This is a genomic window from Chryseobacterium sp. CS2K3, assembly GCF_059515185.1.
This window is the reverse complement of sequence record NZ_JCAKRW010000003.1, coordinates 173015-288357: the sequence shown is the minus strand read 5'-3', so window position 1 is coordinate 288357 and position 115343 is coordinate 173015. Positions and strand designations below refer to the sequence as shown.

At 35.6% G+C, this 115343-nt stretch carries 103 protein-coding genes and 1 tRNA gene (1 of these 104 cut by a window edge); 57 read left to right on the top strand and 47 right to left on the bottom strand.

Annotation, left to right across the window (positions count from 1 at the left end; all coding sequences use genetic code 11):
- A protein-coding gene (locus tag AC5YGG_RS06625; protein ID WP_496143710.1) for a helix-turn-helix domain-containing protein crosses the window boundary here: on the bottom strand, positions 1-73 show its 5' portion. Its footprint begins 878 nt before the window's first position; the window shows 73 of its 951 coding nt (coding positions 1-73); its start codon is at positions 71-73; its stop codon lies beyond the left edge, outside the window.
- Positions 74-229: 156 nt separating this feature from the next.
- A complete protein-coding gene (locus tag AC5YGG_RS06620; RefSeq protein WP_496143709.1) occupies positions 230-568 on the bottom strand; it encodes a nuclear transport factor 2 family protein in 339 nt (112 codons plus the stop codon).
- Between the two features lie 168 nt (positions 569-736).
- On the opposite strand from AC5YGG_RS06620, the gene AC5YGG_RS06615 reads away from it, so the two are divergent.
- The 6 genes from AC5YGG_RS06615 (at position 737) to AC5YGG_RS06590 (ending at position 5265) form a co-directional block, all read left to right on the top strand.
- Positions 737-1240, top strand: a complete 504-nt coding sequence (locus tag AC5YGG_RS06615; protein ID WP_496143707.1) for a DinB family protein — start codon at positions 737-739, stop codon at positions 1238-1240.
- Between the two features lie 82 nt (positions 1241-1322).
- A complete protein-coding gene (locus AC5YGG_RS06610) occupies positions 1323-3107 on the top strand; it encodes a S41 family peptidase (RefSeq protein ID WP_496143706.1) in 1785 nt (594 codons plus the stop codon).
- Between the two features lie 307 nt (positions 3108-3414).
- Positions 3415-3828, top strand: coding sequence for a type VI secretion system tube protein TssD (tssD, locus tag AC5YGG_RS06605; protein WP_496143705.1), 414 nt, complete (start codon positions 3415-3417; stop codon positions 3826-3828).
- A gap of 152 nt (positions 3829-3980) precedes the next feature.
- A complete protein-coding gene (locus AC5YGG_RS06600; RefSeq protein ID WP_496143704.1) occupies positions 3981-4331 on the top strand; it encodes an immunity 51 family protein in 351 nt (116 codons plus the stop codon).
- Between the two features lie 64 nt (positions 4332-4395).
- On the top strand, positions 4396-4890 hold the full coding sequence (locus AC5YGG_RS06595; protein ID WP_496143703.1) for a hypothetical protein: 495 nt from the start codon (positions 4396-4398) through the stop codon (positions 4888-4890).
- A gap of 290 nt (positions 4891-5180) precedes the next feature.
- Positions 5181-5265 (top strand) — tRNA-Ser (locus AC5YGG_RS06590).
- Between the two features lie 698 nt (positions 5266-5963).
- Here the strand turns inward: AC5YGG_RS06590 and AC5YGG_RS06585 are convergent.
- Complete coding sequence (locus AC5YGG_RS06585) at positions 5964-8282, bottom strand: T9SS type A sorting domain-containing protein (protein WP_496143702.1); 2319 nt, start codon at positions 8280-8282, stop codon at positions 5964-5966.
- 11 nt (positions 8283-8293) lie between these two features.
- On the bottom strand, positions 8294-11011 hold the full coding sequence (locus tag AC5YGG_RS06580) for a M36 family metallopeptidase (RefSeq protein ID WP_496143701.1): 2718 nt from the start codon (positions 11009-11011) through the stop codon (positions 8294-8296).
- Positions 11012-11718: 707 nt separating this feature from the next.
- Between AC5YGG_RS06580 and gnd the strand changes: the two genes are divergently transcribed.
- Genes gnd through pgl form a run of 3 tightly spaced genes read left to right on the top strand, consistent with a single transcriptional unit; the run spans position 11719 to position 15370 of the window.
- Positions 11719-13116 carry an NADP-dependent phosphogluconate dehydrogenase gene (gene gnd / locus AC5YGG_RS06575; RefSeq protein ID WP_496143700.1) on the top strand — a complete coding sequence of 466 codons (1398 nt, stop codon included), beginning with the start codon at positions 11719-11721 and terminating at the stop codon, positions 13114-13116.
- Positions 13117-13128: 12 nt separating this feature from the next.
- Entirely contained in the window at positions 13129-14649 is a 1521-nt protein-coding gene (gene zwf / locus AC5YGG_RS06570) for a glucose-6-phosphate dehydrogenase (protein ID WP_496143699.1), read from the top strand.
- Positions 14642-15370, top strand: a complete 729-nt coding sequence (gene pgl, locus AC5YGG_RS06565; protein ID WP_496143698.1) for a 6-phosphogluconolactonase — start codon at positions 14642-14644, stop codon at positions 15368-15370. Before zwf ends, pgl begins: the two co-directional genes overlap by 8 nt.
- A gap of 197 nt (positions 15371-15567) precedes the next feature.
- Here the strand turns inward: pgl and AC5YGG_RS06560 are convergent, their stop codons facing one another.
- The 6 genes from AC5YGG_RS06560 to AC5YGG_RS06535 form a co-directional block, all read right to left on the bottom strand.
- Positions 15568-16119 (bottom strand): hypothetical protein, encoded by a 552-nt coding sequence (locus AC5YGG_RS06560; protein WP_496143697.1) that lies wholly within the window; start codon positions 16117-16119, stop codon positions 15568-15570.
- 2 nt (positions 16120-16121) lie between these two features.
- The gene (locus AC5YGG_RS06555) at positions 16122-16793 is read right to left on the bottom strand and encodes a DUF6973 domain-containing protein (protein ID WP_496143696.1); all 672 of its coding nucleotides are present in this window, start codon (positions 16791-16793) and stop codon (positions 16122-16124) included.
- A 25-nt stretch (positions 16794-16818) separates the two neighbouring features.
- The gene (locus tag AC5YGG_RS06550; protein WP_496143694.1) at positions 16819-17133 is read right to left on the bottom strand and encodes a hypothetical protein; all 315 of its coding nucleotides are present in this window, start codon (positions 17131-17133) and stop codon (positions 16819-16821) included.
- Between the two features lie 274 nt (positions 17134-17407).
- Positions 17408-18727, bottom strand: coding sequence for an aspartate kinase (locus AC5YGG_RS06545; RefSeq protein WP_496143692.1), 1320 nt, complete (start codon positions 18725-18727; stop codon positions 17408-17410).
- A 342-nt stretch (positions 18728-19069) separates the two neighbouring features.
- The gene (locus AC5YGG_RS06540) at positions 19070-19216 is read right to left on the bottom strand and encodes a bacteriocin-like protein (protein ID WP_496143691.1); all 147 of its coding nucleotides are present in this window, start codon (positions 19214-19216) and stop codon (positions 19070-19072) included.
- A 28-nt stretch (positions 19217-19244) separates the two neighbouring features.
- Positions 19245-19388: a bacteriocin-like protein gene (locus AC5YGG_RS06535; protein WP_449391506.1), complete on the bottom strand. Its 144-nt coding sequence runs from the start codon at positions 19386-19388 to the stop codon at positions 19245-19247.
- 269 nt (positions 19389-19657) lie between these two features.
- On the opposite strand from AC5YGG_RS06535, the gene AC5YGG_RS06530 reads away from it, so the two are divergent.
- From AC5YGG_RS06530 to AC5YGG_RS06500, 7 genes are all read left to right on the top strand, one after another.
- A complete protein-coding gene (locus AC5YGG_RS06530) occupies positions 19658-20242 on the top strand; it encodes a hypothetical protein (RefSeq protein ID WP_496143690.1) in 585 nt (194 codons plus the stop codon).
- Between the two features lie 237 nt (positions 20243-20479).
- The gene (locus AC5YGG_RS06525) at positions 20480-21778 is read left to right on the top strand and encodes a hypothetical protein (RefSeq protein ID WP_496143689.1); all 1299 of its coding nucleotides are present in this window, start codon (positions 20480-20482) and stop codon (positions 21776-21778) included.
- Between the two features lie 35 nt (positions 21779-21813).
- Positions 21814-22134, top strand: coding sequence for a hypothetical protein (locus AC5YGG_RS06520; protein WP_496143688.1), 321 nt, complete (start codon positions 21814-21816; stop codon positions 22132-22134).
- A gap of 129 nt (positions 22135-22263) precedes the next feature.
- Positions 22264-23583, top strand: coding sequence for an erythromycin esterase family protein (locus tag AC5YGG_RS06515; RefSeq protein WP_496143686.1), 1320 nt, complete (start codon positions 22264-22266; stop codon positions 23581-23583).
- Between the two features lie 20 nt (positions 23584-23603).
- Positions 23604-25559 carry an AAA family ATPase gene (locus AC5YGG_RS06510; protein ID WP_496143685.1) on the top strand — a complete coding sequence of 652 codons (1956 nt, stop codon included), beginning with the start codon at positions 23604-23606 and terminating at the stop codon, positions 25557-25559.
- Positions 25560-25716: 157 nt separating this feature from the next.
- Complete coding sequence (locus AC5YGG_RS06505) at positions 25717-26253, top strand: hypothetical protein (RefSeq protein ID WP_496143684.1); 537 nt, start codon at positions 25717-25719, stop codon at positions 26251-26253.
- 37 nt (positions 26254-26290) lie between these two features.
- On the top strand, positions 26291-26542 hold the full coding sequence (locus AC5YGG_RS06500; protein WP_496143682.1) for an FUSC family protein: 252 nt from the start codon (positions 26291-26293) through the stop codon (positions 26540-26542).
- 82 nt (positions 26543-26624) lie between these two features.
- On the opposite strand, the gene AC5YGG_RS06495 is transcribed toward AC5YGG_RS06500, so the two are convergent.
- The 3 genes from AC5YGG_RS06495 to AC5YGG_RS06485 all read right to left on the bottom strand — a co-directional run bounded on the left by AC5YGG_RS06495 (position 26625) and on the right by AC5YGG_RS06485 (position 35444).
- On the bottom strand, positions 26625-29711 hold the full coding sequence (locus AC5YGG_RS06495) for an FIDD domain-containing protein (RefSeq protein WP_496143681.1): 3087 nt from the start codon (positions 29709-29711) through the stop codon (positions 26625-26627).
- Between the two features lie 89 nt (positions 29712-29800).
- Positions 29801-32929, bottom strand: coding sequence for an FIDD domain-containing protein (locus AC5YGG_RS06490; RefSeq protein WP_496143680.1), 3129 nt, complete (start codon positions 32927-32929; stop codon positions 29801-29803).
- Positions 32930-33173: 244 nt separating this feature from the next.
- Positions 33174-35444: a fibronectin type III domain-containing protein gene (locus AC5YGG_RS06485; protein WP_496143679.1), complete on the bottom strand. Its 2271-nt coding sequence runs from the start codon at positions 35442-35444 to the stop codon at positions 33174-33176.
- A gap of 343 nt (positions 35445-35787) precedes the next feature.
- On the opposite strand from AC5YGG_RS06485, the gene AC5YGG_RS06480 reads away from it, so the two are divergent.
- Together AC5YGG_RS06480 and AC5YGG_RS06475 are read left to right on the top strand one after the other, a co-directional pair.
- Positions 35788-37434, top strand: a complete 1647-nt coding sequence (locus AC5YGG_RS06480; protein WP_496143678.1) for a helix-turn-helix domain-containing protein — start codon at positions 35788-35790, stop codon at positions 37432-37434.
- On the top strand, positions 37431-38558 hold the full coding sequence (locus tag AC5YGG_RS06475) for a hypothetical protein (RefSeq protein ID WP_496143676.1): 1128 nt from the start codon (positions 37431-37433) through the stop codon (positions 38556-38558). Before AC5YGG_RS06480 ends, AC5YGG_RS06475 begins: the two co-directional genes overlap by 4 nt.
- 90 nt (positions 38559-38648) lie before the next feature.
- Here the strand turns inward: AC5YGG_RS06475 and AC5YGG_RS06470 are convergent, their stop codons facing one another.
- Together AC5YGG_RS06470 and AC5YGG_RS06465 are read right to left on the bottom strand one after the other, a co-directional pair.
- Positions 38649-39890, bottom strand: a complete 1242-nt coding sequence (locus AC5YGG_RS06470) for an MFS transporter (protein ID WP_496143675.1) — start codon at positions 39888-39890, stop codon at positions 38649-38651.
- A gap of 83 nt (positions 39891-39973) precedes the next feature.
- On the bottom strand, positions 39974-40813 hold the full coding sequence (locus tag AC5YGG_RS06465; RefSeq protein ID WP_496143674.1) for a helix-turn-helix domain-containing protein: 840 nt from the start codon (positions 40811-40813) through the stop codon (positions 39974-39976).
- Between the two features lie 714 nt (positions 40814-41527).
- Here AC5YGG_RS06465 and AC5YGG_RS06460 point away from each other — a divergent pair.
- The 5 genes from AC5YGG_RS06460 to AC5YGG_RS06440 all read left to right on the top strand — a co-directional run bounded on the left by AC5YGG_RS06460 (position 41528) and on the right by AC5YGG_RS06440 (position 49042).
- Entirely contained in the window at positions 41528-42049 is a 522-nt protein-coding gene (locus AC5YGG_RS06460; RefSeq protein ID WP_496143672.1) for an RNA polymerase sigma factor, read from the top strand.
- A gap of 152 nt (positions 42050-42201) precedes the next feature.
- Positions 42202-43467 (top strand): histidine phosphatase family protein, encoded by a 1266-nt coding sequence (locus AC5YGG_RS06455; protein ID WP_496143671.1) that lies wholly within the window; start codon positions 42202-42204, stop codon positions 43465-43467.
- 51 nt (positions 43468-43518) lie between these two features.
- On the top strand, positions 43519-44349 hold the full coding sequence (locus AC5YGG_RS06450) for a FecR family protein (RefSeq protein ID WP_496143670.1): 831 nt from the start codon (positions 43519-43521) through the stop codon (positions 44347-44349).
- An 84-nt stretch (positions 44350-44433) separates the two neighbouring features.
- Entirely contained in the window at positions 44434-47421 is a 2988-nt protein-coding gene (locus tag AC5YGG_RS06445; RefSeq protein WP_496143669.1) for a SusC/RagA family TonB-linked outer membrane protein, read from the top strand.
- 7 nt (positions 47422-47428) lie between these two features.
- Complete coding sequence (locus AC5YGG_RS06440) at positions 47429-49042, top strand: RagB/SusD family nutrient uptake outer membrane protein (RefSeq protein ID WP_496143668.1); 1614 nt, start codon at positions 47429-47431, stop codon at positions 49040-49042.
- Positions 49043-49477: 435 nt separating this feature from the next.
- On the opposite strand, the gene AC5YGG_RS06435 is transcribed toward AC5YGG_RS06440, so the two are convergent.
- On the bottom strand, positions 49478-50404 hold the full coding sequence (locus AC5YGG_RS06435) for a Dyp-type peroxidase (protein WP_496143667.1): 927 nt from the start codon (positions 50402-50404) through the stop codon (positions 49478-49480).
- A gap of 168 nt (positions 50405-50572) precedes the next feature.
- Between AC5YGG_RS06435 and AC5YGG_RS06430 the strand changes: the two genes are divergently transcribed.
- The 10 genes from AC5YGG_RS06430 (at position 50573) to AC5YGG_RS06385 (ending at position 58265) form a co-directional block, all read left to right on the top strand.
- Complete coding sequence (locus AC5YGG_RS06430; RefSeq protein ID WP_496143666.1) at positions 50573-51364, top strand: sulfite exporter TauE/SafE family protein; 792 nt, start codon at positions 50573-50575, stop codon at positions 51362-51364.
- A gap of 19 nt (positions 51365-51383) precedes the next feature.
- The gene (locus tag AC5YGG_RS06425; RefSeq protein ID WP_496143665.1) at positions 51384-51626 is read left to right on the top strand and encodes a MoaD/ThiS family protein; all 243 of its coding nucleotides are present in this window, start codon (positions 51384-51386) and stop codon (positions 51624-51626) included.
- 106 nt (positions 51627-51732) lie between these two features.
- Positions 51733-52149 (top strand): molybdenum cofactor biosynthesis protein MoaE, encoded by a 417-nt coding sequence (locus AC5YGG_RS06420; RefSeq protein WP_496143664.1) that lies wholly within the window; start codon positions 51733-51735, stop codon positions 52147-52149.
- Positions 52150-52196: 47 nt separating this feature from the next.
- Positions 52197-53066 carry a formate dehydrogenase accessory sulfurtransferase FdhD gene (gene fdhD / locus AC5YGG_RS06415; RefSeq protein WP_496143663.1) on the top strand — a complete coding sequence of 290 codons (870 nt, stop codon included), beginning with the start codon at positions 52197-52199 and terminating at the stop codon, positions 53064-53066.
- A gap of 109 nt (positions 53067-53175) precedes the next feature.
- Positions 53176-53526: a DUF7009 family protein gene (locus AC5YGG_RS06410; RefSeq protein WP_496143662.1), complete on the top strand. Its 351-nt coding sequence runs from the start codon at positions 53176-53178 to the stop codon at positions 53524-53526.
- A gap of 22 nt (positions 53527-53548) precedes the next feature.
- Positions 53549-55942 carry an FdhF/YdeP family oxidoreductase gene (locus tag AC5YGG_RS06405; RefSeq protein ID WP_496143660.1) on the top strand — a complete coding sequence of 798 codons (2394 nt, stop codon included), beginning with the start codon at positions 53549-53551 and terminating at the stop codon, positions 55940-55942.
- Positions 55943-55960: 18 nt separating this feature from the next.
- Positions 55961-56446, top strand: a complete 486-nt coding sequence (locus tag AC5YGG_RS06400) for a molybdopterin-dependent oxidoreductase (RefSeq protein WP_496143659.1) — start codon at positions 55961-55963, stop codon at positions 56444-56446.
- A 27-nt stretch (positions 56447-56473) separates the two neighbouring features.
- Complete coding sequence (locus tag AC5YGG_RS06395) at positions 56474-57391, top strand: bestrophin family protein (protein WP_496143657.1); 918 nt, start codon at positions 56474-56476, stop codon at positions 57389-57391.
- A gap of 18 nt (positions 57392-57409) precedes the next feature.
- Positions 57410-57946: a DUF488 domain-containing protein gene (locus AC5YGG_RS06390; protein ID WP_496143656.1), complete on the top strand. Its 537-nt coding sequence runs from the start codon at positions 57410-57412 to the stop codon at positions 57944-57946.
- Between the two features lie 109 nt (positions 57947-58055).
- On the top strand, positions 58056-58265 hold the full coding sequence (locus AC5YGG_RS06385) for a hypervirulence associated TUDOR domain-containing protein (RefSeq protein WP_496143655.1): 210 nt from the start codon (positions 58056-58058) through the stop codon (positions 58263-58265).
- Positions 58266-58284: 19 nt separating this feature from the next.
- On the opposite strand, the gene AC5YGG_RS06380 is transcribed toward AC5YGG_RS06385, so the two are convergent.
- From AC5YGG_RS06380 to moaA, 5 genes are all read right to left on the bottom strand, one after another.
- Positions 58285-59325: a ThiF family adenylyltransferase gene (locus AC5YGG_RS06380; RefSeq protein WP_496143653.1), complete on the bottom strand. Its 1041-nt coding sequence runs from the start codon at positions 59323-59325 to the stop codon at positions 58285-58287.
- A gap of 209 nt (positions 59326-59534) precedes the next feature.
- Positions 59535-60140, bottom strand: a complete 606-nt coding sequence (locus AC5YGG_RS06375; protein WP_496143652.1) for an NTP transferase domain-containing protein — start codon at positions 60138-60140, stop codon at positions 59535-59537.
- Positions 60121-60597, bottom strand: a complete 477-nt coding sequence (gene moaC / locus AC5YGG_RS06370; RefSeq protein ID WP_496143651.1) for a cyclic pyranopterin monophosphate synthase MoaC — start codon at positions 60595-60597, stop codon at positions 60121-60123. The genes AC5YGG_RS06375 and moaC overlap by 20 nt, the downstream gene beginning before the upstream one ends.
- A gap of 321 nt (positions 60598-60918) precedes the next feature.
- Entirely contained in the window at positions 60919-62121 is a 1203-nt protein-coding gene (locus AC5YGG_RS06365) for a molybdopterin molybdotransferase MoeA (RefSeq protein WP_496143650.1), read from the bottom strand.
- 2 nt (positions 62122-62123) lie between these two features.
- Positions 62124-63113, bottom strand: coding sequence for a GTP 3',8-cyclase MoaA (gene moaA / locus AC5YGG_RS06360; protein ID WP_496143649.1), 990 nt, complete (start codon positions 63111-63113; stop codon positions 62124-62126).
- 321 nt (positions 63114-63434) lie between these two features.
- Between moaA and AC5YGG_RS06355 the strand changes: the two genes are divergently transcribed.
- The gene (locus AC5YGG_RS06355) at positions 63435-64301 is read left to right on the top strand and encodes a helix-turn-helix domain-containing protein (RefSeq protein WP_496143648.1); all 867 of its coding nucleotides are present in this window, start codon (positions 63435-63437) and stop codon (positions 64299-64301) included.
- A 15-nt stretch (positions 64302-64316) separates the two neighbouring features.
- Here AC5YGG_RS06355 and AC5YGG_RS06350 read toward each other — a convergent pair whose 3' ends face one another.
- From AC5YGG_RS06350 to AC5YGG_RS06335, 4 genes are all read right to left on the bottom strand, one after another.
- Positions 64317-65222, bottom strand: coding sequence for a PhzF family isomerase (locus AC5YGG_RS06350; protein WP_496143647.1), 906 nt, complete (start codon positions 65220-65222; stop codon positions 64317-64319).
- Between the two features lie 275 nt (positions 65223-65497).
- Positions 65498-65899 carry a DoxX family protein gene (locus AC5YGG_RS06345; RefSeq protein ID WP_496143646.1) on the bottom strand — a complete coding sequence of 134 codons (402 nt, stop codon included), beginning with the start codon at positions 65897-65899 and terminating at the stop codon, positions 65498-65500.
- Positions 65900-65911: 12 nt separating this feature from the next.
- Entirely contained in the window at positions 65912-66532 is a 621-nt protein-coding gene (locus tag AC5YGG_RS06340; RefSeq protein WP_496143645.1) for a hypothetical protein, read from the bottom strand.
- A 65-nt stretch (positions 66533-66597) separates the two neighbouring features.
- Complete coding sequence (locus AC5YGG_RS06335) at positions 66598-67197, bottom strand: Crp/Fnr family transcriptional regulator (protein WP_496143644.1); 600 nt, start codon at positions 67195-67197, stop codon at positions 66598-66600.
- Between the two features lie 323 nt (positions 67198-67520).
- On the opposite strand from AC5YGG_RS06335, the gene AC5YGG_RS06330 reads away from it, so the two are divergent.
- Entirely contained in the window at positions 67521-67934 is a 414-nt protein-coding gene (locus AC5YGG_RS06330) for a hypothetical protein (RefSeq protein WP_496143643.1), read from the top strand.
- Positions 67935-68014: 80 nt separating this feature from the next.
- Here the strand turns inward: AC5YGG_RS06330 and AC5YGG_RS06325 are convergent, their stop codons facing one another.
- The 4 genes from AC5YGG_RS06325 to AC5YGG_RS06310 all read right to left on the bottom strand — a co-directional run bounded on the left by AC5YGG_RS06325 (position 68015) and on the right by AC5YGG_RS06310 (position 73583).
- The gene (locus tag AC5YGG_RS06325) at positions 68015-68428 is read right to left on the bottom strand and encodes a hypothetical protein (RefSeq protein WP_496143641.1); all 414 of its coding nucleotides are present in this window, start codon (positions 68426-68428) and stop codon (positions 68015-68017) included.
- A 187-nt stretch (positions 68429-68615) separates the two neighbouring features.
- On the bottom strand, positions 68616-69818 hold the full coding sequence (locus AC5YGG_RS06320) for an MFS transporter (RefSeq protein ID WP_496143640.1): 1203 nt from the start codon (positions 69816-69818) through the stop codon (positions 68616-68618).
- 156 nt (positions 69819-69974) lie between these two features.
- Positions 69975-70586, bottom strand: a complete 612-nt coding sequence (locus AC5YGG_RS06315) for a response regulator (protein ID WP_496143639.1) — start codon at positions 70584-70586, stop codon at positions 69975-69977.
- A 6-nt stretch (positions 70587-70592) separates the two neighbouring features.
- The gene (locus tag AC5YGG_RS06310) at positions 70593-73583 is read right to left on the bottom strand and encodes a sensor histidine kinase (RefSeq protein WP_496143637.1); all 2991 of its coding nucleotides are present in this window, start codon (positions 73581-73583) and stop codon (positions 70593-70595) included.
- Positions 73584-74292: 709 nt separating this feature from the next.
- On the opposite strand from AC5YGG_RS06310, the gene AC5YGG_RS06305 reads away from it, so the two are divergent.
- From AC5YGG_RS06305 to AC5YGG_RS06270, 8 genes are all read left to right on the top strand, one after another.
- Positions 74293-74646 (top strand): helix-turn-helix domain-containing protein, encoded by a 354-nt coding sequence (locus tag AC5YGG_RS06305; protein ID WP_496143636.1) that lies wholly within the window; start codon positions 74293-74295, stop codon positions 74644-74646.
- A 428-nt stretch (positions 74647-75074) separates the two neighbouring features.
- Positions 75075-76331: an aminotransferase class I/II-fold pyridoxal phosphate-dependent enzyme gene (locus AC5YGG_RS06300; protein WP_496143635.1), complete on the top strand. Its 1257-nt coding sequence runs from the start codon at positions 75075-75077 to the stop codon at positions 76329-76331.
- Between the two features lie 6 nt (positions 76332-76337).
- Positions 76338-76970 (top strand): TetR/AcrR family transcriptional regulator, encoded by a 633-nt coding sequence (locus AC5YGG_RS06295; protein WP_496143633.1) that lies wholly within the window; start codon positions 76338-76340, stop codon positions 76968-76970.
- A 98-nt stretch (positions 76971-77068) separates the two neighbouring features.
- Positions 77069-78154, top strand: coding sequence for a DNA polymerase III subunit gamma/tau (gene dnaX, locus AC5YGG_RS06290; protein WP_065394727.1), 1086 nt, complete (start codon positions 77069-77071; stop codon positions 78152-78154).
- A gap of 32 nt (positions 78155-78186) precedes the next feature.
- Entirely contained in the window at positions 78187-78771 is a 585-nt protein-coding gene (locus tag AC5YGG_RS06285) for a DUF8439 domain-containing protein (RefSeq protein ID WP_496143632.1), read from the top strand.
- 396 nt (positions 78772-79167) lie between these two features.
- Entirely contained in the window at positions 79168-80250 is a 1083-nt protein-coding gene (locus tag AC5YGG_RS06280; protein ID WP_496143631.1) for a chorismate mutase, read from the top strand.
- A gap of 184 nt (positions 80251-80434) precedes the next feature.
- Positions 80435-81361, top strand: coding sequence for a ribosome small subunit-dependent GTPase A (rsgA, locus tag AC5YGG_RS06275; RefSeq protein WP_496143630.1), 927 nt, complete (start codon positions 80435-80437; stop codon positions 81359-81361).
- A 533-nt stretch (positions 81362-81894) separates the two neighbouring features.
- A complete protein-coding gene (locus tag AC5YGG_RS06270) occupies positions 81895-82311 on the top strand; it encodes a nucleoside-diphosphate kinase (protein WP_034687444.1) in 417 nt (138 codons plus the stop codon).
- A 69-nt stretch (positions 82312-82380) separates the two neighbouring features.
- On the opposite strand, the gene AC5YGG_RS06265 is transcribed toward AC5YGG_RS06270, so the two are convergent.
- Entirely contained in the window at positions 82381-84225 is a 1845-nt protein-coding gene (locus AC5YGG_RS06265) for an alpha-L-fucosidase (protein ID WP_496143628.1), read from the bottom strand.
- 215 nt (positions 84226-84440) lie between these two features.
- Between AC5YGG_RS06265 and chrA the strand changes: the two genes are divergently transcribed.
- Genes chrA through chrI form a run of 3 tightly spaced genes read left to right on the top strand, consistent with a single transcriptional unit; the run spans position 84441 to position 86276 of the window.
- A complete protein-coding gene (gene chrA / locus AC5YGG_RS06260; protein ID WP_496143627.1) occupies positions 84441-84656 on the top strand; it encodes an MNIO class RiPP chryseobasin precursor ChrA in 216 nt (71 codons plus the stop codon).
- A gap of 3 nt (positions 84657-84659) precedes the next feature.
- Positions 84660-85757, top strand: a complete 1098-nt coding sequence (gene chrH, locus AC5YGG_RS06255) for an MNIO family chryseobactin maturase (RefSeq protein WP_496143626.1) — start codon at positions 84660-84662, stop codon at positions 85755-85757.
- Between the two features lie 27 nt (positions 85758-85784).
- Positions 85785-86276 (top strand): chryseobasin maturation helper ChrI, encoded by a 492-nt coding sequence (chrI, locus tag AC5YGG_RS06250; protein WP_496143625.1) that lies wholly within the window; start codon positions 85785-85787, stop codon positions 86274-86276.
- A 201-nt stretch (positions 86277-86477) separates the two neighbouring features.
- Here chrI and rpe read toward each other — a convergent pair whose 3' ends face one another.
- A complete protein-coding gene (gene rpe / locus AC5YGG_RS06245; protein WP_065394719.1) occupies positions 86478-87128 on the bottom strand; it encodes a ribulose-phosphate 3-epimerase in 651 nt (216 codons plus the stop codon).
- A gap of 120 nt (positions 87129-87248) precedes the next feature.
- Positions 87249-88322: a chryseobasin maturation metalloprotease ChrP gene (gene chrP, locus AC5YGG_RS06240; protein WP_496143624.1), complete on the bottom strand. Its 1074-nt coding sequence runs from the start codon at positions 88320-88322 to the stop codon at positions 87249-87251.
- Positions 88323-88373: 51 nt separating this feature from the next.
- Between chrP and AC5YGG_RS06235 the strand changes: the two genes are divergently transcribed.
- A complete protein-coding gene (locus AC5YGG_RS06235; RefSeq protein WP_496143623.1) occupies positions 88374-89078 on the top strand; it encodes a DUF4294 domain-containing protein in 705 nt (234 codons plus the stop codon).
- Between the two features lie 30 nt (positions 89079-89108).
- Here AC5YGG_RS06235 and AC5YGG_RS06230 read toward each other — a convergent pair whose 3' ends face one another.
- Positions 89109-89525 (bottom strand): NUDIX domain-containing protein, encoded by a 417-nt coding sequence (locus tag AC5YGG_RS06230; protein ID WP_496143622.1) that lies wholly within the window; start codon positions 89523-89525, stop codon positions 89109-89111.
- Between the two features lie 125 nt (positions 89526-89650).
- Positions 89651-90325: a tRNA (5-methylaminomethyl-2-thiouridine)(34)-methyltransferase MnmC2 gene (gene mnmC2 / locus AC5YGG_RS06225; RefSeq protein ID WP_496143620.1), complete on the bottom strand. Its 675-nt coding sequence runs from the start codon at positions 90323-90325 to the stop codon at positions 89651-89653.
- 85 nt (positions 90326-90410) lie between these two features.
- Here mnmC2 and AC5YGG_RS06220 point away from each other — a divergent pair, with 85 nt between their 5' ends.
- The 4 genes from AC5YGG_RS06220 to AC5YGG_RS06205 all read left to right on the top strand — a co-directional run bounded on the left by AC5YGG_RS06220 (position 90411) and on the right by AC5YGG_RS06205 (position 93737).
- Positions 90411-91481: a branched-chain amino acid aminotransferase gene (locus AC5YGG_RS06220; RefSeq protein ID WP_496143619.1), complete on the top strand. Its 1071-nt coding sequence runs from the start codon at positions 90411-90413 to the stop codon at positions 91479-91481.
- A 271-nt stretch (positions 91482-91752) separates the two neighbouring features.
- Positions 91753-92265, top strand: coding sequence for an FKBP-type peptidyl-prolyl cis-trans isomerase (locus AC5YGG_RS06215; RefSeq protein WP_496143618.1), 513 nt, complete (start codon positions 91753-91755; stop codon positions 92263-92265).
- An 81-nt stretch (positions 92266-92346) separates the two neighbouring features.
- Positions 92347-93384 (top strand): peptidylprolyl isomerase, encoded by a 1038-nt coding sequence (locus AC5YGG_RS06210; RefSeq protein WP_228393992.1) that lies wholly within the window; start codon positions 92347-92349, stop codon positions 93382-93384.
- Between the two features lie 113 nt (positions 93385-93497).
- Positions 93498-93737, top strand: a complete 240-nt coding sequence (locus AC5YGG_RS06205; protein ID WP_496143617.1) for a hypothetical protein — start codon at positions 93498-93500, stop codon at positions 93735-93737.
- 66 nt (positions 93738-93803) lie between these two features.
- Here the strand turns inward: AC5YGG_RS06205 and AC5YGG_RS06200 are convergent, their stop codons facing one another.
- From AC5YGG_RS06200 to AC5YGG_RS06165, 8 genes are all read right to left on the bottom strand, one after another.
- On the bottom strand, positions 93804-94049 hold the full coding sequence (locus tag AC5YGG_RS06200; protein ID WP_496143615.1) for a hypothetical protein: 246 nt from the start codon (positions 94047-94049) through the stop codon (positions 93804-93806).
- An 845-nt stretch (positions 94050-94894) separates the two neighbouring features.
- Positions 94895-96253, bottom strand: coding sequence for a M20/M25/M40 family metallo-hydrolase (locus tag AC5YGG_RS06195; protein ID WP_496143614.1), 1359 nt, complete (start codon positions 96251-96253; stop codon positions 94895-94897).
- 4 nt (positions 96254-96257) lie between these two features.
- The gene (locus AC5YGG_RS06190) at positions 96258-97619 is read right to left on the bottom strand and encodes a M28 family peptidase (protein WP_496143612.1); all 1362 of its coding nucleotides are present in this window, start codon (positions 97617-97619) and stop codon (positions 96258-96260) included.
- A 1-nt stretch (position 97620) separates the two neighbouring features.
- Complete coding sequence (locus AC5YGG_RS06185) at positions 97621-99027, bottom strand: M28 family peptidase (protein WP_496143610.1); 1407 nt, start codon at positions 99025-99027, stop codon at positions 97621-97623.
- Between the two features lie 55 nt (positions 99028-99082).
- The gene (locus tag AC5YGG_RS06180) at positions 99083-100327 is read right to left on the bottom strand and encodes a DUF1015 domain-containing protein (RefSeq protein WP_496143609.1); all 1245 of its coding nucleotides are present in this window, start codon (positions 100325-100327) and stop codon (positions 99083-99085) included.
- Positions 100328-100329: 2 nt separating this feature from the next.
- Positions 100330-101295, bottom strand: coding sequence for a D-2-hydroxyacid dehydrogenase (locus AC5YGG_RS06175; protein WP_496143607.1), 966 nt, complete (start codon positions 101293-101295; stop codon positions 100330-100332).
- Between the two features lie 124 nt (positions 101296-101419).
- On the bottom strand, positions 101420-102484 hold the full coding sequence (gene serC / locus AC5YGG_RS06170; protein ID WP_496143606.1) for a 3-phosphoserine/phosphohydroxythreonine transaminase: 1065 nt from the start codon (positions 102482-102484) through the stop codon (positions 101420-101422).
- Between the two features lie 109 nt (positions 102485-102593).
- A complete protein-coding gene (locus tag AC5YGG_RS06165; protein WP_496143605.1) occupies positions 102594-102944 on the bottom strand; it encodes a 4Fe-4S binding protein in 351 nt (116 codons plus the stop codon).
- Between the two features lie 59 nt (positions 102945-103003).
- On the opposite strand from AC5YGG_RS06165, the gene AC5YGG_RS06160 reads away from it, so the two are divergent.
- From AC5YGG_RS06160 to AC5YGG_RS06150, 3 genes are read left to right on the top strand one after another with little or no spacing between them, the layout of a single operon-like run.
- On the top strand, positions 103004-104038 hold the full coding sequence (locus AC5YGG_RS06160) for an acyl-CoA reductase (RefSeq protein WP_496143604.1): 1035 nt from the start codon (positions 103004-103006) through the stop codon (positions 104036-104038).
- 48 nt (positions 104039-104086) lie between these two features.
- Positions 104087-104533: a peptidylprolyl isomerase gene (locus tag AC5YGG_RS06155; protein ID WP_496143603.1), complete on the top strand. Its 447-nt coding sequence runs from the start codon at positions 104087-104089 to the stop codon at positions 104531-104533.
- 35 nt (positions 104534-104568) lie between these two features.
- Positions 104569-105258, top strand: a complete 690-nt coding sequence (locus AC5YGG_RS06150; protein WP_496143602.1) for a Bax inhibitor-1/YccA family protein — start codon at positions 104569-104571, stop codon at positions 105256-105258.
- A 469-nt stretch (positions 105259-105727) separates the two neighbouring features.
- Here the strand turns inward: AC5YGG_RS06150 and AC5YGG_RS06145 are convergent, their stop codons facing one another.
- The 5 genes from AC5YGG_RS06145 to AC5YGG_RS06125 all read right to left on the bottom strand — a co-directional run bounded on the left by AC5YGG_RS06145 (position 105728) and on the right by AC5YGG_RS06125 (position 111356).
- Positions 105728-105976 carry a DUF6952 family protein gene (locus AC5YGG_RS06145; RefSeq protein WP_496143601.1) on the bottom strand — a complete coding sequence of 83 codons (249 nt, stop codon included), beginning with the start codon at positions 105974-105976 and terminating at the stop codon, positions 105728-105730.
- A complete protein-coding gene (locus tag AC5YGG_RS06140; protein WP_496143600.1) occupies positions 105976-106284 on the bottom strand; it encodes a thioredoxin family protein in 309 nt (102 codons plus the stop codon). The genes AC5YGG_RS06145 and AC5YGG_RS06140 overlap by 1 nt, the downstream gene beginning before the upstream one ends.
- A 122-nt stretch (positions 106285-106406) precedes the next feature.
- On the bottom strand, positions 106407-107039 hold the full coding sequence (locus AC5YGG_RS06135; protein WP_496143599.1) for a peroxiredoxin: 633 nt from the start codon (positions 107037-107039) through the stop codon (positions 106407-106409).
- A 146-nt stretch (positions 107040-107185) separates the two neighbouring features.
- Positions 107186-110125, bottom strand: a complete 2940-nt coding sequence (locus AC5YGG_RS06130; RefSeq protein ID WP_496143598.1) for a M16 family metallopeptidase — start codon at positions 110123-110125, stop codon at positions 107186-107188.
- A 37-nt stretch (positions 110126-110162) separates the two neighbouring features.
- Positions 110163-111356: a pyridoxal phosphate-dependent aminotransferase gene (locus tag AC5YGG_RS06125; RefSeq protein ID WP_496143597.1), complete on the bottom strand. Its 1194-nt coding sequence runs from the start codon at positions 111354-111356 to the stop codon at positions 110163-110165.
- 244 nt (positions 111357-111600) lie between these two features.
- Between AC5YGG_RS06125 and AC5YGG_RS06120 the strand changes: the two genes are divergently transcribed.
- Genes AC5YGG_RS06120 through AC5YGG_RS06110 form a run of 3 tightly spaced genes read left to right on the top strand, consistent with a single transcriptional unit; the run spans position 111601 to position 114639 of the window.
- A complete protein-coding gene (locus AC5YGG_RS06120; RefSeq protein WP_496143596.1) occupies positions 111601-113502 on the top strand; it encodes a type VI secretion system Vgr family protein in 1902 nt (633 codons plus the stop codon).
- A gap of 2 nt (positions 113503-113504) precedes the next feature.
- Positions 113505-113678, top strand: coding sequence for a hypothetical protein (locus tag AC5YGG_RS06115; protein WP_496143595.1), 174 nt, complete (start codon positions 113505-113507; stop codon positions 113676-113678).
- Positions 113662-114639 carry a hypothetical protein gene (locus AC5YGG_RS06110; protein WP_496143593.1) on the top strand — a complete coding sequence of 326 codons (978 nt, stop codon included), beginning with the start codon at positions 113662-113664 and terminating at the stop codon, positions 114637-114639. The genes AC5YGG_RS06115 and AC5YGG_RS06110 overlap by 17 nt, the downstream gene beginning before the upstream one ends.
- Positions 114640-115343: the final 704 nt, after the last annotated feature.

Below are 115343 nucleotides of genomic sequence, written 5' to 3'. Positions count from 1 at the left end.
CCGGGGCATCATTCATGTAGAAGTCCTTAAAATCTTGTTCATTTCGTAGTTCTTTAATCTCAGTTGGCTTCATATTTAAATCTTGTCGCTGAAAAAGGATTTTGCTTTAAAGATACATATAGATCATGATTTTATAAGGGAAAAATACCTATGAAGTCTATAGAAAATTTATATAAAAACAGCCACTCCAAAGAAATGGCTGTTAAATTTTAATCTATATTTTGCACAATTACTGATCATTAAGTAAAGGTCTCGGATCAAATAATACCTTTAGAGAAACTATCTTGCTGTCCATAATATGGTACCATCCGGATGATAAAATGGTTTTCTTTCCCATATCAATATTATACCAGAAACATACATCTTCTTCGGAAGTAAAGGTTTTAATGATCTGATATTTAAATTTCATCTGCTTCATGTCTTGTATGTACACTGAAGCACCTTCTCTGGTACCAATTACGCCTATAAATTTGAAATCAGGATGAAGGCAGCTTTCCGCCTTATCAAAATCTTCCTCATTTAAGTATTGAATAAACTGCGCTGCGATGTTTTGATTTGTATTGCTCATAATCTTATATTTATAAGAACAAAATTAACAGATCATTGAAGATTATACTTGTGACTATAATCACAAAATAGGCTGAGATTTTATTTGTTTTTCTCTTTTTCGTTATTGATTTTTATATTTCCTCATATATAAATTTAATATATTTATCAAATTAAAAACCAGATCAATATGGAAATCACCTCTGTGAAATCATTCATAGATTATTATGAAAAAATCAGGTCAAGAACTAATAAACTTATTGCTGTTGTACCTCCCGAACATATCGACTTTACCTATAAACCGGGGAAATTTACCATAGGAGATCAGATACGGCATATTGCCACCATTGAACGGTATATGTATGGTGAAACCATTTCAGGAAGACCGAGTGCCTATCCGGGATGTGGAAAAGAATTTGCAGAGAGTTACGAAGATGTTGTAGCTTTTTTCAATGAAATGCACAGACAGTCTATAGAAATAATCCGTAATCTCTCAGATGAAGATTTAAAACGCAAATGCCTGACTCCTGCCAATAACGAAATTTCAATATGGAAATGGCTGAGAGCAATGGTTGAACATGAAATTCATCACAGAGCAGAGCTATACATTTATCTTAATCTTCTTGATGTGAAAACACCGCAGATATTTGGGTTTTCAGCAGAAGAAGTTCAGGATTTAAGTGTTAAATTGTAAAAAAAATCAATTAATAAACGGATTTTTTTAGCATAAATTAAATATGGTTAATTTGTATATTTAGCCCTTCAAAAAAATAACAATGACCAAACCCTTTATCATCCCTTTATTATTGCTGATAAACACCGTATATGCTCAGTCGAATCTGGATGTAAAACCCGGAGATACTCTTAAATACTCACCGCAGTCTAAAAAACCGACATGGATTTCCATACAATCAAGAAATGCCAATCTTGCCGTATCTATATTTCAGGATGGAAAAAAAATAAAAGAACAGGATGATTCAAGGGGAATAAACAGTGTTGAACGTCTTTATTTTACACCGGAAAAAGGTAAAAAATATGAATTCAGAATCTGGGCAAAATCTTATCTTCAGAAAAGTAAATCAGCAGCAGTTTCAATTACGGAAGGAAAAAGTATTCCGATTCTGGATGGTCAATTGCCTGCGGAAAAATTTGTAGAAGACTTACATACTTTTCGCTCCATTAGAGAATCTGCGAATTCAGGATTGTATGTTTACAGAAGTAAGCAGCAGATAGACAGTATGTATCAAAAAGCTGAAGAAGAAGCCAAAAACTGTAAAAATATCTTTGATTTCTACAAAGTGATAGCAAAAATTACAGGATTTGAAGGAAGCTGCCATAATTATACAGATCTTCCCAATCACGCATCCTATTATTTAAGCCAGAAATCAGAATATCTGCCCATCACTTTAAAAAATATTAACGGACGGTTATTACAGGATTCAAAAGATGTTAAGATTCCGCTTGCTGCAGAAATTTTATCCATTAATGGAATTCCTGCAAAAGAAATGATTGATCGTTTTGCAACATATTATTTCTCCGATGGCTATTCCATGCCTTATAAAGAGATAACAGGCTTCGAAAGAGGAATGCTTGATAAATTTTATATAGAATTTGGAACTCACAAAAATTATGAGATCAGTTATAAATGGAACAATCAGGTATATCACGTAACCTTACCGGGAATACAGCTGGAAGATTTTAAAAAGCTTCAGGAATCCCGACATTCTCTTATTGCCGATAAAAAACTTCTGGCAGAAAAATACAGCTTTACTAAAGAAGGTGAAAATATTTACCGTTTATCAGTGAGAGGCTTTGATTTTGCAACGGGTAAAGAAGATCCAGCCTATAAAAAGTTTAGTGTCTTTCTTGATCAGATGATGGATACTCTTGAAAAAGGTAAAATTGATAATCTGATTATTGATTTAAGAGGAAATACAGGAGGAACGGGCGCCCTTTATGAAAAAGTTTTCACTTATCTTACCCAAAGACCTTTCCGGGACAGTCATTATGCATACACCCAATTTAATGAAGTGCCTATGGATGAAAAACTGATTATTACCAATCTTTTTCTTTCCAATGGAGTGACGGATAAAACAGGATTGAATGCTTACCTTAAACAATTATATCCAAAACAGGTTCAGGGAAAATATTATTGGAGTGACGACAAAAACCCTTCAATTTTGCCTAATGAAAGAACATTTAAAGGACAACTTTATTTACTGGTAGATCATCGTGTAGCTTCTGCTGCATCTCATTTGGCATCATTAATTAAATCCTATACTAACGCTATTGTCATTGGGACAGAAACCGTAGGCGGATATTATGAACATAACGGACATTTACCTTTAGTGTATGAATTGCCAAATACCGGTATTCAGACAGGATTCTCCATTGTTCATGTGATTCAGGATGCACAAAATCTTCCGGATCAGAAAAGAGGGCAGGGGATTACACCACATATTAAGATACAGCAGACTGATCAGGGATTCTTAGCCGGAGAAGATGTTTATCTGAAAAAAGTATTTGAAATACAGAAACAGTATAACAAAACACTGCAGTAGTACAATATGAAAGTCACAAATTAATCATTTGTGGCTTTTTTTTAACTCCATTTGTATAATATTTCTCTTGTCAGTGCAAAAAATATATCTTTTAGTTATTACTGTGTTTTGTATTTATTTAATTGTTTTACAGTGTGTTATTGTTTGTTTTTAAAACAATGGATAGTTGACTTATTCTTAAAAGTCGTAGAATTACTACAAATTTTCAGATTGAGGGGTAAAAATTTTTTGAATATAAATAACCGCTTTATATTTGTTATACAATCACACCATTACAAAATATTATTAACGATTAAAATTTACGGTTATGGCAGAAAGAAACTCAAGAGGAATCTTAAAATTCAACGGAGGAGAAGGACAAAAATTATTAAAGCTTAATTACAGCGTATCAAGATCTACAGACGTTTCCGGGCGTGTGGCTTCAGATCCTTCCAATGCATTAATCAAAATTACAGTAGAAGCTACTGAAAAATCCGACATTCTGGAAAGCTTACTGAACGGAAAGTACAAACCTACAAAAGGAGAAGTTACCTTCAACAAATCTCACGAAGAAGGAACTCTGATCACATTGAACTGGGAAAATGGCTATGTGATTCATCATGAAGTTGAATTTGATGCTATTGATAGCAACAGTATGTTGATCAGTTTTGTCATCAGTGCAGAAAGAATAGATTATGGTAATTCAGGCTATTATGGATTGTGGCCAAACGCAGCAAGCTAATCTCTATGGTTATTTAGCAACGAATTTGCACTTTTAAAAACCTGACTATTATTTTTCACCTGACTTCTGAAGTTTTCCTTCAGGACTATGCCCTGTGCGCAACATTGAATATCAGGACATGACGGAAATGTACTTTAAAGAACTTGAATAAAATGAATATCAATCAATTAAAAGAAATAATTAACCCTTTTTTCTGGGTAGAACATAACAATAGCTTTTCAGTATGTTTAAACGTAGGGAGCTATAAGCAGGAAGTCTTTGATGTAAGAGTAGATGAAGGTTTTGAGGGGAATGGCTACGACTGGAGTTCTCTTGCTCATGTTTTTCTGGAAGAAAAAAGACCGGATTTAAAGAGCAGTATTCGTTTTGACCCGGAAGGAAGTATGTTTTGTGCTTATTCTTCTGAGGACGAAAAGTTGAAAGACTTCATTTTGGATTTTAAAAGAATCTGTGAAGATGAAGCATTGGTCAATGACCTGTTCTCAAGGGCAGAACTTGATTGATTGTAATTCAGTATAAAATTAAAGATTTTCAGTATTAAAATTTAAACCAACTTATCAAATTACTATGAAAAAAATATTTTCTGAGCTTAAAGGCTTTGTGATATACAGCCCTGAGCTTCTTGCAAAATACCTTCAGGAACATAATCTGCCCGGCAATAATATTTTGAAATACTTTGTTGAAAACGAACATGGTGATGAGATCACAAAATCGGGAATCGCTATTCCTCTTATTGGAGTGGAAGAGGATTATTATTCCTTTTGTATCTCTACAAACGGAGATCATGTTTTAGGAAATGGGGAAGTGGCTGTTCAGTCTGAAGGATGGATATATCAGACAACAAACAACGAATTAAAGGTTGTGGGGATCGGTTACTTAAAAGATATTTCTACCATTACGGATGAAAACAGTGTTAAACTTACATTAGAGAATGGATGGTCTTCATTAAAAATTCTGGCAGGAATCAAGAACGGAGAAAGAGTTTTTGAACTTCATACTCAGAAAGAAGAAACCAGACCCAGCTTTAGTGGTGATGTTACTACAACTTATTATTATAACTAATAATTATGCATAGCATACGTTAGCTGCTTTATAGTTTATACTTTTATCAAAAATAAATGGTTGCAAAAACAGATATTTTTACAATTATGAATAATTATCGTTTAGAGGCAATAAAAAGGTTGATTTCCAATTTGTTTTGTCGGCTGTAATGACTTTGTAAAATCTTCGTTATATATCACTGATTCCCGTTATCTACTGAGGAAATTAAGTTTTTTGAAAAAACATTTTGTTGGTGTAAAAAAAGTTTCTATATTTGCACCACTGAAAACGACGATACAATCGGAGTTTAGGGAGAGTTGGCAGAGTGGTCGATTGCGGCAGTCTTGAAAACTGTTGACTGTAACAGGTCCGGGGGTTCGAATCCCTCACTCTCCGCAAACAAAAGCCTTAGAATTTTCATTCTAAGGCTTTTTTATTTTCTTACTCAATATATTTTATCACAGAAAATAGGATCAAGCACAAAGTTGTGGACTAAGCAAAAAGTTTGGTTAATCTGAAGAGAAAAAAGTTTCTGTCTTTGACTCCTCTGAGTTGCATTCTGAAGTTTTTGATTTTAGCATTAAAAGATTTGATCCAAATATTTCAGGAAGCTAAGAGGTGCGACTTTGTTGGTGAAAAAGCTTTGTGAATAGACATCCGCTTAGAAAGAATCAATGAAATTGATTCCATCCTTTGCTTTCTTAAGAATATGAGATAAGATTATAAAACTTTGCGTCAAATTAAATTCCGTAAATCACTAGCAATGTGATCCTTCAGTTTTGGAGAATGATTCAAAGTGTTCTACTAAAAAATCAGGAAGTAGAGAAGATTCAAATGTTTATTTCAGGAAGTTAAAAAGAAAGATTTTATCGCTGAAAAAGCTTTGTGGATAGGCATCCGCTTATAAAGAATCAATGAAATTAATTCCATCCTTTGCTTTCTTAAGAATATGAAATAAGGTTATAAAAATTTTGTGTCAAATTAAATTCCATAAATCCTAACAATATGATCCTCCAGCTTTTGAGACTGGTCCCTTTTATAAATAAAAAAGGAGCGATTGTAAACAACCGCTCCTTACCATTTTAATATTAATCTTAATTCTTAACTATTTTATTTGAGCTTACAATTCCTTTGCTATCTGTTGTGCTAATAATATAAACACCCTTTGGAAGCTGTTCAACATTCAGGTCCAGTTTTTTCTGGTTGGTATTAATATGTAATACTTTTGCTCCGGAAACACTGTATATTTCCACCTTAGTTAGCGTGGATGGAGAATCTACAGTAAGTTTAGTACTGAAAGGCACAGGATATATCTTTGTATTTTGTTTTTCTACACCTTGATTTTGTGTTGCCAAAGTAGATGTACAATCGGTAATAAGTAAATTGTAAACAATATCACGATAATTATTCTGTAATAAATCATTTGGATCCGATACAATATTTGGATCAACCGTATATGCAAATAAATAAGAATCCTCGCCTACTGTTTTCTCAGGCGCATCGCCTGCCGTATTGATAAGAGGGTAATCGCCGAGTATTTCCAGCCAGTATTTTGTAGATGTTGCTCCGTCAAGCACTAATGGCTGATCAAAAATAGCTGTTACTTTATATTTTCTAACTAAACTCTCTCCATCAGTTACTTCTCCAATTTTTTCTTTGGTATTGGTTACAGGTATATTCGTTAGCAAAGGAGTGGCTGTAATGTTAGGTTTATTAGTCGCCGGATCATTACTTCGCAGATTAAATTTTAGTTGTTTATTATCACTTAAATCGGTAGTGGCGCTTAAAATAAATGCTTCAATATCGATCCCCTTGATGATTAATTGTTTACCTGGATCTACTATAATATCCATTAATTGAGAGAATATATTAACTAATGGTACTCCCTGACTAAAAAGTTCGTTAGGATTTTCAGGATTTACCGGATTTGCAGTTACTGCCTGCGTACACATCTGTTGGGTACATACTGCAGAAAGCTGATAAACTATCTCATATCCTTTATTGTGAAGGTTCCATGAAGTGGTATTGTTTTTTACTGCCATTGCGTTTCCTATTGCAAAATAGGGATCTGCTTCCAAAGCTGCGGCATCGGTTTTTATATTCAGCCATTTTCTGGATTCCGTGAGAGTACCATAAGTAAGGATAGGGGTGTTAAATTTAACAATATACTTATAAAAGCTTTTGCCATCAACAGTATAAGCCAAGGTCTTTTCCTGAATTGTGCCGGTAATATTTGAAATCAGTGATCCTGGAAGGTTATTGGCGTCATTCAGTTCTTCAAAATTAATGTAGGTAGCATTTCCTTCTAAAACAAGCGTTATCCCATTGATGGTTGAAGATTTTCCGTTGTACATAGGTAAGTCAATGGCAAGTTCCTGTTGGTTTGTTCCTCCAAGGGATTCGGAAACATGACCATTTGTGCCGGGGGTACCTACGTTACAAGGTTCTTTTATAGGGTTTTTACCTGCATCAATCTTAAGCTGCTGGGAGAAGACTTCGCTTCCACTAAGGCATGATTCATTGCTATGAGTATACCATCTTAAGATTCCGGTTATAGGAGAAGTCCAGGAGAATTCTTGCTCAGTAATCGTCATGAGGGTTGCCCCGTCTTGACTTTTAAAAGTTGTAAAAATATTTGGAACTCCCAACTTGAAAGAATAGGTAATTCCTTCACTCACCAATATTTCGGTATAGGCACCTGTTTTTGCAGTATTGGTAATGGTTTGATAAGAATTAATATTTACTAGATGAGACGGAATAAAAAGAGAGGTAAGGTTGGCTCCGTTTGCTGATGTATCACACCCTTGTGGTGCCATAATATTTACGGTGTAATCTTCTACCTGACCATAAGTATTTCCTAAATCACAACCATTAGTGGCGTATTTAATAGGTACTGAAGTGGTTTGCCTTTTCATCACTCGCATTCTGGTGCTGCCAAGTTTGGCATTTCCCGGCACTGTAATATTAGCTGTCAAAACTTTGTCATCTAACCCAGTAGAATTTTGGATATATCCCAACTCGAAACGTTCTTTTTTACCTTCTGTATCGGTAATGTTAACAGGTCCAAAAATACCGTCACCATTAAAATCAATGTATACCGTAAAACTTTCCAGATAGTTTCCTTCCGTATTTCCTTTAAGCCGTATTTCATAAGTACGGAAAATTCCCAAGTCGGTAGATATCGCTGTAAAATCTTCGTATCCTACAGTTGTTTGTGGGGAAGTAGCATTGTTAATAGTTCCAATAGACACTAGTGTAATCGCTTCGGGGTCAGTTGGGGTAATCGTGCAATAATCCAATAGTGTAGCTTTCTTTTCAAAAGCTTTAGTTTTCTTTTTGTAAGAAGGTGCATTGTTTCCGTACATTAAAATAAAAGAAAACAAGCTTAGTAATACGATATAATATTTTTTCATTTTATCAGCCATTAGTTTTTAATGATTTTTTTAGTAACCACACTTTCTGTAGTATAGAGTTTTAAGATATATACCCCTTTTGATAATGAAGAAGTACTGATGCCCTTTCTTTGCTCTGCTGCGTTCACTGTCTGTGTAGATACCAGACGACCTGTGCTGTCAAAGATTTCTGCTTTTACAACATTTTCTTTCGCCATTACATACACCACATCTTTTGCAGGGTTAGGGAAAATACTAATCTCCGTTGTTTTTACATTTACATTTTCAGTTCCTAGTGCCGCTTCACAACCTGCAGGTAAATCAAATGCCTGTGTACCATCCATTCTTGAAGTTGAAAGTCCTTGCTGGGCACTATATCCTAATCCTCTTTTTGCGAACGCTTCCCAGATCATACATTTGTTTTGTCCGTTAAAAAGAAGTTCATCCGCTTGTAGAATACCATCACGTCCTTCTACAAACCCCGGGTTAGGAACCTGCATTTTTTGCCCTTGCAATACGAGATCTAATGCCATGTTATTTCCTCCTGAGTTGGATTTATGATCCGGGTTGAAGCCATATTTGTCCACAAATTTCCAATGCATTTCCCAAAGCATCAATGCCCATAAATAGCCTGTAGGATGTTGCTTATTATCTCCCGCGCCAATTTCTTTCAGGTAATCATAGGTGTGAGGATTGATGCTCATATCTGTAGTATATGGTTTTGGGCGCATCCCGCCACCGCCAAAGGAATAGTTTCCCATATTGACCTCGTCTGCTCCGGTCTGGCTGGCTTGTTGGGTAAGGTTTAAAGCTGCATAATCACTCCAGCCTTCATTCATACCCTCTTCTCCAAGCATACTGTTATTGGTAAGGCGACCAGAGACTGCATGGGTATATTCATGCAAAATAACCTGACTGTCGAAACCACTGTCTCTATGGGTCATTGCATAATTATCGGAAGGTAAGGTTACCGCAGGTGCTGTATTATTCGCTATTGCATCTTTTAGCTGGTTGCCAATCGTTTGCTCTATTCCTATAATAGGGTATTTCAGATCGTCATTATTAGCATTGGCATCAACTACACTAATTCCACCAGCAAAGGGTTCAGGAGAGTTGTTGATGATAATAATCCCTTTTGGGTTGTGATTTCTGATGTTGTTAATTTTGGTGACGAAATCGCAGTTCCCTCGATCTACCATGACAATTTTATTGGTAAAAGTATTTGCATTAACAATAGGATTCTCACAACCATCGTGAGGATTAATGCCTGCACCATCGTCAAGTAGCACAATATTTCCTGTCACTTTAGGGTCATTTGCATAATCAAAGACTGTATTATTCCCTGAAACGCCTTTGTATATATTGGCGAGCGCTCCATCTTTAATCTGCATTACTCCCGCACCTTCGGCTAAAGTTTCAAATTGGAAAAATACAGTTGTGGGATCAATACCAAGAGATTGATTATACACCATAAAAGCATTATTTGTCTGTTTGTGTTCACCCAAACCTCCTAAGGTAATTCCTGTTACATGCTTGCCTTCTCCGGTATTGGCTTGAAAACTCCCTGCTTTCGGATTGAAACCATGATAATATAAAATATCGTGAATAGAATTGATAGAATAGAACATCTGAGTGGTAGAAGCATCGTGATAGGCTAATGGATCATAATTAGTAGAGTTTCCGGGGGTTGGAAAATCAAATGCCAAATTTGTTCCGCCATAAGCTTCATTTTTTAGAGACTGAGAAACTTGTGATATCATTAAAGTTTGAGTAAGGATCAGATCTGAAGCTTCACCTGTTAAATCTGCACTTACATGGGCATTATTACCAATGGTATGATAAGGGGTTAAAGCCGGAGCATCAGGATCTCTGAGGACCGGGATTACTTTATGCCAGCCTTCTTGGGAAGCAACAGGGTCGGCAACATTTGATAACAAGGTAAAGTCATGTTTAAGTGGACTTTCAAAATTGGCAGGGATTACACGGTAACTTCCAGAGGTAAAGGGAGGTTTTTGGGCAATATTTGCATATTCTTTATAAATCCACTCATAATCTTTGCTGTCGTTATGATATACATTACTTTTTGTTGCCTTAGGATCAAAGCTGCACTCGTTAACTACCGAAGTTTTACTCAATAATTCGCCTGTATTGGCGTCTATAATAACTTCATACAGAGGAATATGATTGTTGTTTTTATCCTCATCGATAGAAGCAAGGAAAATCCAGCCTAATTTAAGCCCGTCTTTAGTTTGAATATAATTAAGTAAAGTTTTTTCCGATGAAAACTTTACAACATCAGTTTGGCTTATCTTTCCTTTTTTTAAAGCGTTTTCATATTCTCCAATAGAATTCAGCTTTAATGATTTTTTACCTAATGATGAAGCCATTTTTTCCGCAGCTTGTTCCACTGTTAGAGACGGTATAGCTGAAGGGGCAATTTCAAATGTGAAATTATTGTTGAAATGCAATACCTGCTTATTGCGGATCTGAAACGTTCCGTAACTACCATACACGGGTATATTATTTACTTTTTGCTGGATTTTTACATAATCTCCAACATTATTACCCACGGTATTTTCATTAATTACATCATAATAAATTTGAGATTTTAGAATGTTCTGATTTTTTACCTTCAAAGTTTTATTTGAAACAGCAGTCTTTAAATAATTGTCTACAATCTGCAATGTGGATTGCGCAAAAAAACCACTCGATGCAAAACACATTGATAGTAAAATGTATTTGTTTTTCATTTGTGCAAAATTTTTTTATTAATAATTTGCCAAATTAAGATTTAAATAACCTGATTTTCATCATATACATTTGAGTGACAGCCCATGTATATAGATTGTATCTGTTTAATTGTGTATATGTATTTGATTAATAGTCGGTTAATTTGTATTTTGAGAATTGTAAAATGACCTTACGTAAATGATTTGTATACAAATTGAATGTTTTTTTGATGCTGAATACTCATTTTTTATCTAAAAAATACCACTCTTGTCAATTGAAAATTAATAAAATAATAATGTTTTATTAATGATATTATAATTTTTGAATCGGTTGAGCCCTTAAAAACAAATTATTACGAAATAAAACAGATAATTGAGAAGAGTTGATAATAATATAAGATATTAAGATTGGTCTGAGAGTTGATGAGAAAAATTAGAGAAGTTATAAAACACAAGTATCATAACTTGTTTCAACCTTTTTTAAGAGTTGTATAACGAATTGGTATTAATTGCTTGAATAAAAGTGAGTTTCGTTATCCAGCTTGCCTCCTTCTGTTGCAACCCTTCTATTGATTATATAAATAACTCTTTTTTTATTTCAGCCATTTCGAAAATAAGAATTAATTTTAATAAAGTATTTTAAATGCGGGATTGCTGGGTACAGTTATTTAAAAAGAATTGACCAGTAACACATAATATAAATTGAAATTCATAAAAATATTTTAAAAATGATAACATACAACTTTGGTATAGTAGGTTTAGGCGTTATGGGGCGGAACTTATTGCTTAATATGGCTGACAACGGATATGCTGTTGCGGGTTTGGATCTGGATCAGGAAAAGGCAGATTCATTACAGACAGAAGCACAAAAAGATCATCAGGTTTTTGCTACTGTTCAGCCGGAAGCATTTGTGAAATCCCTTGAGCAGCCGAGAGCTATTATGCTTTTAGTTCCTGCAGGAGCTCCTGTAGACGGAGCAATAAACAGCCTGCTTCCTTTTCTGGATGAAGGAGACATTATTATTGATGGCGGAAACACTTACTTTACAGATACAGACAGAAGATATAAAGAACTTTCTTCAAAAGGAATCCATTTTTTCGGGATGGGAATATCAGGAGGAGAAAGTGGTGCGAGAAAAGGACCCAGCATGATGCCCGGAGGTGATAAAATAGCCTATGAACGCTTGCGTCCGATCTTTGAAGCCATTGCTGCTAAAGTAGATGGTGAACCTTGTGTAGAGTTTTTAGGCAACGGATCTGCGGGTAATTATGTGAAAATGGTGCATAATGGTATAGAATATGGCATTATGCAGCTTATTGCAGAGACTTATGATATCATGAAAAATGTTTATCATTTAGACCATGAAACAATACAACAATCATTTGAGCAGTGGAATAAAGAAGAATTGAACTCTTTCCTTATTGAAATTACAGCTGATATTTTAAAACAAAAAGAAGGCGACAGCTATTTGGTAGATCTGATCTCCGATTGGGCAAAATCCAAAGGAACAGGAAAATGGACCTCTCAAAATGCAATGGATCTACAAGTTCCTGTACCGGTAATTGATGCAGCTGTAAATATGAGAGATATGTCTAAGTACAAACCGGAAAGAATTCAGGCTTCAAAAGTACTGACGTGGGATAATGATCAAAAGATTACTGATGTCAATGTAGAGGAACTGAAAAAAGGACTTTACTTTGCTATTATTACAACATATGCTCAAGGGCTTTCTCAGCTTAAAGTAGCATCAGAAGCTTACGGCTATGAACTGCATTTGGAAACTGTATGTAAAATCTGGAGAGGAGGCTGTATTATTCGGGCAACTTTATTGGAAGATTTTAGAAAAGCATTTGCATTACAGCCGGATTTACCAAATATATTGCTTGATAAGCAAATTGCCGAAAAGCTAATCAGTACACAAAGCAGTATTCGTTCAGTTCTGAAAGAAGCAATCCAAAACGGCACACCTGTTTCTGCCTGGATGAATGCATTGTCTTATTTTGATGCTTACCGTACAGAAAATTTACCTACTAATCTTATTCAGGCTCAACGTGATTTCTTCGGTGCACACACTTACGAAAGAATCGATAAAGAAGGAATTTTTCACACCCGTTGGGAATCATAAAAAACAAATCAAATGAAAAATAATGATAAAAAGCCGACCTCCATCGTAGTTTTTGGGGCTACGGGAGATCTGGCAAAAAGAAAATTATTTCCTGCATTTTTCAATCTGTTTCTGGAAGGATGGATGCCTGATGAATTCGAACTTCTCTCATTAGGAAGAACTGAGCACACACAAGAAGACTTCAGAGCCTACATCTTGGAAAACATCAAAGCTTTCTCAAGAATCAAAAATTTTTCTGAAGAGAAATGGAATGCTTTTAGTCAGAAAATCCAATTCGTAAGGTTTGATATTACACAAGAAGAATCGTTTGTTCAATTGAAAAATCAGCTTGATGCTATTGATAGTCATATAGGGGTAAGAGCAAATCGTCTTTTTTACCTGTCTGTAGCGCCCAGCTTTATTGAAATGGTATCAAATAATCTTAAAAAAATAGGGTTAGCTGAAAATGTAGATAAAGATCGAATGATTATCGAAAAGCCTTTTGGATATGATAAGGAATCTGCTTTAGCCCTGAATAAACTTCTGGCGCAAAACTTCCAGGAAGAACAGATTTACCGTATTGACCATTATCTGGGAAAAGAAAATGTACAGAATATTCTGGCTTTCCGCTTTGGGAACACTATTTTTGAACCTTTATGGAATAATAAATACATTGATTCCGTGCAGATTACTGTTGCGGAAACAGTAGGTGTTGAAGACCGCGGTGGGTATTATGATGGTTCAGGAGCACTTCGTGATATGATTCAGAACCACTTAATGCAGATTCTTTGTATGGTTGCTATGGAAGCTCCTATGATTTTTGATTCTACAGAGATCAGAAACAGGAAGGTCGATGTTTTAAAAAGTGTCAGAAGAATTGATCCGAAAGATATTAACCATTATACGGTAAGAGCACAATATACGGCTGGTGAGATTGACGGACAGCCGAAACAGGGATACTTACAGGAACCCGGAGTAAACCCGCATTCAAATACAGAAACCTATGTGGCAATGAAGTTTTATGTTGATAATGAACGATGGAATGGAGTGCCGTTTTATATGCGAACAGGTAAACGTATGTCTGAAAAAACATCTTCCGTAGTCATTAGCTTTAAAGAAGTTCCATGTACAACTTTTAATAATGGGATAAATCAATTGCAGCCTAATAAGTTAACAATTGATATTCAGCCTGAAATGGACATCAAATTATCATTTATGACCAAAAAGCCAGGGCTTGATATGAAATTAAAACCTGCTGAAATGGTGTTTGATTATTTTGAATGCTCCCCAGATACACCGGAAGCCTACGAAACTTTATTATTGGATGCGCTGGATGGAGATTCCACTCTGTTTATGCGTTCTGATCAGGTAGAAGAGGCATGGGATGTGATCGCCAATATCCAGACTGCCTGGGAAAAAGGAAATGTTTCAAAAATGTATACGTATCCTGCCGGAAGTTCAGGACCGGAAGAAGCAGATGAATTACTGAAAAGACAGGGACATCATTGGCTTTCTAATTCACCCATAACTTTGAAAACTGAAATAAATGCTTAATATATTACCTACAAAAGAAGAAATTATAAAAACTGCTGCGGAACTTTTTATTACCGCAGCCAATGAAGCAATACATCAAAAAGGTTATTTTACAGTTGCATTAACGGGAGGTTCTTCTCCGGAAGGATTGTACAGGCTGCTATCAGAAGATCATTATAAAGAACAAATTGACTGGAGTAAAGTGCTGGTTTTTTGGGGTGATGAAAGATGGGTGCCTTTGGATAATGAATTGAGTAATGCTAAAATGTCGTACGATACGCTTTTAAACAATGTACCCGTTTTGTCTGACAATATTTTTCCAATGTATAAGGATGGTATAAAACCCGAAGACTTCGCTTCAGAATATGATACGCTCTTGAAAGAGAAGCTGGGAGACGAAGGAGTAATGGATCTTATTCTTCTTGGAATGGGAGGGGACGGACATACCGCTTCACTGTTTCCGGGAACTGCCGTATTGGAAGAACAGGAGAAGTGGGTTTCTGCTTACTACCTTGATGCACAGCAAATGTACAGAATTACCCTTACAGCTCCTTTTTTAAATAAAGCCAGCAAAATAGTTGTAATAACATTTGGGGAAGCTAAGGCAGAGGCTTTGAAGGAAGTGCTTGAAGGTGAGTATAATCCATCACTATATCCATCACAATTGTTGAAGCCTTCAGAAGGTGAGCTCTTATTTCTGGTGGATGAAAATGCTGCAAAGCTGTTAACCAGTAAGAAGTAGACTTATATAGAGTTGAAAATATGATAATTCATCATTTAAATAAAGGTTATAGAAGATAATTCTGAAAAGGGATTGTCACCAAATAAGTATAACTATTATAGTTGATGAACTTTGAAATCCCCCAATTCTCTAGAGAATTGGGGGATTTTTATAATCTTAATCAATAAGCTTGTAGGAAGGTATGGAGTATTTTTACTTTATTCTTTTACTTTTACTCCCATACCGTATTGTAAAGCCCATTCCGTTTCTTTATTTTTATCATGATAGATTACTGGATAAGTCTCAAAAATGGCTTTTTCTTTAGGTATTTTAGCATACACATTATTACCATAATTATTTAATAAATAGATAAAGCTGGATACTTTAACGGATTTAGCCTGATCAAGGATTTTTCGTTCTACTGTTCGCTTTTGGGAAATAAAGTGTACTACCTTATTATTTTTTACAAAAAGTAATATTGCCGTATTTTCGTCTCCCATACTAAAATTATATTCGAACGGCATGGTTATCCCTAAGTCCTTTTCCATGTTTTTTTTACTGTTTATTGCTGATAGAACAATTAAAGTGTCCCATTCAAAACAGGTGATCTCATCCTTAATATTGATAATTTCTCCTATTTTATTTTTTTCGTTCACTTTAGGCGATAATTTTTCTTCCAATTGTCCTAAACAATCAGGTGTTTTTTGTCCCTGGCAGGAAAAAATAATGAAAAAAGGCAGTAATAGTATATACTTAATGAGCTGGTGCATGTCTAAGGTTTGGTTTTTATCGAACCGTTAATAACTGCGGTATTAAAATCAAGCTCAAATTTGGGCATATTATCTTCTGGGTTTCCGTTTTGTAAGAACCAATTGTATCCCCATTCATTATTATGCAGATCCATCGCGTTCTCAGCAGGAGTTCCCGGATGTTCTGTTTCATGTAATGTATGAAACTGCCTTGCCAAATTAACACCAATATCTGCAGCATCCAATGCAGACCAAAGCGCATGTCTTAAAGCATCTGCTTCATTATTAATACCATTTCCTTTTTCCACAGCCAGGTTGTAATTGCCGATCATCTTTAATACCCCTAAGGCAGGAACGTGATGCGCCAGAAATGATCTTTCAGCAAGCGTTAATGAAAATATACCTCCAAAAGCATCAGCCGGTACATCATTACTTCCATTGCCGCCACCTGTGCCTCCATTTGGTGGACCATCATCACCCCAGTTAGGCAAATCATCGTCATCCCACGTAGGCATATCAGTATCAGGAGGATTACTTCCGCCATCATCGTCACCATGGTCCGGAGCGGGAATAATTATTTCAGGGATTTCCGTTTCGCTCTGTCCTCCGGCAAGTCCTCCTTTGAAAGAATACAGCTCATTTTCATTCAACAGCTCTAATGTACTGTTGAGCTCAACTACTTTCGAGTTTCTCATGTATTTAAAATTTAAAAAATTGATATTAGTTTTGTGTGAACATTTCTGTTGTACAGGCATGCATAATGCAGGTTTTGAATAAAAAGAATCGTAAGATGGTTGGGAACTTTAAAATGGTAACAATTATTGAGGTTATCGCCAATTGTAATTTTACTGAGAAATAAGTGGAATTGCTTCCGGCTACCACTTTCAATGATCTAAGATAGACTGGTAAATATGATGGAATAAAAACCGGAATTGGCTCAAAAAAATAATTAGGGAAAAAATGTTTTGCTATTTTTATTTCCGTTCTGCTTCTTTCACCAGCTGTTAAAATTTTTATGCATTTCTTCGCTTTCATCGATCATTACGTTTGCTTTTCGAGGTCAAAACTAGAACATAAAAATTGCAGTGGCGTGAATAGATTATGAACATTTTATTAATTGTTGAATCGTATTTTTTTCCTTTCTGTGGCTTATATTGATTACATTTTCTATCCTTATAAAAAACATTTAGAAATTTGAATAATGCTGGTTGATTTGCATACAATAGGTTACCCTTTATCTAAACCAAAAGTGTTGGCTGATTAAAAAAAAAGAGACTATTCACAGGGAATAATCTCTTTTGAAAATATCTTAAAACAATCTGTTGTGTAATGATCGTAAAGCTTCTATTTTATAGGTAGACGGAACCAATAATGAAATATTATTCTCACTACCTCCGTAGGAAATCATTCTGATCGGAATGTGTTTTACAGCTTCCGAAACAATTGTAGCATGTCCGTGATTATTCTTTCTGAAATCACCTACGATACAAACGATAGTCTGTTCATGATCAATATCTACTGCTGAGAAAACTTCAAGCTCTTTTAAAATTTCAGGAAGATATTCTGTCTGATCAATCGTCAGTGAAACAGCAACTTCCGAAGTCGTAATCATGTCGATAGGAGTTTTGAAACGCTCAAAAACTTCGAAAACCTTTCTCAGAAAACCATACGCCATCAGCATACGGGAAGACTGAATACGGATTGCTGTGATACTGTCCTTCGCTGCAATAGCCACAATTTGATTTTGATTGATGCTTTCTCCTGAAATCAAAGTCCCTGGTTTATGAGGATTCATCGTGTCCAGTAATCTTACAGGCACATTGTATTTTCTGGCAGGGAAAACACTCTGAGGGTGAAGGATTTTTGCCCCAAAATAAGAAAGCTCAGCCGCTTCATCGAAGCTTAATTTAGCGATAGGTCTGGTATTTTGAACAAATCTTGGGTCATTATTATGGAAACCGTCAATGTCCGTCCAGATTTGAACTTCTTCGACACCTAAAGCTGCTCCAAGCAAAGAAGCCGTATAATCTGAACCTCCTCTTCGCAAATTATCTATTTCTCCCTGAGCATTTCGGCAGATATAACCCTGTGTGATAAATAAGCTTTCAGTAGGATATTTTGCAATCTCTACACCTGCTTTTTCTCTGATGTATTCAATGTCTGGTTCATTTTCTTCATCAATAAGCATGAAATCAAGCGCCGATAATAATATGGAAGGAACTCCCGTTTCTTTTAAATGTAAATGGAACAGGGTTGTAGAAATAATTTCTCCCTGTGCCAGGATAATACGCTCTTCAGTAGCTGTGAAATTAGAGTTTTCAAAGCTGTAAAGAAGTTCGAATATAGTATTGATAAATGCCAGGGCTTCAGATGTAACCGCCTCAGTTTTGAATAGTTCAGCTACAAATTTTTTGTATTTCTCATAAAGCGCATCAAGATGTTTTTTTGCATTTTCTGTTTCCTTTCCTGCATACAATTCTGATAATATAACCAGATCATTTGTAGTTCCTGAAACTGCTGATAATACCACCAAATGCTGATTTGCAGCCTGAGATTGGATAATAGGCAATAAATTTTCAATCCTTTCCGGGCTTCCTACTGAAGTCCCTCCAAATTTCAATACTTTCATAATATAGATATAAATTTTATTTAATTTTTAAAGCAAAAAAAAGGAGCTTGTCGTGATGACAAGCTCCTGATGTATCTGGTTTCTAACCAAAGGAAAATGACTCACGACGTTCGACGTAAGTACTGTTTCTTTCCCTTTTTTAAGTTAGATAAAATCATTTCTTATTTTTTGCACGGCAAATATACATATTTTCATGAAACTCCAGAAAAAAAAATACAATTCTCTGAAATTTTTTAATAATAGAAGAAGTAAAGGTTTCAAAAAACGTTAGATCATCATTAAAATAAAAGCCTCAGAATCAGAGATTCCAAGGCTTTTTTATCGTTTTGGGGTGAGCGATGCTTAACTTAATATATCACATGGTGCTACGCAAATCACCCAAGGACATCTTTTAATTCCCGGAGGTGGGCAGCATGCCTGAGAGCAACTTAAAGCTCCTCCGTTAATACTTTTCAATTGATCTCTTGAAATTTTCTTAGAATTTTTCATAATCGAAGTATTGAATTAAACTTAGAATTTAGGGTTGGTTTCCGCCGCCACATCCGTCAAAAGGCATACATTGCCATTTACCTCCGATTAAGCATATCTGTCCGCCAGGGCAGTTGATTCCGCCGTTAATTGTTTTCATTTCCTGTCTTTCGATTTTCTTTAAATTTTTCATAATGTTTAGATTTAGTGAATTCGAAATTAATTAATTTTTTAACAACAAAAGTAAAATTATTTCAAAAATATTTTAATATGCTTATATATTTAACTTTTGTTGTGAATTGGTAAGAATTATTAACGATCATGACAATATTGTAAATGATGGCTGGAATTGAAAAAAAATACTAGCTGAAATCAGGGATTTTTATCTAAAATGACATGATGGGAGAAGTCTTGGTTTATTTTTTGTAAAGAGTGTTGTATTAAATACTATTATTAGAAATTATGAAATTTACGTATTGGGGAAAAGGACTTTTAGCTGGCGCAATGGTATTGGCAGTGAGTACAAATTCAGTTTTTGCTAATGTGCGTCCTACTGTTTTGATCGAGAAGACACAAACTGATCCGGATTCGTTAAAGATTGAAAATCTGGCAAAGGAATTAAAGAAATTAAAGCCTATTGCTAAGGCGGATTTTAAGGCTAAATTCAAAAAAGAAGTGGCAGGTTTTATACTAACAGACGTGGATGCTTTTGAAGATAAGGAGACTGGTTCTTATGCTACGGCAAACTACAAAAAAGGAGAAAAGAGCGTTTATCTGATGGTAACGGATGGTGCTGGTGCAGGAGCTGAGGCAGTGAAAACAAACCTGATTAATTTTCTGGAAATAAAAGCTTTAGAAGAACCTGGAGATAAAACTAATATTAAACCTTATAAAGGCTGGCAGGTTTTATTTGATTCAAGTATGTACAAAAGCGATGACATGTCAAGTATTCATTATCTGGAAGGAAATAGATTTTCCATAATTGCATCCGGTAATAAGATTTCGATTACAGATTTAAAAGCTCTTTTGGACAATATTAGTTTATAATCTAAATGTTTCAACTATACAGCTCTGGTTTTAATAAGCCGGGGCTTTTTTGTTGCTGTTTTTTTAAAAAGAAAATGTATTAAATCGTTCATTCTAATAAGGTCAAGAATGACAATAACCATGTGTACCGTTTCATAAACTATAAAGAATAATTTTTTAATATTGAAATTGTTATATTAGCAATATATACTATTTAAAATAAATATTTTAAGTATAATTTCAATTAAAAACTATTTCATGAAGTATATTCTGGTAATCACTTTTTTTTTCTTATTAGAGCAAAATCTAAGCGGTCAGAAACCCGTTTCCCAAGACAGTATTTCCGTTTTTTTTGATGAGCTTAAAACAGCTGCACATGCTAACACAGAGCTTTGGAATAAAGATCTGTATGGACCAACTATTTTGATTGATCCGGAAAGCAGAACGTTTTTTGCCAACGAACAGAATCAGGAAGGTTCTTTACAGCCTAACGGAAGTATTTATTCGGGAATTTTGCCGGGTAAGATCAATATTGCTAATACGGCAATAGACTGGAATGGAAAAAAGTGGGCAATGATCATGCTTCCGCTTACTCATAATAAGCACAACAGAATCAATTTACTGGCTCATGAATCATTTCACAGAATTCAGCCGTCGTTGGGGTTTACATTTAAAAATACGGATAATAATCACCTTGATCAAAAGGAGGGAAGAATATATCTTCGTTTGGAACTGGAAGCTTTAAAGAAAGCTATTCAGCCTGGTTCGGAAAAGGAAAAACAACAACATCTTACGAATGCTTTTATCTTCAGAAAATACAGACATCAGCTATATGAAAACTCCGGAGTTTCAGAAAATCAGTTAGAATTGAATGAAGGACTTGCAGAATTTACGGGAGTTATTATCAGTAACAGAAATAAGGCAGAAACTTCAGCGTTCTTTCAGAGTGAAATCAATGATTTTTTTAAAAATCCCACGTTTGTACGGTCATTTGCTTATTATACCATTCCTGTTTACGGATATTTGCTGTATGATAAAGACAAAAACTGGAATAAAACAATCTCAGTAAATAGCGATTTGACGGATTATTTCATCAAAGCTTTAAAGATTAGTATTCCTAAAGATTTAAAAAAAGCAGTTCAGGCTGTTTCTGCTAATTATAATGGGAAAAATATATTGAAAGAGGAAACCGAAAGAGAAGAAAGAACTAAAAAACTGATTGCAGAATATAAGCTAAAACTGATTACTCAACCACATTTTGAAATTAAGTTTGAAAAAATGAATATCTCTTTTGATCCCAGAAATATTATTCCGGTAGAAGATAAAGGAACTGTATATCCAAACCTAAGAGTTACAGATCGATGGGGGATTTTAACGGTGGATAAAGGAGCTGCATTGATGAGCCCTAATTGGGATAAGATTTCGGTTTCAAACCCTGTAAAAACAGATGACAAAAATATTTCCGGCGATGGCTGGATTCTTGAGCTTACTGACGGCTATACAATCGGAAAAGATGAGACAACAGGAAATTACAATCTGATCAAAAAACCTAATTAATAATAGTAATATTCGGAATCTAAAAGTAAATGATTATGACGGCGATAGATTTTATTACCAGTGAAATTGATAAATTAAATGATCTGATAAGAAATGATATTGATAAAGCATCTAATCTTCGGCTTAAAAAAGAACTTTCTGAAGCCATTTATCTTTTAAATATCTTGAAACAACATCAGATCAGTAAAAAAACGGTTGAAGCCATTATCGAATTGCCATCTTCAAACACTGGATATTCCGATTACAGAATTATCAACGATTGTGAATCTGATGATCCTGATCACTGGTTGGAAGTACGCATCAATGATGAAAAAATAAGACTTGCAGAAGGGGATATTGTGATTCGTAGAAAATAAATCTGTTGTTATTTATCATTAATTTTATTTGATTCTTGCTTTCTCTTAAGGCGAACAGCAAAGCGTATTTCGTTTGTCTTTTATGGATCTTTGGTGTATTTTGCAAAAAATTTAATACCAGGAATTATTATGAGAAAGCTTATGGTGATGGCTCTTTTGCTTTCGGTAGGTCATTTTTCAAATGCACAGTCGAAAACAGACTTTTCAAAACTATATATTGAAGACCTTTACAAAAGTGGCAGCAAAATACGATCTGTTTCCCCGAATGATACTAATTTTAATGATCTTGAAGCGGTAGGTAAATCAATTAGTGAGGCAAAGTTTGTATTGCTGGGAGAACCCAGTCACGGAGATGGTGGTGCCATTCAGATGAAGACGAGATTAGTAAAATATCTTCACGAGAAAAAAGGTTTTGATGTTTTGATGTTTGAAGCCGATCTGTATGCCATTATGTTTGGACTTTCGGATAGTAAAGATTGGAATACCATAGATGTTTCGGCAAAAGAAAATATTTATACATGCTGGACTGAAAGTAACGTAAGTCAGGATTTATGGACTTACTATAAAAATGAATTGAAAGGAAATAATCCAATTCTTCTTGGAGGGATGGATTCCCGTCATGCAGGTGCTTTTTCCAAAACAAAACTGATCGGAAATCTTACCCATATTGCAAAAATATCCCATTATAATACCGATTCTGAAGCTTACAAGAAGTTTGTAAAAGACCTTGAATATATCCTGCAAAACGAGTTTTCTTCAAAAAAGAATGTAGTAGATCGTGATAATTTCAATGCTGAGCTCAATAAGATTGAGGAAGCTGTGAAATTCAGCTCGTCGGATTCCAAACTGAGAAATTTATGGCTGATTGAAATTAATAATATCAGAAACCTCTTTGATTTGATCATTCTGGAAAAAAGTCGGGATATTATGATGGCGGAGAACTTTATTTTCCTTTCAAAATATATTTTCCCAGAGAAAAAAATCATGGTTTGGTCGCATAATAATCACAATGTACTGGATGTAAATACTTATATGTCTTTCAATCCTGAGTTTGCCAGACAATGGTATGAAACCAATACTTATAAGGGTTTTACTTATTTTGGAACTGAAATTTACAGAGCGTTTAAGGATCAGGTGTATTCATTGGCGATTACTTCGGGAAGTGGGAATTTTTCACCGGCATTCTTTGGGAAAGATTTTTTTCATGCTGATTTTTCTAAAAAAGCAAAGGTTCCTGAATCTAAAGAAGGTTCGTTAGAGTGGTATCTGAAGACAAAAAAAGCAGATCTTTTATTTATACCTCTACCGAATGCACAAGGTAAGCCAAGCGGTTACCCATGGTTTTCTTCAAGGCTTTTTGATTTGGGTTTTGAAGCAAAAATGGATTATACTTCTTCGTTCAACGGAGTTATTTATATTGATAAAACCGTAGATTTGAATGGACAATAATTAAATCGCTTATTGAAAGATTGGAATCACTGACAGAGCTAATAGAATATACCAACAGAAATGTATTTTTAACCGGAAAAGCAGGAACCGGAAAAACTACTTTTCTCAATGAATTTGTAAAAAACACCCGTAAAAAACATATTATTGTAGCACCCACGGGAATTGCTGCAATGAATGCCGGCGGCGTAACGATTCATTCTCTGTTTTCAATTCCTTCAAGAACGTTTGTTCCCACAACAGAATATGTGGACCCTAATCTTGCGATGAATATCAATGAGCTGTTTCCGCATTTTAAATACCGGAAAGATAAATTAAACCTGTTCCGGGAAATAGAACTGATCATTATTGATGAGGTTTCAATGCTGAGAGCAGACCTGCTTGATATGATGGATCATTCTTTGAGGAGAGTAAGGCGAAATCAACTTCCTTTTGGCGGAGCACAATTGCTCTTGATAGGAGATTTGTATCAGTTGCCACCCGTAGTAAGAGAAGATTCGGAGAAGATATTGTCAGCATTTTATGAAACACCTTTTTTCTTTTCAGCTAAAGCTTTGCAGAATACTCCATTAATAACAGTAGAGTTGATGAAAGTCTATCGGCAGCAGGATGAAGAATTTCTGGAAATCCTGAACTCAGTGAGACATGCTGATCTTTCCGCATTGGATCTTGATGCTCTGAATTCCCGTTACAATCCGGATTTTGAACCGGAAAATGAACATTATATTCATCTTTGTTCCCACAATCGTATCGCAGATCATATCAATCAGAAGAAATTGTCTGAAATTGAAGAAGATTCAAGGTTTTATCAAGCTTCGGTCATAGGACAGTTTTATGAAACTCAATATCCGGTTGAGGAAGTAATGGAATTGAAACTAGGAACCCGAATTATGTTTATCAGAAATGATTCTTCAGCGGAGAAAAATTTTTATAATGGTAAGCTGGCAGAAGTTTCTTATCTGGATGACAACACCGTGAAAGCTATTCTGGATTCAAGTGGAAGAGAGATTACGCTGACAAAAGAAGTCTGGGAAAATAAAAGGTACTTTCTTGATGCTGAAAAAAATATTGCTACAGAAGTATTGGGAAGCTTTGAACAATATCCCATCCGTCTTGCATGGGCGATTACCATTCATAAAAGTCAGGGATTAACATTTGATCGGGTGATCGTAGATGCGGGCAGGTCTTTTGCCAGCGGACAGGTATATGTTGCGTTAAGCCGTTGCCGAACTTTGGAAGGAATTGTTTTGAAATCCAGAATTCCGGCAAGCGCAATTTTCAAAGATGACAGAATTGAGGATTTTCAACAGGAAACCAATATTGATGACCGCTTGGAAGAGATATTGATACGGGAAAAGTATGATTATGCTCTTCATAAAGTTCAGATGGCTATAGATGCAACTTGGTTAAAAGAAGCTGTGAAAATATGGATGACAGTATTATTTACCGCAGAATTATCCAATCTCGAAAAAGCGGAACGATTATCTCAGTCTATTGAAAAAGAAAGTGAAAATCTTTTTAAAATCTCTGAAAAATTTAAAAGAATAAGCCGGCAAAGCGTTAGAAACTTTACGGAAGGAAATCTGCAATGGGCAGAAATTGAAGATAAATGTAAAGGAGCCGTGAATTTTTTCTATAAAAATATAGCAGAACAGATTTTACTGCCGTTAAAGGATTTCTATGCTGAAACTATCGGAATTAAAGGTTTAAAAAAGTATAACGAGGAAACAAAAATCCTACTTTCTGACCTTCACGAGTATCTTGAAAAACTAAAAGATTGTACTTTATTGGGAATTGGTTTATTTGATAAGGAAAATGAGCTTGATACTTCGGTAAAGGTGAGCAAAAAGCCAACCCATCTTATTACTTTTCAGTTATTTGAAGAAGGGAATACAGCTTTTGATATTGCTGAGAAAAGAAATCTTAGTCTTTCAATAGTGTATAAGCATCTCTCAAAAATGGGGATCAGTGAACTGTAATTTTTTTGATCTACATTGATTGGTTTTAATAAATTGTTTTTGAATGATTTACATTGTTTTCTATTGAGTTGAGGTATTTTACATTCTCTTTTCATTTGCTTTGCCAAATTTTAATATCTTTAACCATCAAATCATTAAATTTAATAATCTCATGCAGATGAAACCATTAACATTAATATTAGCTGTCATTTTTCAATTGATAAGTGTAAACGCATTTTCGCAGAAGAGGGTAGAGCTAAAGACCTTACTGAATAAAGAATCTGAGTTTGTTTTGCCTCAAACGGTTGAAAAAATTACAACAATCCTGAATACAGATGCTTCTTATTATGAAAATGCCAATGGAGAAAGATATGCCAGATGGCTTACCCAATCAGGATTGGAACTTTATACTGCTTTGGGAAAGAATGATTCTGTGGATGAAATCTTTTTTGATATTCCGGATGATAAACCCGTAGTAGTGGCAGGTTTACCTTATGGGCTTACCCTGAATAAAACAACATTGCAGGAAAGTAAAACCAAATTTGCAAAATACGGAGCAAAAGATCAAAAACTAGGGATGGACAGCGAATTTGAAGGAGGTTCAAAATTAATCTTCAAAAAAGGGAAACATTATGCAACCTTATTATTTGACGGCAAAAATCTTCTTAAGTCTCTAGGAATTACAAAAGAACTGATAGATCCGGCTGCCAACTAAAAAACAAACTATAATAACCATAATAAAAATTAAACGGATGAAAGAAAAAGACCTAAGCGAATTGTCTGACCAGGAATTACTGGATAAAAAGCAAAAATTAAAATCGAGCAAAATAATCAATGCTGTACTGATTGGCTTTTTAATCGGGATTGCAGTATATAGTTCTGTGAAACATGGAATTGGATTTTTCACGATATTTCCTTTAATATTTATACTGATCTTAACCACTCAATGGAAGAAAAACGATCAGTCAATAAATAAAGAGCTTGAATCCCGAAATCTGAAATAAGAAAACTGTAACATAAAACTGCCTCAAAAATATTGAGGCAGTTTCTTTAAACAAAAAGTATATAAGCAGATGGTACCCATCTTTAATTTCTGTTTTTTACCATGATCCATCCGGTATAAGAGGTAAGTTTTGTAGAGTCTGGCTCTGTCCAGCTTATTTCATACCAATAGGTTCCACTGCTTACAGGCATTCCGCTAATGGTTCCGTCCCATTTGTAGCTGTTATTTTTATCCGAAGAATACATAAGCTGTCCGTATCTGTTGAATATTGAAAACTTTAAATCCTTTAAATAAGAAAGCTCAGAATAATCTAATGTATCATTGATCCCATCGTTATTGGGAGTAATAGCATTCACAAGATTGGGAACCAATACTTCAATCTGAACCGGCTTACAGTTGTAGGAATCTTTTACATAGAATGTGTTTTTCCCACGGATAAGATTGGTAAATACATTGGAATCCTGCCAGATCATTCCATCTTTTGAATATTGATAAGGAAGTGTTCCGCCTTCTACAGTAAGGGTTACCGTGTTATTGTTCACGTCTACTTTTTTTATTTTAGGACTTTGAACAGGCATTACATGTACAGTTTGCTTAGTCTGGCAGCCATTGGACGTTAATATTACCCAATAAGTACCTATGGAGGCTGTGATAGATTGTGTAGTAGCTCCCGTGCTCCATTGGTACGATGTATAACCGGGACCTGCATCCAGTGTGGTTCTTGCATCCGGACAGATGTATTGATCTGCTAAAAGAGGTGAAGGATTTGGACGCGTTACTTTCAGTGTTATTTTGGCGAAATCAAAGCATCCGTTTGCGGTAATCACTTTTACGCATACCGTTGTATTGGGAGACACAAAATTGGTAGGAGAGGCTATTTCATTAGTTCCATTTACAGCATCATCCAGCGTTGGATAGTATCTTTTCGTTACCGGATTTGTAGTTGTTACAAGAGCTGTTGTCAAATCAAAAGTTCCGGTGTTTATATTATTCTGAACAAAACATCCGCTAAGGTCAGCGTCCATGATTACAGGTTTCGGGTGAAACTCAAGACTGATCTTTGCATTGGCAGTACAGCCTTCTATTGTTGTCGCTTTTACATAAACCTCAGCCGGAGCAATGGATTGAAAAGCATTGGCTGGAATAATTTCATTGATGTCGGCACTAAGATCTGCTAAAGTTCTGTAATATTTTTTTACCGCATTAGCCGGACCTCCAACATTGGCTGCTGTTAGATCAAAAATACCTGAACCATTGATGTCACATGCTTTTACAGTAGCATTTGTCAATACCAAAGGCTGTACAGTGATATTCACTTTTATCTGTTCACAATCTGTAAATTCAGGATCATTTCCACAGAATTTATATGTAAAAGTATCCACCGTTGTTCCTACATTGGCTGTATAGGTCAGAATACCTGTAGCCGGATCTAAAGTTAATGTACCGTTGGCTGGCGGACTAACAATCTGTACTGTTCCCGGAACCGGAGTTTGCACTGAATTGGTAAAAGCAGGCGTAATGGCTGTAGGCGTTCTTGTGCTGCAGATATTCATTGGTTTTACAGTATTCACAAGGCAGTTTTGTACTTTATACGGATAAGTTGTAAGAGGTACGCAAGTTCCTTTGGTGATGGAAACTGTGTAATTTCCTGATCCTGTAGGAGTGTAGGTGTTTGAGTTGGCACCCGGAATAGGACTTCCGTTCAGGTTCCATTGGTAATGATCAAAACCAGCTTCCACTTCCAGGATAATTCCGGGAACACATTCTCCTACCGATTTACTGATCACAGGGATAGAATTAAATCCTGCAAAATAACCACCATATCCGAGGTTTCCGCTTCCGCCTGCAATTCCGGCGGTGACAGCTTTAGTAGAAGTTACAGTGACATTTCCAGTGATATTCGGAATAGAATAAGATACCCAATCTGGAGTACCTGTTACAGGAAAGGGTCCTTCAGTCGCATTTGTAGGTGTTCCGTTGACCATAACTGCAGCTCCCGTTTGGGTAAGGATATTAAGCTTTACAAATAATGGCGGGTTAAAGGTCGTATAATAAGGCAGCTCACCTATTTTTCCGATCTCATCGATCACATTGGGAAGGAAGCAGTTAAGAGGAGGTATATAATTAAAGCCTTCCGTTGCATCATTATCTTCAATTCCTGATAAGAGCTGGTAAACATAGACATTTTTTGAAGCTTTAATATACATATTATGATGTTCAGGACCATTGAGCATATAATTCATAGCACTTACGCGATAGTATTTGCCCGCATTAATGGTAGCCACAGGAGTAGGGTTGTTGTTAAGTCTTATCTCAGTATTATCTTCAGTAGCAACGATGACGGCGCCTTCAATTTCAGGGATAAGATTACCCTTTCCTTTAATCAGTACAAATTCATTCCCGAGACGTTCCACGGGTACAGACTGATCCATAATGATATCTTCCCCGTTATAAGGCGGAGACATTCCGAATTGCCCATGATAATTACCATTGGTAACGGATACAGGTTTGGTAGCTTCTATTTTTGCCCCGATAAATCCATCTTTGTTTCCGGGTTTATTCGCATAGCCTGCAAAGGTATAAGATTGCCCTTTATTCAGATTAATAGTAATAGACGGATGGGTAAGTCCGTTAAAGTTATTGTAAAACCACGTTGTCATAGCATATCCTGAAACCTTAACCTGAGTGTTGTCTTCTGTGGCAAGTATGGAACAAGAAAAGTTTTGGGAACTCTGGTTGTTCATTAATGGAGCATACACCGCGTAGAAAAGTTTCCCAAGCCCTGCTTTCCCTTTAGAGGTTAAAATCTCACCATGGTTAATTTCTGAAAATCTATAAGTAGCGAAGAAAGGGAGATCTCCGTGAAGATAAAGCCCGCGGGTTTTTACGCTCATGGCATCAGTAGTATTCTGTCCCACCATTAAATTAAGAGGAACATCAAAGGTCTGAGGATTTCCTTTGCTGATGGTAACCGTTCCTATGATCGCATTATTATTATAAATAGAAACAGAAAAAGGAACCATGCTGTCTGTAGACAAATACAAAGCCTGTTTTGGAGATCCATTGCTGGAGCTTGCCACCATTGGGGCAAACCAGTGATCCGTATCTCTTTGTGCCAGAAGTGTGGAAGAAAAAAGAGATAACAGTAAAATGAGTATGATCTTTTTCATAAAGTATGGAAAAAATGAGTTAAGCTTATCTCCGCAAGGTTTCATTTCCCTGCGGATGATAATATTGAGTTGTAGAGTTCAGAAGATTTTTAATTTTTTAATAAAATCCAGCCCGTATATTTGATGATGGCATCCTGTAATTTGGGTTCTTTCCAGGTGATGACATACCAATACGTTCCTGTAAAGACACTCTTGTTTCCGGATTTGCCGTCCCATGTATAGTTATTAAAGCGACTTCCTGTGAAAACATTGTTTCCATATCGGTCATATACCGTGAAGGAAAGGTCCTTTTTGTAGGCAAGGTCTATATAAGATACTGTATCATTGATGTTATCTCCATTGGGCGTAATTGCATTGATGATATTGATAACCGTTAATTCTACTTTTACAGGATCACAATTGTAGCTGTCTTTTACATAAAAGATATTCTGCCCGTTTGGAAGCCCCGTGAATGTATTCGAAGCCTGCCAGTGCACATTGTCAATAGAATATAAATAAGGAGGATTGCCACCGGTTACTGTAAGAGTTGCCTTATTATTATCAATATCAATGTTCGTGATTACCGGATTAGGGGCTACATTTACAGCCACTTCCTGCTTGGTGAAACAATTGTCGTGCTCCAGAATCACAGAATAGATTCCCGGTTTTACAGTGATAGAGGATGTAGTTGCTCCGGTACTCCATTGATAAGACTGATAGCCCGGACCAGCATCAAGAACTGTAGTCGCATCAATACATATAAACTGATCTTTAAGTAAAGAAGACGGACGTGATGGCGTTACAACAAGAGTAACTGCGGCTATGGATGAACACCCCGAAGCATTGACCACTTTTATATATACAGTAGTATTTGACGAAATATACGTTCCCGGATTGACAATACCATTGATTCCTGAAACAGCATCCTGCATGGTTTTGTAATACTCTTTGGTGATTCCGCCTTCATCAGTAACCGTTGCTTGGGTAAGATCAAAACTTCCCTTATTCGGTTCGGTATTAATAGGGCATGAGCTGAGAGTTGCATTCTGGATTACAGGTGCCGGCGTGAATGCTAAACTTATTTTTGCCTGTGCAAAACATCCTTCAGCAGAGGATACTTTTACATATATATCTTTAGGAGCCGGAGAATTATATGCATTAGAAGACATTATTTCGTTCGTTCCGGCAAGAAGATCTGCCTGGGTAGGATAATATTTCTTACTGCTTCCCGCGGGTCCCCCGATATTGACAGAAGTAAGATCAAAAATTCCTGTACCATTATTATTACATGCCTGAAGGGTTGCATTATGAGCTGTGACAGACTGTATCGTTACATTTGTTTTTACCTCTTCACAATCAGAGAACTCTGGGATATTACCACAGAATTTATAAGTAAAAGTATCTGTAGTTGCTCCTGTATTGGCTGTATAAGTTAAAATACCCGTTGCCGGATTGATCGTTAATGTCCCATTGGCAGGCGGAGTGATAATTTGCACACTGCCTGGAGAAGGAGTCTGGGTAGAGCTTGTAAATGTTGGTGTAATCGTTACAGGGGTATTTGCAGAGCAAACCGTCAAAGCTTTTGTAGTATGTGCTGTACAGCTGAACACTTTATAAATTGGAGTTGTTGCAGGCGGGCATGTTCCTCCCACAGAAACAGTTACCGTATAATTTCCGGATTGCGTTGGAGCATAAGTGTTAGAAGTTGCTCCAGAAATAGGATTTCCATTAAAATTCCACTGATAGGAAACATAGCTGTCATCCACTTCCAATACCATATCAGGAATGCATGAGCCATTCTTTTTAGCAATCACCGGAATAGATGAGAACCCCGCAAAGTAACCTCCGTAGCCTACATTTCCGTCTCCTGCCGCAATACCAGCCGTTACCGCTTTTGTTGATTCCACAGTAATATTACCAGTGACATTAGAAAGAGAATAGGAAACCCAGTTTGTATTTCCTGTTACAGGAAAAGGTCCTTGGGAAGGTATCATAGGATTTCCGTTCACCATCACAGTTGCTCCGGCTTCGGTAATAATATTAAGTTTTACAGTCGGAGTAATAGCAGTATAATAAGGAAGAACATTAATCATCCCGATCTCATCAATTTTTTTAGGAAGAAAACAATTCAATGGCGGAATATAATTTGCCCCAATCGTAATCTCACTCATGGTTTGCAGCCCCGCCATCAGCTGATATACATAAGCCTTTTTGGTTGTTCTGATACGCATATTATAATGCCCGGAACTATTCTGATTGACAAATGAAGCCGAGCCTACACGGTAAAACTGCCCTTCATTAAGCGTGATGATCGGGGTGGTATCATTATTAAGATAAACCTGTGTATTATTTTCCGTAGCAGTAATCACGGCTCCTTCCAGATTCTGTGCAATAGGAGCCATCCCTTTAATCAGTACAAATTCATCTCCCAAACGTTCTACAGGAACCGACTGATCCATCAAAATATCCCCGCCATTATTAGAATCAATAATCTGAGCATTAAAATTCCCGTTGGTGACAGAAACTGGTTTGTCAGATTCAATTTTAGCTCCAATAAAACCTGTCTGATTGGCTGTTTCATTTCCTATACCTTCTACAATATAAGACTGCCCTTTGTTCAGCGTAAAAGTCATTGTCGGATTTGTAGCTCCGGTAGTGCCGTTAGAAAACTTTACAGAAGAATTATAATTCGAAATTGTGACAGATGTATTATCTTCAGTAGCTAAAATTCCACACGTAAAGTTATTATTTGAAGCTAAAGTGGCAAGCGGTCCATGTGAAACGTAAAATTTGTTTCCGATTCCGGCTTTACCCTTAGAAGTCAGAATCTCTCCATGATTTTTGGTGGAAAATCTAAATGTACAGAAGAAAGGTTTTTCGCCCTTTACATACAGTCCGCGTCCCGTTGCTCTGAAAATTTCAGCCTGCGATCCGGTGATCATATTATCCATGGGAATATCAAAAGACTGCGGATTTCCCTTGCTGATAGTTACAGCCCCGATTAAAGTATTGTTATTGTATATACTTACAGGGAAAGGAATCATAGAATCTGTAGATAAAAACAAAGCCTGTTTATTCGAATCATTAAGTCTGGACATCATTGGAGCAAACCAATGTTCGGTATCTCTTTGCGCAGAAAGTCTGCTGCCCATAAGTACAAGGAGTATAAAGCCAAACAAAAGCCTTTTCAATAATGCAGAACCATATTTTTCCTGATCGTAAATGTGGTTGATAGTCATTGGTTGATATATAATTTAATAGTACAGTATTACTGTTTTGTCATTTTTTTGGTGAATGCAAACTGAATGATCAGACATTCATGAAAATAGGATTGATTGTTAACTTGTTGTCAACCATTCATATCCATTATGAGTAAATGTTTTTCATAAAAATAAGTGTGGAATTTCATTAAAGAGTATTGAAAAACTGCCATAAAAGCGACAGATAGTAGTTCCGTCGCTTTCGTATGACAGTGACAACATATTATTTCTTGACAGCTTTTATTGTTTTAGCTGTTCCGTTCTTAAGAACTATTTTGATCAGATATACCCCTGATGGCAGATCATGTAAAGAAACTGATGCCGAAGGGTTAGCAATCTCTCTTTTCAGTTTACCCGAAAGATCATAAACAGACATCGAAGATACTTCCTTATCAGCTGAAATGTTGATCATATCCGTGAATGGGTTTGGATACACCGTTACCTCCGGCTTTAAAGAAACATCATTCGTTCCCAGAGAACCATTTTCCCAGTTTACATCATCTATAAAATAAGCAGCTTTGGCGCTGGTTGCGTGATCACTGCGAATAGCAAGCCTGGCATTGGCAGGAACTGTATTGGGAATTGTTACCGTATAATAGTTTGCATTATATGAAGTATTCGTTACATCAATCTGCTGAACCAGAACAAATGAAGCTGCATTGGCAGGATCTGTTACATAGCCTACTTTCAGTTTTCCTGTATTTAAAGAACTGTAAGCCTTAAATCTCAATTGGTGAGTTCCCGCATTTACATTATTAAATTCTGGCAGCACGGCAATTGAAATATCACCGTCAGAAATAGATCGTAAGCTGATGTGCCTGTTTCCGGAAGCAGCAGGAGTATTGCCGTCTATATTACAAGAAGCAATGATTCCAACAGTAATTTTCCCCCAGCATGTAGCATTGGTAAGATAGCCTGTATTGTAAGAATCAAAGTTTTCTGATAAAGTTGAGACAGGCGCACATGCCGTAAGTACAGAGGTAATATTACTCCAAGGTCCCTGATTGGTTCCGCTGCATCTTGGTCTTACCCAGATATAATATGTTTTAGCAATATTCAGGTTAGAAATAGCATAAGAAGTCCCCTGAACATTGCTCACAGTTGGAGTTGCGGAAGCTGTAGGAGGAGTGCTGTCCATGCTGTAATAGATGTCATACCCAGCAGGAGACGAAGGTGATGCCGTCCAAGCTAGATCAACAGAGGTACTGGTGATATTGGATGCCGTTACATTACTCACCGGAAGACAACTAGGTTTAGGTTCCCAATATACTTCATCCCAATAGATGTTCACTGCAGGTACGCCACCATGTCTTATAGCAAGCCTGGCATTGGCAGGAACCGTATTAGGAATTACCACACTATATTCATATCCGTCATATACCTTATTGCTGATATTAATTGACTGAATATTAGTAAAGCTGGACTCATCCGTATCATTTGTTACATATCCGATGTCTAATACGCCTGCTGTGCTGCTTACTTTTGCTTTAAATCTTAACCAGTGGCTTCCTGCATTCACATTACTGAATTTTGGTAACACTGCGATTGAAACATTGGAAGCATTAAGAGCACTTTGCGTCACTCCTTTTGAATTATTAACTCCTGAGCTGGTACCAATCGTCATATAACCATTTCCGATTTTATCCCAGCAGTTGGCATTAGTTCCTGTAACATTTTCAAAATTTTCAAACAAAGAATCCATCGGATCACACTTAGTCTTAAAAGTTCCCCTTAAAGACCATGCACTTTTATCAGAACTACTGCAAACTGATCTTGCGTAGGTATAATACGTCGTAAATGAAGACAGCCCGTCAATATTTACTGAGGTTGTAGTACTTGCTCCTGAAGGTGAGGTAGAAGCTGTTGGTGGAGTAGTTGTATTCGTATAATAATACTCATATCCGCTTCCTGGTGTAGTTGCAGGAGCATCCCAGGAGATGGTAGCTGTTGAATTGGAAATATTAGAAGCTGTAAGCGCTGCCGGAGCAAGGCATGTAGGCGCCGGATCCACTTTCAGGCTGAAATCTACAAAACCTCCATAATTATTCGGACCGCACGGGTTTACAGTGCTGCCAAATGAAGTTCCGGATTGTACCCTTATTCTATATACCCCGGGTGCCTGATTAGGCGGAACGAAGAACTGCTCATCAACAGTACTATAAGAAGATGGCTCAATCGGGTTTTCATAGAAATCATCAAAATCTCCGTCTGAATTCCAGTCTATCCACACATAAGACTTAGTACCACTCGTACTATGCTCGAGATGAACATTTACAACACCTCCAGGATAAGAAGTTACCATCTGACCTGAATTATCTACATAAGCCTGATAAGATGCGGCATCATAATATATTGCTCCCTGATCAGAAAAAACAGCGTTCTTCAGATAATTGTTCTGACTTGAAGATCCGGCTGTAGGAGTACAATAGGTTTGGGCACTCAATTGCCAGGATGGAATAAGTAATGCCATCCACAATAGGTATTGCTTTCTCATTTTTATTGTTTATATGTTAAAAGAATTTATCATTGTCAATATTTATTTTTCAGTGAAAATCCTAGGGATATTTTATGATTACCGGGAGGTGAGGTTTGAATATCAGTTACAGATTAAAATATAAAAGCCAGATTCATGATTATTTAATTATAGTCTATTATCTGTATGATTCTTTTCAATGAAACTGCAAATAAGTCTAATATTTTAATCCGTTTAATGCTTGGGACAATATTAACGTTATATTTGCGCTTTGTAAAGAAATAAGCTTGCATATTTCATTGAATTTACAAGAATTAAAAATGTAATTAATTGAAAATTAGCCAATTGTGAAATTTCATTTACAATGATGGAGATAGGTAAGATATTGGGAGAAAGTAATAGAAAAACAAAGGATTTTTGGAAAATAACAGGAAAAAATAATAGGTTGATATTATTTTTAATAGGGTTGTGTCCACTCCTTATGAACGGGCAATCCGGTCCGGATTTTAATATTTTGACGAATAAGGCTTTTCAGAAACTATATCAGAATCCCGAAGACTGTATACGATATTCCCAAAGTCTTCTGATCAGTGAAAAAAATATTGAACATAAAGCCATTCTTCGGAAAACCATATCCTGGGCATATGCGATGCAGGGAAATTATGTACAGGCAGTTAATACTTCCAATCAGAAAGAAGATGACAACCAGGAAATAAAACAATCCCGTTTTTTAAGAGTATTCGGTAACTTTAATCTTGCAGACCAATATCAGAATTTAGGACTGTATGACCAGTCGAGAAATATCATTGCCGGAATTTTAGCAGATCAGGATCTTCTGAACAGTAAAAATGTAAAGGAAAGAATGGCGCTGTCAAAGCTGTACCAGCTTCAGGCAATTAATGACGGTGTTTCCAAAAAGTATAGAGAAGCATTGAAGAACCTTGATATAAGTGATCAGTATTTGGACCATCATAATGAGGAAAATAAGATCACAAGGCAGGAAAATATTATTTTTCGGGCATTGTACCTCATGAGATCCAATAGGCTGGATGACTCTAAAAAACTGCTGGATGAAGTGATTCATGAGATTGAAGATCAGGGAGATTATGTCTTTCTTGCGGCTTTTGCTTATGAAGCCTTATCAAGATATTATTTTTCAAAAGAAGAGTATCATACAGCAATACATTATTTGGAAAAAGGATTTGCCAAGATTGAAGATTTGCCTTACAATGATTTAAAGCTTATTTTTTATGAATTATTTACCGAAAATTATCTTGCCCTGAATGATGGTGAAAAATATTCCCACTACAATAACCTGTATTCTGATTTAAAGAACAAATTGGATTCAAACAGAAAAGAAGGTATACAGTACATTGTTAAGCTACTGGAAATCTATCATAAAAAGAATATTGAGTATCAGAGACAAAACAAATCAATTCATGTAAAAATCATCATCAGCATTACCTTATTCCTTATTTTAGGAACAATGGTCTGTTTTTATTACGAACAGAGAAGAGGAAAGGATTTGAAAAAGCAGCTGGTATTTTTTGAAGGACAAAGAAAAAGGGAAGCTTCTGTATCAATTATTCATGAAGAATCACAGCTAAAACTAAATAAAACTTCAGAAAAAGATCCGGCAAAGATATCTAAAGAAAAAGAAACTGAGATCCTTGAAAAACTGAAAGAGTGGGAACTTACGGATAATTATTTAAACAAAAATATGTCGATTTCCGTTCTTTCTGCTGAAACTGGAATCAATACAAAATACTTATCAGAAGTAATCAATAATAATAAAGGGAAAAATTTTAACGGATATATCAATGAATTAAGGATCAATCATATTGCCTGCCTTTTGAGAACGGATCCAACTTATCTCAATTATAAAGTAAGCTATCTGGCAGAATATACAGGATTCTCCTCACATGGTGCGTTTACCAATGTTTTTAAATCCATTACAGGAATGTCTCCCAATCATTATATTCAGGAAATCATAAAGAATAAAAAATCATGAAACCGTTTATCCAAATTGTCTTTATAATACTTTTAAGCTGCCAAGCCAGTCTTTTTGGGCAAAAGATTTCTGATGATTCTCTGATTAAAAAAGCCAATCAGGAGATCTACAACAATCCTGATAATGCTGTAAAGATTGCCAAAAAACTGCTTCAGAAAGAGAAAGATGTCAATAAATTGGTTAAAATCTATTTAATTCTTTCTACGGCAAGCATCGCTAAACGAGATTTTGATGAATCTCTGAAAAACCTCCTTGTAGCAAGAGAGCTCGTTCAGAAAACCAATAGCCTGAATATCAAAACCAGTGTATTGATTGCCATTGCCATGCAGTATCAGCAAATGGATTTTTACAGCAAAAGCCTTGAAACATTAGATGAGGCAGGAGAGTATCTTGTACAGCTTTCAGACAATGATCCGGACAAGTATTTTGAAACAGCAAGAAGCTTTGCTTTGCGGGGAATGATTCATAAAAGCCAGTTTAATCCGGAAATTGCCCTTCAGGAATTCCTCATCGCTGCCCGAAATTTTGAACGAGTAAAAGAAAAGGAAACTCATTTTAACCAAAGTATTGTGTATTACAATATTGGCTATTGCTATCTTCTTTTAAATCAATTGAATAAAGCAGAAGAAGCCTTCGTGAAATCGTTGGAATTCGCCCGGCTGATCAATGCCAATAGTTTAGAAGCATTTGCATTGAAGGGGATGGCGGAAATGTATAAGAATAAGAAAGAAAATCAGGCTGCAATCGGGCTGCTGATGGAAGCACAAAAACTTTCCCAAAAAATTGGTGATCTCACCCTTAATGAAGGCATCTATAAAGAAATGGCAGAGAATTATCTTGCGATGGGAAACCAACATCTTTATCAGGTGTATAATGGTAAGTTCTTTGAAGTAAGCTTCAAAAGAGAACAGAATGAGTTAAGCTCTATCAATCATGCTATTGATGTTCATAATAAAGAAATGCGAAAGAAAACTAAGGAAATTGCAGATCATTATAATATTCTTATCGCAGTGGTAATGGCAGCCGGTATATTGATCATTGGAATCTTACTTTATATAACCCTTACAATAAAGAAGAAGAATAAACGGTATCATAATGAGATACAAGATCTTATCCGCTCCTGATGTAAAATACATAAAGCGTTTCCGAAAATAAAGATCAATACAAAAAAGCCCCAATATATTGAATATTGGGAACTTGTATGATAATATCATCTAATGAGCTGCCGTTTTCTTTCCAAACCAAAGATGAGCAATCAAAACCAAAAGCGTACATGAGAATCCTGTAAATACTACGCCATCCCATTGGAAGTATTTCCAAGCCTGAGAGGCAAGGTAGCTTCCCAAAGAACCTCCGGCAAAATAACTGAACATATAAACCGTATTCAATCTGTTCGTTGCACCTATATTTAATGCAAAAAAAGAAGATTGATTACTGATATGCATTGATTGCAGCCCAAGATCAATAAGAATTACACCCACAATCAGCCCGATATAAGTATAACCTCCGAAATAAAAGACAATCCAGCTCGCCAGCAGCATCCCTATAGAAACCAGTATGATATGATAAGTAGAAACCTTTGTTGCTATTTTTCCTACCGCAGAAGCCGCAAGAGCACCTACCGCTCCAATAAGTCCGAAAGAACCTGCCACCGCAGAACCCGCATGAAACGGAGCTTCCTCCAAATGAAACACCAAAGTAATCCAGAAAGCACTGAATCCGGCAAATCCCAATGCCCCTCTGAATGCCGAAAGACGAAGAACAGGTTGTGTTTTTGCAAGGTGAATAAGTGAATGCATCAACTGCCCATAATTTCCCTTAAACGTTGGGTGTACATCCGGAAGTTTCACGCTAAGCAATATCATCAATAAAATCATACAGCCTATAGCAATATAATAAATAGCCTTCCATCCCCAGATATCTCCGATAAAACCTGCTGCCACACGGGATAAAAGAATACCCAGAAGCAGCCCGCTCATCACCATACCTATTGAAGAACTACGCTTTTCCGGGACAGAAAGCTCCGCTGTTAAAGGAACAAGCATCTGAGGAACCACAGAACTGAATCCCACCATAAAACTGGCAATATAAAGCAAAGGAAGAGTAGGAGCTAAAACCATTCCCACAAGGGAAGCTATGATCAGCAGAAAGATAGAAAGTATTAATTTTTTTCGCCGTACCATATCTCCCAGAGGAACAATAAAAAGAAGCCCCATTGCAAAACCTACCTGGGTAAGCATGGCAATAATACTGATCGCTGTTTCTGTAACCTGAAAATCTTTCGCCATCAACCCTAAAAGAGGCTGGTTATAATAATTGTTTCCCACTACAATACCTGTTGTGATGGTGATCAGCCAAAGAAGAGATTGGGTAAGAACCGGTTTAGCTTGTGTGGATGCATTCGTCGACTGTTCAATAGTCTTGGCATCAATTGTATTATTATTTGTTGGGATCATCTTATCTGAAATTACTGGCAGCAAAATTAAAAAGAAGCTTACTCAGGAAGATGAAGAATTCGATCCATAAATTGAATAATCCGTCAGTGGTCTCTGAATTGTTTTGGAGTAATGCCTATATGTTGCCTGAAAAAATTGGAAAAATAAGGAGCATCAATAAATCCTAAATCAAAAGCTATCTCTTTGATGGATAGATTTGTAGATTTCAAAAGTCGTTTAGCTTCCAGAAGAGTACGCTGCAGAATAAGCTGGGTTGGAGACGTTTTTAATTGAGCCCTACATATTTTAGTCAGATAACTTGTTGAAATATTCAGCTTTTCCGCGTAAAATGAAATTGATTTCTCTTCCCTGAAAAATTCCTCAATAAGTTCATGGAATTTAACCAGTCTTGCACTGTATTGACTATCCTCACGGCTAGAAAACAGCTTTTTGATTTCTTTGCTTACCGTAGAAATGATCACAGCAGTTCTTGCATGAATGACTTCCGGCAGGAAATCTTTATCATTCAATTCATTCTGAATCGCTTTAAACTCATAAAGCAATGTGTCAAATACAGGTTCAGAGAGAGAAATAACAGGATTCCTCTGATAATAAGCAAGTGAAAACGGAAAATTGGATGAGAACTTTTCAAAATGTTCACGGTCTACCATAAGCTGATATCCAATCGTATGTTCTTCAAGCTTCCAGGTATGAACCTGATTCGGAAACAATACATGAATCTGCCTGTTATCGATTTTATAGGTATTAAAATCAATTGTATGAATTCCTTCAGCCTGCTCAAAAAGCGCCAGTAAAAAGAAATGATGTCTGTGGGGACGTTCAATATGATGAATTCCCTTAAGTTCAGAGTACGAGAAATTCTCATTTCCGGAAAGTTGTTTTGCCCTGAAATCCTGAATATCTATGATAGGAAAAAGTTCCATTTTTTATATTTATAATAATATTGTTTTGTTGCAAAGTCCAATATGGATGAGATCTCATATACTTCAATTCACAACTGCTTTATCAGTAAAGAAATGACAGACTTTATTTAAAAACGTCTTAAATATATAAAAATCAAAATCGAAAATAATATCAGAACTTTTTAGCAGCTTACATTTTCGAAAATAAATACTTTTTATTGAACCAATAGGTCATTTTCTAATGGCAAAGAAATAGGATCCAATGTTTTATTTTAGAAAACTAAAAAATGCAACTCTCTCTGAAGTAGCTTGATAGATATGCATTTGCTTAGAAAGAATCAATGAAATTGATTCCATCCTTTGCCCCCTTGAAAATATGAAATAAAGGGGTAAAAACTTTGCGTTAAATAAAATTACATAATTATCCCACCTTTTAAAACTGGTCCATTCTTTTTAATATTAGGAATATTGATTTTTATGGTGAGGCAGATTATTTTTCTGATTTTATTCAAAATAGACAGAATATCACTTTAAAAGGTTTTATAATAGTAGCTCAAGGCGAGCAGTTAAAAACAAAAATAAAGCACACAATCTGATAAAATTACAATGCTGGATATTTCCTGTCTGCATTTAATAAACTGTTTGTTGGATAATCCGTACTCATATCAGAAATATATAAATTTTTTGAAATTTATTTTTTTATATATTTGAAGAATTACCGTATTTCAAGCTGCTGTGGAACCCCTATTTGAAAAAATATATGATGAATACAAGCATCAGGTCTTTTTTTTCGTGAAAAAATATATTCATGGAAGAGAAGATATTGAGGATGTTGTTCAGGATATTTTTGTTCATTTATGGAAGTACAGACATATTTTGGAGAAAAATAAGGAAGCAATAATATTCAAAACAGCAAAGCAGGAAATTGCCAATTTCTACCGTAAAAATAAACTTTCCTTTTCTGATCTTCAGGAAGATATTCACCTTAAAGTTGTAAAAAATGATGAGGATGAAGAAGAATATCAGCAACAGACAGATAAAATAGAAAAATTACTCCATCAAATGCCCGAAAAAAGTAAGGCATTCTTCCTAAAACATAAAATTGAAGGTCAAAGCTACTCTCAGATTGCCAAAGAAAACAGCATCTCCAAAAATGCTGTGGCAAAGCATGTTAATAAAGTGTTGAATCTTCTAAAAACACATATTAATCTCTTCTTTTCATTATTAATTTTCATAAAAAGCTTTTTTCAGGGTTGACGATTTCAACATCCTTGCGTAATAGTAGATAGAAAGAGTTTTAGAAAAGTAAATACCGTGAACATTTTCTTTTCAGAACAATGTATAATTTCAGTTGCTTCCGTTGTTTGAAATGGAACAGCTGTATTTCAATCGACTAAAAAGAGTTTATAATGAAAAAGACAACACTACTGCTTTTATTTGTATCAGCATTTTTCTCTACCCATGCACAAACCACGAAAGAAGATATTTTTTCTGATATAAAAACAACGGGTGGAGTATATTATGCGTATCCAACACCTTCAGGGAAACAGACTCCTGTGCCATCAGGCTATGAATCATTTTATATTAGTCATTATGGAAGACATGGCTCAAGATGGCTGATCAATGACAAAGATTTCTCAGGAGTAATGCATGTGTTGGAAAAAGCAGCAGATCATAACGCTTTGACGCCGCAAGGACATTCAGCATTAGAAAGATTGAAAAAAATATGGATTCAGGCAGAAGGACATAATGGTGATCTTACAGAACTTGGAGCATTACAGCATAGACAAATCTCCCAGAGAATGTTTAAAAATAACCCTAAAGTTTTTGAAAAAAATGCTGTAGTGACCGCGAAATCAACAGTTGTACCGAGATGTATCATAAGCATGGCTAATTTCGCCAATGAATTGGTTGCTAACAATCCAAAGCTTCAGATAAATATGGAGTCTTCGGATAAATACATGAAATACCTGAATCATCATACCAAAGAATCTATTGATTTCCGTTCAGCAGACAATTTCTGGCAGGAGGAAAAAAGAAAATTCAGGGCAGAAAATATGAAGTCTGAACGATTTATCAAGAACCTGTTCAATAATGATGAGTATATCTATAAAAACGTAAATCCGGAAAGAGTGATTGAAGCATTCTATTGGATTGCCAGCGATATGCAGAATCTGGAAACGGATATTTCTTTCTATGACCTTTTTACCAAAGATGAATTATTCAATATTTATCAGGCAATTAATTATCAGACCTATGTGAATGACGGACCATCACCTTTGAGTAAGGGATTGGTGAAGAATAATTCTATTCCATTGGTAAAAAATATGCTGGATGAGGCGGAAGATTACATCAATAATCATAAAAACGGAGCCTCATTAAGATTCGGGCATGATGGAAATATTACCCCTTTGCTTGCATTGCTGAATATTGAAGGGATGAATAAAGAAGAAACTAACCCGGGAGAAGTTTACAAAGTCTGGAATACATTTCAGGCGGCACCTATGGCTGCCAATTTACAGATGATCTTTTACAGAAATAAAAAGAATGATGTGCTGGTTAAATTTCTTCACAATGAAAATGAAGTTCATATTCCTTTGCAGACCAGTGCTTTTCCATATTACAAATGGAGTGATGTGAAAACATATTTAGAAAAAATTGTTGACTCTCATTAATAATTTTTCTAAAAAAGGTTGACGATTTAATTTTTCTGCGTAATACTAGATATGAATACAATGGAAGACGAAGATTTTAAAAAGAACTGGGAAGAAACCTATCAGGAAAATCAAAAAATTGATTCTCTTACGGATGCCCGTATCAAATCGGGAATTCAAAAAAGGATAAAATCCGGTCAGAGCCTGAGAAAATTCTATTGGGCTGCGTCTGTAGCTGCGGTGATAGGAATTGGAGTATTTCTCTATAATCCGTCTGCAACTACTTCCGTTGTAGAGCAAACTAAAGTTCAAAGTTATACGAGTGCTGATTTTACAGAAAGTATTGATCTTCCGGATGGCAGTCATATCGTTTTGGAACCGCACAGTACGTTGGTATTATCTTCAGATTTTGGAAAAGCTGACAGAAAAATTACTTTCACGGGTAAAGCAACATTTGATATTGCAAAAGATAAATCCAGACCATTCAGAATTAACGCAAAAGATTTTACTGTACAGGTGTTGGGAACAAAATTTTTCTTAGATCAAACCAGTGGAAAAGAAAAGGTTGAACTTTTTGAGGGAAAAGTTAAAGTCGATCACAAAGGAAAGATTACCTATTTGCTGCCCAATCAGTCCTGGAGTAAGAATATTGAAAAACCGGCTCAATTCTATTATGCTGCTGATGCGAGAAGAGATTTCTCATTTGAGGATGAAACACTGAAAAATATTGTTTCAGAGTTGGAACAGGTTTATAATATTAAGATAGATTATCCGAAAGAATACGAAGAAAAGAGAATCAAAGGTTCTTTTTCAGGAAATCTTAATGAGGTCTTAACAGCTATTTGCTATCCATTTAACCTTAAAACAGAAAAAAAATCCGAAAAGGAAATACAACTCAAATAAAATAAAAAAGCACCAATAATGAGGGTTATTGATGCCAATTAACTATTTAACTCGCTAAAGTCTAATAAAGTTAATCCCAAATTTATGAAAAAAACAATAATTTCCGTGATTCTTCTGGTTGCGATGGGACTTCCGGTGGCTTACGGTCAATCCGGGCAGCAGCCACCAACCACACAGGCAAAACAAAAACGGGTGTCCATAGCTAAGGTTTTTGATAAGCTGAGCAAATCATCTAAAGTTCCGTTTTTCTACTCCAGTACAGACTTTAAAGATCTTCTTGTGGATGAAAATGGTATTAATTATTCATCGCTGGAAGCTTCCCTGAAGTATCTCAGGAGTAATTATCCCGTGGAATATGAGATCAAAAACAATACAGTGATGCTTCGCAGAACTTCTGCAAAAGCAATAGTGCCTGCGCGGGCTATTTCTATGGCAAAAGACACTGTTTCTGTAAAAGAAAACAAAATCGATGAGGTAGTTGTGATCGGATATGGAAAAGTAAAAAAATCTGATGCTACAGGATCTCTGACCACAGTAAAAATGGACAGTGAAAATAACGGAAGCCCGGTTTCTGCACAGGATGCATTAACGGGAAAAGCCGCTGGTGTTAATATTACTTCCCCGGGAGGAGCACCAGGTGCCGGTTCTACCATCAGGATCAGGGGAGGATCTTCTTTGTCTGCAAGTAATGATCCGTTGATTATTATTGACGGAATTGCTATTGATAATTCATCTACTACAGGTTCAAGTAATATTCTGGGAATGATCAATCCCAACGATATAGAAACCTATACCGTTCTGAAAGATGCATCTTCCACAGCAATCTACGGGTCGAGAGCGTCTAACGGGGTAATTATTATTACCACAAAAAAGGGAAGCAAGAAAACACGTTATCAATATTCATCCAATACCAAAGTAAGTTATAACCCTAAAATGCTGGATGTACTGAACGGGGATGAATACAGGGCTTACATGAAGAGTCGTTATGCAGATAACGCAGCGGTAATCAACGGAATGGGAACTTTTGACACGAATTGGCAAAAAGAAATATACCGTACTTCTGTAAGTAATGACCAGAACTTCAGTATGACGGGTGCCGTTAAGGATATTCCGTATCGTTTGTCTTTGGGATATACCAATCAGGAAGGAATCATTAAGAAGAATGCTTATGAAAGGATGAACCTGAGTTTAGCCCTGAATCCTTCTTTTTTTGATAAACATTTAAATGTAAACCTTAATTATAAACCCAGTATAGAGAACAACGACTTTATTTCCAATCCGGCGAGCGGTGCAGTAACATTTGATCCTACACGCCCTGTTTTTGATAACTCCTCACCTTATGGACTTGGATATTTCATCTGGTTAAATGCAACGGGAAAACCGGTTCCTCAGGCAGGAACGAATCCCGTGTCAGTTCTTGATCTGAGGAAAGATCAGTCGAAAGTATTCCGACACATTGGAAATATACAGCTTGATTATAAAATTCATGGATTTGAAGATTTAAAATTAAACCTTAACACAGGTTTTGATATCCTGAAAAGTGATGGTGATGTTTTTGTTCCTGATAACGCACCTTTTGCCTGGACTTCTATTGGAAACGACGGACAAGGGCTTGTAGAGAAATATACCCAGAAAAAAAGCAATTTGCAGCTGGATGCTTATGCCAATTATTCCAAAACTTTAGGGAAGCATAAATTCGATGTGATGGGCGGATATTCATGGCAAAGATTCTGGAAAAGCTATAATGATTATCAGGCTAATATTACCGGGGACAAAATTTATAAAAATATTGCACCAAAAACAGAGTATTATCTTGTTTCATTTTACGGACGTTTGAATTACAGCTTCAATGATCGTTATCTTTTTACTGCTACTCTTAGAAATGACGGCTCATCCCGTTTTGCCAAAGATAATCATTGGGGATTATTCCCGTCCGCAGCCTTTGCATGGAAGATCAAGGAAGAAAATTTTTTGAAAGACAGTAATTTCCTTTCCGATCTTAAATTAAGATTGAGCTATGGTAAAACAGGACAGCAGGATATTGGTGGAGATTATGAATGGATGCAGACCTATACTTATAGCCAATCCAACGCCTTATATCAATTGGGAAATCAGTTCTATCAGACGATTCGTCCTAATGGCTACGATCCGAATCTTAAATGGGAAACAACTTCTACTTATAACTTAGGATTGGATTTCGGGATTTTAAGAAACAGAATTTCAGGATCCCTTGAGGTTTATAAAAGAACAACTGATGATCTTCTGAACAAAATCTCAGTAGCGGCAGGTTCTAACCTTACCAATATGATATTTACCAATATTGGTTCTATGGAAAATAAAGGTGTAGAGCTTAGCCTGAATACCATTCCTGTGAAAAGTGGAGACTGGCAATGGAATCTGGATGCGAATTTTACCTTAAACAATTCAAAGATTACGAAATTGACCCTGGTGGATAATCCAAATTACGGAGTACCTATCGGAAATGTTTCAGGGTCTACGGCAGGAACCATTCAGATACATTCCGTAGGGTATTCACCATATACCTTCTATCTGTTTGAGCAGGAATATGATGAAAATAACAGACCTATTGAAGGAAAATATAAGGGCGGTCTGGTAAAAGATAAAAGCCCAATGCCGAAATCCTATCTGGGAATCTCATCAAAGGTGAGCTATAAAGACTGGTATTTTGGATTTAACGGACATGCAAATTTTGGTAATTATGTATACAATAACATTAAATCAAAAGATTACAGATCAAAAATATACCCTGAAAACGGTACTTATTCCAACATATTAAGCTATACGGCAGAACAAGGATTTGAAAATCTACAGCTTTATTCAGACTTCTTCCTTGAAAATGCATCTTTCTTCAGAATGGATAATATGACGTTGGGACGTACTTTCAAAAAGATCAGCGATAAATTTGATCTGGGGGTAAGCTTTTCTGTTCAGAATGCTTTTGTGATTACGAAATACAGCGGTTTAGACCCTGAAGTGTATCTGGGAATCGATAATAATATGTATTCCAGACCGCGTTCTTTCCTTTTTGGATTAAATGTTAACTTTAAATAATTAAACAATGAAACGTTTATATATAATACCTTTTATACTTTTACTTTTCACGGTAAGCTCGTGTATCGGAGATTTGGATACAGAACCCATTGATCCGAATATTGTGACCACAGAGCAGGTATATTCCAAACCTGAAAACTATAAAGGAGTTCTTGCCAAATGTTATGCCGCTTTATGCCTTAGTGGGCAGCAGGGTCCTACCGGAGATCCTGATATGGGGAATTTTGATGAAGGGTACAGCTCATTCATCCGTCTGGCATTCTATGTTCAGGTTCTTACAACTGATGAAGCCATCATGGGATCACAGTCCAACGGATTAAGACAGATGGCAACCAATAGCTGGGATTCCAATACAGCAATCCTGAACGGTTACTATGCAAGATTATATCAGATTATCGGCTATACCAATGAATTCTTAAGACAGACTACAGATGAAAAAATGCAGGAGAGAGGTCATACAAATCCGGATTTTAAGAAAGAAGTGACTTATTTCAGAGCAGAAGCACGTTTCCTGAGAGCGTATTCTTACTGGGTGTTACTGGATACCTTCGGAAATGTACCTTTTGTGACGGATGCCGATAAGCTGGATCCTCAGTTTTTGCCTAAGCAGATCATGTCTAATGATTTATATGCCTATATAGAAAAAGAATTAAAGGAGATTGAAAATATTCTTCCTGTAAACAACGAGTATGGAAGAGTAGATAAAACTGCCGCTGATTTCCTATTGTCAAGGCTTTATCTGAATGCAGAAGTCTATACAAAGTCTGCTCAATGGGCAAAAGCAGCTGAATATGCTGAAAAAGTGATTCAAAGTCACTACAGTTTATCTCCAAAATATCTTTACAACTTCCTTGCAGACAATAATACATCGCCTGAAATCATCTGGTCACTAAACATGGATGGTATAAGATCCAAAACCTATGGCGGAACTACATTCTTCGTATTAGCACAAACCGGAGGGACGATGCTCAATTACCTTAACATGGGTATTGCCGGCGGCTGGGGAAATATCCGTCTGCGTCCAGAATTTGTCAATAAGTTTCAGACTGCCGATCAGAATTTTAATACAACGGATCCTAAGGCATTTACAAAGAATGACAGCAGAGCATTGATTTTTAATGTGGGGCACAAAAAAGAAATTGCGGCTCTTCCGGGAACTTTCCAGGACGGCTATGCCTTTACAAAATGGAGAAATGTAGATAAAAACGGAAATCCGGGTTCAGATGCGGCATATGTAGATACAGATTTTCCGATGTTCCGTCTTTCAGAAGCATATCTTACTGCTGCTGAAGCTTATTTCAGAATCGGAAATACAGCATCTGCCCTTACTCATATCAATATTATCAGAAACAGAGCTTATAACAACGGAAACGGTGCAATTTCCAGTGCAGAACTGAATCTTAATTTCATTCTGGATGAAAGGTCAAGAGAACTTTCATGGGAACTTACCAGAAGAACAGACCTTATCCGTTTCAATAAATTTACCCCTGGTGATTATGTATGGAGCTGGAAAGGAAATACTAAAGATGGGAAAGCGGTAGATACTAAATTCAATATATTTCCAATCCCATCCGCAGATATTACTGCAAATCCTAATTTAACCCAGAACAGTGGTTATTAATCTAATAAAAATAGTGGGGAAATTTTAAACTTTGAGCTCATGAAGTTTTGAAATATCGAGGTTATGCTTGAAGGGTGGTGGTTCTCCCTGTTTCCCGCTTAAGGGTCTTCACAATGAAGACCCTTTTTTATTTTTATTTTTCCCGCAGATCATGTAAACAACGATTAAAAATCATAGTCTGTATAATCCTACACAACATAAACTTACACATAAAAAGAAAAAATTCGTGTATACATGGCAACTAAAATAAACATCTTGTCAGATTATTTTTTATACACATAATTACACAGGCTTACAGATAAAAATTCGTGCATCCGTGGCAATCAAAAAATTTCATCCCAGATAAAATCATCGCCCCTTAAAGCATAATTAATATCAATAATTAGCGCATTTACGCTTTCCAACAAAAGATTTCTATCATAAATCGTTAGGAAGTTAAGAAGAAAAATCATCCAGCATATCCGCGGACGGAACAAAAAACAGAGTTCCCGTTTGAGCAGTGCTGAAATCCAGAATACGGTCATAATTTCCGGGAGGATCACCAATAAACATATTGGTCAGCATCTTTTCTACTGTGCTGAAAGTGCTGGCATAGCAGATAAAATAGGTTCCCATTTCATTCGTAGCTACATTCCCGAAAGGCATATTGTCTCTTACCACTTTAAAATCATCACCTACATTAGCCAGGGCAATATGAGAGTTTTTAGGTTTTACATCATCATCCATTTCAATATCCTGTTCCTTTGATCTGCCGATTACTTTTTCCTGATCTTCAACAGACAGAGATTTCCAGGCATTCATATTATGGATGTATTTCTGTGTAAAAAGATAGCTTCCACCTTGATAGTCAGGATCTGCTTCACTGATGACAGCAAAATGATCCCGGTCTGCTCCATGCGGGTTTTCAGTGCCGTCTACAAATCCTAAGATAGATCTGCTGTCCCAATATCGGAATCCCTGAACCTCTACAACACAATCTGCAATGTCTTTCATAAAATCTGAAATGGTAGAAGCCATATCGTAGGCAAAGCTTTTTTCATCTGCACGAATATGAAAATGAAGATCTCCACGGGTACTTACAGCAGTGTGCTTACTGCCTTTTATTTCTTCAAACCTTTTAAATTCTTTTGGAAGCGGAGTAGGAAGTTGGAGTTGCAGCCATGCTTCATATCCGATACCCATTACGCAGCTTGCCTTTGAATTGGGAAAACGATCAAGAGCTGAGTTGTTAAGGTTAATAATCAGAGCACACATTCTCTGAAACACAGATTTGATCTTAGCTGAGTCTACATTCTGTTTAAAATTCCATACCAGGAAATACGTATTATTATTAGGATAATCGGTGACATTTTGAGAATTCATGCTTTGGGGTGTTTCTTTATTGATATTTTAATTTATTTCTGATGAATCAAATTTAATAAATGATAAGGGGATTACATTACTGTATTCCTGAGATACACAATTTATGATATTTTTTTCACAAATCACAGCATACACTTTTACATTTTTTCACACTAAACAACCTTTAAAATGAGTATTATTGTAACAGCATTAACCTTCATTAAAAACAATATGGGACATTGGGAGATTTTTCTCTTCTTTTTGATAATTGCCCTTGTATATTCCTCGGTAGGATTTGGCGGTGGGTCCAGTTATCTTGCCGTTTTAGCAATGTATAGTCTGCCTTATCAGGAAATACGGTTAACAGCATTGATATGTAATGTAATTGTAGTGGTAGGAGGGGTATATATTTATATTAAAAATAATCAGATTGACTGGAAAAAGGTGCTTCCCATCACCCTCGTCAGTGTTCCCATGGCTTATCTTGGAGCTGTAATGAAGATCAGTCAGGAGACTTTCTTTCTGGTTTTAGGGATTACACTTATCATTGCTGCCCTATTATTATGGGTGAAAACAGATCCTAAAGTTGATGAAAAAGCAGTACAAAATTCAAAAACTTCATTGCTGGGAAACAGTTTTTTAGGAGGTGGAATTGGCTTTTTATCCGGCTTGGTAGGAATTGGTGGCGGAATTTTTCTTTCCCCGCTATTAAACCTGATGAAATGGGATACACCGAGAAAAATTGCAGCAACATCAAGTGTTTTTATACTGGTGAATTCTATATCAGGAATATTCGGACAGCTGTCAAAATTATCTGTAGACATGGATTTTTTTAGAATTTTAAGTCTATGCCTGGCTGTTCTGATCGGTGGACAGATAGGTTCCAGAATGTCCCTGAAATGGAATCCTTTAATCATAAAAAGAATGACGGCTATACTCGTATTGGTAGCAGGTATAAATGTTTTAACAAAATATTGGTAAAATTTACTTTAAAAATAAAATGAAAGTGAAAATATTAGCTTTTGGAATAACGAAAGATATTTTGGGAGCATCAGAAAAAGAATTGGAAACGGCAGAGAACCTGAATGTAGGACAATTAAAGAATTTATTGGAAGAATCCTTTCCCGAACTTAAAAAACTGAAATCCTACTTTATTGCTTTGAATGAAGAATATGCAGAGGATGAACAGATCATTGAAAGTTCAGACGAAATTGCCATTATTCCGCCTGTAAGTGGAGGCTAGATCGATAAACACTCAAAAAACATTCGTGCATTCATGGCAGAAAAAAGAATGTCAGAGTAACGAATTTGCGAATAAAAATACTTTGTAAAATCAGAGTTTAAAAAAAATGATTGACATTAAAATAACCGATAATACATTAAGCATAAATGAATGTCTTACGCTAGCTCAGGATCTAAGCAGTGGAGGCATTGCAACCTTTATCGGAACCGTCCGTAACAGTACTAAAAACAAGCCTGTTGTCCGGCTGGAATATGAATGCTATGTATCTATGGCAACAAAAGAAATAAAGAAAATTGTAGATCAGGCGATTTCCAGATTTTCTGTTCGAAATATAGTTGTACATCATCGTACCGGAATTTTATTTCCTGGTGATGCCGCTGTAATTATTGTTGTAAGTGACGGGCACAGAGAAGCTGTTTTTGATGCCTGCCGCTACATGATTGATACTATAAAACAAACGGTTCCCATTTGGAAGAAAGAAATTTTTGAAGATGGAGAAGAATGGGTTTCTGCCCATCCGTAATTTCAAGAACGAAATTTTGTATATTTACTATACCAGATTATTCAGATATGAAAACCAATATATTAGAAAATAAATCTGTACGGCAGATAGATATTATCAAAGTAAAAGGTGAAGAAAGTTTTCCTTATACAGATGATATTGCAGTAGAAGAACCTTTGGAGATCCGTATTTCTTATGGTAAAGATCCGAAGGAAAGTAAAAATATCTCCGTTACCATGCGTACTCCGGGTAATGATGCAGAACTTGCCGCTGGTTTTCTGTTTACCGAAGGAATCATTTCGGGTTATCATCAGGTCAAAAATATAGACCATCCCCTGGCAGAATGTTCCCGAAACCGAGAGAATATCATTGAAGTAGAGTTAGTTTCTGATTTCATTCCCCAGCTGAAAAACGCAGACCGAAATTTTTATACCACATCAAGTTGTGGAGTATGCGGAAAAGGTTCTATTGAATCCATAAAAACGGTGAGCACCTTTCAGAATATGGACCGTGAACAGCTGGCTATAACATTAGAAACATTATACCGGTTATCTGAAAATTTACAGTCTTTTCAAAGTAATTTCAGCACAACCGGAGGTATTCATGCTTCAGGTATTTTCGATTATAAGGGGAATCTGCTAGCCTTAAGGGAAGATGTGGGAAGACATAATGCTCTCGATAAACTGATAGGACACACGTTATTTACCGGACAGCTTCCATTGAAAGACAATATTTTATTGTTAAGTGGTAGAGCTAGTTTTGAATTAATCCAGAAAGCGGCTATGGCAGGGATTTCCATTGTTGCTGCAATAGGAGCGCCCTCCAGTCTTGCGGTAGATCTGGCTAAAGAGTTTGATATGACGCTGTTAGGATTCCTGAGGGATAATAGGTTTAATATTTATAATGAAAGCCGCTACCATAAAATAATTGGAAAATAAGCACAATAACCACAGAAACCATTCGTGCATTCGTGGCAGAAAAGAAAAAATTACAGCCATAGTTGCGAATAAAAACTGCTGATCTGTGGTGAAAACAGAAATAAAGGATATGAAAATAAGAATAAAAGACAACTCAATAAGATTTCGCCTGACTCAATCTGAAGTTTCAGAGTTAGGACAAAACGGAATTATTTCCAGTTTTACAGAATTTGTAGACAGACCATTCATCTACGCTATAGAAAGAACAGATGACAATCTGTTATCCGCAGCTTTCATTGAGAATAAAATCGTAATGAAAATGCCGGCAGCAATGGTGGAAGAACTTGTATCCACTGATATTGTGGGATTTGACGGGCAGGCAGGACTTGTAAAGCTTTTGGTGGAAAAAGATTTTGTATGTATAGACAATACAATGGAAGACCAAAGCGATAACTACCCGAACCCTAATCTTAAATGTTGATCACTTTACAAAATAAAAGGCTATGGAAGAAAATAACAAAAAGAAAGTAGAAGAAAAAATCCATAAAGAACCCAATGCGGAAAATCCCTTCACTTTACTTGATCTTAAGCTGACACACGTAGAAAAATCAGCTGCAGGAGTTCCTGCTGTAATGGCGGCTTTTAGTGATTTATTTGAAGAAAAAACACCTATCCGAGGTATGAGAGCGCTGTTCAAGATGAACCAGATGGGAGGTTTTGACTGTCCAAGCTGTGCCTGGCCCGATCCTGACGATGAACGCTCTGTTCTTGGAGAATATTGCGAGAACGGAGCAAAAGCACTCGCTGAAGAGGCTACTACCAAACGTGTGACCCCTGAGTTTTTTAAGCAGAATTCTGTATATGACCTTGCCAAACTGGATGATTATCAGATCGGAAAAATGGGAAGGCTTACAGACCCTATGTACCTGGCTCCCGGAGCTACCCACTATGAACCTATCAGCTGGGATCATGCTTTCAAAAAAATAGCAGAACATTTCAATGCACTTGAATCTCCTGATGAAGCAGCTTTTTATACTTCAGGGAGAACGAGTAATGAAGCATCCTTTGTGTATCAGTTATTTGCTAAAGAATTTGGGACTAATAATATGCCTGACTGCTCCAATATGTGCCATGAAACTTCAGGATCAGCTTTAAGACCAACCATTGGAATTGGTAAAGGAACCGTGACACTTGAAGATTTTTATGATGCGGAAGTGATCATTATCATCGGACAAAATCCGGGAACAAATGCTCCAAGAATGATGAGCGCTTTAGCAAAAGGAAAGAAAAACGGAGCTAAAATCATTGCTGTTAATCCATTACCCGAAGCCGGCTTGATGGGATTTATAAATCCTCAGAGTGTAAAGGAAATCATGAACGGTGGAGTACAGCTGGCAGACCTTTATTTGCCTGTAAAAATCAATGGTGATATGGCTTTACTCAAAGCTCTTGAAATTTTGCTGATTGAATTTGAAAAGAAAAATCCCGGAAAAGTTTTTGACGAAGAATTTATCAAAAATAAAACAGTCGGATATGAAGACTTCATGAAACAGTTTGACAATTATAAACTGGAGGAGCTGGCTGAACTTTCTGGAGTTTCTAAAGAAGCATTACATCAGGCGGCAGAAATGATTGCCTTCAAAAAACGTATTATTATCAGCTGGGGAATGGGGCTTACTCAACAGCCGAACGGGGTAGATATGATCCGTGAAATACTTAATATCCTTTTACTGAAAGGAAGTATTGGCAAACCGGGAGCCGGAGTGTGTCCTGTACGTGGTCACAGTAATGTTCAGGGAAACAGAACCATGCTGATTGATGAAAAACCTACTGATGAGCAACTTGACCGTCTTGAAAACTTCTATGGCTTCAAAGTGCCCAGAAAACATGGGTATGATGTAGTACGCGCAATAAAAGCAATTCACCAAGAAAAAATAAAAGTAATGTTCTGCATGGGAGGAAATTTCCTTTCGGCAACACCGGACACAACTTATACAGCAAATGCGCTCAGAAAACTCAATTTGTTGGTATGTGTTTCTACCAAACTAAACAGGGGACACCTTGTACATGGTAAAGAAGCTCTGATTCTGCCAACTTACGGACGAAGTGACAAAGATATTGTGAATGGTGAAGTACAGATTATAACGACTGAAAATTCGATGGGGGTTGTTCAAAGTTCAAAAGGAATGCTGGATGCTGTTTCCAATAACCTCATCAATGAAACCCAGATTGTATGCCGTATGGCTATGGCTACTTTAGGAAGCCGATCTGTGGTGAACTGGCAGCGTTATCATGACAGTTATGATGCGGTAAGAGATGATATAGAGCAATGTATCCCAGGATTTACAGACTATAATGTTCGTGTAAGACAAAAAGGAGGTTTCTACCTGCCGAATGCAGCAAGGGATGAACAGAGTTTTTCTAAAGAACTTGGAGGACGCGCACCGTTTACTTTAACGGAAGTGCCGGATAATACCCTTGCACCGGATGAATATATGATGGCAACAACACGTACCCATGATCAGTTCAATACTACTATTTATGGTTTAGATGACCGTTACAGAGGGATTAAAAATGAACGCCGCGTGATCTTTATGAATCAGAAAGATATTGATAAAGCAGGATTTAAAGCCGGAGACAGGGTAGATCTTTACAATTATGATGATGGGATAGAAAGGGTAGCTCCGTTATTTATTATCGTTTCCTATCAGATTCCGGAAAAAAATACAGTGACTTACTTCCCGGAGACCAATGTATTGGTGTCGGTAAATAATGTAGTGAAAGACAGTAATATGCCTGCTTCCAAATACGTTAAAATTAAAATCAGAAAACACGATCCGGAAGTTTATAAAAAAGTAGATGAAATGCTCTATCAGGGCGCTATTCAAAGACCATAAATATTCTTATATTGTTATATGAAAAAAATACTTCCTTTAGCACTGTTGGTCGTGTCCGGTTGGGCTTTTTGCCAGTCAGATTTTAAGCTTAAAGTAAATGGTGATATTCCCAAACCCTTGGAGCTGAGCCTGGCTGACCTGTCAAAAATGCCACGGAAAGAAGCTTCATTAAAAGATAAAGATGGAAGTGTACACATCTACTCAGGAGTTTCAGTTCAGGATATTCTTGCAAAGGCAGGTGCGCCTTCAGGTAAAGAGCTTCATGGTGAAAATATGACAAAATATCTGCTTGTAAAATGTAAAGACGGATATCAGGTTTTATTCTCACTTGCTGAGCTGGATGCTTCCATTGCGGATAAAAATATCATTGTTGCGGATGCCATTGACGGTAAGCCATTACTGGAATCGAAAGGACCGCTTCGCATTGTTGCTGAAGGAGAGAAAAAACCTGCACGCAGCTCGTATCAGCTGGAATCTTTAGTGATAGGACAGATAAAAAAATAAAATTTAAGAAAAGACTTACAAAATCCTATGATTATCAGGAAGAAGGAACATTGGTTCAAAATGCTTTTTGTATGGCATGGTTCAGTTTTACCTGGACTGTTGCCGCGTCTTTTTATACTTTTTATACTGGCATTGGGAGTCGTATACCTGCGAGGAGTTATATTCTCTTTTAAAGTTCCTCTTAATCCGGCGCCATTAACTTTATTCGGGTTTGTTCTAGCCTTATTTTTAGGGTTCAGGAATAATGCCAGCTATGAAAGATTCTGGGAAGGACGTAAATTATGGGGAGCCTTACTGAATACTGCACGCTCTCTGACCCGACAGGCTTTAACCTTAAAAAACGCAACGCAAAGCAGTCTTTCCGTTCATGAATTTATTCAATTGCTGGGTGCTTTTATTTTCGCATTGAAGCATCAGCTTAGAGGAACAGATGCGTATGATGATTTAAAAGACAGACTTAATGAAAGTCAGCTGAAAATAGTTTCCGCATCAAAATATAAACCGGCTGTCATTATGAAATTATTGGCAGAATGGGTGCAGAAAGCAAAAGATGAAGGCAGTATAGACACTATTCAGCAGGCGCGCTTCGATGAGAATTTTGATAAGCTTTCTGACATTGTAGGAGGATGTGAAAGAATTGTTTCCACTCCGATTCCTTACAGCTACAGGGTTTTATTGCATCGTACCGTTTATATTTATTGTTTTCTTTTGCCTTTCGGGCTGGTAGATTCCCTCAGATGGTTTACACCGCTTATTGTAGTCTTTGTGGCTTATACATTTGTAGCATTTGAAGCAATAGCAGATGAAATTGAAGAACCTTTTGGAACTGAAGCTAACGATCTCGCGCTAAACAGTATGTGCATAATGATTGATGAAACCATACATGAAATGGCAGGAGAAGAAATTGCAGTTTCTCAAAAAGTAAAACAGAATATTATAGATTGATTCGAAGGCTGGTAAAGTATGAATACATCGGTTATATATACGATTGGGCATTCAATTCATCCTCTTGAAGAATTTATTGAAATGTTAAAATCATTTGATATTAAAGTACTTGCAGATGTGAGAAGATTTCCGGGTTCAAAGAAATATCCATGGTTTAGTAAAGACAATCTGGAAAAAGTATTGCCGGAACATGATATTGATTATATCCATCTTGAAGGATTGGGAGGAAGGAGAAAAGTACAGCCTGGTTCCGTAAACAGCCGTTGGAGAAACGAGTCTTTCCGTGGCTATGCAGATTATATGCAAACTGAAGAGTTTGCCGCAGCTATCAAAAAACTTGAAAATATTGCCATAAAGAAAACGACAGCTTATATGTGTTCTGAAGCGGTGTGGTGGCGCTGTCACAGATCTATGATTTCCGATGATCTGAAAATAAAAGGCTGGAACGTACAACATATTATGAATATTGGTAAATCCGAAGAACATCCTTATACTTCACCAGCAAGAATAAGGGACGGAAAGGTCTTTTATTCTGATGAGAGCTTATTTGACTGAAAAAAGATTGGTCTTATTTGAACTTCTCAAAAGTATAACAGTAACCTTTTTAAAGAACTTTTGTGACTTTTATGGTTCAATAAAAAATTCAAATCATAGAAAAGCTACTATGAAACCGAAATTTAAAATAGGAGATAAAGTAAGCTGGAATTCTGAAGCGGGTAGGGTATCCGGTACTATTATTAAGATTCATACAGAAGATTTTGATTATAAAGGATATACTCATCATGCCAGTGAAGACAGTCCTCAATATGAGATCAAGAGTGATAAGTCTGATCATATAGCAGCTCATAAAGAGTCAGCACTTGCCAAGATATAGGATAATAGCCGTTTTCTTCCTACTGTTTCATTCCGTTAATGCCATCTTTCAAAGAAAAAACTTCTTTTTCCGGAAAAGTACTTCTTATCTTTCTTGCTGCTTCCACACTTCGCTTTCCGGACTGACAGTAAATAACAATAGGGTTTGAAGTCAGCGAAATAAAAGAAAAATGATCCTGTAATACATCCAACGGAATATTTTTTCCGCCAATATTGAAGTTTTTATGTTCTTCTTCTGAACGTACATCGATGATTTCAAACAGCGTTTGGTCCTTTATAAGTTCTTTAAAAGTTATACATTGTATGGTTTGCGGTAGAGAAGTGATTGCTACAGCTGTTTTTCTAAGCTTAATGATCTGTGATCTGCCATTCATTACATTCATCATCCATAATTTCCCTGCTAAAGTATCTTCTGATCCTGTCAGATACTTTATCGCTTCATTAGCCTGCATACAGCCCACAATTCCTGCAAGAGTAGGGATTACACCACCTTCCCGGCAGTTTGGAACCTGTGATTCCTCTGCATTAGGAAAAACATCACGGTAATTGGGAGAGTAAGAGCCGTCTTTTTGTGCTACATTCCAAATACTAACCTGTCCTTCATGCTGATAAATTGCTCCGTAAACGAGAGGTTTCCCGGCAAGTACGCAAGCATCATTCAGCAGACATTTGGTTTCAAAGTTATCCGTGCCTTCAATGATCAGATCAAATTCAGAGATCAGTTCCATGACATTGGAAGAAGAAACTCGCTGCTGATAAGGAATAATAGAAACAGAAGGATTCTGCTGTTGTAATCTTTTTGCTGCAATTTCTACTTTAAACGCTCCTACGTCTTCGGGATTATATAAAATCTGACGATGAAGATTGCTTAAAGAAACAATATCATCATCCACCAGACCAATAGTTCCAATACCTGAAGAAACAAGATATTGCGCTGAAGGGCAGCCAAGACCTCCCATTCCCACAATAAGAACCTTAGCATTCTTAAGCAGTTCCTGAGACGAGACTCCAAAACCCGGTAAAGCAATCTGACATTGATAACGTTCAAATGATGTATTCATATCTGTTTCTTTTCTATTATGTATTCCCAATCATGCACGGATTTAATCTGAAATGGTCTTATTTTAACTTTATTATTCCTGTATCCGTGGAATAAAAAATTACTAAAAAAATTGGATTTTCTTGCGCTTTAAAGCACTATAAAAATCAAAAATCTTTGCGCCTTTGTGGTTTCCAACAATTAAGCATAAAACTACTGCAATTCGTTACATCAGCGTTTCAGGATCTGCTGTGCTTTTTTAGCTTCCTCCGGAGTATTTACATTCATTAAAGCTTCTGGGTTATCAGGTTTTAAAATAAGAGTGTCACTATTCATAAGTACCTTTCTCGGGCAGGTGTTTCCTATTCCTAAAAAATTAAGGAGCAGAGGATAGCTTTTAGGTTCCCAGATTGTAATCAAAGGTTCGGGTAATCCATCAAAAGGACTTTCATAAGTGGTAGCCGCTCTTTCAGGATCTCGCGACTGTAATAAAAACTCCAAAGACTTCTGATCCAAAAGCGGGAGATCACATGCCACAACAAGCCAAGCCTTATCCCTTTGGGAACGCAATGCAGAAAGAATTCCTCCAAAAGGTCCCATATTCAGAAAAGTGTCAGTCAGTGCATGATATTGAGGATCAAAATTTTCCAGCTGATCCTGTCTGCAGGAAATAAAAACCTCATCACAAAAGGGAGCCAGCAAATCCGCTGCAAAATAACGTTGTTCCTTTCCATGCCATTGAAGGAGATCTTTTGCCTGTCCCATCCTTCTGCTTTTTCCACCAGCGAGTACCAATCCATTGATGGCAGGAATTGTATTATGCTCTTCTGAAATCATTTTTTCCACCTGTTTTTTCTATAAGTTTTATTTCTTTAATCACAATATCATGACTCAATGCCTTACACATGTCATAAATGGTTAATGCAGCAACTGAAGCTCCGGTAAGGGCTTCCATTTCTACACCAGTTTTGGCTTCAATGCTTGCTGTGCATTCTATCACAATATCATGATTGTCGTTCAGTTCTATTTGCAAATTACAATTGTCAAGTCCTATCGGATGACATAGCGGAATCAGTTCGCTTGTTTTCTTGGCGCCCATAATTCCGGCAATGATGGCAATTTGAAATACATATCCTTTTTTTGTTTTGAAATCATCTTGCTGTAACGCGTTCAATACATTTTCAGGAAGAGAGATTATCGCTTGTGCAACGGCTTTTCTTTTAGTTACACTTTTGCCGCCAACATCTACAATTGCAGGTTCTCCGTTTTTATTAAGATGAGTAAATTCTGACATATATTCTTTTTTTTTACCATTGAAGTAATTTGTTTCTGCCACGAATGCACGAATTTAATTTAAATATTTTCCTCCCTATATTCAATGTTTCTATTTGGTTAAAAATAAAACACATAGACATTTCATAAGTTTTATCTGGAATTATTCGTGAATTCGTGGCATTTTATTCAATACTTATATTTCTTTTTTTTGCCACGAATGCACGAATTTAATTTAAATATTTTCCAGCCTATATTCAATGTTTCTATGCGATAAAAATAAAACACTTAGAGACACTTTTTAGTTTTATCTGGAATTATCCGTGCATTCGTGGCATTTATTTCAATAATTATATTTCCAAACTTTATAAACCTCACCTTTTTTAAAACTATTCTGTTCTAAAGGTAGCTCTATAAAAGCATTCGTATCCGCAAGGTGAGAAAAGTCTCCTGAACCATTGGTGTCAACTGATTTTGCAGTGAGCTGTCCCAATTCATTGACACTCAATTTTACCTGTGCAAAATACTGAAGTGCAAAAGGAAAATCAATATCATTCTGTAAAACAGCATATAGAGGTGAACTTGTTGCAATGCCTAAAGATTTTTCCAGCCAGGGAATAAAATATCGGTGTAGACACATAAATACGGAAACCGGATTTCCCGGAAATGCAAAAACTAGCTTTTGATCCTCATTCTTACCAAACCAGAAAGGTTTTCCCGGTCTTTGTTTGATCTTATGAAATAACTTTTCAACATTCAGTTCTTCGCAGACTTTAGGCAGGTAATCAAATTTTCCCATAGATACTCCGCCACTCATAAGAAGAACATCATACTCATGGATACAGCGTGAAAGTTCTTTTTTTATTTCTTCATAATCATCATTAAGATGGAGAGTATCCGCTTCAATACTATACTTCTTTACAACCGATTGTATAGTTATTCCATTGGATCGCCTTAACTGATAAGGGCTTGGAACAGATTCAGGGCTTACCATCTCGTCTCCTGTGGAAATAATAACAATTTTAGGCAGTTTTTTTACCAAAAGTGAAGTCTTTCCAATAGATGAAGCTATTCCAATGATGGCAGGAGTAATCAATTGGTTACCTTTTACCAAAATTTCACCTTCTTTTTTATCTTTTCCTTTCCGATGAATGTTTTGTCCCTTTTTAATATCAATATTTATCGTCGCAATGCCTTCATTTATTGAAATATCTTCATAACGAATAACAGTATCTACAGAAGGGTCTAAAGCCGCTCCAGTCATGATTTCAATACACTGTTCCTCAGAATCAATCGAAATAGAAGGTCCTCCGGCAGATTGTATGGCTTTCACTGTAAAAGAATGGATTCCCTTCTCATAAGCATCATAACGGATTGCTATGCCGTCTACTGTAGGTCGGTCAAAAGGAGGAAGGTCGCGGTCTGCGGTAAGATTCTCTGCTAAAACTCTCCCTAATGCCTGATCATACGAGATCTGTTCTTTTCCAAAATCTTGGATTTGGGAAAGTATAATATCTTCAGCCTGCTGTACGGTGATTATTTCCATGATTATCCTCCAATTGTTGCCATAGACTGATGAATTTCTGAAGCGTTCATGGTTTGTTTCTCAGCTTCCCATCCGTCCTTAGGCTTATGATGTATACTGTTTATGATTATATTTTTAAGCTCTTCATTTGTTGCTCCGGATCGGATTTTCTCCTTTAAATTAATGCCACCGCCTTCATATAGACATGTTCTTAAAATACCTGAAGGGGTAATTCGTATTCTGTTGCATTCCCCGCAGAATGGACGGGTATAAGCTGCAATGATTCCGATATTTCCGGTAAAGCCCGGTATTTTATAATTGTATGAAGTAGAGCTTTTAGGATCTTTCAGTTTCTCTATATCAGGAAAATGTTCTTTAATGTGAAGATAAATCTGAGAAAAATTCCACTTAGGAGCTACTTCAGAATCATTGTTTCCATTGAAAGGCATTTCTTCAATAAACCGGACATCTAACGGAAGTTCTTTGGTAAGCTGAACAAGAGGAATAATATCTTCTGTATTCTGATCTTCCATAACCACTGTGTTAATTTTCACTTTAATCTGATGCTTCAATAAGCTTTCCAGTGTTTTCATTACTTTATCAAAGCTTTTGCGGCGGGTTATTTTGAAAAATCGTTCTTCATCCAATGTATCAAGGCTGAGGTTTACAGATTTTATTCCGAATTCTTTAAGTTGTGGAATGTATTGTTCCGTCAGAAGTCCGTTTGTTGTTAAGCTGATATCTGTAAGCCCGTTAAGTTGCGATATATTCTCAATAAGGCTGATACAGTTTTTCCTTACAAAAGGTTCACCACCTGTTATTCTGATCTTATCGACGCCCAGGTCTGTGAATACGGAACATATTGTCAACATTTCTTCATCTGTCATCAACTCATTCTGCTTAATCCATGGAAGTCCGCTTTCCGGCATGCAATAGGTACATCGGAGGTTGCATCGGTCTACAACAGCAAGCCTTAAATAATTGATATGTCTTCCGAATTTATCTGTTAACATGCTTTAAAAAGGAAAAAGATCCTTATACAAATATACTCATTGTTTTGGCGATATCCCAAAAAACTCAATATTGAAAGTTAAAAGGTGAAAACTCATGTGATGTTTTATGAAATTCAGTGATACAGGGGATTTTGGAGTGTTTTGTGTTTCAGATTAATGAGATTTCCTATGAAGAACTGTGTGAAAAGATGATATTCCTGTCACGGTTTTTGATATTTACGAATGGGCAAGAAGAACGTATCTTTGCATGCTTTTAAAATGCCTGAATTGTGAAGGTATTTTTATAAATTAGTAATGGCTTGCATTGGAAAAAAGATTGATATGATTATAGATAAAGAATTGATTAATAAAAACTCGGTAGAAGAGGTATTCAACAGAGGAATAGATGTCGTTTTTCAGGATGAGGTAAGTGCGGCATCATTGAATTTCTTTCCGGATAACTGTTTTACCATTATTTTATTGGACGAATGTGACGGCGGAAAATGCATCACAGGACTTGATCAGTATCATCTTAAAGCTCAGCAATTATTCATACATCTTCCGAAAAGAGAGTACAAATGGGACCTTGCTCCCAATACTGTCGGAAGAAGGCTTATTATCAATGACGCAATTTTAAAAACATTTTCACCGACACTGAAGTTCACGTTTTCTTCTTACAGCAAATATGAAATGATACAGCCTGATGATGAAACCTATCACAGATTCAGTCTTGAATTTAATGCCATCAGAAAAGAAATTGCTGCCGATGTTGTTTTCCCGGAACTGATCAATGCGCGGGTACGTCTCCTTGCCTTGATTATCAATTTATGGGTAGAGCATGCCTTCGGAAATAAGGCGCTGAGTACACCGGATAATCTTGCTTTCCGTTTTCATATGCTTGTGGATAAAAATTATAAAATACAGAAAAATGTTTCTTTTTATGCTAATGAATTATGCATTACGCCTAATTATCTGGGAGTGATCTGTAGAAAGCAATATAAGATTTCTCCATTGGAATTTATTAAAGAAAGAATCATTCTTGAGGCGAAAAATTTACTTCACAGTTCGGATAAATCTATTAAAGAGATTGCTTTTGAACTTGGGTTTCAGAATTTTTCTCACTTTACTTATCTTTTCAGAACCAAAACAGGAGAAACACCTAAAAACTACAGAAAGAAACTTGAACATTCAAATGAAATTTCTTCCTGACAGTCAATATCATTTTTAAACGTTCACTATCGTACGGAATACGCTTACCGCATTTCCCGTAATTCTTATTGTTTGCGGAGTCTGATTGGTAACGTTTACTTCAACCTTCACCTGCCCAATTCTGTTAATCGCTTCTCCTTGTCTTCCGATGAATTCAAAATTCCCGTCGGAAACTTCTATGATTTTATTTTGAATAAGGTAACCGCCTAAAGGACCATTGGCATTTCCGGTAACGGGGTCTTCTACAATACCAATTGCAGGCGCAAACATCCTTCCATAAGTTAAAATTTCCTGATCATCAGAATCAAAGGTAAATACAAAGTAACCATTACATCCGATTTCCTTACTAAGACGGCTTAGCTGGTCAGCGTTCGGTATCAATTGATTCAAAACAGATCTGCTTTTAATCCCAATCATTACTTTAGAATGTCCGGTGGAGGCAATTTGTACAGGGCATCTTTTATCAAGATCTTGAGGCTCTAATCCTAACGCCTGAATGATATTCTGAACTACTGACTGTTCAAAAACAGGGCTTAAACTAAAGCTTCCCTGCGTCATAGTGATCTGATAATCGTTATCATTTCGGACAATATCAATAGGTAAAATTCCAACCTGTGTATTTATTCTAATAATACATGAATGCAGCTGATCTTCGAGGGCTTTGGCATAAAGAGCACCAATGGTTGCATGTCCGCAGATAGGAACTTCTGTGGTAGGAGTAAAATAGCGTACATGATAATCGAAGTCTTCGTTCTCTTTGGCGCTGAAGACAAATGCTGTTTCGGAATTATTTAATTCTCTGGCAATAAGCTGCATTTCTTCAGTAATAAGATGTTCTGCATTCAATACAACGCCGGCAGGATTGCCTTTGAATTTTTCCTTTGTAAAAGAGTCAACTTGATAGACGATTATTTCCTTCATGATTATTTAAATTCCTAGTAAAGATAGGTAAACTGAAGGGTTTTTATAGCTATATAATCTCTATATCTGTATTGTTATTTTAAAGCATATAGATTTTACATAGGGTTAGATATTTTTTAATTTTTTATCGTGGCAATTATAATTCTCTCGCAGATCCCCAGCATAAACATCTGCATAATCTAGTCCTGCGAGAGAAAATAACGGTATTAAAATAATACTAACACCTTAAAAACAGTTGAAAAAATAGTGTCTTTGGGTTTTTCAAATACAAAGATTTAATCCCATTTATTGCTGGTAGAAACTGCATATTTTCCTGCTCCGGTAAAGAAAAAACTGACAGCAACTAACATGTAGATAACAAGCAATTCTAACGCCCAGCCTCCAAATTCATTAAGCTTAAAAATATTTGCTGTCTGAGCCATCATAGTTGCTGTAAAACAATTTGCCGCAAAGATCAATCCAGCAAGCCGTGTCCTGAAACCTATCATCAGCATAATGGGCGCAATAATTTCACCAGCAAATACACCATAGGCGAAGAATGAAGGTAATCCATACATTGTCATCATATCTTCAATAAATCCAACTCCGTGGATCAATTTGTTTACTCCATAAACGGACATTGGAAACCCAATGGCGATTCTGCTGATCAACATCCCTAAATCAATGTTCTTTTTCATTTCTTATCGTATTTAAAAATTATATTTTACAAATGCCCCGATATTTTCAAGGGTCTTTTTTCCGTTGTTAAACTGATCAAAATTGGAAGCGATCCCGTACATTATTTTGTCTTGTTTTATACCCAATCTTACAAACTGTAATCCTCTTGGATATCCGCTGTTATCCAGGTTTCCTATAGCTAATACACTGAAATACCCCTGTATGTTTTCTTTCAGATAAGGCATGTATTCCAATGAGACGGATTGCTCAAGAGAGAAACCTTTCTGATATGTAGTTCCAATAGAATAGGAGAGTGAGTAGGTAGGTTTTGCAATGCGGTATTGTACATAAGCGCTGAAGAATGCCCCTGGGTTTTTCATTCCAAATGCTGCATTTACACTAAATTTTTTAGTAAGATTGTAAGCAAGAGTATTTCTTATGAAAAATATGTTTTCTTTATCTTTGGTATATTCCGTATCAAATAGGGTGAGATTGTTGAGCTTTATCCGATCATTGAAATAATAATTGACATTATGCATATAGGTATAGGAACGATGTCCTAAAACAAGATCCGGAGTATAGGTAAGCTTCTGTGCATTCAGACTTAAAGATGCTGATACAAGAGCTGTTATTGCGATGATTTTTGCCTTCATATTTCACTCATTAAAATTGTGTGAGCAAAATTATTCAGGCTGGAAGGGAATAAACTTAAGATATCTTAAGAAACGTCAGACAGGTGTTTTTTTCTTAAATAACTCAGATATTCTACGGTGATTCCCAGATAAGAAGCAATCATATATTGAGGAAAACGTTGTTCAATATTACGGTAGGCAGTCACAAAGTTTCTGTATTTAGTATATGCATCCACTCTTGAATGTTCAAAGGTTCTTTCCTGTAAAGTAACGTATGCCGATTGCATTTTCAGACGCCAGAATTCAGAAATTGCAGGAACTTCTTTGTACAAAATCTCTAGGTTCGTTTTACTGATTTGTACAATAATAGTATCTTCATTAGCTTGAATAAACATTCTTGAAGGAAGTTCACTCAAATAGCTGTACAAATCATTTACCCACCAGTTTTCAATACCAAGCTGAGTGATATTTTCCTTACCTTTTTCATCTATATGATAAGCGTAAAGACTCCCTTGAGCAATGAAACGCATATGTCTTGAAACCTGTCCTTCACGAAGCAGATATTCTTTCTTTTTAAGCTGAATAAATTCCAGTTTTTGTACAACAAGGGCAATTTCCTCCTCTTTTAAAGGAACTATTTCCTGGAAATGTTTTGTAAGCTGTGAAATAATAATATCTGTGTCCATCGTAAAGTGTGTAACATTGTTATAGTGCCCTATTGGCAGGATATAACGTTCAAATTTACGTAAATATTATGGTAAAATAATCAGGTCTGATTGGGAATTAAAATAGCCGAAATTTACACTTGTAGTCCTTTTGTCTAACCAGAGATCATAGATATTTCTCGATATTATGATAAATATTCAGGTTGTTGGTTTATTTTAACATATAAAATACTATTTTTGCTGAAATGAAGAAAAATTTGCTATTTGTAATGATAGCGTATCATACAACTGTTATAAATACAGCTGCTTACTCCATTAAAGATCAACTTTAAATAATAAATACTATGAAAAACGCAAAGTTCCTTCTTACAGCTATGACTGTTGTAATGTTCTCTACAAGTGCTTTTGCACAGCTTACTCCTAAAGGTGCCGGTTCCGATAAAGATGAACACGGATGTAAAGGTTCCGCAGGATATAGTTTCTCTGTCCTAAAAAATGATTGTGTAAGATTGTTCGAGGAAAAAATACAGTTAAAAGATACTGATACCAAAAAATCCTATAAATCAAATGCTGTAGTGATTTTTAGTCAGGATAATAATCAGGCTGAATTGTTTTTACCAGCTGCTCATGGAAGCCTTATACTAGATAAACAAGCTACTAAAAAGACTGTTATTTACAAGAAAGGGCAGTATACTTTAACACAGGTGAAGAAAAGCTATGTGCTAAAACTGGCGAATAAGATTGTTTTCAAAAGTTAAGAAAAGAATACATCAATAATGTAGAGAAAGCCACAGTTTATTTTGTAAACTGTGGCTTTCTACAACTAAGAACTATTTAACTACGATTCTGTTTTAAGATAACCATAATGTAATGTAGGTTCTTTTCCGAACAAACATGAAAAAATATTCTGAAATTCATGAATGTATTTGCATTTTATTGCGTTACCATAAAGCTTAAGCCCTTCCATGATCTTTCGGGAACTTAAGTCAATATCATACTTTATAAAGGATTCCGGTCTTTCGTATCGTATTCTCTGATCGGAGGTATACGTTCTGGAAAACCCTAGCTTTTCAAGCCATTCTTCCGTTATTTTAATAGGTTTTATAGAATCTGCCGGAACTGAAATACTTTGAATATCATTTTCAATTTGAACAAAATATGCCTGCTCTGCACTTTGAAAAATTTCAGTGATCGTATAAATCTGATTTCTGTACTCGACTAAATTTTTGATTTTAAGATCTGCTACGTTCATAATATTTTGATTTTTAGTGATGATATGGTAAGATATTATCATCAAATACTATGCCTTGCATCGTGTTGGTATGCAGTGTCTTTAATGAAATTTAGGTTAAACTTTCAGTATAAATAATTAATAATGTGTTAAAAATAGAGGGATCAGAGAATTTTGGGTATAAATATAATGTGGTATGCGTGTGGTATCAGTGGGTTTTCTTTTCCTTTGAAGATGTATTGGCTGTTGCTAAAAGAAGAGCAATAACGATGGCAATGGTAAGAAAGGCAATAAACACATTCCATGAGTATGAATGAAGAAGATATCCCGTGCCACTTCCCAAAATACTGGAACCGAAATAGTAAAACAGCCAATAGATGGACGTTGCTGAAGATTTCCCACGTTTAGCATAAAGAGCTGTCATCTGACTCGCCATTGTATGCGCAGCAAAAAATGAAAGCGTAAAGACTGCTAGCCCGAAAATAAGAGTATAAAGGTTTTCTGATAACAATAACAAGGCTCCTGCAAGCATAGAAAGGATGGAGACTTTTAGGATATTATTAGCAGGAAATCTTTTGGATAATCTGCCTACAATCATAGTTCCAAACACTCCGAAAATATACATCAGGAATATAAAAGCAATCACCAGGTGACTTAAAGAAAAAGGTTTTGCTTCCAATCTAAAAGTAAGGTAATTGTATACACTTACAAAAGTACCCATTACCAAAGCGGCAATAACATATAAACGAAGCATATAAGGATTCGTAAGGAAAAATGTCATCTGCTTTATCTTAAGACGATAATCTGTTTTCTGGGGATTGAAAAATCTTGAATCCGGAAATAGCTTCCAGAATACAATTCCAAGCAGTAAACTTTCTATTCCTATCACCAGAACAGCATTCCGCCAACCGAATTCTCCGGCTAAAAGTGTTGCCAATATTCTTCCGCTCATTCCACCAATTGTATTTCCGCTTAAATACATACTGATCGCAGCTCCTATCACGGCTGCATTTACTTCTTCCGTAAGATAGGCAAGGGCAACAGCCGAAACTCCCGAAACCACAAAACCTTTCAGAATTCCTATCGCAATCAGAAGGCTTAGACTGGGGATCCATGTTGAAATAATTGTGAGCAGAGCTGACGATATCAGGGAAAAGGTCATCTGTCGCTTTCTGGAATAACTGTCTGCCTTAAATGCAAAAAATAATAATCCTAATGCCATCCCAATGGTAGAAGATGATACCAAAAGAGAAGTGTCACCTACGGAGACATGGAAGTTTTCCGCAGCCATTGGTAACATAGGCTGGAAAAGATACAGCTGTGCAAATACGGAAAGCCCCGAAAAGAAAATACAAAGTTTTATGTACCGGAAACGTCGGCTTCCCCGATCTGCTTTTTCAAATGGATTCATGATTTTTGCAGTTAAAATGCAGTAATTTCATAGAAATTAAGGTTCTGTAAATTTCCTGATTATTTTTTAATTTTAAAAATCATTATCTCAATTCCTATCATAGGTGGCGATAATAGAGTAGGGAATTTACTTTAGCTTATCTCAGACAAACAGAAATTAATGCATCATCTCATAGACTTTGATAAGCTCTGCAATGTTACTGACATCAAGTTTCTGAAAAATCCTTTTCTTATACGTACTTACCGTTGACATTTGGATATTCAGTCTGTTTGCAATTTCCAGGTTCCCGTTTCCATCAGCCAATAATTTAAAAATCTCATATTCACGGGATGAAAGTTTTTCAGCCGGATTATTTCGTTTATTCTGGATAATAAGCCCAATGAGTTCTGAAGGATAAAAATACCCTTTTTCAATAACGGTTTTCACTGCATTTTTGATCTCCTCTTCACTGCTTTGTTTGCTCAGGTAGCCTTCGGCACCTTCGCGGATGTATTGTATTGCCACGTCTTTATCATACCCGGAAAATACGAGAATTTTCAGATCATTTTGTATGTTTTTCAGCTCAGGAATCATTTTCTTATATTGAGTTCCAGGCATATCAATATCTAAAATAAGAAGTGTATATTGTTGGTTTATAAGTGTTTTTTTTACCTGATCATAGTTCTCAGCAAAATCAATGGTAAGATTTGGATAAGCAGTTTCCAAAACTAATGCAGTTCCGGCACGAACTACATAATGATCATCTGCAATTAAAATTCTTTCATTCATAATAAATTAGTTTTTGTTGAACGTTATCTCCACAATAGTTCCTTTAGGTTCATTCTTTCTGAAGCTGATTTCAGCATGAATTTTTTTCACCAGGTGAATCACCATATGCAATCCTAACCCTTTTCCTTTAAAGCTTGGAGTTTCTAATTTAGGGTTTTTAAATAAATTCATATAAACGTCAATCTGTTCCGCAGACATTCCTGCTCCTGTATCAGCTATTGTTATTGTAGATTTTAGATCGTTTTCTTTAATATCAAGTACAATATTTCCATCAAAAGTATTTTTTACGGCATTATCAAGAATATTATGGATAATAGCGGTTAAAATACTTTCATTCACACAAGAATAAGCATTACTTTTAGTTGCATTGATGATTGTTGTTCCTCTTTCCTTGGCAATTTCACAGAATAATTTCTTCTTAATCTCCAGAATTCTATTCACAGGATATTCCTCTTCTTCAAAAATATTTTCAGCCTTATAAAGCTCAGTATATTCTTTTAAATTAAGAGTAAACTGATAAAGCTGTTCTGAAGACTTGTAAATACTGTCAAAATACTTTTTTTGGAGTTCCAGATCATCAGATTCATACAGTTTCTGTGAAAGCATAGCAATAAACCTGATAGGAGTGGTAATGTCATGGCTTATCGTTTCTACCAGTTTTTTCTGATATTCCGTTTCCTTTCGCAGGTCGCTTTTAACCACTTCAAGGTTAAGAGATGTTTCTTTAAGCTCAGAGTTTTTATTATGTACGATCTGCTTAAGCACTTTGTTTCTTATTCTTAAAAAATTGGTTGTCAGCTGTACAATTACCGTAATAATGATCAGGATAATAACGGAAACAGCTACTCTGAACAAAACGGTCTGGTAAAAGAAGGGTTCAATAGTAAATTTCACAGATTTTTCCTCATATTTCCCGTTAGGAGAAACTACCATTCTTACCCTTAGTGTATAGTCTCCCGGATCAAGATTACTGATCGTGTATTTAAGTTCTTTTCCGGTGATCGGTTCCCAGCCTGAATTTTCTTTTCCTGATATTTTAGCCTCCAGATAAAGATTCTCAAGATTGGAAAAATAAGGAATATCAATAAAAATATCTGCTGTCTTATAGGTGTTTTTTAAATTCAGGATATGATGGAAATATTCAGGTTCACCATTGTTGATTCTGACTCTTTCAATATAAATTTTACACTTATCAGGATAATAAGTTTTTACTTCATCCGGATTGAAAAATACAAAACCATCCATGGATGGGAATACAAAATCCCCATTCTCCAGCGCATAAGCATTCGGTTGTGAACTGCCATTGAATTCATTCGTTAAAAAACCATCTTTTTTGGTAAAACGATAGTAAAAAACCGGAGACTTTTTATTCTCAGCATAATCTAAAAGCTGTCTTTTGGGAACTTTAAACAGACCATTGTTAGACGATATCCAATAAAAACCTTTTCTGTCCTCAAGAATATAATGGGCAGATTGGAGATAATTATTTCTGTCATTAGGCATTTTGATCAGCTGTCCGTTTTTAAAGAGATAAAAACCGCTTTTATTTGTCATTATCCAGATCAGATTGTCTTTGGTTCTGATAATGCTTTTTACATGAATGTTTTTATATACCGTTTTTATTGTATTACTTCCCAGAACAGCCGAATACAAACCGTCACTGTTTCCTACTAATATTTCATTTCCGTTGTACTGTAGAAAAGTATTGACAAAACTTTTAAAATTAAAAATAAAGTCCGGCTTTGAAGAAATCGTATTTCTGTAAATATACAGCTCGCTTTCCGAAAAATTTGAAAATGAAGCCCCAAAAAGATTTCCGCTTTTTAAAAATGACTCAAATCCCTGTCTTATAAATGTAGAATCCTTCTTTTTATATCCTGAATTCTTATAAAATCGGATCACGCTGTTTCTCTTCCGGATCAGAATGTTTTCCTCATTATCATACATCATCAGGTAATTGTCATTATCCCCGAACGGAAATCTTTGTACCGCACCATTTTTCCCGAATTCAGTTCCGTCTTCTGCTATAATCGTACTTTTACTGAATGGGAGAGAAGCATAATAAACATTATTTGAAAAATCAGCTTCCTTTTTAGCTACATAAAAATCAGATAGGCGCAGCACATTTAGCCCGTTATTCAGAGTACCGAGATAAAGTCTGTTAAATTCTTTACCATAATACATAGAGCAATAAGAATTACTTCCAATTTCATTGTATTTTACAAGGAATTTCAGCATAAGCTCATTTCCTTTTCCTTCTACAAGATAAATATTGCTGTTATTGATAATAAAAGTCTGGTTAGTGATCTGCTGCCAGTATACTTTGGTCTTCGGATCATTGAAAAGACTTGGCTTAGCATCCACAGAAACCTTTCCTTTATCAATAGAATAGGTTTTTCTGTTCTTTAAGTCATTAATATAAAGTACCTCATTGAAAACAAAGACATTATTCAGATCCTTATACGAAAAAGGAATTGTTATTCTCGTTTCAGCTCCCTTTGCATCTTTATAAGTGATAAGATTCTTTTTGCCAAAGCTGTATGTAGAATTTTTAAGCCTTATAAAATAATGAATGTCATTATAAAAACTACAAGCCAGAATATTATTGGCAACCCTGTGTACAAACTCATTTCCTTTGGTGAATGCAATTTTATCACTGCTGTGAAGCTGCGTTACTTTAGGAAATCGGTTCTTGATGATAACTTTATTTTCCTGAAAATTATTAAGAACTGTAATACTGTCCAATACAGGATCACCGATAAACTCTCCGAAATGCAGATTGTTTACCTTGAAATTATTAAAGGTAATAAAGGAGCTTCCATCATAACGCACCAGTCCGTTCTCCGTAGAGATCCAGATAAATCCATACTTATCCTTAACAATAGCTTTTGCACTACTTTGAGGAAGACCATTGTCAATATTATACCATGTAGAAGTATAGCGTTGTCCGTACGTGTTGAAATATAAGCAAGCAAAAAACAATGCCCAGATTCTCATATGTGCAAAACTGATCTATGTTTTTCGCATTAATGCAAAAAACGGTTAATAATAGTTTTTGTACAAGTCGAAGTTTTTTTTAAGGGTAGGAACGATTGGAAATAAATTTTTATCATTAATTCTTTTGCCGGTTTGTGTTTTAAGTGTTAAATAGTTTTATTTGATGCCGTAAAAATAATGAAATTATACAGATAAAACAGTATGTTTTGATTTGTTTTCATATGAATTTTGTCCATGTTTATTGGTAATGAAGCGGATATTAGTCGGGTTTCTTGTAGAATTATTTCTACATCAAGTGATGTTTTTTTTGTGTTTATATCAAATTTCTGTCACATTAATAATAACAGTTTGCAGGCTTTATAAAGGTTTTTGAACATACAATAAAGATTTCGAGGGGTTGTTTATAATTTTCTTTTATTTAGCATTTGTAGTAAAAATTGTACAAAAACATTGTGTTATTTCTACATCCTTTTTTTGATTACCTTACATAGCTTTCATACTTTTGCAAACGATTATTACAAAGACGAAAGCCTTTATCCTTAAAATAAAGATTCTGAAAACACAAGCGATTTAAACACTAAGTAAAAGATCTCGGAATGAGATCTTTTGTTTTTAGTAAACCAATAAGAATCTTTCCGAAAAGCTCACCATGTGGATTGTAATTCTTATTTTTAATTTTGTCATTTAATCCGGCTGTAAAATAAACACAATGAAAAGGAGTAAGGAGATTGTTTCCCAGTATTTTAGCTTTTTAGAAAAACATATTCAGGACGTCATTTCCGGTGAGGTTTCTGAGTTTATGGAAGTAAATGAAATTGCTGGGGAATTAGCTGTTTCTCATACGCATCTTACCGATACAATTAAAAAAGAGACAGGAAAGCATCCATGTTATTTCTATGATGAGAAAATTATCTTTGAAGCTCAGAAAATGCTTAAAACTTCCAATAGATCTGTAGCTGAAATAGCCCGTACTTTTACATACGATCCTTCTAATTTTTCAAAATTCTTTAAAAAGATGACCGGCGTGACTCCCGGAGCCTTTAGGATTTCCGGTAAATTCTAAAATAGCAACAAAAAAAAGTTTCTTATCCCTTTACTATAAATGCTTATTTGGTTTTCTGTTCTCTTTTATGGGATTTAAACTCGTTAAAAAATCAACTTTTTGTCCACTTTTATTCGCTATGCATTGGAAAATGCTAAAAAATAATCTTTTATAAATGAGGTGGTTGTGAAAAATATTAACATTTTTTTATTATTTATTCATTGATATTTCTTTATTGTTTACTTTTTTTATTAATTTTCCATTACAAAAAACTAATTTAACTATCATAAAATGTAGGGTGAAAAGTCTGGATGTGTAAAAACTTTTGGTTTTCATTGTATAAGGATAAAATTATTGTCTCGTTAATGATATTTAATTTTATTTATACGCCTAAACCCCTTTAAATAGTTATATATTTGTTTTTAGAACCACACAAACCAAATTTAAGGATGAGCATCAACTTTACAACAGCAACTATTAAAGATTTCGAGAATATCCCGGAGTTTAATATAGCTCAGAGAGCTGAAATATTTTATGAATATTTAGATTATGTAGAATCTAACGGACACATGAACTACAGACTGAAGAATACTTCAGGAACCAATGCAATATTAAATGTAAATATTGCAAACGAAAACAGAGAATTCGTTAGCTTTGTTTCAAGTGATTACTTAGGATTTACACAACATCCGAAAGTAAAGCAGGCTGCCATTGAAGGAATTGAAAAATATGGAACAGGTACAGGAGCAACCCCGCTGATCGGAGGTTACTTTGATTACCACAATGCTTTAGAAAAAAGAATATCAAGTTTTTTTCACAGAACAGAGGATGAGGCAGTAGTATTTACTACAGGGTATACAGCAAATAGTGCTACCTTACAATGCCTGATGCAGAAAGAAGATCTTGCTATTTTAGATATGGCAGTACATGCCAGTGTATATGAAGGATGTGCTTTTACAAATAAAAAAACATTTCCTCACAACAATTTGGATGCTTTGGAACACATTTTGAAGACATCTGAGAATCTGTACCGTACAAAACTTGTTATTGTAGATGGAGTGTACTCTCAGGATGGAGATACTTCCCATATCAATGAGATCTACAATCTTGTGAAAAAATATAACGCCTTTCTTATGGTGGATGATGTACATGGAGTAGGTATTCTTGGTGAAACAGGAAGAGGAACTCTGGAACAGGCAGACCTGCTTGATAAAGTAGATATTATTACAGGTACTTTCAGTAAAACATTCGGAAATCTCGGCGGTTATGTTATCACAGATAAAAAAATAGCTGCATTTGTCAGATTCCAATCTCGCCAGCAAATCTTCTCAGCAACAGCTCCGCCATCTTCAGCCGGAATTGTAAAGGCAATTGATCTGATAGATGAAGAACCTATATGGAGACAAAAGCTTTGGGATAATATTAATTATTTCAAAAAAGGATTGGATGATCTTGGTTTAGATACAGGAATTACCTGCTCAGCTATTGTTCCTGTAAAAATTGGAGATCCATACCTTACGGGAGATGTTGGTAGAATATTAATAGAGAAAGGGATCTATACAAACCCGATTCTTTATCCGGCGGTACCAAGAAAAGATGCGCGTATCAGAATGAGTGTAACGGCAAGACATGAAAAAGAACATCTTGATAAAACACTTAACGCGTTTGATGATATTAATAAAAAATTGCATATTGCGAAAAAATAATAAATTATGCCCAGAAAAGTAGTGCAGGGTCCCATTAGGGATAAAGAAAAAACAAAGCAGAAACTGCTTGCTGCAGTTGGTAAAATTTTAAGAGTAAAAGGTTACTCAGGTTTAAAAGTAAGTAAAATTGCCGCAGTAGCCGGTTTTGATAAAAAATTGATCTATGAGTACTTTGGAAGTACAGATAAACTGATTGATGAATATATCAAATCTCAGGATTACTGGAGCCAGGTAAATAAGGACGTAGAAGTAGATTATTCTGACGGCGGACATGAGCTTACTAAAATGGTGGTGCTTAACCAGTTTGAAAACCTAAAGAAAAACAAGGAACTTCAGAAGATTATTCTTTGGGAGCTTTCTGAAAACAAACCTATCCTTAAAAAGCTGGTAGAACAGCGTGAAGAAGTAGGAGAAGTTTTATTCGGAAATATCTCTGATCCTTATTTTGGCGAAGGTGCTGCAACAAGACACAGAGCAATCATGGCTCTTATCGTTTCAGGAGCTTATTACCTTAATCTTTATACAGGATATAACGCAAGTGTATTCTGTGGAATCGACCTTAAGACAGAAGAAGGTAGAAAAGAGATTGAACAGGCTATCGTTGAATTGATTGATTTTGCATACAGTAAAAAGAAGTAAAAATTAAAAGTTTTCCAATTGAAGCAGAAATAAGTTTTTGTTGATAATTTGAAAACTTTTAATTTTCAAATTAGAACTATATTTCTTACTTTTGACCAATGGAAAATTTTATAGTATCTGCAAGAAAATATCGTCCTCAAGAGTTTGATACGGTTGTGGGGCAATCCCATATTACGGATACTTTAGAACATGCAATTGAAGAAAGTCAGCTTGCTCAGGCATTGCTTTTTTGTGGTCCTCGTGGAGTAGGTAAAACTACTTGCGCAAGGATTCTGGCAAGAAAGATCAATGAGAAAGACGGCTCGGTTTCAGAAGACGGCTTTGCTTATAATATCTATGAACTGGATGCTGCATCCAATAACTCCGTAGATGATATTAGAGAACTGATAGATCAGGTACGCTTTGCACCTCAGGTTGGTAAATACAAAGTATATATCATTGATGAGGTTCATATGCTGTCTTCTGCCGCTTTCAACGCATTCCTTAAAACATTGGAAGAGCCACCGGCTCATGCCATATTTATCTTGGCAACCACGGAAAAACATAAAATTATTCCTACAATTTTATCCCGTTGTCAGATCTATGACTTCAAAAGAATTACCATTGAAGACATTCAGGGGCATTTAAGAAATATTGCCCAAAAAGAAAATATCCAATATGAAGATGATGCCCTGTATCTGATTGCTCAAAAAGCAGACGGTGCATTAAGAGATGCTCTTTCTATCTTCGACAGACTTTCTACATTTTCCCAAAAGAATATTACACTTGCTAAAGCAGCAGAAGTCTTAAATATTCTGGATTATGATCAATACTTAAAAATTGTAGACTTTGCCAAGGAAAATAAAATCCCGGAAGTACTTTCTGCATTTAATGATATTGTTAAAAAAGGCTTTGATCCACATATTTTTGTTGCCGGATTAGGAAATCATTTCAGAGATCTGATGATGGCGCAGAATACTTCAACAATAGACCTGATTGAAGTAGGAGAGAAGACCAAATCCAAATTTGTAGAACAGGGACAGAAATGGACTGCTCAGCAGTTAATTGACGGAATCGAGATCTGTAACCATGCGGATATTAATTATAAGAACTCCAAAAACCCTAGACTTACGGTTGAAATTGCTTTAATGCAATTGGCTTCGCTGACTGCTAACTCAGACGTAACTAAAAAAAAAAATTCCTGATACTGGCTCCGTTTCTCAGTGAGAAACAGCAAGTGAAAATTCCTGAACCGGCACCTGAGAAAAAAGAAGCAAAGGTGGAACAGCCATCAGTGCTACCCATCAATGCTCAGGAAGCTGAAGTAAAGAAAACAACTAAACCTTTATCAAAACCAACAGGAATCTCCTCAGGATTCAGCATCAATTCTTTTTTGAATAAAGAAGAAAAAGTAGAAACAACAGAAAGTACTGCTGTAAGAACTGAAAATCTTCCTCAAAACCATTTTACCGATACAGACCTACAGGTAGAATGGAAAATCATGCTGAAACAATTACAGATGAAAAATACTTTCGTCTTTAATGCTGTAAAAACCTTTAAACTGGAGAAAAAAGAAGAGAATAAAATTAAAGTTTTGTTCCCTTCTGACTCTGCGAAGGTAGAATTTGATAAAATAAGTGGAGAATTTTTCAATCATTTCAGAAGAAAAGTTCAGAACTATACAATAGAGATAGAATACGTGAGAGACGTTGAAAATCTGAAGATTGAGGTAGTTACTAAAAGAAAAATATTTGAAAAATTCATCGAGAAAAATCCACTTTTGAAAGATTTAGATGATTTAATGAAGTTTGATTTGACATAATTTTTATATATTTGTCAAAGATTTTTGTGAAAAATAAGTTTTCAACAAAAACAAATTGCAACCAGAAACGCTAAAACAAAGACATTTCCAGAAAAAAATGGAAAAACTGACTAACACATATCTGTCTTTTTTTGCACCCGCTAATTACTTTTTTAGCGGTTATTTTAGCTTTTCTGCTTCTTATTTTAGAAATTTCAGAACCTATTACCGATTTTATTGGTATTGCTAACTGAATTTCTTTCCAAAAAATACAGGAGAAGTAGAGCCCTTTTATTATCCTGATTTCCTTTAACAACATTAACGGCATTTTTTGAAAAGAATTATAAATTAAATTTTATAATCAAAGGGCTATTGCTGTGAACTAATTTAAAATATAAAACAATAAAATTTAGAATAATGAATTTAAAAGATTTAAAAAACGAGTGGATCAATGAGCTTACACAGCCATTAATGATTGCAGGACCATGTAGCGCAGAAAGTGAAGCTCAAATGCTTGAAACAGCGAGAAGAATTAAAGAATCCAACGCCAATGTATCTGTTTTCCGTGCCGGTATTTGGAAGCCTCGTACCAAACCAAATGGTTTCGAAGGAGTAGGAGTGATCGGTTTGAACTGGCTAAAAAAAGTAAAAGAAGAGTACGGATTTAAAACTGCTACTGAGGTTGCTAATGCACACCATGTTTTCGCTGCTTTAGAAGCTGATGTAGATGTTCTTTGGATCGGAGCTCGTTCTACTGTAAACCCTTTTACAGTACAGGAAATTGCTATGGCATTAAGAGGTACTAATAAGCCTGTATTCGTTAAAAACCCTGTAAATCCGGATCTGGCATTGTGGATTGGAGCTCTTGAAAGGCTTTTAGGACAGGATATTAAAAACCTAGGAGTTATTCACAGAGGATTTTCTACATACCAAAAAACCAAATACAGAAATAATCCGAACTGGCAGATCGCTCTTGATTTCAAAAGCCAATTCCCGGATATTCCAATGTTAATTGATCCATCTCACATTTGTGGAAACAGAACTGGACTTGCAGATATTACACAGGAAGCCCTTAACGTTGGATACCAGGGAGCTATCATTGAATCTCACTGTAATCCGGATGAAGCTTGGAGTGATGCATCACAACAGATTACTCCTGAAGTACTGGCAGATTTAATCGGAAATCTAAAAGTAAGAAACTCTAATTTAGCAGGTTTTGAAGGCGAAATGGGAAGACACAGAACTTTAATTTCTGATCTTGACTTCCAGCTAATCGAGCTTCTTTCTCAAAGAATGAAGATTTCTGAGAAAATCGGTAAACTTAAAAAAGAAAATGATATCGCAATCTTCCAGCCGGAACGTTGGAAAGTAATCACAGAATACGCAAATCAAAAAGCTAAAGAAACAGGAATGTCTCAGGAGTTTATTGAAAAAGTATTCAAGGCAATTCACGAAGAATCTATTGAAGTACAGAACAATATTATGATCGACAGAGACTAATTGGTCTCTTATCAGGAAAGAATCAGAATGAAGGAAATTTTTTCCCAATACTAATGTTGAAAACCTGAATACTATAAAAATTAGGGCTTAGATTTTGAGATATAGGAAAGATGAAACATTTGTTTTTTAAACCTATTTCCCGAATCCTAAGCCCTAATTGCTTATATTTGCACTAACATTATCTATGAAAGGAAAAATCATTAAATCTACAGGCAGTTGGTATCAGGTTTTGGAATTGGAAACCAATAAAATTTTCGAAGCCAGAATCAGAGGAAAGTTTAAGCTTATTAAAACACGACTTACCAATCCGCTTGCTGTAGGAGATTTCGTTGAATTTCAGCTTGAACAGGATGATATTGCATGGATTACCAAAATAGAACCACGCACCAATTATCTGATCAGAAAATCGGTAAACCTTTCAAAAGAAGCTCACATCATTGCTTCCAATATAGACCTTGCATGCTTTATTTTTACGCTGAAACATCCGGAAACTTCATTGGGGTTCCTGGACAGATTTCTTGCTTGTTGTGAAGCTTACAATATTAAACCATTAATTTTATTCAATAAGATTGATGTGTTGCATGAAGAGGAAATTGAAATTGTAAAAGATACTGAGTTTCTTTATCAGGAAATAGGATATGATACGCTGGAAATTTCGTCTTATTCCAGATTGAACCTTGATCAGCTTCAGGAGTTGCTTAAAGACAGAACATCCGTATTCTTTGGACATTCGGGGTGTGGGAAATCCACTTTGGTAAATGCTTTGCAGCCTGGGCTTAATTTAAAAACTTCTGAAATTTCAGATACCCATTTAAAAGGAAAGCATACCACAACCTTTGCTCAGATGCATTTCTGGGATTTTGGCGGAAACGTAATCGATACCCCCGGAGTACGTGAATTTGCCATGATTGACATTGAAAAAGAAGAAGTACAACATTATTTTCCTGAGATTTTTAAAAAGAGAGAAGAATGTAAATTCCACAACTGTCTTCACGTAAATGAACCGAAATGCGCTGTTATTGATGCTTTGGAAACCGGAGAAATTCAGCATTCCCGTTATTCTACTTATATCAAATTAATGGATGAGGCAGAGGAAGCTTCTCAAAAATAACAAGATATACTTTTTACAAAATAATAACCGATCAGTACATACTGGTCGGTTTACTTTTATATTCAAATTATACATTGTTTAAATTAAAGAGTAGTAATTTTTATTCTTTACATTGGAAAAATATTTCATTTTTAAATAACTCTACTTTTTGAAACGAATTTTTTTGAACATAACTCCACTTTTGCCGTTTTTTGATTTTACAGAAAAAACAAAATTCTAAAATTAAGCTATTATTTAATGAACTGAAATTTTAGTAATAATATATTAATATGTTTTTTTGAAGGCTGTAATTTTATCAATTTGTTAAAAATAAGCCCTGTTTTTTGAAAATAAAAAACCCAGCCGAAGCTGGGTAAAAACTAATAACCATGAAAACTCAAATTAAACATGAGAATCGCAATAGAATAAACAATTACTGTGCCAAAGTTTGGTTCATGATTTCTTAATAAAAGTTATTTTTATGTTAAAAAAAAATTAAAATAAAAATCACGGATATTTTTTGTAATTTTGCACCATTAAAAAAATATACATTTATGTCTAACATTACATTCACTATGATTAAGCCTGATGCTGTTGCTGACGGACATATCGGTGCTATATTAGGTAAGATTGCTGAAGGAGGTTTCAAAATCAAAGCTTTAAAATTAACTCAGCTTACAGTTGCTGACGCGAAAAAATTCTATGAAGTACATGCTGAAAGACCATTTTACGGTGAACTTGTAGAATTCATGAGCTCTGGTCCTATCGTAGCTGCAGTTTTAGAAAAAGACAACGCAGTTGAAGATTTCAGAACATTAATCGGAGCTACTAACCCTGCAGAAGCTGCAGAAGGTACTATCAGAAAAATGTTCGCTAGAAGCATCGGAGAGAATGCTGTTCACGGTTCAGATTCTGACGAGAACGCTTTAATCGAAGCTCAGTTCCATTTTTCAGGAAGAGAGATTTTCTAAGAAATTTTCTTACAAAATAAAAAACCGGAGATATTCTCCGGTTTTTGTTTTTTAGTCATATTGTTATCATTAAAGATTGTTCTCTATTGCTCCCACTTTTTCTCTGTAAAGCTCAAGAGGTTTATTAAGAAGAACAGCAATAACAGTCATGTTTTTATCAAGCCTTTCCTTCGGTATATCAATATAAATAATTCCCGGTCTGTCACTCCAGTAAAGCTTGTTATAGATTTTATGGGAGAGCAGTGTTCCGTCACCTACAATTCTTATTCTGGCAATGTCATTTTTTATTCCTTTCAGAGCGATAGGACCCGTTGGAGTACCTTCAACAAAAAGATATAAGGTTTGTTTATCCTTTGAAAGTGCACTCATCCCGGAATAATGTCCGTCAGGTAATCCTTTTTCTGTTTCAAAAAGTGCTTCAGCGTGTTTACTCATCCAATTGATGATTTCAGGATTGGTTTGTGATGTCTTTTTTAGTGACATGTCAAGTCCGTCATTTGTCAGCCCTGAATTATTTGTGACATTATTTCCACTATGAAGCGCATTTGTCATATCATATACTGCAGATTGAGTGTTTTGATTCGCCAGCAAAGCAGATAAAGATATTTTTTCCTCTTTAAAGTCTGTCAGGAATTGAGGCGGGGTTTCAAAATTAATTTCAACAACGGTTACATCTTTATCAAAGTTTGTATTTTGAAAATTCAATGTTAAAGTTTTTTCTGTGCTATAATCTATTTTTACCGCAGCTTTGGAATCACTGATAATTCTTGCGGAAATAGGTTTTGTTCCCAATCCATAAATTTTAGTAAAGCTTTTTGCTTCTTCCAAATAAAGAAATAAAGATTTTCCGGATGTAGATAAGGCTGATTTTCCTTTGTAATTTTCAAAAGGAATTCCTCGGTTTGTCTCATAGATAGCAGAAGCATGCTTTGATGTCCATTTTCCCAGATCTTTCAATATCTCCGCTTGTTTTTCCGGAATGGTTCCGTCTGATTTTGGTCCGATATCCAATAATAAGTTTCCTCCCATACTGATTACATCGGCAAGGGTACGGATGATCATATTGGATGTTTTATAATTGTCATCATATGGCTGATATCCCCAGGAATCATTCATGGTGTAACAGAGTTCCCAATATGGGCTTTGTGGTGCGATAACAGGAACTCCTTGTTCGGGAGTATCATAATCTCCATGATTATTTAATCTTGAATTGATGATAATATTGGAATTATAACGCTTTAAAAGGTCTAAAGTCTGTGAGGCTTTCCATTCTTCGGAAGTATGTTCCCAATCTCCATCAAACCATAAAAGATCAGGTTTATATTGTATTGAAAGCTCATTCAATTGTGATTGATAGTAATTTACAAAATTCTGCCAGCGCTGTGGATCTTTCTTACTATCGTACCGTTTTTTTGTTCTTGTATTGATATCATAAAAGGAGTGACTCCAGTCAGGGAGAGAGAAATACAGTCCAGTTTTTAATCCTGAATTTTTGAGTTGATATAAAAAAGGAGTTAAAACATCTTTTTTGGCTAAAGAATTTTTTGGGATTGTGATGGCATTTTCAGATTGTGAATTCCAAAGTGAAACTCCGTCATGATGTTTAGTTGTAATTACAGCATATTTTGCTCCGGATTCTTTGATAAGTTTTACCCACTGCTCTGGCTGGTAGTCTGAAGCTGAAAAATGATTAAGCTGCTTCATGTAATTTTCATGGTTCACATAATTGTTGAAAAAAGACCAGGATTCCGATATTCCATTTACAGAGTAGATTCCCCAATGAATAAAAATACCCAGTTTGGCATTCTTAAACCATTCCATTTTCTTATGATCAGCAGATTGTGCTTTTGCGTAGCTGCCGGATACAGATAACACTACTCCAAGGAAAAGAGCTTTGAACAGCTTATTTCTCATGATTAATTTTTTATGCTAAATATAATTAAAGAATATCTATTTTCCCGAGATCGCTTCGTTTTCATTTGAATTTTTTGATATTAAATTGTTTCATTTTTTATTATTAACCAAATTAATCTCATTGGTTTAAATTGTAAAGCATTCAAACATAATTTGTTGTATTTTAGAAGGGTAATAAATGGAACGCTTATTGTAAATTATGTAAAAAAGCAATTATGAAAATTCCAGCATTATTAATGGCGAGTTTATTGACGGTAGGTGTTACTGCACAGACAACAAAACCTGTCACGAAAACAAAAAAGCCGGTAAAGAAAGTTAAAAAGATAGTGAAATCCGATACAGCAGAAAAGCCGAGGATTCCCAAATTACCTATTACAAAAGATACAATTAAGCATGAACCGGGCTATTGTCCGGCTTGTGGACTGGGATAAAATATGAAAAAACCACTCTTAGGAATATCAATGATGGCAGAAGCAGAATTTGTTTCTGCTATTTTGCCTTTATTACAAAAGAGTTCAATAGAACTACTCGAATGGTCGTTTGATACTTTTTACAATGTCAAAGAACCTGAATGGCTAAATGATCTTCTCAATTTTTACTCTGAAAATAACCGTCTGATAGGTCATGGTGTTTATTACTCACTATTTGATGCTAAATGGAATGACAGACAAATGGTTTGGCTTGAAAAATTAAAGCAAGAGGTTCGTAAAAGGAACTATAATCATATCACCGAGCATTTTGGCTTTATGAATACTGAAAATTTTCACCAGGGAGTTCCATTGCCTGTATCTTTACATTCTCAGACATTGCTGATCGGAAAAGATCGGCTTTCCAGGCTTCAGGACGTTGTAAATATCCCGGTAGGAATTGAAAATCTGGCATTTTCTTTTTCGGTAGATGATGTAAAACAGCAAGGGATATTTCTTGATCAACTGATTGAAGATATTGATGGATTTCTGATTCTGGATCTTCATAATATCTATTGTCAAGCCTGTAATTTTGAAGTGGATATGCAGGAAATTGTTCAATCGTATCCGCTGGATAAAGTGAAAGAAATTCATCTTTCTGGGGGAAGCTGGCAGGAGAGTGTTTATGGGAAAAAATCAATTAGAAGAGATACTCATGATGATGACATTCCTGATGAAATATGGGCTATTTTACCTTCCGTTTTATCACAGTGTAAAAAAGTGGAATATATCATTATCGAAAGGTTGGGACATAGCATTAAAACGGAAGAAGACAAGCAGAATTTTTTGAATGATTTTGTAAAAGCGCAGGGAATAATTAATGAGTTGGATTGGTCAGGAAGAGAAGAGTCTTTTTGGAATAAAAAAGAGATGAATATTTCAAAAGAACCTCTTCAGGACATGGTCTTGTATGAGGAGCAAACGAGATTGACAAAACTCCTTTTTGATAACGTTGATCCGGAATTGATTAGAAAACAGGATTTTCAATATTTTGATACGGAAATCTGGAATGAAGAAATGATCATGACTGCCCAAAACATTCTCAAGAAATGGAATCCTTACTAAGAAGAAATTCACCACAAATCAAATTATATGAAAATGACAACAGTAGTACTCATTATTACCACAGTGCTTACGGCGCTTATTGCCGGACTTTTTTATGCTTATTCATGCTCTGTAGTTCTTGGCTTAGGAAAATTGAATGACACAGAATATTTGAAAGCAATGCAGAATATTAACAGGGAAATTCTTAACCCGTTCTTTTTTATGAGCTTTATGGGAACGGCAGTTCTTCTTCCTGTATCTGCGTTTCTGATGAGAGGTCAACAGCCTGCCTTTATTTTTCTTTTATTGGCGGCATTAGCTTATCTGATCGGTGTTTTTGGCGTTACGATAGCGGGAAATGTACCGATGAATGATACCCTTGATAAATTCGATATTTCCAATTCAACAAGAGAAGCTATTAAACAGATGCGTGAAAGTTTTGAAAATAGATGGAATTTTTTTAATAATATCAGAACTGTTTTTTCGGTAATCAGTATTACACTGGTTGTCTGTGCCTGTATATGGAATAAGGAAGGGTAGTGGGTAGAAATACTTAAATCTTAAATTCCGTATTTCTACGGATACTTTTGTGGTACTTTATTCAGAAATTTGTGTAGTTAGTAAGAAGGATTTACACATTTAAAGAATTTTGTAAGAAAAATTAATAACCACGGCAACTTAAATCCCAATGAGAAAAGGCAGCCCCAAGGGACTGCCTTTTGTTATGTAAAGAAATATTTTCTAAATTTTTAAAAGCTCAATGGTTCTTTCCGGGCTTTCCGCAGAGAATACTGCATTACCCGCAACTAAAACATCGGCTCCTGCTTCGAAAAGTTTGGATGCGTTGTCAAGATTTACACCTCCATCTACCTGAATAAGTGCTGTAGAATTATTGCTTAAGATTAAATCCTTAGTTTCTGCAATTTTTTTGTACGTATTCTCAATGAACTTCTGCCCTCCGAATCCAGGGTTTACACTCATTAATAATACTAAATCTACATCTGCAATAATATCCTCAAGCATTAAAACCGGAGTGGAAGGGTTCAATACAACCCCAGCCTTTGCTCCTTTACTCTGAATATGATGAATTGTTCTGTGAAGATGTGTACATGCTTCATAGTGCACGGAAATAAGATCTGCACCGTGATTAATGAATTCATCAACATATTTTTCCGGTTCAACGATCATTAAGTGAACGTCTACGAATTTTTTAGCATGCTGCTGAACGGTTTTCATCACAGGGAAACCAAATGAAATATTAGGTACAAATCTACCGTCCATAACGTCGATGTGGAACCAGTCTGCCTGAGATCTGTTTAACATTTCAATGTCTCTTTGCAGATTCCCAAAGTCTGCTGATAAAAGGGATGGAGCAATAAGCTTCGTTTTCATTTTTACTTTTTATACTTTTACTTAGATTTCAGATAATAGACATCAGATAATAGACATCAGATATCAGATTTAGAGTGCTGTTGTTGGAGTCTAATGCCTGATATTTGTTATCAAATTTCTTTAATGATACTTCAGTTTCATTTCCGGCTTGATTCTCAGAACAGTTTCGTAGATCAGTGTAATAACATTGGCTACGTCTTCTTTAGATACCATTTCTACTGTTGTATGCATGTAGCGCAAAGGTAAGGAAATTAATGCACTTGGTACTCCGCCATTAGAATGAGCAAAAGCATCAGTGTCTGTTCCTGTAGATCGGCTTGCTGCAGCTCTTTGATAAGGGATTTTTTTAGTTTTTGCGGTATCAATGATAAGTTCTCTGATGGTATGATGAACGCTTGGTGCGAAGAATACAACAGGTCCGGCACCGCATTTCTGATCGCCTTCTTTCTTCTTTTCTATCATCGGTGTAGTGGTATCATGGGTAACGTCTGTTACAATCGCTATATTAGGTTTAATAGTATCAGCAATCATGTCAGCGCCATATAAACCTACTTCTTCCTGTACAGAATTGGTAATATAAAGACCAAATGGAATAGATTTTTTATTCTCTTTTAAAAGTCTTGCTACTTCAGCAATCATAAATCCTCCGATTCTGTTATCCAAAGCTCTGCAGACAAAATATCTGTCATTCATTTCAAAGAACTCATCAGGGTAAGTAATCATACATCCTACAAAGATTCCCATTTTTTCCACTTCTTCCTTAGTTGTGGCACCGCAGTCAATGAAAATATTTTCGATTTTTGGAGTCGGTTCATCTTGGTTGCCTCTCGTATGAATAGCAGGCCATCCGAATACTCCTTTTACAATCCCGTTTTCCCCATGGATATGTACTACTTTTGAAGGAGCAATGGTCTGGTCGGAACCTCCGTTTCTGATTACATAAATAAGCCCGTCATCAGTAATATAATTAACGTACCATGAAATTTCATCAGCATGCGCTTCGATCACTACTTTAAACTCAGCTTCCGGATTAATGATCCCATAACAGGTTCCATAATGATCTACTTCAATTTTGTCAACATAAGGTCTGATGTAATCCATCCAGACTTTTTGTCCTTCGTGCTCGTAACCTGTTGGCGATGAGGTGTTTAAATATTTTTCTAAAAATTTCAAAGATTTCTTTTCAAATTTCATAAAAAGGAATGATTTTTGCGTTTAATTTTTGTTCTTATAAGTGTAAAAATAATGAATTTTAATAAGATTATTTGTCTTTTTGTTTTCTTTTTTGGAGTCAGTGTTTTTGGTCAAAAGGATACTGTGGTTGCAAAACCTCTCAATCAATACCCGCCTGAATCCCTTAAAGTGGATGAATTTGGCAATAAATATTATTACGACGAGCAGCAGAAGGTGAAAATTTATGAAGTAAACGGAGAGCCTGTGGTAGTATTAGATGAGCTGGTTTTGGTTAATAAACCTAGATTTAACAATCAACTGGATAAAAATTACTACTATTTCCTTAACAAAAAGCTGTATAGAGTATATCCTTTATTTGTAACCGCTTTACAGCAGTACAGAGATATTCAGGTAGATATGAATGATATGGATAGCAAGGCTAAACGAAAGTTTGTAAGAGAAAGACAAAATATGCTTGCAGATCAATATGAAAAACAGCTTAGAGATCTTACTACAACAGAAGGACAGGTTTTTGCCAAGCTAATGAACAGGGCTACGGGTAAAAACGTATACGAAATTATTAAAGAACTTAGAGGCGGATTCAGTGCTTTTTGGTGGAACTTAAAAGGAAAGATGGCTGATATTGATTTAAAAGACCGTTATGACCCACATAAAAACAGAACTGATGAATTTGTAGAATCCCTACTTCAGTCCAATTGGAATTCAGGATATTTAAAACCTTACCCTGGAGCCAATGATTTTAAAGTGAGAAAATAATAATAACATAAAAATTCCTGTAAGAAGTGCTTACAGGAATTTTTCTTTTAATTTATCAAATACAATTTTGTCGATAGGAAGAGGGAAGGGATTGTCTGGTCTGTCAATATCCATCCATTCTGTTTTTTCAATGCAGGGATCAAGAATCAGAAATTCTTTTTCATCTACAATGTTTACTATATAATATATGGTAAGAAGTTGCTCATTTTCTCTGAAGCGGGAAACCAGAAAGTCTTCCTGGGTATAAAAATGTTCTGCAACATCTATTTTTACATTCAGCTCTTCATCGAACTCACGATGTAAACACTCAAGTGTCCCTTCACCATACTCCAATCCGCCACCTGGAAATTTCACTAAAGGTTCACCGGCATATTCCTCAAATAAGGTAAGAACTTTTTTATCTTTTACTGCACAGCCATACACTCTAATGTTGATCTTATCTATCATATATATAATGTATAATATTTTATATAGTTAAAGGTAATGAATTTTTCTGAGGCAAATAAAGCTAAAACAACGGAAAATCGAATTTGCTGTCAGACCTTATTTAGTATTTTACCTTTATTGTTTTTTTATTGTTTAACCGCATTAATCATCTCTCTTTTCCCTGGGGGACCTTGTTTTTTCTCTACCTGGAAATTCAGTTCCTTAAGTATTCTTCTTACGCTTCCCTTGGATGAATAGGTTGTTAATAATCCGTTAAGCGCCATTTTGTCAGAAACCATTTCGAATAACGGCTTTTCCCAAAGGTCAGGCTGTACTCTTGCTCCGAAACAGTCAAAGTAAACAAGGTTGATTTTAGGTAGATCAATGTTCTTTAGGTCGAAAAAATCACATTCTATCTTTTTTAAGTTGAATCCACTAATAATTTCAACTGACTTTTCCCAATCTTCCAGATGAATTTTCTGATAAATATTTTTTAACTCAGGGTTATCAAAAAGTTCAAAATAAGCTAAATCGTTAACTTCGGATTCATTTATGGGATATTTTTCCAGCGAAAAATAATTGATGACATGATTTTTGTCAGTTTTTAAATATTCATTAATTGTCACCAAAACATTCAAACCTGTTCCAAAACCTAGTTCTAAAATATTAATTTCGTAATCATTTATTAAATTTAGTCCATTTTTAATAAACACATGTTCTGCTTCCTGAAGTGCGCCATTGTGAGAATGATAATTTTCGTCTAACTCACTTATAAACAATGTTTTACTTCCGTCTTTTGTGGTCTTAATTTCTCTTTTCAAGCTAATTTTTTGTCAAATTTACTCTAAAATTTTTATATTTAGAAAATTATGTTAAATTTGTAGAACATCGTAAAAATTTTAAAAAATGATAATTCAAAAAACTGAAAACTCCAGAATTTCTACATTTGACCCAAACAACTTTTCATTTGGAGGTACATTCATAGATCATATGATCATTTGTGAGTACGAAAACGGAAAATGGGGTGATGTAAAATTAGTTCCTTACGGTCCGATTCCATTTACACCTGCTATGATGGGAGTAAACTATGGGCAAGCTTGTTTTGAAGGTATGAAAGCCTATAAAGACAAAGACGGGCAGGTTTTCCTTTTCAGACCTGAAAAGAATTTTGAACGTATCAATAAGTCAGCGAAGCGTCTTGCTATGCCTGAGGTGACTGAGGAAATGTTTTTAGACGGATTAAAAGCATTAGTAGATATTGACAGAGACTGGATTCCTCAGGGAGAAGGTATGTCTTTATATATCAGACCATTGATTTTTGCTACAGAAGAAGCTTTGAAAGCTAGAGTTTCTGAGAAATATATGTTTGCTATCGTTGCAACACCAGCTAAGAGCTACTATTCAGAACCCGTTTCTGTAAAAATCTCTGATCACTATTCAAGAGCTGCAAACGGAGGAGTAGGATCTGCTAAAGCAGCAGGAAACTATGCCGCTTCTTTCTACCCAACTCAATTAGCTATCGAAGAAGGATATGAGCAAATTATCTGGACAGATGATGCTACTCACGAATATTTCGAAGAGAGTGGTACAATGAACGTATTTGTAAGAATCAACGATACAATCTATACACCTCCAACTTCTGAGAAGATCCTTGACGGTGTTACAAGAGATAGCTTCATTCAATTAGCTAAGAAAAGAGGTATTGAAGTAAAAGTAGAACCCATTCCGGTAAAAACAGTAATTGAAGCTTTGAAAGGTGGAGAGCTAAAAGAAGTTTGGGGAGTAGGTACAGCAGTTGTGACAACTCAGTTCCAGGCTTTAGGATATCAAGGTGAGAAATTAGAACTTCCAAGATTATCTGACGAGGAAAGCTATGCTGCGATTCTTAAGAAAGACTTAGTAGATCTTCAAAATAACCTTTCTGAAGATCCATTTGGATGGAGAGTAGCTGTAGATCACGCACTTGAAACAGTTTAACAGTATTTCATCAATACACTATATAATATAAAGCCGGGAAATTCCTGGCTTTTTTTATTTTAAAATACCTATTAAAAATTTAGTTACAGGAAGAAGTTTTTTATAGAATGTAGTTGAAGTATATGGTTGATTTTCTTTAAAATTTAAATTCATCTTAAAGGTTTAAAAGTTATTTTGGCTATTATTGCTATATTGCTGCATTAATACATTACTATATTTCTGTATCAACTTTTGTAATTGATTCACGAAATGTGTATTTTCGCAAAAGTTTATGAAAAAATTACTCTTCATATCAGCCATAAGTTTGTTGAGCTGCAATAGAAATGCACAGACGGCGCATCCTCCTGTAGGCGGTGTTTTAAGCCAGAAAGATCTGGACGTTTCTAAGAATAGAATGAAAAACCTGAACACCATTGAAAGAGGGCAGATTCAGGATTGGATTAATGGACAAAACATAAAGTTTTATCCTACGCAGCTTAATTACTGGGTGACAGTGGATGGTTTTGATCGCAGGGAAAGGAGAGCAGATAATTCGCTGATTTCTTATTCTTATGAGTTGTATGACTTTGATCAAACCAAGATCTATGATCAACCTTTTGAAAGAAGAGATGCCAAATTTGGGCATTTTGATGAACTGAAAGCGGTGGAGAATGCTTTACGTTTTATACATGATGGAGAGGAGGTGACGCTTTTGGTACCGTCTTCTTTGGCTTACGGAACTTTTGGAGACGAAAAGAAAATAGACAATGATATCCCATTAATCATAAAATTAAAAGCTTTATAATACATGAAATTGTTTAACAAGAATATAATTCTGGCAGCGGCAAGTATTTCGCTGATGAGTTGTACCCCAATTTATAAAAAAATGAACGTAGACAAAGAAACTTACGAAGGTCTTAATGACGGACTTTATGCAAATCTTCAAACCACAAAAGGTAACATGATTGTTAAGTTTGAGGACAAGAAAGCACCAGTAACTGTAGCCAACTTTATCGGTCTTGCTGAAGGGAAAATCGACAACAAAGCTAAGGCTAAAGGAGTTCCTTACTATGACGGAACTATTTTCCACAGAGTAATCAAGGATTTCATGATCCAGGGAGGTGATCCTCAAGGAACTGGAATGGGTGATCCTGGATATAAATTTGAAGATGAAAGAAACGATCTTAAACACACAGGAAAAGGAATTCTTTCTATGGCGAATTCAGGACCAAATACAAACGGTTCTCAGTTCTTCATCACTGAAGTTGCTACACCTTGGTTAGACGGAAGACACACCATCTTCGGAAAAGTAGTAAAAGGTATTGATGTTATTGATACGATTGCTAATGTTGAAAAAGGAGCGCAGGATAAACCTAAAACAGATATTGTTTTAGAGAAAGTTTCTATTTTCGGTAAAGGTGATGAGTATAAGAACTACGATGCTGCTAAAACTTTCAACGAAGGAAAAGCTAAAATCGCAGAAAATAATAAAGCTTTCATTGCTAAAGAAGAAGCTGAAAAGAAGAAAAGAGAAGAAGAATTCAAAGCAAATCAGGAAAAATTAGTTGAAGGTTTAAAAGCAGGAATGCAAAAAACTGAATCTGGTCTTTACTATAAAATCACTAAGACTGCTGACGGTAAAGCTCCAAAAGCAGGTGATAACGTTTCTGTACACTATGCAGGAAAATTAGTAGACGGAACTGAATTCGATTCTTCATTCAAAAGAAATGAGCCTATCGAAATTCCAATCGGAATGGGAAGAGTGATCAAAGGATGGGATGAAGGTATCCTATTATTGAAAGAAGGAGAAACTGCTACATTATTGATCCCACCAGCAATGGGTTACGGAGAAAGAGGAGCAGGAGGAGTTATTCCGCCAAACTCTTGGTTAATTTTCGATGTTGAGCTTGTTAAAGTAAAATAATTGAATCTTTAAGATATGAAAGCCGTCCTGAAAAGGACGGCTTTTTGATTTTCAATACCGTAGAAACCCTGATTTAAGCAAATAAAAATTATTCCTATCTTTATCATTCACCAATGAATAAAATAGAAAATATGTTTGACCTTAATTATGACTTAATAAAACAGGAAATAGAAGCTGAAGTTTGTAAAGAACATAATGTACATCCGGAATTTGTGAAAACTGATGAAGGATTTGGAATAAAAGCCTGCTGCCAGCCTTTTCATGCGGAACTCGTAGCAAAATCTGAAAAAATGATTGAAGAAGAAACTACAAAATTTCTTGAGAAAATGATGAAAGATATTTTTAAAGAATAAAATGTAAAATGATAAAAAAACCACCCTTCAAAAAGGTGGTTTTTCAGTAAAAGAAAGAATTAAAAGTTATATGCCTCTGCCAATTCTTTTTTTCATACCTGTTCCGGAAAGGGAACCGATGAATAAAAGACCAAAGCCGATATAAGCGGCAAAGGCGGTCAGATATATTATTAAGCTATTTAAACTTGGTTTCAAGCTGTATACCAATACAGAAAAGGCAGCAAAACTCAATACCAAAAGCAAGCTCCAGATATGCATTTTCGCAGCATCTTCATTTCTCTTAAAAATCATTTCAAAAAAGGCTCTCATCATTACTAACATTTTAAGGGTTATACATTTAATTAGAAATAAAGCAACGCTATTATCACGGTAAAAAGAAAGGCATATTTCTTTACTGGGCTAAGGTTCGTGATAACTTTGCCGTTTATTTATATCGTTATACCGGGCATAAAGTCCGGGATTAAAAATATTTAGAATCAATATAGATTCATGGAAATTTATGATACCAGTCAGATACGGGGCGCAAGATTGCTGTGAAAAATAAACCGAGGGTCATTTTTCACGAACCCGTATCTTTTACGGCATCGTAGAAAAAAAAGGATTCATATACATCAATATGAACTTTGAATCAGTGGAAAACTGAAAATCCACAGAAAACCTTTTTTCTCATCCTTAGTGCTTTTTTATAATTTTTTTCTCGAGAAATAACATGCGAATATCATGCCAAAGTGATAACTCTACAATTAACAGTTTGAGTTATTATGTTTTATTTTGTTGTTTTTCAGTGTTTTTTATGGTTTATTTCCTTAAACGAAGAAAAATAAATTTTGCTTGTGGAATTGTTAAAATGATTAATAAAACTATTTTCTTAAAATAAAGAATTAGATTTGAGTATGGAAGAGAATGAAGGAACTTAGCTCTCCTGGATCAGAACTAGCTGGTTTTATTTATATTTGGCTAAAGCCAATGCGGGATTTATTTTTATGATAAATGGACTAAAGTCCATTTCTATTGAATTTCCAAAATAAAGAGAGATAAAAATCTGTCTTTCTGGAAGAATTCTTTTGTGTTTTTTGGGACTAATAACTCGTGATCAAAAGAACCCCATCAAATCTTATAGAATTCAACGGGGTCTTATATATAGTAATAGTATTCTGTTACCAATTCTTATCAATCATATAGATAATCTGTGTCATTGTAACAGCACCTAATAGAAGTTCTCTTCGGTTCACTTTTTCAAAGGTGTCTTCTTCTGTATGATGAATATCAAAATAACGTTGAGAATCAGGCATCAGCTCAGCGGCAGGAATTCCCATATCATGAAGTGGGTAAAGGTCTGTTCCTGAAAATTGTTCTTCAAAGTTATACACTCCGTACGGCAGGAATAGTTTAGACCAACTTTGGATCTGCTTTCTTTTGGTTTGATCCATATCTAAGGCAATTCCTCTTGGAGCAAATCCTCCGGCGTCTGATTCAATGGCAAAAAGGTGTTTTTCATTATTTTCTTTAACCTCTTTTCCGTATTGGATTCCGCCTTTTACGCCATTTTCTTCATTGGCAAAGCAAACCACTCTGATAGTATGGTTATTTTGTATTCCTAATTTTTTGAAAGTTCTTAATACTTCAATACTCTGCACGATTCCGGCGCCATCATCATGAGCTCCTTCGCCGACATCCCAAGAATCAAGGTGTCCACCGACAACGATTACGCTTTGGTCCTTTTTACCTGTAATCTCACCAATGACAGAGTGGGAAAGCTTTTCTCCTTTCATTCCGCAGTTGGAGTTCAGTTTTGCTGTAATTTTCTGATTCTTTAATAAGATTTCCAGTTCATCAGCGGTAGTACTTCCGATAGCTACAGCTGGTATTTTGGATGTGTTTTCTTCATAACGCATTGCTCCGGTGTGGGGAACATCATCGAAAGCTGATGAGAGAGATCGGATAATTGCAAATTTTCCTCCTTTTTTAGCGGTTAAGGAAGCTGCTGTTGTTCTGTACTTTGCGGCATCACCGTATCCTTTAAATGTTTCTATGAATGACTGTTTAAATGCATAATTAAAGAATAGGATTTTATCTTTTACCTGTTCAGGTGTAAGTTTATTGTATTCGTCCATAGACTTTACCATGATAATTTCACCGGAAACATCTTTACCGTTTGTTCCTTCTGAATTACCAAGGGATAGCATTTTTAAGCTTTTCCAGTTTCCGTTTGAGGTTTTGATGTGTAGGGATTCTTTTCCTCTTACCCAAACAGGAATCATAACTTCCTGAAGCCATACTTTGTCAGCTCCGGCATCACGAAGTTTTTGTTCTGCCCATTTTACGGATTTTTCATAAGCTTCTGAGCCACTTAAACGATGACCAATGTTCTTGGTGAGTTCACGCAGATCATTATAGCCTTTTCCGTTATTTAAAACTTCAAGAGAAATTTTACTGAATTGTATTGAATCTTCTTTGGTCTGCCCGAAAACAGTCATTCCCAAAAGGAGTAATGTAGTTCCTAATATCTTTTTCATGGTTTTACCAATTTTTATCTATCATATAAATAAGTTGTGTCATGACCGTGGAGCCGAGAAGTAATTCTCTACGGTTGACTTTTTCAAAAGTATCTTCTTCGGTGTGATGAATGTCAAAATAACGTTGTGGCTCAGGGACGAGTTCTGCTGTTGGAACGCCCATCTCATGGAGTGGAGCAATGTCAGACCCTGAATATTTTCCTTCAAAGTTATAAATCCCATAAGGTAAAAAGAGATGTACCCAACTTTGGATTTGGTTTCTTTTTGTATCATCCATCTCCAATGAAATTCCTCTGGGAGAAAATCCTCCGGCATCGGATTCTATGGCAAAAAGATGTCTTTCATTGCTTTCCTTTGCTATCTTACCATATTGTTTTCCTCCTTTTGTTCCGTTTTCTTCATTTGCGAAACAGACTGCTCTGATGGTATGATTGTTTTGTATTCCCAGTTTTTTGAAGGTTCTTAACACTTCAATACTCTGAACAATTCCGGCACCATCATCATGAGCACCTTCTCCGATGTCCCAAGAATCGAGATGTCCGCCAACTACGATTACACTTTGGTCTTTTTTGCCTGTAATCTCACCGATGACAGAGTGGGAGAGTTTTTCGCCTTTCATTCCGCAGTTAGAGTTAAGTTTTGCAGTAACTTTTTGATTCTTTAATAAAGCTTCCAGTTCATCGGCTGTAGTATTTCCTATGGTTATAGCGGGTACTTTGACGGTATTTTCTTCATATCGCATATTTCCGGTATGGGGAATGTCATCGAACGCTGAGGAAAGAGAACGGATAATCGCAAATTTACCACCTTTTTTAGCCGTTAATGTGGCGGCAGTTCTTCTATAGGCACCAGCATCTCTATAGGAAATGAAAGTTTGCACGTTTCCCTGATTGAAAGGGTAATTAAAGAAAACAATCTTATCTTTTATCTTCTCAGCAGGAAGTTTGTCATATTCTTCCAGGGATTTTACCATGATAATATCTCCTGAAACATCTTTTCCGGCGGTGCCCTCAGAGTTTCCAAGGGAAAGCATTTTAAGACTTTTCCAGTTTCCGTTAGAAGTTTTAATGTATAAGGATTCTTTTCCTCTTACCCAGACTGGAATCATGACTTCCTGAAGCCATACTTTATCAGCACCGGCATCCCGAAGTTTTTGAGCTGCCCATTGTACGGATTTTTCGTAAGCCTGCGAACCACTTAAACGATTGCCGATATTTTTAGTAAGTTCCCGCAGCTCATCATAACCTTTTCCATTATTTAAAATTTCGGTGGAAATTCTACTAAACTGGATTGAATCTTCTTTAGTTTGACCGAATAAAGAGAGAGTTCCTAAGGCTAATAAAGATAAAGTGATTGTTTTTTTCATATTACCAGTTTTTATCAACCATAAAAATCATCTGTGTCATTGCAACTGCTCCGAGAAGAAGTTCTCTTTTATTCACTTTATCAAATGTGTCTTGTTCGGAATGGTGATAATCAAAATATCTTTGTGTATCTACCACAAGCTCTGCTAAAGGAATATCCAGCTTTTTCAGAGGAGAAATGTCCTGAATTGCATCTGTCTGATCGAAATCATAAATTCCATAAGGAAGAAAATATTCTTTCCAGGGAGAAACTAGTCTTCTTCTTTGTGGAGACATATCGAGAGAAAATCCTCTTGGCGAATAACCTCCGGCATCTGTTCCTAAGGCAAAGATGTGTTTTTCTTCTCTTTTTTTGACATAAGCCGCATACATTTCACGACCTTGCCCACCGTTTTCACTATTGGCGTACAAAACTACACGGATGGTGTGGTTATTTTCATATCCAAGTGCTTTTAATGTTCTCAACACTTCGATACATTGGGCAACGCCTGTTCCATCATCAGTTGCTCCTTCACCGATATCCCAGGAATCCAGCTGAGCCCCTAAGACAATGACTTTAGAGTCTTTTTTACCCTGAATTTCTGCAATGATATTTGGGTTTGTAGTGCTGCCTTTTGATTCGGCGGTCATATTGATTTTAGCAATTACCTTTTGCTTTTTTAAAGTTTTTTCCAGCTCATCTGCTGATTTTACACCAATTGATAATGCCGGAATTTTGACTTTATCATCTGGTTCGTAGTAAATCATTTTAGCATGAGGGGTATCATCATTAGCTGTGGTTAATGATCTTATAATTAATGCTTTTGCACCTGTTTTAGCGATGACAGAAGCAGAAATTAATTTTGATTTTGCTGTTTGTAAATAGGAGTCGCTTGTGTTAATGATTTTTGGGTCCATAGGGACATTCACGAAAACTATTTTATCTTTTAACTGTCCTATTGACATTGCATTAAGCTCAGAAGTGGAATTGATTAAAACAATTTCACCTGTCAGATCTTTTCCGCCTGTTCCTTCGGAGTTGCCAAAAGAAAGCATTCTGATGGTTTTCCAGTCTCCATTTTCTGCTTTTATCTGTAGGGATTCTTTTCCTCTGATCCAGATAGGAGCTTTGGCTTCTTGTCTCCAGATCATATTAATGCCGATTTCCTTAAACTTCTTCTCAGCCCATTCTACTGCTCTTGCATAGCCAGGTGTTGCACTGAAACGCGGTCCGATTCCCTTTGTAAGTTCTCCAAGATTGTCATAAGCTCTGCCATTGGTCATAATCTCGTCTGAGATTCTTTTGAATTCATCGTGATAATTTAATTTTACAGGAATTGCTGTTCTGCCGGCAGGTTTCTTCTGGATTTTTTTTTGAGAAAATAAAAATCCACTCAAAAAGAGTGGAAGTATAATGAATATTTTTTTCATTTTTATTTTACCTTTCTTTTTCCGCTGTTAAAAGTAGGGAAAAATTAGGAATTTATTAAGGTTTCATGTCGTACATTAACAGTGCTGTAATCAATTTCGGCTCAATAAATGTACATTTTGGAGGCATGCTTAGTTTTAGGTCTGAAATTTTAATCATATCATTAAAACTTACAGGATAAATTCCAAAGCCTGCTTTTCCTTCTCCGCTGTCTATTTTATCTTTTATAATGTTGATTCCATTAATATTGGAAGTTCCTTTTACGTAAGAAATTAATTCGGAACTATCCGGATCCTGGATTTTTAAAATACCTTTAAAAATATATTTATCCAATAAATGGTGGTCTAGGTTATCCAATGACATTTCTCTGGAACGAAGGTCATGCTTCACATGAAGTGAATAGAATTTACCATCCAGATACATTGAAATATGGAATTTCTGAGAAGGGAAGTATGGGGTTTCTCCTTTTTCGTGGATCAGGAAATACTGCTCAAGTTCTTTCAGGAACTGTTCACTGGAAAGACCATTCAGATCATGTAAGATTCTGTTATAGTCGTGGATTTTGATAGATTGATTTGAAACGATAAAGCTATATACAAAGTTATAAAGCTCTGTACCGTTGTGTCTTTTATTTTTCTCCTTAAGTTTTTTTGCATTTAATGCTGTTGAACCAATTCTATGGTGTCCGTCAGCAATATAGAATGAATCAATCTGATCGATTACTTCTTTAAACTGCTGTAGTTTTAAACGGTTGTCTATTCTCCAGATTTTATGTCTGATTCCCAAATTATCTACATGGTTGAAAATAGGAACGTTTTTTTCTTCGTGGTTCATCAGCAACTCAATTTTTGAGTTGGCAGGATAGGTAAGTAATACAGGTTCTGCCTGCAGGCTTACTTTTTCAAGGTAATGAGCCAGCTTTTCTTTTTTCTGTGGAATAGTACTTTCGTGTCTTTTGATTTTTCCATTCCAGAAATCTTCAATACTTGCAAGACCTAAAAGCCCTCTGAATATTTGTTTATTAGGGTATATTTGTTCGTAAAGATAATATGCAGAATTATCCTGGACCAATTTCTTTTCTTCCAGAAGTTCTTCAAATGTGGCGCGGATCTTTCTCAGGTTTCGGTCTACATCCTTGGATTTGCTTACAACATATGGTTTTATCATATTGATGTAAGTATTTTCAACTTGAGCTTTTTCTGCTATTTCTTCCTGGGTAAAATTATCCAGTGGATGAGTAGGGAAAGTATCCTCAAAGTCTCTGTGAGGTCTTATTCCACGGAAAGGTTTAAAAATAGGCATATTTATCTTATAGTTTCTTTTTGTAGCTTAATAATTTGTTCCGCAAGTTCGATACCGATTTTCTCTTGCGCATCTATCGTATTTCCTCCTATATGTGGAGAAAGTGATAATGCAGGGTTCATAAGTAACGGAAGTTCCGGACTAGGTTCGTTTTCAAAAACATCTAATGCGGCTCCTGCCACTTTTCCAGATTCGATGAAGTCAATCAGCGTTACTTCATTGATGACACCACCTCTTGCAGTATTTACAATATAGACACCATCTTTCATTTTTTCAAACTGTGGTGTATCTATAATGTATTCATTGGTTTTTGGAGTATTGATACTGATGAAGTCTGCTTCTTTAAGGAATGTATCCATATCATTGGTAGAAGTGATTTCAAAGTTCACTGACTGTCCGTCAAAGAAATTCAGTGTAAGAACTTCTGTTTTTGGACTTCTTGTCAGTACCTGTACTTTCATTCCTAAGGCAATTCCTATTTTTACAACTTCCTGTCCAATGCTTCCAAAACCAATTACTCCTAATGTTTTTCCTGAAAGTTCATACGCATTGTTGAATGATTTTTTCATGGCATTGAAGTGAGTTTCTCCCTCCAAAGGCATTAGCCTGTTTGATTCATGCAGGAATCTCGCTAATGAAAAGAAGTGTCCGAAAACCAATTCTGCAACAGATTTTGAAGATGCTGTAGGGGTATTGATTACTTTTATCCCTTTGCTTTTTGCATATTCTACATCAATGTTGTCCATCCCGATGCCGCCACGACCTATTATTTTAAGCCCGGGACATGCGTCTATCAATTCTTGTCTTACTTTTGTTGCGCTTCTTACAAGAAGAACGTCCACATTATTATCGTTGATAAAATTAATAACGTGATCTTGGGCAACTCTATTGTCCAGAATTTCAATTCCGGCTTCTTTTAGTACCCGTTCTCCTGCTTTTGAGATTCCATCGTTTGCTAAAACTTTCATGTGTTATTGGATTTAAAGATTGAAAGATCTAAATATTTCAAAATTCTAAAACTGGGGCGCAAATTAATAAATTTAAATTAACTGCTTTTAAATCTTTCAATCTTTGAATTTTTTAATGCTTAAATTATTTGATAGATTTCATTACATCTACCAAAACCTGTACGCTTTCAATAGGTAAGGCGTTGTATAAGCTGGCTCTGTATCCGCCAAGGCTTCTGTGTCCGTTTAGTCCACTGATACCTGCAGCTTTCCATGCGTTGTCGAATTCTTCTTTCTTACTTTCATCTGTAATTTTGAAAGAAACATTCATCAATGAGCGGTCTTCTTTTACGCAGAATGTTTCGAATAGCGGATTGCTATCAATTTCATCGTATAAAAGTTTTGCTTTTGCTTCGTTTCTTTGCTCTGCAGCTGCGATTCCGCCATTCTTTTCAAGGTATTGAAGAGTTAATAGGGAAGCGTAGATAGGAAATACAGGGGGAGTATTGTACATAGATTCCTTAGAAATATGTTGAGAATAATCCAGCATAGAAAGCATATTTTCTCTTCCTGTCTTACCAAGGATTTCTTTTTTGATAACTACTAAAGTAACTCCTGCCGGACCCATGTTTTTCTGTGCTCCGGCATAGATTAAATCAAATTTAGAAAAATCAAGCTGTCTTGAAAAAATATCTGAACTCATATCACACACCATTAAAGTATCTACTTCCGGGAATGACTTCATCTGAGTTCCATAGATCGTATTGTTGGAAGTGCAGTGGAAGTAATCATATTCTGAACCTACTGAGTAATTTTTAGGAATAAAAGAATAGTTTTCTTCTTTTGAAGAGCCTACTACATCTACTGTACCTAATTTTTTAGCTTCCTTGATTGCTCCTGCCGCCCATGTTCCCGTATCCAGGTAAGCTGCTTTTCCGCCTACTTTCATCAGATTGTAAGGAACCATTGCAAACTGCATGCTTGCACCGCTTCCTAAATAAAGAACCTCATAATCATCTCCAAGGTTCATCAATCTTTTTACAATAGCACGCGCCTCGTCCATTACAGCAACAAAGTCTTTGCTTCTGTGAGAAATCTCAAGAAGAGATAATCCGATACCGTTAAAATCTAAAATCGCCTGTGCTGATTTTTCGAATACCTCCTGAGGTAAGATACATGGTCCTGCGCTGAAGTTGTGCTTTTTGTTCATATTTTTATTTTTTGGTTGCTTTGAAGTGTGATGTTCTCCGCTTAATTTTGGGTTTTATTTGATTTTTGGTTAAAAAAAGCCGCCTCACAGATGATGAGACGGAATTTTTTTATTCGCCGTGTAGGAATGCTTTTTTGCTAAGCAGAGCCTCCTCAGATTCTACGTGATCCTCATCAGGAACGCAGCAGTCTACCGGGCATACAGCCGCACATTGTGGTTCCTCATGGAATCCTTTACATTCTGTACATTTATCTGTTACAATGAAATACACATCATCACTTACAGGTTCCTGTGCTGCATCAGCATCCACAGTAAGTCCCGACGGCAATGTAATAGTCCCTTGAAGAGTAGTACCGTCAGAAGCTTTCCAATCTACAGCTCCTTCATATATTGCATTGTTTGGACATTCCGGTTCGCAAGCCCCACAGTTAATGCATTCATCAGTTATTTTAATAGCCATCGCTAATTTTTTTTAAATTTGCACAAAATTACAAAATATTCCCCAATTTTAAAGTAATTATGAATACCGAAAATCAAGTTTTAGGACTTATTAAATTAAGTGATTATATAAAAGCGTTTTTAGCGAAGAAATCAAAAGATCACAATGAAGATGATGCTGATATTGAATTATTATTAAAAAGATCAGAAATAGAGAATCCCTGGTTTACAGTTGATAATCAGAAATTTGCTTTAAAGCACTGGGCAGATTTGCTTACTGAAGAAAATATCAAAAACTGGCTTGAAAATTATTCTATTTCTAAAATTTCAAAAAGAGTAGGGTTAATTTTAGCCGGAAATATTCCTTTAGTAGGATTTCATGATGTGATTTCTGTGGTTTTAAGTAATCATATTCCGGTGATTAAGCTTTCTTCTAAAGATAAATATCTGATTCCGTTTTTATTAAAGAAGTGGAAAGAGTTTTCTGATGATCAGGTCTCGTTTGAATTTGTAGAAAAATTAGAGAATTTTGATGCTGTAATTGCTACAGGAAGTAATAATACGGCAAGATATCTTGAATATTATTTTAAAAATCATCTAAGTATTATCCGTAAAAACAGAACGTCTGTTGCTGTACTGAAAGGAGACGAAACAGATGCCGAATTACAGCTTCTTGCCAAAGATATTTTCCAATACTTCGGATTGGGCTGCAGAAATGTTACAAGAATTTTTATTCCTCAGGATTTCTTAATCGATAGATTGTTTGAAAATTTCTTAGGATTCCAGGATATTATTAATCATAATAAATATGCAAATAATTATGATTATAACAGAGCGGTTTATCTTCTGAATCAGGAAAAATTCTGGGATAATAATTTTGTAATGCTAAAAGAAGATGATAAGCTATTCAGTCCGCTTTCTGTGATCAATTTCAGTCGATATGAATCTTTGGAAGATGTGAAGAGCTTTATTACCGAAAACGAAGAAAATATTCAATGTATAGTCGCTAAAGATGAATTGGAACTGAATTCAATTGCATTTGGTGAAGCTCAGAATCCGGGGCTCGATACCTATGCAGATAATGTGGATACGATGAAATTTTTAGAAGTGGTCTGATTTTCGTATCTTCCATGACCTATTTCACCAAATAACAAATTGAATAGTATGAAAAAATTATTTTTAGGTCTGGCGATTATTGGCGGGCAGTTTATATTTGCCCAAAAAGTAGTGGGAGTGGAGGTTGAGAATAATCAAAAGAAAGAACTTCCTGCTACAATAAGTAAAGAAAAGGTAAATCTCTACGATAATAATTTCCAGAAATTTATCAAAGCTTTACAATCTTCAGATCAGAAAACTGTAGATGGGCTTCTTTCTGATAAAATAAGAAAGATTGCAACGGAAGATGTTCTTAAAAAAGTAAAGAACGGAATTGATTCTACCAAAAAACTGGAGGTTCTGAAAGTTGGATATTATGTAACAATGGATGGAGTGAGTCATCCGAACATTAAATATAAATATGCCGGAGATTCCTCATCAGTAGAGGTGGCAAGTGCTGTATTTGATGATGATGGTAAAATCCTTGGAGTGATGCCGGCTGCGAAAGACAAATAATTTTATTTCGAATTAAAATAAAAAAAATATTAACTATGATGACAGATGTTTTAGTTGCTCATTCTACTGAGGTAGAAAAGGCAAATTTTTACAAGAAAACATATTTGCATGTCGCATTATCGATTCTTGCATTTATTGGAGTTGAGGCTATTTTATTGAAAACTGTACCTGTAGAGATCATTGCGATGATGTTCCAAGGAAGACTTACTTGGTTATTGATCATCGGGGTTTTCTGGCTGGCTTCTATTTTAGCTTCTAAATGGTCCCTTTCACAAAGCAAATCAACTCAATATTTAGGCTTAGGGTTTTATATCTTACTGGAAGCGATCATTTTTATGCCATTGCTTTTTATTGCTGCTAATATGACAGGTGGAGCAAATGTGATCTTTCAGGCTGCTACTTTAACAATTGCTATGTTTGCAGGAATTTCCGGAGTTGCTTTTACTTCAAAGAGAGATTTTTCTTTTTTAAGAAATATCATTGTAATCGGTGGATTTATTTCTATTGGATTAATCGTTGGAGGTATGGCGTTCGGCTTTAACCTGGGATTATGGTTCTCTGTAGGAATGGTTATCCTGGCTTCAGCTACAATTTTATATCAGACCAGTAAGCTGAAAGATTCTTATGGTACGAACCAGTATGTGGGAGCTGCATTACAGCTTTTTGCTTCTATTATGCTTTTATTCTGGTATATTCTGAATATTCTGATGAGCAAAAGAAGCTAATTTGATGATCTTTTAGATTTAAATAATAGTCCTGATGAGTTTTTCATCAGGATTTTTTATTTCCGAGGAAATTGATTGGTTTGGTTTTTCTCGCAGATTATGCGGATTGAGCAGATTTTTTTTAACATGTGGCTAGGCGTATGTTTTGGTTGCGTTGAACTTTGATACTATGGTTTGTGTATTAGGCAGCAACCCTTGTCAAGGTTACGAACCTTGACAAGGATAACTAAAATTCAGCATCAAAATTCTGGATTTAATTACGTTGTGAATCCAAAAAATCCTGATGACATTTCATCGGGATTTTATGGGGTATTCTTTAATCATTCAGTGCTAAATATCGCCTTCAATAGGATTGAAGTCTTTATTTCAGATAAAAGTAGAGTATGGGTTAAAGAATAGGGAAGTATAGTGTTGAGGAAAACCTCAGTTTTTTTCTTTTGTGTTTTTATAAAATATTAAATGATAAAAACTACTTATCAATAGATCCTAAAACCTTTTGTGCAAAAGAGTTTAAAGCATCTTTTTCGCTCATTCCGTTCTTTACATTAGCGTGAACTTCCAAAGCTCCGCAAATATTGGTAATAAGCTCTCCTACTACATTTAAATCCTCTTCAGTTGTTCCTCTGAATTCGCTGAAGCTTTCTAGTACTTCCAATGTTTTTTCTAGGTTCTCAGGAGTCTGATTCTGATAGAATTGTCTGATTACTGGTAATTTCATTATGCTAATTCGTTAAAAAGGTTAATTAAACTTTCAGCCTGGTTAGATTGAACCTGGTTTACCAATTCACCGTTTTTAAAGATAGCGAATGTAGGCAGGTTATCTACTGTTGCTAATTTTCTGCTTTCAGGAAGTTTTTCAGCATCTACATATAAGAAAGGAATAGATTCGTTCTCAGATGCTAATTTTTTGAATTTAGGCTTCATGATTCTGCAGTTTCCGCACCATGTTGCGCCATATTGAACAACTACTTTTTCGTTGTCGTTTACTATATTCTGTAATGTATCTTCGGTTAATTCTGTGTACATAAGTTTATTTTTAAAAAATAAACAATGTAACAATCTAAAAATTTACCAATCTAACAATTCAAAAAAACTTTTAAAATTGTTATACTGTTAGATTGTTACATTGTTATATTAAAATTAAGATATTAATTTTTTGCTAAGTATTCTGCAGTAGAAGTTCTGTCAGCTTTCATAGCATCTTTACCTTCTTCCCAGTTTGCAGGACATACTTCACCGTGTTTTTGAACGTGAGTGTAAGCGTCAATTAGTCTTAAGAATTCTTTTACGTTTCTACCTAGAGGCATATCATTTACCGCTTCGTGGAAGATTTTTCCAGTCTCATCGATAAGGTAAGTCGCTCTGTAAGTAACGTTAGAACCTGTGAAGATTTCTTCACCATCTTCGCTATATTCGAAATCCTGGTCTACAATTCCTAAAACGTTAGCTAATTGTCTGTGAGTATCAGCTAAAAGTGGGTAAGTTACACCTTCGATACCTCCGTTATCTTTTGGAGTGTTTAACCATGCGAAGTGTACTTCGTTTGTATCGCAAGATGCTCCGATTACTTTAGTGTTTCTTTTTTCGAATTCACCTAAAGCCTCCTGGAAAGCGTGAAGCTCAGTAGGACATACGAAAGTGAAATCTTTAGGGTACCAGAACAAAAGAACTTTTTGTTGGTTGTTTGTTGCTTCTTCAAGGATGTTGATTCTTAAATCGTCACCCATTTCAGACATTGCGTCGATTGTTAAATTCGGGAATTTTTTTCCTACTAAAGACATAATTTTTTGTTTTTATATTTAAATTTCTGATGCAAATATAGAAAAGTTTTATCTATCGAACAAACGAATATCGATAAATAAAATCTATAATTGTTTTTGATATGCTGTTAAATAAAAAAGCCCTGAAATCAGGGCTTTCGTTTATATTAGTAACCGAATATTTCAGTTAAGTTGAGTTTTTTTACCTCACCTAATTTCTGCATATCCACTTCATTCACTTTATCTTGTGAAGCAATAATACAATACGTATAATTTTTATTTTTCATTTCATTATCGTGGAAGGTATTGATGTCTGCAAAAGAAAGTTTTGGAGCCTGTTCATAGACATTCTTTCTTATATCTGTATTATTTCCAAGTCTTTGCGCTTTCAGGTAAGAGAAAATGATACCGTCCTGAGAAATTCTTTCAGAAGCGATAGTTTTTTTCAATCCGCTTTTTGCTGTTTCAAACAACTGTTCAGATTTTGGAAGGGTAGTCAGAAGCTCGTTCATTGCTGTTGTAGATTCATTGAATTTATCAGCCTGAGTGCCTACATACGCCATGATCACATTCTTATCAGCTTTTTTGTTTGGAAGCGAAAAATAGGAATAGGTAGAATAAGCAAGTGCTTTAGATTCTCTGATCGTCTGGAAAACAATAGAACCCATTCCGCCACCAAAATAGTTATTGAATAAACTTACTGTAGGCGTAATTGTTGAGTTGTACTGATCTGAGTTTCTTGCCCAGAAAATTTCAGCCTGTACCATATCGTAATGAGCGAATAATACTTTGTTCTTATCCGTTGGGATCTGTACAAACGTTTTTGTCTTTGGCAGATCTTTAAGGGTTGCAGAAATTTTGTGAATAGGTTTTAAAGAAGCTACTGTTTCAGTGCCTGTTTTCGGACCGTAATAAAGTACTCTATGCTTAAAGTTAAACAGATCGTGAAGAATTTTTACTAAATCTTCAGCTTTCAAAGCATCAAGTTCAGCATCACTCAATACATTATTGAATGGGTTTTGTGCACCGTATTGAGCATAGCTTCTTAACCCAGCCATAATGGTTGCTTTGTTCTGTTTAGCATTCGCTCTTGCTTTTTTCAATCTGGCTTTGTAAGCGTCTAATGCTCCCTGATCTGCTTTACAGTTTTTAATCAAATCCTCAAATAAAGCAATTGTCTGATCAAAGTTTTCATTCAGACCTTCCAGAGATACATAGGTTTCTTCGTTTCCTGCGCTTACATTGAAGCTTGATGCCAATTTGTAGAACTCTCTACTGATGGTTTCGGAAGATTTATCTTTGGTTCCAAGATATTGCAGATATTCTGCAGCTAGCGGAAGCATCTTGTTGTTCCATTTCCCGGAATCAAAATGATAGTACATTCTGAATAATGCATTGTCTGTATTTTTTACAGAAAGCACATCTACCTCGCCTAATTTATTTTTAGCAATATCCTTGTCGTAGTTGAGCCATACGGGAGCAATTGCTTTTTCCGGCATTTCATCTATTTTCTTAAGGAAAGAAGATTGGTCTTCTCTGTTTACGGAAACAGGAGTAATAGTAGGCTTATCTACTTTTACAATGCTCTTATCTTCGCCTTTTTTCTTATAAACAGCTACATAGTTGTTGCTTTGAAGATATTTAGCAGCGAATTCCATGATGTCTTTTTTAGTCAGACTGGAAATCTCTTCGATGTATTCAAGATTTGCTTTATGATCTACTTCAGAAGTAAACTCATCCATCAAGATGCTTGCTCTTGAAGAATATTTTTCATCCTTTTGAATTGTATTCTTCTTTTCATTGTTTACAATAGATTGAATCAAGTCATCAGAAAATTCTCCTTTTCTTAATTTATCGATTTCCTGAAGAAGAAGATTTTTGACTTCATCCAAAGATTGCCCTTCGGTAGGTTTTCCCTGTAAAAGTAATACTGAATAATCTTTTAGGGCATAAGGGAAAGCGAAAGCAGCTAACAGTTTTTGTTTTTTTACGAGATCAAGATCAATTAATCCAGCCTGTCCGTTGGTAAGCATGCTTCCTACAAAATTAAGTAACCTTGCATCTTTTGTTGACGCTCCTGGAAATCTGAAACCAAGCATTACACTTTCTGCATCGGGTCCTACAACTTCTTTAATTACAGGTGAAGCAATAGGATTTTCCTTTCCTATTTTATATTCAGGGACAGGTTTCGTTTTCATGTAAGAAAAAGCCTTGTCTATTTTGGCAATAACTTCATCCGGGTTGAAATCTCCGGACATGATGATTCCCATATTGTTGGGAACATAATAATTATTGTAATACTCTCTGATAGCATGTAGAGAAGGGTTTTTAAGGTGCTCAATTGTTCCGATTGTAGTTTGTTTTCCGTAATTGTTATTAGGGAAAAGATTGGCAAACATCATATCAAAAACCTTATCTCCGTCATCATCCAGCGTTCTGTTTTTTTCTTCATATACCGCTTCAAGTTCAGTGTGGAAAAGTCTGAGAATAGGTTCTCTGAATCTTTCAGACTGTAGAGCAAGAAACTTGTCAACAACGTTAGAAGGGATATCTTCTGTGTAAACCGTCTGCTCGAAAGAAGTGAAGGCGTTGGATCCATCAGCACCCATTCCTGCCATCATTTTATCATATTCGTTGGCAATTGCAAATTTGGCAGCTTCTCCGGAAACCCTGTCAATTTCTTTATAGATTTCCTTTCTTTTACCTTCGTCTTTCGTCTGATTGTATTTTTCGTAAAGAGCATCAATCTGATCTAAAAGTGGTTTCTCTTTTGCCCAGTCTTTGGAACCGAACTGCGTTGTGCCTTTGAAAAGCATATGTTCCAGATAGTGAGCAAGACCTGTATGGTCTGCCGGATCGGTTTTACTTCCTGCTTTTGTTGCAATGTAGGTTTGGATCCTCGGTTCTTTGCTGGTTGGGCTTAAAATAACCGTTAATCCGTTTTTCAGCGTGTAATATCTCGCCGAAGTAGGGTCGTTTGTTACATACTTGTACTTATACCCGTTGGCTGTAGCTTCTTTCCATTGGAAATCCTGTCCGAAAGCATGACCTGCAAAACTTGCTGCGGCAATACTTGTAGCGATTGTTAGTTTTTTTAACAAATTCATTGTAATGGTTGTGTTTTTATTTACCTTTTTTTAATGCTTAATTAAATTGGTCTAATAAATCCTTGATTCGTTTCATAGCCTTTCTTAAATCTTCTTCAGAAGCAGCATAAGAGAACCTGATACATTCCGGGCTACCGAATGAAAAACCGCCTACACATCCTACGTGAGCGTTTTCTAGCAGGAACATTGCGAAGTCATCAGAATTTTTAATTTCTGTTCCGTTCAGTGTTTTTCCGATATAATGTGAAATATCCGGGAAGAAATAAAACGCTGCTTTTGGAAGCAATACTTTAAACCCTGGAATTTCTTGGATTAATTCATACACAAGATCTCTTCTTTTTTTGAAAGCATCAATCATGTATCTGTATTCTGAAGGATCAGTTTTTAATGCGGTAATAGAAGCTCTCTGAGCTACAGTATTGGCACCGCTTGTCATTTGTCCCTGTACTTTTTCGCAAGCTTTTGCCAGCCATTCAGGGCATGCAGAATACCCGATTCTCCATCCTGTCATTGCAAAAGCTTTCGACATCCCGTTGATTACGGCTGTCTGTTCATAAACCTCCGGAAACTGAGCGATAGAAGTTGTTTTTGTCTCATAGTTGATGAATTCATAGATCTCATCAGAAATAATTGTCACATGAGGATATTTAGCAACTACTTTTGCAATAGATTTTAATTCGTCATAAGTATAATATCCTCCGGAAGGATTACATGGAGAGCTGAAAAGAATTGCTTTTGTCTTATCAGTGATAGCTTCTTCAAGCTGTTCGGCTGTAACTTTAAAATCAGTAACATAAGAGGTAGGAAGCATTACAGAATTTCCACCCATCATTTTTACCATTTCATCGTAGCTTACCCAGTAAGGAGCAGGAAGTAAAACTTCATCACCATCATTGATGATAGCAGCTAAAACATTTAAAATAGCCTGTTTGGCACCATTGGAAACACAGATTTGTGTGGGTTTATATTCTAAATTATTGTCTCTTTTTAATTTATAAGCAATTGCCTCACGCAGTTCAAGGAATCCAGGAACAGGAGAGTAGTGGCTGTAGTTTTCATTAATGGCATCGAAAGCTGCCTGTTTGATATTATCCGGTACATCGAAATCCGGTTCACCAAGAGTTAAGCTGATCACGTCTATTCCGCTGGCTTTCATTTCTCTGGCTTTATTAGACATTACAAAAGTCTGTGAGTATCCTAATTTTTTTACTCTGTCCGAAAGTTTATCCATGTATTTTTTTTTGAATTTTAACAAATATATAATAAAAAGGTCTTGCAGGAGAAATAAAAAGAGTGCTGGTTTAAAGATTTTTATCAGGTTGAAATCTTATTTTGAGGTAAGCGAAGATGGTGTTTTTATCAAAAAGCTTTAAAAAATTCTAGTTCTACAACAATTTTTGAAATTATATCGCAAAAAGTCTATTTTGATGTTATTTTATCTATATTTGGTGATATAATAAAGCACACTTGATTCAATGAAAAAAAATATCTCGAACTCCGAGAAGATTTCTGGGAACCATATCTCAGGCATCAATCGAGTTATTAAGCTCGATATAATTGCAGGGGGAAAGCCTATCAATCATTTTAAATATTTCCGTTTGCAACAAAGCGCAAAAACTCATCATAGCTTTGAACTTATCTTGGCTCATGATTCTTTAAATGAACCCCAAAACTACAATCTTGAACAGGCAAGACAGTTCATGGGAAAACGCCTGACCGTCACATTCAAATACAAAGATCCGGAGCATGAAAATCCTGAAAGAACGTTTGTAGGAATCATTACCAATGTATCCTTCAGTAAGGAGAAGATGAGCTTAGGAAATATTGTACTCAAAGGTTACAGCCCTACCATTCTGATGGATTCTGCTCCACATACTCAAAGTTTTGGAGGAAGTCAATCTGTAAATACATCTATTATTGCAGACAGGGTAATCAAAGAAACATTGGGTACAAATGATTTTGATTTCAGGGTAGCTACTCAAAACAACAGCTATATCAATTACAGCGCGCAATATTGCGAAACCCATTATAATTACCTTGCAAGAATTGCAGAAGCCTATGGTGAGCAGTTTTATTATGATGGTGAAGTGCTGCATTTTGGAAAACTTCCACCTAATGAAAAGCCTATAAAACTCATTGATGGGAGTAACGTAAATGATGTTGCCATTGAACTAAAAGCTATACATACAAAACCTGAATACTTTGGGTATAACAGCAGCAGTCATACAAAAATGCTGGGTGTTGATAACCGGATCAAGCATTTAGGTGAGTTATCTGGCAAAGCGTATGAGTTGAATGATACTATCTTTAAAACCCGTTCATTAACTCCTACTCCGATTAATGCCAATATGTTTCGTGATGTAGATGATTCCCAGAAGAGTGCAAGAGGAAGTAAAGCCGTAGATGTTTTTACAGTTTCAGGAGAAACAACGGTTCCGTTTCTATATATTGGTTGTGTTGCTGATTTAGCAATGAGAAAGCGAGATAGCAATCAAACCTCACATTTTACAACTTTAATGATTACAGAGGTAAATCATGAAGTTGATGCCAGAGGATATTATACAGGAAGTTTTGAAGCGATTGCTGAAGGAACAGGTTTTATGCCTAAGCCTACCTTTGAAATGCCTAAAGCTGAGCCACAAGTAGCAACCGTTATCTCGAATGTTGACCCTTTAAATCAAGGAAGAATACAAGTACAGTTCGATTGGCAATTAAATGATACCACAAGTTTTATCAGAATGATGAGTCCTGATGCAGGAGGAACAGATGCTATAAGTCAGAACAGAGGATTTGTAGCCATTCCTGAAATTGGAGACCAGGTGATGATTGGCTTTGAGTATCACAATCCAGATTTCCCTTTTGCTATGGGCGGAATGTTCCATGGAAATGTTGCTCTTGGAGGCGGAGTGAATAATCATCTTAAATCTATTCAAACCAGAAGCGGGATTCGTATTTTGATGAATGATGCTGAAGGTAGTGTAAATATTATTGATCCAAGTGGTAATACTTATTTGATGGATGGGCAGGGAAATATTGCGGTGACTGCGCCTAAGAATATGACGTTTAATGCTGGGGAGAATATGAATATAAACGTTGGGAAAAATATGACAACAACTATTGGACAAAATCAAATAACATCTGTTACACAAAACATCACAATTTCTGCTGGTAATGATATTTCTGAAACAGCAACAGGAAACCGAATGGAGATATCCAATAGTAGAACTGAAATAGCTGACGACATTGCACTAAGACAAGCAAAAAAAACTGAAACCTTTTCTGGTGCAATAGATATTACAACCACAGAAGAAAACATTACAATGCAAGGAGCTAAGACCATTGAGTGGAATAGTGGCGAAAAATCTAATCTTTACTAGTTATGGCTATAATAAAATTTGCAAAAAATATGATTATAAAAACCACTGAAAAAGATATTCTTATTAGTGGAAAAAAAATGATTGAAATCTCCGAATCCAAGTGGTTGGAAGCAACAGAAGAAAAATTAATTTTAAATAGTCCTAAAAAAATAATTTCAAATGGGAACAGGAAATAGCATAGGTGATTATTTACCTGGAAGACCTAGTATTAATCATATTGTTAGCTATAATGAGAACATTATTATAGTCGGCGCAGAAGTACACGACAAAGCTCCAGTTAATAAGCTAATGTTTATGGCGCAAGCAGTAAGGAGAGTCAAAATTTCAAGTATTCAAACTGTAATATACTTTAAACATGGTTATTCTCAGAATATGAAATTGGAATTTGAGAAATCATTAAAGCTTTATAAGAAAAATATAAAGTTAATAGAAGTCTCTAATTTAAATGAGATTATTAACTATATTAATACGGGGTATACAAATGCTTCAAAAAACTATAGAACAAAAGAAGATGAGTATGGTAATATTTATAAAGTAAAAAATTTATATATGTATTCTCATGGAATGCCAAGTAGGATTACCTTTATGCTTGATTGGGATCAGTATAAAACTATCAATAAAATAAACTCTAAAGAAACAGCAGAGGCTAATGAATTAAATCTAAATAATTATTCTCGTTTAGATCCAAATAGCTTCACTCAAAATTCAGAAATATGGTCTTATGCATGTAGAACAGGATTAAGTATTGATAATGATACCGATGTGGAAAAATTCACATGGGGAGAAGATAGAAGCTTAGCACAAAAACTAGCAGATAGATTAGAATCTAAAGTTCATGCGTTTCTTAAAAGAAGTAATTATAGTGCTACATGGGGAAACAAATCAGATAGAATTGATTTAAAAGTTGCTGATAAATTAGAAAAAGTAAATATACATGTCAAAAATGATGATAACTTTAGATCTTATAAAAAAAGTGAAAAAAAAATTGATAGTCTTTACCCATGGCAGCCACAAGGAGCCTATAGAGATGTAATAGCTGGAAGTTCTCCTTATGGTCCCCCTAATTGTATGTGCATATTTCAAAAAGACAAATCCATGATTATTCCTTGTGATACAATGTCATTTCCTAATGGCTGATTAATATTATGAAAAAAAATATAATATCTTTTATTTTATATATTCTTACAGGATTAATAAGTTTCTTGGGATATAGACTCTTATATAACTCTTCTTTTGAATTAGGTAATCTATGCGAAATTAGTACAGATTGCTTCGCTGTGACTCAGAGAACAATTCTTTATGATTGGTTCATCATTTTAACAATGGTATTAATACTATATTTCATAGCAAAGAAAAGAAATATGGGCACTATCATTATTACCACTATTCTTCTGTATAATATTCTGAAAATAGACACTAATATCTCAATACCTTTTTTAATAGTTCTCAATTTCCTTATCATATTATCTACTTACTTTTTATTACAAAATGTATCAAAAAGTTTACTTATATTTAATTCTATAGGTCTATTTCTGCTAGTATTAATTGAGTTTCTTCACATGGGAGAAGTTTTCTACTATAATAAAAAATATGGTTCAATTGAAACATTTTTTGATATTTTCATTATCTCAATATTCATTTTTAGTATACTGTTTTCAGTCATCAAAAGGAAGAAAGTGTTAGTAAATTAAATGAAATTCAATTTTAATAAAAACAAAAAACTTTGTCCAAATGCACAAAGTTTATATAACTATTGTGACTTTATCTTAAGCTCGGAGCTACAGGAAAGAGTATGCAACCTGAAGTCATAAGAACAAAATTTGCTGACTTCAATGCTAATT

Bases quoted from the DNA above. Each gene is read 5' to 3' on its own strand.
- AC5YGG_RS06165 (WP_496143605.1), bottom strand. From the start codon at position 102,944: ATGGCTATTAAAATAACTGATGAATGCATTAACTGTGGGGCTTGCGAA.
- AC5YGG_RS06190 (WP_496143612.1), bottom strand. From the start codon at position 97,619: ATGAAAAAAACAATCACTTTATCTTTATTAGCCTTAGGAACTCTCTCT.
- AC5YGG_RS06540 (WP_496143691.1), bottom strand. From the start codon at position 19,216: ATGAAAAATTCTAAGAAAATTTCAAGAGATCAATTGAAAAGTATTAAC.
- AC5YGG_RS06365 (WP_496143650.1), bottom strand. From the start codon at position 62,121: ATGGAAATAATCACCGTACAGCAGGCTGAAGATATTATACTTTCCCAA.
- AC5YGG_RS06430 (WP_496143666.1), top strand. From the start codon at position 50,573: ATGAGTATTATTGTAACAGCATTAACCTTCATTAAAAACAATATGGGA.
- rpe (WP_065394719.1), bottom strand. From the start codon at position 87,128: ATGAAAACGAAGCTTATTGCTCCATCCCTTTTATCAGCAGACTTTGGG.
- AC5YGG_RS06300 (WP_496143635.1), top strand. From the start codon at position 75,075: ATGAGCATCAACTTTACAACAGCAACTATTAAAGATTTCGAGAATATC.
- AC5YGG_RS06380 (WP_496143653.1), bottom strand. From the start codon at position 59,325: ATGAATACATCATTTGAACGTTATCAATGTCAGATTGCTTTACCGGGT.
- AC5YGG_RS06345 (WP_496143646.1), bottom strand. From the start codon at position 65,899: ATGAAAAAGAACATTGATTTAGGGATGTTGATCAGCAGAATCGCCATT.
- AC5YGG_RS06215 (WP_496143618.1), top strand. From the start codon at position 91,753: ATGAAAAAATTACTCTTCATATCAGCCATAAGTTTGTTGAGCTGCAAT.
- AC5YGG_RS06185 (WP_496143610.1), bottom strand. From the start codon at position 99,027: ATGAAAAAAATATTCATTATACTTCCACTCTTTTTGAGTGGATTTTTA.
- AC5YGG_RS06270 (WP_034687444.1), top strand. From the start codon at position 81,895: ATGTCTAACATTACATTCACTATGATTAAGCCTGATGCTGTTGCTGAC.
- AC5YGG_RS06265 (WP_496143628.1), bottom strand. From the start codon at position 84,225: ATGAGAAATAAGCTGTTCAAAGCTCTTTTCCTTGGAGTAGTGTTATCT.
- AC5YGG_RS06130 (WP_496143598.1), bottom strand. From the start codon at position 110,125: ATGAATTTGTTAAAAAAACTAACAATCGCTACAAGTATTGCCGCAGCA.
- tssD (WP_496143705.1), top strand. From the start codon at position 3,415: ATGGCAGAAAGAAACTCAAGAGGAATCTTAAAATTCAACGGAGGAGAA.
- AC5YGG_RS06125 (WP_496143597.1), bottom strand. From the start codon at position 111,356: ATGGATAAACTTTCGGACAGAGTAAAAAAATTAGGATACTCACAGACT.
- chrA (WP_496143627.1), top strand. From the start codon at position 84,441: ATGAAAATTCCAGCATTATTAATGGCGAGTTTATTGACGGTAGGTGTT.
- AC5YGG_RS06180 (WP_496143609.1), bottom strand. From the start codon at position 100,327: ATGCCTATTTTTAAACCTTTCCGTGGAATAAGACCTCACAGAGACTTT.
- AC5YGG_RS06385 (WP_496143655.1), top strand. From the start codon at position 58,056: ATGAAACCGAAATTTAAAATAGGAGATAAAGTAAGCTGGAATTCTGAA.
- AC5YGG_RS06135 (WP_496143599.1), bottom strand. From the start codon at position 107,039: ATGTCTTTAGTAGGAAAAAAATTCCCGAATTTAACAATCGACGCAATG.
- AC5YGG_RS06500 (WP_496143682.1), top strand. From the start codon at position 26,291: ATGAAAGAAAAAGACCTAAGCGAATTGTCTGACCAGGAATTACTGGAT.
- AC5YGG_RS06520 (WP_496143688.1), top strand. From the start codon at position 21,814: ATGACGGCGATAGATTTTATTACCAGTGAAATTGATAAATTAAATGAT.
- AC5YGG_RS06305 (WP_496143636.1), top strand. From the start codon at position 74,293: ATGAAAAGGAGTAAGGAGATTGTTTCCCAGTATTTTAGCTTTTTAGAA.
- AC5YGG_RS06620 (WP_496143709.1), bottom strand. From the start codon at position 568: ATGAGCAATACAAATCAAAACATCGCAGCGCAGTTTATTCAATACTTA.
- AC5YGG_RS06455 (WP_496143671.1), top strand. From the start codon at position 42,202: ATGAAAAAGACAACACTACTGCTTTTATTTGTATCAGCATTTTTCTCT.
- AC5YGG_RS06140 (WP_496143600.1), bottom strand. From the start codon at position 106,284: ATGTACACAGAATTAACCGAAGATACATTACAGAATATAGTAAACGAC.
- AC5YGG_RS06410 (WP_496143662.1), top strand. From the start codon at position 53,176: ATGAAAATAAGAATAAAAGACAACTCAATAAGATTTCGCCTGACTCAA.
- AC5YGG_RS06220 (WP_496143619.1), top strand. From the start codon at position 90,411: ATGATAATTCAAAAAACTGAAAACTCCAGAATTTCTACATTTGACCCA.
- AC5YGG_RS06395 (WP_496143657.1), top strand. From the start codon at position 56,474: ATGATTATCAGGAAGAAGGAACATTGGTTCAAAATGCTTTTTGTATGG.
- AC5YGG_RS06580 (WP_496143701.1), bottom strand. From the start codon at position 11,011: ATGAAAAACAAATACATTTTACTATCAATGTGTTTTGCATCGAGTGGT.
- chrH (WP_496143626.1), top strand. From the start codon at position 84,660: ATGAAAAAACCACTCTTAGGAATATCAATGATGGCAGAAGCAGAATTT.
- AC5YGG_RS06555 (WP_496143696.1), bottom strand. From the start codon at position 16,793: ATGAGAAACTCGAAAGTAGTTGAGCTCAACAGTACATTAGAGCTGTTG.
- AC5YGG_RS06195 (WP_496143614.1), bottom strand. From the start codon at position 96,253: ATGAAAAAGATATTAGGAACTACATTACTCCTTTTGGGAATGACTGTT.
- AC5YGG_RS06335 (WP_496143644.1), bottom strand. From the start codon at position 67,197: ATGGACACAGATATTATTATTTCACAGCTTACAAAACATTTCCAGGAA.
- AC5YGG_RS06525 (WP_496143689.1), top strand. From the start codon at position 20,480: ATGAAGTATATTCTGGTAATCACTTTTTTTTTCTTATTAGAGCAAAAT.
- AC5YGG_RS06515 (WP_496143686.1), top strand. From the start codon at position 22,264: ATGAGAAAGCTTATGGTGATGGCTCTTTTGCTTTCGGTAGGTCATTTT.
- AC5YGG_RS06545 (WP_496143692.1), bottom strand. From the start codon at position 18,727: ATGAAAGTATTGAAATTTGGAGGGACTTCAGTAGGAAGCCCGGAAAGG.
- chrP (WP_496143624.1), bottom strand. From the start codon at position 88,322: ATGAAATTTGAAAAGAAATCTTTGAAATTTTTAGAAAAATATTTAAAC.
- AC5YGG_RS06230 (WP_496143622.1), bottom strand. From the start codon at position 89,525: ATGATAGATAAGATCAACATTAGAGTGTATGGCTGTGCAGTAAAAGAT.
- AC5YGG_RS06550 (WP_496143694.1), bottom strand. From the start codon at position 17,133: ATGAAAGCGAAGAAATGCATAAAAATTTTAACAGCTGGTGAAAGAAGC.
- AC5YGG_RS06310 (WP_496143637.1), bottom strand. From the start codon at position 73,583: ATGAGAATCTGGGCATTGTTTTTTGCTTGCTTATATTTCAACACGTAC.
- AC5YGG_RS06400 (WP_496143659.1), top strand. From the start codon at position 55,961: ATGAAAAAAATACTTCCTTTAGCACTGTTGGTCGTGTCCGGTTGGGCT.
- AC5YGG_RS06150 (WP_496143602.1), top strand. From the start codon at position 104,569: ATGATGACAGATGTTTTAGTTGCTCATTCTACTGAGGTAGAAAAGGCA.
- AC5YGG_RS06485 (WP_496143679.1), bottom strand. From the start codon at position 35,444: ATGAGAAAGCAATACCTATTGTGGATGGCATTACTTATTCCATCCTGG.
- AC5YGG_RS06115 (WP_496143595.1), top strand. From the start codon at position 113,505: ATGGCTATAATAAAATTTGCAAAAAATATGATTATAAAAACCACTGAA.
- AC5YGG_RS06145 (WP_496143601.1), bottom strand. From the start codon at position 105,976: ATGAAATTACCAGTAATCAGACAATTCTATCAGAATCAGACTCCTGAG.
- gnd (WP_496143700.1), top strand. From the start codon at position 11,719: ATGATAACATACAACTTTGGTATAGTAGGTTTAGGCGTTATGGGGCGG.
- AC5YGG_RS06585 (WP_496143702.1), bottom strand. From the start codon at position 8,282: ATGAAAAAATATTATATCGTATTACTAAGCTTGTTTTCTTTTATTTTA.
- AC5YGG_RS06375 (WP_496143652.1), bottom strand. From the start codon at position 60,140: ATGATTTCAGAAGAGCATAATACAATTCCTGCCATCAATGGATTGGTA.
- AC5YGG_RS06295 (WP_496143633.1), top strand. From the start codon at position 76,338: ATGCCCAGAAAAGTAGTGCAGGGTCCCATTAGGGATAAAGAAAAAACA.
- rsgA (WP_496143630.1), top strand. From the start codon at position 80,435: ATGAAAGGAAAAATCATTAAATCTACAGGCAGTTGGTATCAGGTTTTG.
- moaC (WP_496143651.1), bottom strand. From the start codon at position 60,597: ATGTCAGAATTTACTCATCTTAATAAAAACGGAGAACCTGCAATTGTA.
- AC5YGG_RS06210 (WP_228393992.1), top strand. From the start codon at position 92,347: ATGAACGTAGACAAAGAAACTTACGAAGGTCTTAATGACGGACTTTAT.
- AC5YGG_RS06155 (WP_496143603.1), top strand. From the start codon at position 104,087: ATGAAAAAATTATTTTTAGGTCTGGCGATTATTGGCGGGCAGTTTATA.
- AC5YGG_RS06315 (WP_496143639.1), bottom strand. From the start codon at position 70,586: ATGAATGAAAGAATTTTAATTGCAGATGATCATTATGTAGTTCGTGCC.
- AC5YGG_RS06505 (WP_496143684.1), top strand. From the start codon at position 25,717: ATGAAACCATTAACATTAATATTAGCTGTCATTTTTCAATTGATAAGT.
- AC5YGG_RS06495 (WP_496143681.1), bottom strand. From the start codon at position 29,711: ATGAAAAAGATCATACTCATTTTACTGTTATCTCTTTTTTCTTCCACA.
- AC5YGG_RS06450 (WP_496143670.1), top strand. From the start codon at position 43,519: ATGAATACAATGGAAGACGAAGATTTTAAAAAGAACTGGGAAGAAACC.
- AC5YGG_RS06160 (WP_496143604.1), top strand. From the start codon at position 103,004: ATGAATACCGAAAATCAAGTTTTAGGACTTATTAAATTAAGTGATTAT.
- AC5YGG_RS06480 (WP_496143678.1), top strand. From the start codon at position 35,788: ATGATGGAGATAGGTAAGATATTGGGAGAAAGTAATAGAAAAACAAAG.
- AC5YGG_RS06405 (WP_496143660.1), top strand. From the start codon at position 53,549: ATGGAAGAAAATAACAAAAAGAAAGTAGAAGAAAAAATCCATAAAGAA.
- AC5YGG_RS06600 (WP_496143704.1), top strand. From the start codon at position 3,981: ATGAATATCAATCAATTAAAAGAAATAATTAACCCTTTTTTCTGGGTA.
- AC5YGG_RS06235 (WP_496143623.1), top strand. From the start codon at position 88,374: ATGAATTTTAATAAGATTATTTGTCTTTTTGTTTTCTTTTTTGGAGTC.
- pgl (WP_496143698.1), top strand. From the start codon at position 14,642: ATGCTTAATATATTACCTACAAAAGAAGAAATTATAAAAACTGCTGCG.
- AC5YGG_RS06325 (WP_496143641.1), bottom strand. From the start codon at position 68,428: ATGAACGTAGCAGATCTTAAAATCAAAAATTTAGTCGAGTACAGAAAT.
- AC5YGG_RS06200 (WP_496143615.1), bottom strand. From the start codon at position 94,049: ATGATGAGAGCCTTTTTTGAAATGATTTTTAAGAGAAATGAAGATGCT.
- AC5YGG_RS06205 (WP_496143617.1), top strand. From the start codon at position 93,498: ATGAATAAAATAGAAAATATGTTTGACCTTAATTATGACTTAATAAAA.
- AC5YGG_RS06475 (WP_496143676.1), top strand. From the start codon at position 37,431: ATGAAACCGTTTATCCAAATTGTCTTTATAATACTTTTAAGCTGCCAA.
- AC5YGG_RS06340 (WP_496143645.1), bottom strand. From the start codon at position 66,532: ATGAAGGCAAAAATCATCGCAATAACAGCTCTTGTATCAGCATCTTTA.
- chrI (WP_496143625.1), top strand. From the start codon at position 85,785: ATGAAAATGACAACAGTAGTACTCATTATTACCACAGTGCTTACGGCG.
- AC5YGG_RS06390 (WP_496143656.1), top strand. From the start codon at position 57,410: ATGAATACATCGGTTATATATACGATTGGGCATTCAATTCATCCTCTT.
- AC5YGG_RS06530 (WP_496143690.1), top strand. From the start codon at position 19,658: ATGAAATTTACGTATTGGGGAAAAGGACTTTTAGCTGGCGCAATGGTA.
- AC5YGG_RS06490 (WP_496143680.1), bottom strand. From the start codon at position 32,929: ATGACTATCAACCACATTTACGATCAGGAAAAATATGGTTCTGCATTA.
- fdhD (WP_496143663.1), top strand. From the start codon at position 52,197: ATGAAAACCAATATATTAGAAAATAAATCTGTACGGCAGATAGATATT.
- zwf (WP_496143699.1), top strand. From the start codon at position 13,129: ATGAAAAATAATGATAAAAAGCCGACCTCCATCGTAGTTTTTGGGGCT.
- AC5YGG_RS06425 (WP_496143665.1), top strand. From the start codon at position 51,384: ATGAAAGTGAAAATATTAGCTTTTGGAATAACGAAAGATATTTTGGGA.
- AC5YGG_RS06560 (WP_496143697.1), bottom strand. From the start codon at position 16,119: ATGCACCAGCTCATTAAGTATATACTATTACTGCCTTTTTTCATTATT.
- AC5YGG_RS06110 (WP_496143593.1), top strand. From the start codon at position 113,662: ATGGGAACAGGAAATAGCATAGGTGATTATTTACCTGGAAGACCTAGT.
- AC5YGG_RS06535 (WP_449391506.1), bottom strand. From the start codon at position 19,388: ATGAAAAATTTAAAGAAAATCGAAAGACAGGAAATGAAAACAATTAAC.
- AC5YGG_RS06320 (WP_496143640.1), bottom strand. From the start codon at position 69,818: ATGAATCCATTTGAAAAAGCAGATCGGGGAAGCCGACGTTTCCGGTAC.
- AC5YGG_RS06610 (WP_496143706.1), top strand. From the start codon at position 1,323: ATGACCAAACCCTTTATCATCCCTTTATTATTGCTGATAAACACCGTA.
- AC5YGG_RS06470 (WP_496143675.1), bottom strand. From the start codon at position 39,890: ATGATCCCAACAAATAATAATACAATTGATGCCAAGACTATTGAACAG.
- AC5YGG_RS06435 (WP_496143667.1), bottom strand. From the start codon at position 50,404: ATGAATTCTCAAAATGTCACCGATTATCCTAATAATAATACGTATTTC.
- AC5YGG_RS06120 (WP_496143596.1), top strand. From the start codon at position 111,601: ATGAAAAAAAATATCTCGAACTCCGAGAAGATTTCTGGGAACCATATC.
- AC5YGG_RS06330 (WP_496143643.1), top strand. From the start codon at position 67,521: ATGAAAAACGCAAAGTTCCTTCTTACAGCTATGACTGTTGTAATGTTC.
- serC (WP_496143606.1), bottom strand. From the start codon at position 102,484: ATGAACAAAAAGCACAACTTCAGCGCAGGACCATGTATCTTACCTCAG.
- moaA (WP_496143649.1), bottom strand. From the start codon at position 63,113: ATGTTAACAGATAAATTCGGAAGACATATCAATTATTTAAGGCTTGCT.
- AC5YGG_RS06595 (WP_496143703.1), top strand. From the start codon at position 4,396: ATGAAAAAAATATTTTCTGAGCTTAAAGGCTTTGTGATATACAGCCCT.
- AC5YGG_RS06420 (WP_496143664.1), top strand. From the start codon at position 51,733: ATGATTGACATTAAAATAACCGATAATACATTAAGCATAAATGAATGT.
- AC5YGG_RS06445 (WP_496143669.1), top strand. From the start codon at position 44,434: ATGAAAAAAACAATAATTTCCGTGATTCTTCTGGTTGCGATGGGACTT.
- AC5YGG_RS06465 (WP_496143674.1), bottom strand. From the start codon at position 40,813: ATGGAACTTTTTCCTATCATAGATATTCAGGATTTCAGGGCAAAACAA.
- AC5YGG_RS06175 (WP_496143607.1), bottom strand. From the start codon at position 101,295: ATGAAAGTTTTAGCAAACGATGGAATCTCAAAAGCAGGAGAACGGGTA.
- AC5YGG_RS06350 (WP_496143647.1), bottom strand. From the start codon at position 65,222: ATGAAGGAAATAATCGTCTATCAAGTTGACTCTTTTACAAAGGAAAAA.
- AC5YGG_RS06440 (WP_496143668.1), top strand. From the start codon at position 47,429: ATGAAACGTTTATATATAATACCTTTTATACTTTTACTTTTCACGGTA.
- AC5YGG_RS06615 (WP_496143707.1), top strand. From the start codon at position 737: ATGGAAATCACCTCTGTGAAATCATTCATAGATTATTATGAAAAAATC.
- AC5YGG_RS06280 (WP_496143631.1), top strand. From the start codon at position 79,168: ATGAATTTAAAAGATTTAAAAAACGAGTGGATCAATGAGCTTACACAG.
- AC5YGG_RS06355 (WP_496143648.1), top strand. From the start codon at position 63,435: ATGATTATAGATAAAGAATTGATTAATAAAAACTCGGTAGAAGAGGTA.
- dnaX (WP_065394727.1), top strand. From the start codon at position 77,069: ATGGAAAATTTTATAGTATCTGCAAGAAAATATCGTCCTCAAGAGTTT.